Below are 110,408 nucleotides of genomic sequence, written 5' to 3'. Positions count from 1 at the left end.
GAGCACGCCATGGTCGGAAATCAGGGTTTCCTGGATGAAGGGGTCATAGGCGATCATCCGCAGGCCGAACGGGGCTGCGCGCTTGGCGACCGCGCGTGCCACCCGGCCGAACGAGATGAAGCCGAGCGTCTGCCCCATCAGCCGCGGAATCTTCAAGAGCTGTGGCCGGCCCTCGGACCAGCGGCCGGTGCGGACCATCTTGTCCTGCTCGACCAGGCGGCGGAAGCCCGAGAGCAGCAGCATCATGGCGTGGTCGGCGACCTCCTCGATGAAGGTGTCGGGGATGTTGGTGACGGGGATGCCGCGGGCGGTAGCGGCTTTGACGTCGACGCTGTCGACCCCGACGCTGCCGAGCGTGATGACCTTGCAATTATCGAGCGCGTCGATGACCGTTTTCGAGATCCGCATGCCCTTGGCGTAGATGGCATCGGCAGTGCGGGCGGCGGCGATGAATTCCGCCTCGTTGGCCGGCGCCTCGATGATCTCGGCTCCGATCGGCTCGAGCGCCTCCATTTCATAGTCGTAGCCGCCGCCGGCGACCGTGAAACTCGCGCCTTTCGGCGTCAATATCCTGAATTTCGGCATTTCCTGCTCCCGATTTGACTCGTCGGTGTTGATTATGGCTGCGGCGGCGTGCCGCGGCCCCCGAATTATAAACGTCCTGATCAGCTTCTCGCACAATCCCGCAGCATAGAGACCAATGCTTTTTGCATGTCCGGGCTTCTACGGAGCGGCATCGTAACAAAGCGCTAAAGGCTCGCACGATAACGTGCGGCGAATCAATTCGCCAATCGCGTCCCGCGTGCATTCCCCGGAGATTCCCCTGTGAAGCTGTCAAATCTGAAGATCACCCCCAAGCTCGGTATCTTGGTGGGGGTGACGCTGCTCGGCCTGTGCGCGGCCGGCGTGCTCGCGGGCCACCTGATGCAGCGCGAGATGCTGAACGCGCGCATCGACCAGACCAGGGCGATCGTCGAAATGGCGCGCAACATGGCGCTGGGGCTGCAAAAGCAGGTTGAAGCGGGCCAGCTCACCAAGGAAGCGGCGATCGCCGAATTCGGCCGCCGCGGCGTTACGCTGACCTTCGACAAGGGCTCAGGTTACGTGTTCGCCTATACGATGGATGGCGTCGCGGTGGTGACGCCGGATCCCAAGCAGATCGGTCAGAACCGCCTCGACGTCGAGACCAACGGCAGAAAACTCGCGCGCGAGTTGCGCGATGGCGTCGCGGCCAAGGGCGAAGTGACCTTGCCCTACGAATACATGAAACCCGGCCAGGAGACATTGATCCGCAAGGTTTCCTACGCGGTCGGAATCCCCGGCTGGAACATGTTCGTCGGCACCGGCGCCTATCTGGACGATCTCGACGCCAAGATGAAGCCGATCGCGTGGCTGCTGGGGCTTGCCATTCTCGGCATCGCCGTGATCGCGGGCAGCATCGCCTGGATGATCGGCCGCAGCATCTCAAAGCCGCTCGGCGAACTCGGCGCCCGCATGCAGGCGCTGGCCGATGGCAAGATCGACGGTGAAATTCCCGGTCTCGGGCGCGGCGATGAGGTCGGCGCGATGGCGGCAACCGTGCAGATCTTCAAGGACAATGCGGTGCGGATCCGCGGCCTCGAACAGGCCGAAGCGGCGACGCAGGCGCGTGCGGCAGCCGAACGGCGGACCGCGATGGAGAACATCGCCAGCGATTTCGAGCGCAGCGTCAACGGCATCGTCCGCTCGGTGTCGACGGCCGCCGCCGGCATGCAGACCACGGCGCAATCGATGACGGCGACCGCCAGCGACGCTAGCGCGCGCGCCGCCACGGTTGGCGCGGCATCGGAAAGCTCGTCGAACAATGTCGGCACGGTCGCAGCCGCAGCCGAAGAGCTGTCGAGCTCGGTGGCCGAGATCTCCCGCCAGGTGGCGCGCTCGAGCGAAATCGCCAGCAAGGCGGTGGGCGATGCCGAGCGCACCAACTCCACCGTCCAGGCGCTCTCCACCGGTGCAGAGAAGATCGGCGAGGTCGTCAAACTGATTCACTCGATCGCCGCTCAGACCAATCTGTTGGCGCTCAATGCGACGATCGAAGCGGCGCGTGCCGGCGAATCCGGCCGCGGCTTTGCGGTCGTCGCCTCCGAAGTGAAGGCTTTGGCCAACCAGACCGCGAAGGCGACCGAGGAAATCTCGGCCCAGGTCGCGGCAATGCAGGCTTCCACCAGCGAGGCGGTCTCCTCGATCGGCGGCATCACCGAAACCATCGCGCAAATGAGCGAGATCACCGTGAGCATCTCGACGTCGATCGAACAGCAGGGCGACGCGACGCGCGAGATCGCGCGCAACATCCAGTCGGTGGCGGCGGGATCGAGCGAGATCAGCGCCCATATCGGCGGCGTCACCACGGCGGCGGCAGCCACCGGCAAGGCGGCGTCCGACGTGCTCTCGAACGCGCGCGAGCTCGACAATCAGTCCGGTATGCTGCGCAACGCGGTCGACGAATTCCTCGTCAAGGTGCGGGCGGCGTAAGACGCGGGTCGTAGGGTGGGTTAGGCGAAGCCGTAACCCACCGCCGATGTGAAGACAAAGATGGTGGGTTACGCGGAGTTTATCATCGGGCGCGCATTCGCGCGACCCGGTGGTTAACCCACCCTACGCACTACCCTCTACTGCTTCTCGATCCCAGCATCCGCGATCAGCTTTTCCCACAGCACCAGCTGCTCCTTCAGGAACGCGTCGAACTCTTCCGGCGTGCTCGAGAAGGCCTCCATGCCGCGCTCGGCGAGCTGGCTCTTGGTGTCCGGCCGCTCGACGATCTTGCGGATTTCCGCGTTCAGCCTGGTGACCATGTCCTTCGGCATATTGGCCGGGCCGAAATAGCCCTGCCATGAGCTGATGTCGAAACCCTTCACCGTGGAGTCCATGGTGGGCAGATGCGGCAGCAGGGCGGAGGGCTTTTTGGTGGTGACGGCCAGCGACTTGAGCGCCTTGCCGTTGACGTGCGGTAATCCGGTCAGGACGTCGATGAACATCATCGAGACGCGGCCGGCGATCACGTCGGTCAGCGCCGGCGGCGAACTCTTGTAGGGGACGTGCAGCAGGTCGATGCCGGCGAGGCGGGCAAAGGTCGCGCCGGAGACGATCGCCGACGAACTGCCGCTGGCGTAGGAGTATTTGCCCGGCTCCTTCTTCGCCAGCGCGATCAGCTCGGCGACCGAATTGGCGGGAATGTCGGGGTGGATCACCAGCATGAAGGGCAGGTCGCCGGTCCGCGCGATCGGCGTGAAATCCTTGATCGGATCGTAGTTCATGGTCTTGAGCAGATACGGATTGGCCGAATGCGTGGTGTTGGTCGTCACGAACAGCGTGTAGCCGTCCGGCGCCGAACGCGCGACATAGCTCGCCGCGATCGAGCCATTGGCGCCCGCCTTGTTCTCGATCACCATGCCCACGCCGAGCGCGGTGCCGAGTTCCTTGGAGATGATCCGCGTCGTGGTGTCGGTGCCGCTGCCGGCAGCGAATGGCAGCACCAGCGTGATGTTGCGGTTCGGATACGGAGCCTGCGCGGACGCCGTCGATGCCAGCGCGAACAGCAAGGATGTTGCCGCCGCCATGCGCCGGTATCGTTTCAAGGACGCGATCATAGGGTCGTTTCTCCCGTTTGGTTTTTTGAGGGGGTTGGCGGGCAAGCTAGCCTGCCCGGAGGGAAAGCGGAAGCGGTACAGCGCCGCATATCGATTGCGTTCCCCGGCTGCTGGCAGCACGTCCGGGACACGGAATTCATGGCCTCGCCGAGGCCCGCCGCGACGCGATCACGACGCCGGCCAGCACCAGCGCATAGCCGACCAGGTGAAACAGCCGCAATTGCTCGCCGAGCAGCAGGATCGCCATCGCCGAGCCGAACACCGGCACCAGATGGAAAAACGGCGCGGCGCGGTTCGGTCCGATCAGCGCCAGGCCGCGGTTGAAGAACGTGTAGGCCAGCGTCGAGGGAAAGATCAGGACATAGGCCAATGTAGCCAGCGTCAGGAAATCGAACTTCAGCACGGCACCGGTCGAAAACTCCCAGACCGAGAACGGCACCAGCATCAGCGCGCCGCAACAGGTAGTGAAGGAGATCAGCGACAATTGATGCGTCACCGGGCGGCGCAGCATCAGCGCCGAGTAAAGCCCGAACGACACCAGCGAGGAGCCGAACATCACGTCGCCCTTGTTGAAGCTGATGCTGGCGAGCGCCGAGAAATCGCCGCGCAGGATGATGGTCAGGACGCCGATCAGCGAAAGGGCAATGCCGGCCAGCTGCGCGCCGGTCAGCCGCACGCCGAACAGGACCAGCGACCACATCGCCACGAACAGCGGGCCGGATGACTGGATCAGCAGCGCGTTCAGCGCCTGGGTGTATTGCATCGCCCAGAAGGAGATCGCGTTGTTGTAGGCAAAGCCGATCAGCGAGAGGAACAGCATCAGCGGCAGATGGGCGCGCAGCGTCGGCCAGTCGCGCTTGAGATGCGGCCAGGCGAACGGCAGCAGGATCAGGAAGACGCCGAACCAGCGGATTGTGGTCAGCGTGATCGGCGGCACGTGGTCGCCGACATGCCGGGCCAGCACGATGTTACCGGCCCAGAACAGCGAAGTCAGGGTCAGCAGGACGTAAGGCTGGTTGTTGAGCCAGCCGACCGGATCGCGGGCGGGCGGCAGTGGCGCGGGGCTGGTCATCGTCTCGCGGGAGTTGTGCCGGATTTTCGCCGCGCGACAAGTCCCGAGTCTGCAATGCTACTATGGCTGCAATGCTAATGTTCTGATTGGTCTGAACCGGCCGGGAGCAAGTCATGGGCGTCTGTCGTCATGGCCGGGCTTGTCCCGGCCATCCACGTCTTTCTTGCTCCGGCATCGCAGACAAGTTTGCGCAGTCTGCGCAAAGCAGACTGCTACGGCCGGGCATGACGGCGTTCGCTATGAAGCGCTATTCGTCCTACTTCTTATACGCGGCGACCACGGCTTCACCGTCAGCGCCGGCCTTCTTCGACCAGTCGGCCGTCAACTGCTCGCCGATTTTCTCGAGCCCGGACTTCAGCGCGGCAGGCGGCGGCAACACCTGCATCTTGTTGGCTTTGAGTTGATCGAGATACCACTTCGCCTTTTCTTCCGCGAGCTTCCAGCCGCGTTCCTCGGCGACAACGGCCGCCTTGAGGATCGCTTCCTGCGTCGGCTTGTCGAGCGCGTCGAAAGCCGCCTTGTTCACGAAGGTGACGTTCTTCGGAATCCAGGCCTGCGTGTCGTAGAAGTGCGTCATGGTTTCCCAGGCCTTGCTGTCGTAGCCGGTCGAGCCCGAGGTCATGAACGCGTTGACGACGCCGGTCGCCAGCGCCTGCGGCAATTCCGCCGCCTGGATGGTGATGGGCTGCGCGCCGACCAGTTCGGCGATGCGCGAGGTGCCGACGTTATAGGCGCGCCACTTCAGGCCTTTCATATCGTCGATGGTGTTGAGGTCCTTCTTGGCATAGATGCCCTGCGGACCCCACGGCACTGCGAACAGCAGCATCAGCCCCTGCGATGCGAGCTTCTTTTCGACGGCGGGCTTTGACGCGATCCACAATTTCTTGGCCGCCGGATAGCTCGTCGCCAGGAACGGAATAACATCGACGCCGAACAGCGGGTCCTCGTTCTCATGCAGCGAGATCAGAACCTCGCCCGCCTGCGCCTGACCGGTTGCGACCGCGCGCTTGATTTCAGGGGCCTTGAACAGCGACGCCGCCGCATGCACGGTGATCTGCAGCTTGCCGCCGGTGGCATCGCCGACGTCCTTGGCAAACGCGATCAGATTGACCGAATGCGGATTATCAGCCGGATAGGCCGCCGGAAGATTCCATTTTGTCTGCGCAGTCGCGGGGGCGACAGTTGCGGAAATCGCAAGCGCCGCGACGCCGGCAGCCATTGCGCACGTTTTAACAAGCCTCAACATGACAATACCTTTCTCTAGCCAGGGAACGCTATCCGCGGCAGCAGCATCACGATATCAGGAAACACCGTGATGATGGCAACCGCCAGAACGAGCAAAAAGAAGAACGGCAGGGCCGCCTTGGCGACGGTGTTGGAATCCTTGCCGCTCATAGTCTGCAACACGAACAGGTTGAAGCCGACGGGCGGAGAGACTTCAGCCATTTCCACCACCAGCACCAGGAAAATACCGAACCAGACGAGATCGAATCCGGCCTGCTTCACCATCGGAATGACGATGGCCGTGGTTAGCACGATCATGGAAATGCCGTCGAGGGCCGTGCCGAGTACGATGTACATGACGGTGAGCGCCGCGATCAGCGCATAGGGGCTGAGGTGAAGACCGTTCACCCAGTTCGCGAGCGCCAGCGGGATGCCGGTATAGGCCATCGACGTGCCCATGTAGGATGCGCCCGCCAGGATCAGCAGGATCATGCAATTGACCCGCGTTGCGCCCATGACGCTGGCCCAGAACGCCTGCCAGGTCAGCGCGCCTTGCCACCATGCGATCGCGAGCGATCCCAAAACGCCCCAGGCCGCGCATTCCGTCGCCGTCGCCCAGCCCATCAGCAACGACAGAAAGACGAAAGCGATCAGCAGCAGACAAGGGAGCAGATTGAGCGATTCCGAGACGCGTTTGCGAAAGCTCATCGGCGGGTCGGCCGGCGGCGTGCGCTTCGGATTGGCAAGCGACCAGACGGCGATGTAGCCGGAGTAAAGCGCCATCACCAGCAAGCCCGGCAGAAAGCCCGCGAGGAAGACCTGAATGATGGAGACGTTGGCCTGCACGGCGTAGACCACCATGGTGATCGACGGCGGGATCAGAATGCCGAGCGTGCCGGCGCCGGCCAGCGAGCCGAGGCTCAGGCCTTCGTCATAGCCGCGCTTCTTCAGTTCGGGCAGGGCGATCTTGGCCACCGTGGCGCAGGTCGCGGCCGACGATCCCGACACCGAGCCGAACACGCCGCAGGCGAGCACGTTGACGTGCATAAGCCGGCCCGGCAGCCAGTTCAGCCACGGCGCAAATCCGCGAAACATTTCTTCCGAGAGCCGCGTGCGAAACAGAATTTCGCCCATCCAGATGAAGAGCGGCAAGGCTGCGAGCGACCACGACGCACTGTTGCCCCACACCGTCGTCGCCAGCACGCTGCCCGCCGGAATGGCGCCGCCGGCGAATTGCATGCCGGCCCATCCCGTCGCCATCAAGGCGACGCCGATCCAGACGCCGGCACCGAGCAGCAGCGCAAGAAATCCCAGCAGGATGGCGGCGATCGAGAGCAGCTCCATGTCAGACCCCGCTCTGCATGGCGCGCTCGACGATTTCCTCGGCGCTCTTTGGTTTCGGCAATTCGTAGCGCGGCGGAAAACCGCGCAGCACGTGGATCAGCTCATCGACAAAGGCGATGAAGAGAATTACGAGGCCGCCGCTGTAGCCGAGCTGCGGGATCCACAGCGGCACCGCGATGACGCCTTGCGAAATGTCGAAAAACTTCCAGGACTGCCAGGTCATGACCGAGGCGTGCCAGGCGAAAAAGCCGATGAAGCCGGTGCCGACCAGAAGCGCGGCGATCTCCACATAGTGGCGGACGGCGTCGCTGAGGCGGTCGATCAAAAGACCGACACGGATCATTTCGCCGTGCTTGAACGTATGGGCGAGCCCGAGGAAGGCGGTGGCCGCCATGCACCAGGAGATGAAATCGTCGCCCGCCGGAATGTTGATGCCGAGCGGCCGGCCGGCCGAAAGCAGCATCATCAGCACCAAAATCACAATCAGGAAAAGTCCGGCGAGATAGCCGGAGAACAAATAGAGCCGATCGAGAAACAGGCGGATCATCGTGTGTTCTTTCCCCTCACGCGCAGACTGCCCGGAAGCAATGGTCGTACCACTTCAGCCAACCGTCCCTGGCCGGAAATGCCCCGTCAGCCGTGCTCGAAACGGGCGTCTGAAGTCAATCCCGAAAAGCGCGGGCAGGGTTTCCGAGTTGTTCAGAACCGTCAATGGGACGTTCTGCGGATGCCGAAGAAGACCGACACGAACTATTTCAGCGCCAGGACGACCTCACCCGCCGCCGGATCGGTGACGCCGAGGCCGCCGCCGAGGTCTTCGAGCGTATCGCGAAAAGAATTGAGGGTCGCGATCATGTTCGGCCGCGCCGCGACGCACGCGTCCATGTCTTTCCACTCGGCGATAATGCAGTAGGAGCGGTCGCCGGTCTTGATGATGTTGGCGTGCGTCAGGCCCGGCCACGTCGCTTCAACGTTCTTGTGGGCATCCAGAAACTCCTGATCGCGTCCTGGTTTCACTCGGAAACGCACCGTATTGAAAGCGGTCATCGGCCTTCTCCCCTCGCCTTTGAGGGGGCCGAGGATACCCAGCCTGCACAGGGTTGGGCAATACAATAGGGCCCCCTGACCCGCCGGCGCGAGCCGTCCATGCCTGCAATGCGCTGCGGGCCGCCGAGCGCCCCCGGCCCTAGAACTTTCGTACCAGATCCGGTGTGATCTCGCTGATGCTGCGGATACCCAGCAGCGCGAGGTCGCGGTCGATCTCGGCATGGAGCAGGCTGATGGCGCGCTGCACGCCGGCCTCGCCGCCGGCGATCGCAGCATAGAGGAAGGGACGGCCGACCCAGACGAAATGGGCGCCGAGCGCCAAGGCCTTGATCACGTCGGTGCCGCGGCGGATGCCGCCGTCGACCATGACGGTCATGCCTTTCGCCTCGGCCGCAATCTCCGGCAGCGTGCGCAGGCCCGACATCGTGTAGTCGAGCTGGCGGCCGCCATGGTTGGAGAGCATCACGCCATCGACGCCGCTCTCGCGCGCGATCCGGGCGTCGGTGGGCGAGACCAGTCCCTTGACGACGAGCTTGCCCTTCCAGCGCTTGCGGATCAGTTCGACATGCTTCCAGGCGAGCTGGTCGCGGGCGCCGATGTTGCGCATCAGATTCTTGGCCAACACCGGCGGGCCGCGCTGCGCGTCCATGTTCTCGAAATGCGGCATGCCGTGGTTCTTCACGGTGCGCAGCCAGGTGCCGAACAGCCAGTGTGGATGGGTCACCGTATCCCAGGCGACGCGTGGCGTGATCGCCAGCGGCACCTGAAAGCCGTTGCGGATGTTGTTCTCGCGGTTGGGCGGCACCGGCACGTCGGCGGTGACGACGAATGTGTCGTAGCCTGCCGCGGCGACCCGGTCGACCAAGGGCTCGATACGGGCGGGCAGGCCCGCCAGATAGGCCTGGTACCAGGCGGCCGGATTTTCCCGGCGCACGTCCTCCAGCGTGATCAGCGAGGAGGCGGAGAGAATCATCGGCACGTTTTCGGCGGCCGCCGCCCGCGTCAGCACGATGTCGCCGCGATAGGCGCATAGCGCCGAGGAGCCCATCGGCGGAATGCCGAACGGCGAGGCGTAGGTCTTGCCGAACAGCGTCGTGGTCTGGTCGCGGCCGGAGACGTCGTTGAGCACGCGCGGCACGAAACCGTATTCGTCAAAGGCCGTGCGGTTGTCGCGGACCGCGGCGTCGGTCTCGGCGCCGCCGGCGATATAGCCGTAGAGGAATTTCGGAATCCGCCGCCGCGCGGTGGCTTCGAAATCGTCGAGCGAGAGATAGCGTTTCAAGTGACGTGGAACCGCGCTCGTGGCCCGGGTCACTGTTGCAGGCGGAGCGGTCAGGCCAGCGGATTTATCGAGCACGGCGGAGCAGTCCCTGTTCTTGGTTATTATCGGGGCAAGACGCTACAGCATGATCCGGAAAAGTGCGAAGCGGTTTTCCGAAAAAGATCATGCTCAAACAGAGAGCCCTTTAGCGTCTGGCGGGGGGCGCAGCAAACTTGCTGTTGTTGATGGACTGGCTGAGATCGATCAGCATTTTCCGGGCTTCTTTCAGCGCCGTGTCGGACTTCTTGTCGAAGCTTACGATCAGTTCGCGCATCGAAATCACGGTCGGCAACAGGTCGCCGCCATATTTGTCGCTCCCGAGCCCGCCGAGGAAATCCCGGGTCTTGGTCAGCGCTCCGTCGACCGCGTTGATGCCGTCGTCGGCGGTGCCGATGATGTTGCTGATCCGCTCGCCACTGCCGGACAGCGAGGCCGTGAACGTTTCGAAATTGCGCAACGTGTCTTTCACCGCGACTTCATTGTCGGCGATGATCTTGTCGACGTTGCGCAGCGCCACGCGGATTCGTGCCTGCATGTCCAGCAGTCCCTCCGGATCCGCGGTCAGTTCGGGAATGCCGTCGGCGCCGAGTGGCGGCGGATCGACCGTGCCGCCGGTAAAGGAGATCGCGGCGATGCCGGTCAGGCCCTGGAATTCGAGGCCGACCTGGGTGTCCCGGCGTACCGGGGTGTTGCCGTCGATCATGGTGAGCACGACGACGCGGCGGGGATTATCCAATTTCATCGACACCACTTCGCCGACCCGCACGCCGGCGAAATTCACGCTGCCGCCCTGGCGCAGGCCGGAAGCGGAGCCCTCGAAGATCACCCGGAACGGCGTCTTCTGCTTATTGCCGGCGAATTTCTGATAGCCAAGGAACGAGCCGAGCGACCCGGCGATCAACGCCAGGGTCAAGGTCCCGATCATCAGATTGCTGGCGCGCGCCATCAGCGAAATCCTGCGAAGCAGGCCCAGTAGATAGCGGATTTGCCGCTGCAAGTCACCGCAACCGGGCTGTCCAAAGCTAGCTGGGCTGCTTTCGCGACGCGACAAACACCCCGGTCAGGACCAGCGCGAACCCCAGGAAATGGAACGGCTGCGGGTGCTCGCCGAGGAAGGCGATCGACATCACGGTTCCGAACACCGGCACCACGTGGAAGAAGGGCGCGGCGCGGTTGGCGCCGATCAGCTGCACCCCGCGATTGAAGCACAGATAGGCCAGCGTCGAGGGAAACAGCGCCACATAAAACAGCGTCAACAGGTTGGCGGTGTCGATCCGCATCAGGGGCCGCGCGAACAGTTCCCAGATGAACAGCGGGATCAGGCACGCAGCACCTGCGCCGAAGGTGAAGGCGACGAACGACAGGCCATGGATGGCGGGGCGTTTCAGCGACAGCACCGAATAAAGCCCGAAGATCGCCAGCGCCACGGTGAAGATGAGGTCGCCTTTGTTGAACTCGATGTTCTCGAGCGTGGTGAGATCGCCGTGCAGCAGGATCACCAGCACGCCGGCCAGCGACAGCAGAACCCCGCCGGCCTGGGCCAGTGTCAGCCGCACGCCGAACAGGACCAGCGACCACACTGCGACGATCAGCGGCGCCGCCGACTGCAGCAGCAGCGTGTTCAGCGCCTGGGTGTGTTCGAGCGCCCAATATTGAAGGGTGTTGAAGGCGCCGATGCCGGTGATCGAGAGCACGATCATGGTGCCGAGGCGGCCGCGGATCGCGGCCCAGTCGCGCACCAGATGTTTCCAGGCAAAGGGAAGAATGATGAGGAACGCGAACGACCAGCGCAGGAACGACAGCGTCACCGGCGGGATATGCCCCGCGGCGAGGCGGCCGACGATGGCGTTGCCGGCCCAGCAGAGCGCGGTGATGCTGAGCAACAAATATGGCTGGTTGGCGATCCAGGTCGCGGGCTGCACGGGCGCGTTGGGTTCGGAAGCAGACATTCGCAAAGACAAGGCCCGGTTCATGACGCCGCGGCCCGCCCGGCGACGGAAGCCGGGCCGGAGAAGGTCGCCCGGCCTGTGTCACAGACACCGATTTGCCGGGTTCATCAATGGGGCAGATGCATCGCGACCATGCGCGGAGGGAGATGCGCGGCGTTCCGGTTAACCCGCTTCGTCGGGGCCTGCGGCCTGACGCTTGACGATCTGTTCGGCGAGCTGGATCAGCATCCGCTTGGTATTGTTGTCCTGCAGCTCGCGGAACACGCGCAGCAAGCGCAGTTCGAGCAGCGCCTGCATCGTATCGGCACTGGCGTTACCGGATTGCGGCTTTTGCGGCCGGGTCGACGGCGACAGGCCCTCGAACAGATCGTGGGAGACGCCGAGCGCGTCCGCCACCTGCATCAGGCGGCCGACGCTAACGCGGCCCGACCCGTTGTTGGCTTTCGGCGTCGGCTGGCCAGCGAGTACTTCCGCAAGATCGTTCTGCGAAAGCCCGAGCGCGAGCCATCGCGCCTTCACCAGTTGATCGATTTGCCCGTCGGTCGACTTGCTCATGTGCCTCGCTCAGCCAATCTTTGACCGTGATTCTTTCATGAAACCCGCGAACAGATTCACCAGCGGCTCACCCTTGTAGGTTTTCTGCAAATCATTGGGATGGACAAACTCATCGCGAAACCACGGATATTTGCGGCCGTCGAACGCCTGGATGGTCCAGTCGATCAATTGCTTGACGCGTGGAATCCGCTTCGCATCGGGATGGTAGGTGAGCCAGATATCGAGTGGAAACTGGACGCCGAGATCGAGCGGAATCAAGGGCCCGGCGATCGCCGGTATGTAGGTCGGCAACCAGCCGATGCCGGCGCCCTTGGAAACGGCCCAGACATGCGCGCTCGAGACGTTGTTGCGCATCGCGACAAAGCCGAGCTGTTCGCGTGCGGCATGCCGTTCGTACATCTCCCTGCCTTTGGTCTGCTCTGCGTCCTGAATCACCATGCGATGGTTTTGCTGCAGGTCCTTCAGGTCCGTCGGCATGCCGTAGATTTCGACATAGGATGGACTGACGAACGGCATGATGTGAAGCCGGCCGATCTTGACCCGCTTCAGGTTGGGATTAGCGGGCTCCTCGAGTTGCACCGCGACATCGGCTTCGAGCCGGAGCACGTCCGCCGATCGCATCTCGCATTTCAGATCGACCAAGAGGCCGGAATAGACCCGCTGGAATTCGACCAGCCGGGGCGCCAGCCAGAAAGTGCCGAGCCCTTCGGTCACGGCAAGCCGGACCTCTCCGGTGAGCGCCGGCGTCGCCCGGCTTAGCGCGCGGTCGAGCCCGAAGGACGCCTCTTCCATCCGTTTGGCGGCGTCCAGAACCGCCTCGCCTTCCGGCGTCAGCCTGATGCCGTCGACGTGGCGGGTCATCAGGGGCGTCTTGTAGGCATTCTCCAGGACTGAAATTCGCTTGCTGAGGAAATTGGCGGACATGTTCAGCTGCGCAGCCGCGGCGCGGAAGCTCCCGGTTCGGGCGACCGCCAGGAAAATCCGCACCAGATCCCAGTTCGCCATTCGTCCTGGCATGTGCGCGCCGTTGTGCGCGCCCCTGCGCTCACCTGAGTGCATACAAATCGCCTCGTTTATCGCCTTCTAATTTAAGGGATCGATATTTCTATTCTTGGCAGAAAACCAAGCCTTACACAATCAAGAGACGATCAATGAACGCGCTCGACATCGATCTGATCAGAAAATCCGCCCGGGAGCACGCTCGCGCCAGCCGCTCGGTTCCCGCCAGCCGGTCTACGGCCCATTCTCTCGAGAGAATGACCAATCTTCAAGTGGCCAGACGCACGGTGATTTTCACCGTCGGGGCCGCCGGCATCGCCTCGCTGGTTGACAGGGCCCGCGCCGACATACCGGGATTAACCAAGAACGAAATCCTGCAGGCGGCGGCACGCCACAACCCCGATATTTTCTGGGCCATCGCGCGAAGCGACCGGTTCGATATCGGCGACCCCAAGGGCGAGGGCTTCCTTGCAGTGTTGCCGCTGACCCATGAGGGCATGCGCCGGCTGCTCGACGGCCGGCTCAACACCAAGGATCCCGAGCTGTGCTACGTCGCGCGGCAATCGGAGCGTCCGGCCGGCATCTATGTCTGGGCGATCCATGCCAAGGGCACGCTCGCGGCGGCGATCCCGCTGGTGCTGCAGAAAATCTCCTCGCCGCTCTACCAGGGCGTCAACCTCTATTCGCGTCCCATCACCAAGGGCGGCCTGCGGGTGCTGGAGCCGCTCGGCTTCCAACCGGGCGCAAGTTACGAGGAATTGTTCGTTCCGCATCTGCAGATGTTCGACCGCTCGAAGGATCTTCCGCGGGTCAAGGCAATGCCGCCCGAGCCGGTCACCGTCGAGGTCGTCCGCTCGATGGACGAGATGGCGCGCGTCATTGCGATCCGCGGAGCGGTCTACATGGGCGAACAGCATTGCCCGTTCGAAGAGGAATTCGACGGCAATGATTTCTCCGCCACCCATCTGATCTGCCACAAGGATGGCGAGCCGGTCGGCTGCATGCGGATCCGCTATTTTGCGGATTTCGCCAAGCTCGAACGGCTGGCCGTCCGCAACGAAAGCCGCAACGCCGGCCTGGCCGGCCAGATCGTGGACACGGCCATCGAGCTGTGCCGGAAGAAGGGCTACCGCGTGCTGTACGCGCATGCGCAGGCCCGGCTGCTCGGCTTCTGGCAGCAACGTGGCTTCAAGCGCTCGCCCGGCCGCAAGTTCGTGTTTTCCGACTTTGACTATGTCGAGGTCAAACTCGAGACCGAGAAGCATCCGCAATGCATCACCCTCAACGACGATCCCTACGTGCTGATTCGTCCCGAAGGCCGCTGGGATAGACCGGGCATCCTCGAAAAATCCACCAGCCGGGGAATTTGCCAAGCGGCGGATGTCCGATGAGTTCGGTCATTGATTTGCGAACCTATGTCGGCGCATCGCGTGGCCGCCTGCTGATCATGGTCGACCTGCAGGAGAAAAACTACGCCGCATTGGCCAGGGACAACGCGCGAGACATCCAGCGGTCGCTGAACAATTGCTTGGCCGCGATCCGGCATGCGCGCGAGTTTGCCATACCGATCGCGTTCACGCGGCAAGCCGAGGGTCGGGGAGATGGCCCGGGCATACTCGAACGCTCGAGCCAGTCGGCGTGGATTTCCGGTCTCGAGCCGCGGCGGTCGGACATGGTGTTCGAGCGCCAGCAACCGTCCTGCTACAGCAATCATTTGTTCGAAAGCGTGGTCTCGCAGGCCGGAAGCTTCGCCATTGCCGGTCTCGTCGCCGAGGAAACCTGCCTTGCGACGGCGATGGATGCTGCGCGCAGGGAGCACAGCGTCACCTTCCTGAGCGATGCATCCGTGAGCCGGTCGCGGCCCAATACCGACGCCGCCGCCGTGCATGTGCTCGCCACAAGGGCGATCGAACTTTTCGCCGACGTCGCCACCACCGGCCAGTGGCTGGTCGCGACGTCGCAGCGACCTCTCAAAGGGCATTGCTATGGATGAGTTAAGTGCGCGTCGTTTGCGTAATGTGCTTCCGGTGCTGGTAGAGCAGCGCAATTTGCTGGTTTCGGGCGGCGTCTCCTTTGCCGGCCATCTGGTCGATCTTGCGATCATGCAGCTGCGCCTCTCGCTGCACGAGGTCTCCGAGGACGAATTATCCGAGTTCTCCAACGTGCTCAGCGGCGAACGCAGCGATTGAACACCGGGAGTATCCGTATGCCCGGACGCAGGTGGATCATCCTTGCGGTGTTGTTCGCGACGCGCGCGGCCATCGGATTCCAGTTTCAATCGATCGGGTCGGCGGCCAATCTTCTGATGGCCGATCTCGGCATCGGCTATTCGGAAGTCGGCATGCTGCTCGGCGCCTATATGCTGCCGGGCGTCCTCGTCGCGTTCCCGGCCGGATTGCTCGGAAGCCGGGGCCGCGAAAAGACGCTCGGGATCGTGGGCCTGGTGCTGATGGCGGTTTCCGGCCTGGCATTGAGTTATTCCGGCGATCTCGCCCTCGCGCTGGCGGCGCGCACGGTTGGCGGGGTCGGGGGCACGGTCGTGGGTCTGGTCGCGACCAAGATGGTGGCGGACTGGTTCGACGCCCGCGAGATGGTGCTGGCGATGTCGTTCCTGCAGATGAGTTGGCCGTTCGGCGCCATGATCGCGCTGCCGATCCAGACCTGGATCGCCCATTCGCTCGGCTGGCAGGCGGTGATGCTGTCGGCCGCGATCTGTTCGGTGGCAGTGCTGCTGGCGTTTGCGATGATTCCGCGCGCGGCGCAGTTGGCCCAGGCGGAGGCCGCCGGCCGCGGACGGCTGCCGCGTGCGGCGCTGATGCCGGTGGTGATATCGGGCGCTATCTGGGGCGCGATGAATCTCGCCTGCGTTTTGTTCTTCAGCTACGCACCGCTGTTGATGGTGGCGCAGGGATCTTCGCCGACGGTTGCGGCGTCGCTGACGAGCCTGTCGATCTGGTTCACCATTCTCGCCATTCCGGCCGGCGGCTATCTCGTGCACCGCGCCGGCCGGCCGATCACCGCGATTATTGCCTGCAGCCTGATCGCGGCCTGTGCGCTGATGCTGTTCGTGGAGAATTTTCATTCGACGATCGCATGCCTGATTTTTGGCGTCGCGATCGGTCCGATGTCGGGTGCGATCCTGTCGATGCCTGCCAGGGTGCTGGAGCCGGCCGACCGGTCGATGGGCTTCGGCCTGTTCTATACCTGTTTCTACGTCCTGATGGCGGCCGGACCCACCGCCGCCGGAAGCCTGCAGGACGCCTGGGGATCGCCGGCGGCAGCACTGGTCGCCAGCGCCGCGCTGCTGGCATCGATGGTGCCGCTGGTCCTGTTGTTCCTGGTCGTCGCAAAGCGCTGCGATTTCGCGCAGCCGAGCCCCGAAGCAAAACTGCGCGCGGCGTCTTGAACTCTCACACCGTCAGGGCCTGCGCGATCGCGCCGAGCGCCTGCATCGCGTCATCAGGATCGAGTTCGACCTGCAATCCGCGCTGCCCGCCATTGAGGAACACGGTCGCGTGGCCGAGCGCGGCGGCCTCGATCGCGACCGGCGCGCTTCTTCTGCCCGAACGGCGAGGCCGCCGACATGATAGCCGGTGAGCCGCTCTGCATCCGCCGGGCGCATCATCTTCGCGGCCTTGCCGCCGAACGCGCTGGCGAGCTTCTTCATGCTGACTTCGCCGTCCGACGGCACCACCACGCAGACCGGCTTGCCGTCGACCTCGGCCATCAGCGTCTTCAGCATGCGGGAGGGCGCGACGCCGAGCGCCTCGGCCGCCTGCAGGCCGATGCTGTCGGCGTTGGAATCATAGACATAGCTGTGCAGCACAAACTTCACGCCGAGCTTTTCCAGCGCCTTTGTCGCAGGAGTGGTTTTAGACATTTGCCAGATTACTCCGCGTTCATGCGGCCGCCTTCGCGCCGCCACAAATTTTTGGGGGATATCAAAGGGTTGTCCTCCTTTTTGACGACCCCCAAAGCTTGCTTCTTGCTTGCCTAGACGGGCTGCTTCCTTTATCCGGTTGGGCTGCCTCGCATGCGAACGGCCTTAAGGCCGTGATTTGGGCTGGGCAAGCTACGGGTATGATCCGGAAAAGTGGATACCGGTTTTCCGAGAAGATCATGCCCGAACTAAAGAAATATTCGACGGCGTGGTTCAACCTGAACCATGCCGGAGAGCATGATCCGGAAAGTGGGCAGTAGTTTTCCGGGGAAGTCATGCTGAAACCACGTGAGTCGCAGGGAAACGCTTAGAAATGGCCAATGTTGTCGTCGTCGGCGCCCAATGGGGTGACGAGGGGAAGGGCAAGATCGTCGACTGGTTGTCGGAGCAGGCTGACATCGTCGTGCGCTTCCAGGGCGGCCACAATGCCGGCCACACGCTCGTCATCAATGGCGAGACGTACAAGCTGGCGCTGCTGCCGTCGGGCGTGCTGCGGCCCTCGAAGCTGGGCGTCATCGGCAACGGCGTGGTGTTCGATCCGCAGGCCTTCCTCGACGAGGTCACCCGGCTGAAGGGCCAGGGCGTCGCCATCAGCCCGGAAAATCTCCGTATCGCGGAGAACGTCACGCTGATCCTGCCGCTGCACCGCGAGCTCGACGCCTTGCGCGAATCATCCAACGCCGGCACCGCGATCGGCACCACCCGCCGCGGCATCGGCCCGGCCTATGAGGACAAGGTCGGCCGCCGCGCCATCCGTCTGATGGACCTGGCCGACCTCGACGCCCTGCCGCACAAGATCGACCGCCTGCTGGCGCACCACAACGCGCTGCGCCGCGGCCTCGGGCTGGAGGAGTTCGACGGCGGCGTCATCCTGAAGGACCTCACCGCGCTGGCGCCGCATTTGTTGCCCTACGCCGAGACGGTGTGGCGCCTGCTCGATCTCAAGCGCCGTGAGGGCAAGCGCATCCTGTTCGAGGGCGCGCAGGGCGCGCTGCTCGACGTCGATCACGGCACCTACCCCTATGTCACCTCGTCCAACACGGTGGCGGCGCAGGCCGCGACCGGCAGCGGCCTGGGGCCGAGCGCGGTCGGCTATGTGCTCGGCATCTGCAAGGCCTATACGACGAGGGTCGGCCAGGGCCCGTTCCCGACCGAACTGGACAATGACATCGGCCGCAAGATCGGCGAACGGGGCCGCGAGTTCGGCACCAATACCGGCCGGCCGCGGCGTTGCGGCTGGTTCGACGCCGTATTGGTAAGGCAGGCCGCAAGAACCTGCGGCATTACCGGCCTCGCCTTGACCAAGCTCGATATTCTCGACGGCTTCGACACGATCGAGGTCTGCACCGGCTACATGCTGGACGGCAAGGAAATCGACCATCTGCCGGCCGGCGAGGGCGCCCAGGCCCGGGTGGTGCCGATCTACGAGACCATCGAGGGCTGGAAGGAGCCGACCGCCAATGCCCGTTCCTGGGCGGATCTGCCGGCCCAGGCCATTAAATATGTCCGCCGGGTCGAGGAATTGGTGGGCTGTCCGATCGCCTTGCTTTCCACCAGCCCGGAACGCGAGGATACTATTCTCGTTCAAAACCCGTTCGAGGCTTAACGAGTTGTTACCCATAAGTCCGCATTGTTGAGTCGTTATGGCTGACTACTACCCGCTGATCGCCCGCGCCATTGCCGGACTGGACCCCAGTGCTCCCGGCGAGAGCCGCCGTGCGCTCTATGAGCGGGCCCGCTCGGCGCTGATCGCGCAGCTGCGCAGCGTGCAGCCGCCTTTGAGCGAATCGGAAATCACCCGGGAGCGGCTGTCGCTGGAAGAGGCCGTCCGCAAGGTCGAGTCCGAGGCCGCCCAGCGCGCCCGCGACGCCTCGCGGCCCGGCGGCGCCGGGGCTGCGCGTGGCGGCGACGCCTTCCGCCGCGCCAATGCGCGCCCGCCGGAATCCGGTGCGCCGGCTGCTAACCCACCCCGTCCGCGCCCGGCTTCGCCGCCGCCCGCGCGCGAACCCCGTCCGCCGTCTGGTGACGGCGACCAGCAGCGCCCGCCGCGCAATCTGCGGCCCGATGCGCCACCCCCGCCGCCACCACGCCCGCCGCAGCTGCCGCCGGGGCAGGAACCGCCGCTGCCGCCGACCCGTGAACGGTCAGGCGCGGCACGCCGCGGTCCCGATAATTCAGCGCCGCAGATGCCGCAGCCCCCTGGCATGCGCGGCTTCCGCGACATCGCCGCCGACGCCGACGATCTCGGCCGCGCCGCGGCCCAGGCCAACCGCTCGGCGCGCAAGACCTACGCCAACGTGCCCTCGCCCTCGCCGGAGTTCGACCGGCTCGAGCCGAGCATGGAGAACCGCGGCGCCGATCCGGAAGCGCCGTATTCCTATGAGGAGTCGCTCGAGGAGGCCGACCGCTATTCGCCGCAGGCTGCCCCGATGCAGCCGCCGCCGCAGCGTTCGCGGATCGGCCAAAACGGCGACCGCGAGCCGAAAAAGCCACGCCGGGTCGGCGCGGCTTTCCCGTTCAAGAGCGCGATCGCGGTCGGCATCGTGCTGATTTTGGTCGGCGCCGGTATCGTCTGGGGCAAGCAGGCGCTGACCATCGTCTCTGGCCTGTTCAAGTCGTCGCCGGTCGTCGAAGCGCCGAAGGATCCGTCGGCGCCGCAGTCGAAGCCGAAGATCCCCGATCGCGTCGGCCAGCCGTCGTCGGAGCAGGTGGCGCCGGTGGCGCAGCGCGTGGTGCTGTATGACGAGGACCCGTCCGATCCCAAGGGCAAGCAATATGTCGGCTCGGTGATCTGGCGTACCGAACCGATCAAGGCGAGCGGCAACCAGAAGCCTGACATCAGCGTGCGCGCCGACATCGAAATTCCCGACCGCAAGTTCAAGATGACGATGTCGTTCCGCCGCAACACCGACACCTCGCTCCCCGCAAGCCACACCGCGGAGCTGACCTTCATCCTGCCGCAGGATTTCTCCGGCGGCGGCGTCGGCAACGTGCCGGGCATCTTGATGAAATCCAACGAGCAGGCGCGCGGCACGCCGCTGGCGGGCCTCGCCGTGAAGGTCACCGACGGCTTCTTCCTGGTCGGCCTCTCCAACGTCGACGCCGACCGCGCCCGCAATCTGCAGCTCCTGAAGGAGCGTTCCTGGTTCGACGTGCCGCTGGTCTACGTCAACCAGCGCCGCGCCATCATCGCGATCGAAAAGGGCGCGCCGGGCGAGCGGGCGTTCAACGAGGCGTTCGCGGCCTGGGGCGAGTAGCGGGCGGCGGCGGATTGTTTCACAACGCTTCCGTCAAGCCTGTCGAATTTTTCGCAAGATCATCGTAAGACTGAGACCGCATCTGATCCCGCGATTGGAAGAGGACGGTCCATGAAACGCTATCTGATCTTCGGAGCCATCGGCCCGTTCGTCGGCGGGCTGCTGATGTTGTTCGCGATCACGATGGCTTCCGGCTACTGGGCCCAGACCGACTGGAAGGAGGTCGGGAAATTCTTCGGCACTTTCGCCAAGACGCTGCAATACAGCTATCTGTTCGGCGTCGTGCCGGCGCTGATGATCGGCGCCATCGACGACATCCTGTACCACGTGCGGCGGATTCCCTGGTGGGTGCGCCTATGCATCGTGGGCGCGATCGGATTCACGGTCACGGAGCTGCTCTACGGCTCGCGCGGCCCGGATACCGGCGTGATGCAGTTCATCCTTTACGGACTGGTCGGCGGCGTGCCCGCGGTGCTGTCGTCGTGGCTGGCGCACAGATATGCCGACGAACAGGCGCCGGTGCATTCGACATGATGCAGGGCAGGACCGTGTCGGCGTGGACACCGGTCGCCGTCCGTTTCCGGGGCCAACGAAGGCCTCGGTCCAGGGATGCAATGTCAGACATTGGGGATAAGACCGCCGGCATTCTTCTCACCGAGGCTGACGAGGCGGTCACCCGCCAACAGAGTCTGATCGGCCGCCTTCCTCAGGCGGCGCGCGAGCGCGTCGAGCGCCATGGCAGGAAACAATCCTACCAGCGCGGCGAGACATTGTTCCTTCAGGGCGATCTGCACGATGGTATCGTGATCATCGAAAGCGGCCTTGTTCGCAGCTACTACACCGCGCCTTCGGGAAAGGAGATCACCCTGGCCTACTGGTTGCCGGGCAACTTCGTCGGCGGTCCCGAAATCTTTGACGGCGGCGTTCATGTCTGGTCCGCCGTTGCGGCGAAGAACAGTACCGTCACGCATCTTCCGGGCGCGGGCTTGCGCGATCTGGCCCGCGACGTGCCGGATCTGGCGATCGAAATCATCGAGGCGCTCAGCTTCAAGGCGCGCTGCTATTCCTCGCTGGCGCAGATGCTCGGCACGCGCTCGCTGTCGCAACGCCTGGCGCAGGTCCTGCTGCATCTCGCCAAAACCTATGGCTTTGACGAAGAATCCAGTGACGGCGGCATCGTGATCGCAGCCGCCTTTACCCATGCCGAAATCGCGAATCTCATTGGTGCGACGCGGCAATGGGTCACCATCAGCCTCAACCGGATGCAGAAAGAGGGCGTGCTTCGGCAGAAGCGGGGCATGCTCGTGATCCAGCGTCTTGATCTGCTTACAGCAGCAGCATCCGCCGACGACGACTAGCGCTCTTCAGCGACGGCGCGTCCTACGTCATCTGGACGGGTCCGCTGCCCAGCGACCCCGCATCGGAACACCGTAGGAAATTTTCTGACAGAGCAAAGAGGCCATGCCCCAAAGACATTTTATGCTGGAATCATAGGGGGCTACCGCTCGCCCACCGCTTCGCACGCAGCGACAGAGCCGCTGGCACATGCCTTGCTATTGCACCTGGTGAAGAAGCCAGGGGACAGCCATGCAGACGACGGTGGATGTGATTGAGCAGGACGGCCTTACCGAGATTGAGCGGCTTGTGCTGGATCGCATCACCGAAAAAGCCTGGCTCGATCTGACCTGCGAACTGGTTCCCGCCGGCCAGCCGGAAGCCGAGAACCCGCTGGATCCGGACGAGGCGCCGGCGCGGGAAGAGGGCGCGGCCCTCTTCATCGCCGGCAAGCTGCGGGAGATGGGATTTGCGGTCACGTTCCCGACCAAGCGCGAGGGCCGGCCGAACGTTGTTGGAATCCTTGAAGGCGCCGGCGGCGGTCCATCCTTGATTCTCAACGATCATCTCGACACCTACCCGGCAGGCGACTGGAATGCCTGGACGATGACCGGTGGCCATCCGTTTCGTCCGACCCGCCATGGCGACAGGCTTTACGCACGGGGCACATCCGACACGCGAGGCAACCTTGCATGCACGTTGCTGGCCGCGCGCGCCATCCGCGAAGCCGGCGTGAAGCTGCGCGGTACGCTCAAATGCGTCTACACCGCGGATGAAGAAAAGAACGGCCCCGACGGTTCGATCTTTCTGCTGGACGAATGCGGGCTCGATGCCGATTACACCATCGTCTGCGAGCCGACCGGCTGGACCAAACCTGACGGCCGATCGGGCATGGGCATTGCGGTCGCCAACGGCGGAAATTTCCTGGTCGAGATCGAAACCCACGGCGTCAAGACTCACATCTGGAGGCCTGACACCGGGGTCAATGCCGTCGCCAAGATGGTGCGGCTGCTCACGGCGCTGGAGACCATGACGTTCACCCATACGCCCGCGAGAATTGCGGGAGGCACGCGGCCGATGACGGCGCTGGTCCGGGTGCAGGGCGGCGTGAAGCGGGAGATGCAGTTCACGCCCGACATCGCCCGTGCGGTGATCGCAGTCGTCGGCATCCTGCCCGGCATGACGCCCGACAGCGTGATGGCGGACGTGCAGGCCGTGATCGCTGCCGAGACGGCCAGCGATCCGGAGCTGAAGGCGACGGCGCGGCCCTATCCCGGTGCGCTGTTCGTCGACGGCACGCTGGAGCAGGACGAGAATATGAATCCCACTGCCTCGCTCGGGCGCGCTTACAAGCGGATTTACGGCGAAGCGCCGGCGATCTATCGCAAGAACGCCTTCAACGACACCATCCGGTTCGCGGAGCGGGGACGTGCCGCCATCACCTTCGGTCCTGGTGAGGACGGTTGGCCGCCGATCAACGAATACATCCACATCGGCAAGTCGGTCGCGGCGACGAAAATCCTCGCGCTCACGGTTCTCGACCTCGTCGGCGCCGTCGCATGACTGCCCGCCCGCTCACGCATTCCGCTCAGCAAAGGAGACGACCCATGACCCGCCTGACCCGGTGGTTGGCGCTTTTCGCCAGTATCGCCTTCGCCCCGCTTGGCGCGGCATCAGCCCAGGATCTGAAGCCGATCAGAATCGGATTCCAGACCGGTGAGATCAACGTCATCCTTTCCTACGCGTTGGGCTCCGGACTGTTCAAGGCTGGCGGCCTCGACGTGAAGACCGCGCAGTTCCCGGCCGGCCCGGCAATGCTTCCAGCCATTGCGGCAGGCGAGGTCGATCTGGCATGGATGGGGGAATTCCCCGCGGTCACCGGCTACTCCAACGGTCTTGCGATCCAGATCCTGTTCATGGAGCGGATCGACGCCACCAACGTGCGCCTTGCGGCCAATCCCGCTTCGGGCATCAAGGAACTGACCGACCTCAAGGGCAAGCGCATTGGCGTCGCCACGGGATCGACGAGCCACTACCATTTGCTGCGGGCGCTCGAGAAAGCCCGCCTGAAAGCAACCGACGTCACCCTCATCAACCTCACGCCGGCGAACATGCCGCCGGCCTATGTGGCCGGGCAGATCGATGCCGCCTTCGTGTGGGAGCCGAATGTCGGTGCCATCGAGCGTGCCGGCGCAAAGCCGATCGCGACGACAAAAAGTCTCGGCATGATTACCGGCGGTGTTTGGGCCGCGCGGAAAGCGTTCACCGACGGCAGCCCGGAAACCGTGCAGCTTTTCCTGAAGATCTGGGACCAGGCCCAGAAGGACTACAAGGCCAAGCCGGCCGAGGTGCGTCAGTATGAGGCCAAGCGGGTCGACATGGCTCCGGAACAGTTCGACAAGCTCATCGAGGGGCAGGGTGCAGCCCATCCAACCTTCGAGCAAATTCTGACGGCCGATTTCATGGGACCTCCGGGCCAGGAAGCGAACTCGCGGCTCGGCAAGCATCTGCAGGGCATTGCGGCCTTTCTTGTCGAGGAGAAACGCATCCAGGCCGCCCCCACCGACTGGTCGGGATTGCTTTATACCAAGCCGGTTCAGGCCTATCGTGCGAGCCTCAAATGAACACGGGCGCCCGCGTCTTGAGCATCGTACCTGACAAGACCGTGGGATTGGCGGCGGACGAAACCGGCGCGTCCGCTGCGGTCAAGCCGATGCTCAAATTCGAGCGCGTCGGTTTCGAGTATGACCGCCGCTCGATCATGAGCAACGTCTCCTTCGCTATCCGCCCCGGTGAACTCGTCGCGTTGCTCGGGCCATCCGGTTGCGGCAAGACGACGATACTCAACCTGGTGGCGGGTTTCCTCCAGCCGACCGAAGGTGTCGCGTTCATCGACAACCGCGAGATCGCCGGGCCGGGTCCGGATCGCGGCGTGGTATTTCAGGCTGCCGCACTGTTCAACTGGATGACAGTTGCGGACAATATTTCCTTCAGCCTGCGCTGCGCCGGCCGCCCGAAGGCGGAGCGCCAGCAGGTCGCGGAAGAAATGGCGGCGCTGGTCGGCCTCTCCGGCTTCGAGAATTCCTATCCCTACCAGCTCTCAGGTGGCATGCGGCAGCGGGTCGGGCTTGCCCGCGTGCTCGCCGCGAAGCCAAAAGTCATGCTGATGGACGAGCCGTTCTCCGCCCTCGACGTGCAGACACGGGAAGTGTTGCAGGAGGAGGTGCTGCGCATTCGCGAGCGCACCGGTTGCACGATTCTCTTCGTCACCCACAGCATCGACGAGGCGGTATTCCTCGGCGACCGGATTTTTCTGCTCACCGATCTGAAGGACGGCTCATTCGACGAGTTCGCAGTCGATCTGCCGTCTCCGCGTGATACCGGCGAGAACCGTTTGCATCCGTCGTTCATTCGGCTGCGCGAGATGATCTACCGGAAGATGCGCCATTGACCGTTTTCATTCGCCGTGAGGGTTTTGCATGAATTCCACCGCGCTCAAGGCACGGCGCCAGTATGTGGCGCTCGCGATCCTCTCGCCGCTCGCGATTTTCTTGCTCTGGACCTTCGTTACGATGCAGGGCGCCGTGCCGCCGACCATCCTGCCGTCGCCGGGAGCGGTCGCGACAAGCTTCCTCGACATGATTCAGCGCGGTTATTCCGGCGTCGGAATCTGGACGCATATCGGCGCCAGCCTTTGGCGGGTTGGTATCGCGTTTGTGGCCGGCTCGGTGCTCGGTATTTCGCTGGGGCTGCTGCGCGGACGTGTTCCGGCCATCGATGCGCTTTTCATCGTGCCGTCCGAACTGGTGCGGCCGATTCCGCCGCTCGGCCTCATTCCGCTGTTCATCCTGTGGTTCGGCATCGGGGAACTATCCAAGATATTGTTGATCTTCCTTTCGGTCTTTCTGATCATGATGGTGAACGCACAAGCCGGCTCGCGCTCCTGCGCGCTCGACGCGCTCCGGGCGGCGCAATCGATGGGCGCCAGCCGCTGGCAGACATTCCGCTTTGTCGTGCTGCCTTCCGCTTTCCCGCAGATCAGGACTGGCCTGCGCATCTCCATGGGCACGGCGCTGACGATCCTGGTCGCCTCCGAACTTCTTGGCGGCGATCGCGGGCTTGGTTTTGTGATCCTCGATGCGAGCAGCTTCTTCCGTACCACCTATGTTTTTGCGGGCATCATTCTGATCGGCCTCATCGGTCTGATCAGTGACCGGGGCATTGCCTATCTCGCGCGGCGCATCGTGCACTGGGAAGGCAAGAGTTGATTTCGCCGACCTTCCAACGAACTCGCCTGCTTTTTTAGAGGAAACCCACCGTGGCATGTTCCGCGACGACCATGTCGGACCTTTCGGCAATTCCGTTGAACCTGAAGTCTGTTCGCGAGGCCCGCCGGGCGGGCGCGCGTGCGGATGATCTGGTCGCTGAAGCCTGCCGGCGCGCGCAGGCCGTGGTTGGGGACGGTATTTTCACCGCGCTTGTGCCGCCCGAAGATGCCGTTGCGCGCGCTCATGCGCTGCAACGGCGCGCCGACGGCGGCGAGAGTCTCCCGCTGCTCGGTGTGCCCTTTGCGGTCAAGGACAACATTCACGTCGCGGGCATGGTCACAACGAGCAATTGCCCGGGCCTCTCCATCATGCCGGAGGAAACGGCTCACGCGGTCCAACTCCTCGAGCAGGCGGGAGCTGTTCTCATCGGCAAGAACACGATGGATCAGTTTGCAACGGGACTGAATGGCACACGCAGTCCGGAGCCGCTCTGCCGTAACGCGATACATCCGAACTACATCCCGGGCGGATCCAGCTCGGGATCTGCGGTCGCGGTGGCGCGCGATATCGTCGCATTCTCGCTCGGGAGCGACACCGGTGGATCGGGGCGCGTGCCGGCAGCTTGTAACGGGATCGTCGGTCTGAAGCCCACGATCGGTCTCGTGAGTTCGCGTGGACTGCTCTACAACAACCGCTTCCTCGATTGCGTTCCGATCTTCGCGAGAAGCATTGCGGACGCTTACGAGGTTCTGGAGCTCATCGCAGCTCATGACAGCCGCGACCCGTTCAGCCGTCCGGATGCCGGGCGGATCGACGTGACGGCCAAAGCGCCTTCGCTAAAGGCGCTCGCGACCCCAAGAAAGAGCCAGTTGCGTTTCTTTGGTGACGCGGATTCGGCGCACACCTTCGAGGCCAATCTCGACCGGCTCGTCGCGCTCGGGTTCTCGCTGACCGAGATCGATTTCGATCCGTTTGAGGAAGCGGGGCGGCTGGTGTTCCAGTCGGCGATGGTGGCCGAGCGGCTTTGTGATTATGGCGACGTCATCGCCAACCGGCGCGATGCCATTCATCCGGCGGTTTGGGCGGCGATAGAACCCGGATTGGCGTTTAGCGCCAAGGACGCGTTCCAGACGCTCTATGAAGTCAAGCGCCTGCAGCGCGTGGCGTCGAACAGCCTTGCGGGGTTCGCTGCGCTGGTCGTGCCGACGATCCCGACCATCTTCACCATCGAGGAGATGCTGGCCGAACCGATGGGACGCAATACCATCATGGGCACTTACACCTATTTCGTGAATCCACTCGATCTTTGCGCGGTATCAGTGCCGGGTGTGACGCGCCAGGACGGACTGCCGTCAGCCCTGTGTTTTGCCGGACGCGCCGGCGAAGATGGAACGTTGCGCGCAATGGCACGCAGTTTCGAGGCCGCTCTTTCGCGGCGGCCGTCATTGCCTGCGACAAACGCGAAGCGTTTGCGCAAGGGAGCGTAGCGACGAAGCATCCATTCTTGCGGTGCGGCCACAGGGATTGCTTCGCGGAGCCTGTCATCGGGCGCGCGTTCGCGCGACCCGGTGGCTCGCAATGACGGACTATGTGGCCCAGACCTCAGATGCCACAGGGCGCAAGGGGAAAGCGATAATTTGACGCAACTTGCGCACGCCTTTTGCGTTACCATCTGATGGCCATGTCAAACGACGATATTTTTGTACCCAACAGCACCCGCACCGAACGTCCCTCGCAGGGCCGCGCGAAGGGCCGTGGGCCTGTGATCGACCAGGAGGGGCGCGAAATCCCCGATGAGAGCCTGCGCGGGCAGTTCGAGGGTTTCCGGATCGACTTCGGGAATTCCAGCGCCAACCCGTTCGGCAATCTCACCCGCGAGCAGCGGCTGGCGCGGCTGGAAGCGATTTCGAAACTGCTCGACGTCGCCTTCATCGTACCGGGCACCAATATCCGCTACGGCATCGACGGCCTGATCGGGCTGATCCCTGTCGTCGGTGACATCATCACGACCGCAATCTCGCTGTGGCTGGTGCGCGAGGCGCGCGCGCTCGGCGCGCCCTGGCACATCACGACGCGGATGCTGGCCAATGTCGCGCTCGACGGCGTGGTCGGCCTGGTGCCGGTCGCGGGCGACGCCTTCGACGTCATGTTCCGCGCCAACGTTCGCAACGTGCGGATGCTCAAGCGCTGGCTCGACAAGCAACCGCGGTAATCAACTTCACACGCGCGAAAAAATGCCCCCGGACATCGTCCGAGGGCAGACAGCTCGAAAGCTTGCTGTTACGCAGCGTCGGCGTTGGTTTCGGTCGCGGCGGGCGCGCGGGGACGGCGCGTCAGCGGGAAGGCCTCGCTCTCATAGAGCGTGCGGATGCCGCTCTGGTCGAAGCGCGCTTCCTCGACCTGCAGATACGCGCCGTTCAGCGAGTCCGCCGGCAGCTCCTCGATCGCGAAGCGAACCGCTTCGGCCGCGGTGCCAAAACGCCGATATGCAAAGCCAGCCCGCTTCTTCTTGCGGATCGCGGCAGGAAACAGTTCGGCAGCGGTATCGTAGCTGAATGGACGCATGGTTTGTGACCTCAATCTTTTTGGCTCGTTCGTCGAGCGAGTGGGGATTGGATGACGGTGGGCCGCTATCCCGGGCGGCGCGCCGTGCACGTCATTTCGACCCCCAATATAAGCCTGTTTGACAGAAATGCGACTCCTGATGCGCAGATCGGGGGTGATGCTGAATCTGCGCATGGCTGGCTTTGGGCCCGCTTCGGACCGAAATAAGTCCTGTTATTTCAATTGGTTACGGCGCCTAAAGTTTGCCGAGCAGCACCAGGATGATCAGCACGATCAGGATCACCCCGACAAGCCCCATGCCGGAATGGCCAAGACCATAGCCATAGCCGCGAAAACGGCCGGAGAAGCCGCCCAAGAGGAAAATAATCAGGATGATGATGAGGATCGTGCCCAGCGACATCGCGACCTCCTGAAAGCGTGGCCGGCGTCAGGTGAAAACGCCCCGCGGCCCGGAGCAAAGCATACTCCAGGCCGCGAGTCCTCGCTCCGCCGAAACCTTGGGAGAGTGTCATTGCCGCTGGCGCTTCTTCCCCTCTCCCCTTGTGGGAGAGGGTGGATCGAATGAGCGCCAGCTCATTCGAGACGGGTGAGGGGTCTGTCTCCGCGGATGCAAACCCCTCATCCGGCGCTTCGCGCCACCTTCTCCCACAGGGGGAGAAGGAAGGAGATCATTTCTTCGTCTCGTCGATCGGCAGCACCTTCAGCGGTGTCGCATAGGGCTCGACGCGCAGCGAGTCCGACGCGAGCAGGCCGATCTTGTGCAGCGGCGCCTGTTCGAGGTCGCCGCTGGCCGATTTGTGCACGGCGTAGCGCCAGACGCTCATCGAGCCCTTGGCCACCAGCATCTTGGCGATGCCGCCGGCGTTCTTGCCGTCCATCTGCGCCAGATCGTCCTCGGCGATGCCGATGACGATTTCATCCTTGGCGGTAATGACCTTGAACAGGGAGACCTTGTCGGCGGCAAAAGCGGGCTGGATCACAACGCTCTCCATGATGAGGGTGGCTGCGCCGAGACCGAGCAGCAGACGTTTCGATAATTGCATCTGAACTTTCCTTGTTTGCGCGCCGGGCAAACCGGAGAAGCCCCCCTGAAAAATGAAAAACCCCGCGCGACCAGCTCTTGGTCGCACGGGGTGGGAAATGAGTTCGAATGGAATTGAAGATAAAGAGGCCTTTAGACCGACCACTGTCATTGCCGGGCTTGACCCGGCAATCCATCACCTTGAGAAATGCTTCTTCTCGATGGATGCCCGGCACAAGGCCGGGCATGACGAGTAGGAGACAACGGCGACTGAAGCTACTTCGGCTGCAGCTTCAGTGCGGCCGAATTGATGCAGTAGCGCAGGCCGGTCGGGCCGGGGCCGTCCTCGAAGACGTGGCCGAGATGGCCATTGCATTTCGAGCACAAAACCTCGGTGCGGATCATGCCGTGGCTGATGTCGCGTTCCTCGTCGACATGGCTGTCGACAGCGGGTGCGGTAAAGCTCGGCCAGCCGCAGCCGGAATCGAACTTGGCGTCGGATTCGAACAGCGTCTGCCCGCAGCCGGCGCAGGTATAGGTGCCCTTGCGGTGCTCATGCTCGTATTCGCCGGAGAACGGCCGCTCGGTCGCCTTTTCGCGCAGCACCGCATACTGCATCGGCGTCAGCTCGCGGCGCCACTCGGCCTCGCTCTTCTCGACCTTGGTCTTGGTGTCGGACATGGAGTCTCCTTTGAATTTGGTCCCTCAGTTGCTGGTCTTCGCACTGCTCACCAGCGTCGGCTTGTCGAGATAGTCGCTCGCAAAGATCTTCTTGAGGTTATGGACCTTCGGGATATCGTTGAAGGCTATATAGGGCTGGTTCGGGTGCCGCGTCATGTAGTCCTGGTGATAGGCCTCAGCCGCGTAAAACGCCTCCAGCGGGCCGACCTTGGTCACGATCGGCTTCTTGTAGACCTTGGCGGCGTTGAGCTGGGCGATATAAGCCTCCGCGACCTTTTTCTGCTCGTCGCTGGTGGTGAAGATCGCCGAGCGATATTGCGAGCCGGTGTCCGGGCCCTGGCGGTTCAGCTGGGTCGGATCGTGCACGACCGAGAAGAAGATCTGCAGGATCTTGCCGTAGCTGATCTTCTTCGGGTCGTATTTGACCTCGACCACTTCCGCATGCGCCGTGGTCCCCATCGAGACCAGATTGTAGTCGGCGGTCGCCTTGGTGCCGCCGGCGTAACCGGACACGGCGTTGACCACGCCCGCGGTGTGCTGGAACACGCCCTGGACGCCCCAGAAGCAACCGCCGGCAAGGACCGCGGTCTGGAGGCCGCCGGCCGGCTGCACGTCGGCGGCGGGCGGGGGGATGATCACGGCTTCTTCCGCGGCGCGCGAGGGGGTGACGGCGAACGCGGCAATGGCAAGCGCGCCGATGGCGGCGGCGCACAGCGAAAGGCGGCTGGATCGGCGAGGGGACATGGTTTCCTCTTGGGGCTGTTGGAAGGCAGTTTAGAGCGGGAGCCGCGTTTCGCAATCGGCGCAGCTCCCTCCGATACGCCGAGATACGGGCAAGGGCTCATTTTGTTACGGCCGGCGGCACACGAGTTCGTGAATAAAACCGCGTCGGCGCAACACGTTAGGCGCGATGTTTGGCCACGCTTGACCGAATCCGGCGCAACTTCCCACAATGAACCGCCGGCAGCCTCCGGCGACCAAAATTCATGCGCCGGAGCGTTTCACTGATGTTGCGCGCCTTTTTCCTGGTCATCGTCACCCTTGTCGCCGCCGGCTCCGCGCAGGCGGCGGGCGATATCGACACCTGCCGGAATAAGGATGCGGAACCGGTCGCAAGATTGGCCGCCTGCGAGACCGTCATTGCCGACAACAAAATGCCCGCCAAAGCCAGGGCGGGCGCTCTCGCCGTTCGCGGCGAGGCGCTGATCAAGAAGCGCGACTATGACGGCGGGATCGCTGCCTATACCGCGGCGATCGATCTGGTTCCCGATAACGCCGGATACATCAACATGCGCGGCCTCGCCTATAGCAGCAAGGGCGATGACGAACGGGCCCTGGCCGACTACGCGCAGAGCTCGAAGCTGCAGCCGAATTTCTCGAGCCCCCACAACAACCGCGCCCTTATTTTCATGCGTCAGGGCGACCTGCAGCGCGCCCTCACCGAACTCGATTCCGCCGTCAGGCTCGCGAACAACGACGCCAGCCGTTACAATCACCGCTTCAACCGGGGACGCGTGCAGACGTACCGCAAGCAATATGATGCGGCGCTCGCCGATTTCGCCGAGGCGAAAAAGATCAATCCCGATGCCCCGCAGGTCGCGGCCTACCGTTGCATCACCTACACCGAGATCAGGAAGTTTGACGAAGCGATCGCGGATTGCAACGTGGCGTTGGCCCACACGCCGAATTCGGTCTATGCGATGACCAGCCGCGGCAATGTCTATCTGGCAAAGGGAGACCTCGACGCGGCGCTGAAGGATTACAACGAGGCGCTCAAGATCAACCCGAACAATATCCGCGCCCGTGCCAACCGCGGCAAGGTGTTCGAGAAGCGCGGCGACCTCGTGGGCGCGCGCAGCGAATATCGCTCGGCGAGCGCGGCCCTGACCAAGTTCGATGATATCGACGCCGCCATTGCCCGCCGCTTTGCCAAGGAGCGGCTGGCGGCGCTGACGGCCGCAGCCCCTGCATCATCAGGTCCGCGCAAGGTCGCCTTGATCGTCGGCAACAGCGCCTACAAGAACGTGCAGCCGCTCGCCAATCCGGCGCGCGACGCCAAATTGATCGCGTCCACGCTTCGCGACCTCGGCTTTGCGACCGTGACGTTGGCGCCGGACCTCACCCGCGACAGATTTTTCGCGGCCCTGCATGAGTTCGGGACCCAAGCCGAAAAAGCCGATTGGGCGGTGGTCTATTATGCCGGTCACGGCATGGAGATCGGTGGCGTCAACTACCTGATCCCGACCGACGCCAAGCTCGCCGCCGACCGCGATGCGGAGACGCAAGCCGTCGCGCTGGAGCAATTGATCGCTGCGGTCTCCGGCGCGCGCAAGCTGCGGCTGGTGATACTCGATGCCTGCCGCGACAATCCGTTCGAAAAGAACATGCAGCGGACCATTGCGCTGAAGCTGGTCAACAAGGGCTTTTCCAACATCGAGCCGGAGGCCGGCTTCATGGTGGTCTACGCCGCCAAGCACGGCGAGACCGCGCTCGACGGCGATTCCGTCAACAGCCCGTTCGCGACCGTGCTGGCGCGTGAACTCAAGACGCCCAAGGTCGAGGTGCGGAAACTGTTCGATATCGTCCGCGACGATGTCTGGACGATGACCAAGCGCGCGCAACAGCCCTTCACCTACGGCTCGCCGCCGGGCAGGGAAGATTTTTATTTCGTGGCGGAGAAGTGACGTACTATCGTGCGAAACGCCTTGCGTGCTCCGACGAGATGGCCACTCAGCTCGAGGCAGAATTGATGTCCGTGACTAGTTGTGATCTAGCTTAGAGCCGGCCAACGTCTCACGTAAATCTGTGGCCACTGGCTCCGTGGGCTGTATTCCAAAAAGGCTCAAAAGGAGTTCAAGTGCGGTTTCGAAGTAAGTATCGCTGCTGCGAAAGTCGGCGTAGACTCGACCATGCAGTAGATTAGGAAAGGAAAGCTCTTCAGTTCCTTCCAAAAGCACGGGGAGCACAGTTGCCTTCTGCGCTTCCGTTCCAATCATGCGTTTTCCAATCAAATCGCCTTCGGCCGCGACGACAAAGCCCCGCATCGGCTCGCCGTTGTCATAATTTTTTCGGTAGAGTGGTGTTCCCACGACGATAACGCAATTGCTCTTGCCGATGCGCTCTACGAATCTCGGCACGCTGGCGCCAATACGCGCATTTTCCCATCGGTCCAGCACCACCGCAACACCAGCTTTTTGTAAGTCTGAAGCTAAGGACTTCTCTACCCAGCGTTCTTGGTCGGGATGACCCCAAGCGTAGCTGACGAAACATTCCGGTGCGGCGATCTTCTGTTCCGTGAGATAAGTTTTTAGGCGGAAGAGAACCTGCTCGAAGCGAGAACGCCCGTCCGCCGCGCGGCGGTCTGCCTCCACAGCTTCGGCTTGGCGACGTGTGAGTTGAATAGGTTGGTCAGCCTTCGGCAGTGCAATCCTCTCGCCACATCGGCCGCAGAACGCAAAGTGGGTCCCACTTAACATCTGTTCGCGGGCAACTGCGCGATTAAGTGGGTGTCCGTTCTTGCAGGTCACGGATTCGAAACGGCGTACCGCCAGATTGCGGCGGGCCAAAAAACTTTCGAACAAGCCTTGGAAGAGCATCCGTACTGAGCTGCCCGTGTCTGTACCGAAGTAGAGGACGAAATCCAATTCACCCGCCCGCTCTGCGTCTAAGCGGAAGCCGCACACTTGACCATTACCTACCTCGTAACGAGCATGATTCTGCCATTGGCTAGTACGGCTAAACGTCTGTGTGTATCCCATAAGCACGACAAGCGAAGCATACACATTCTCAACTGGGCCGCCGACGGTGTAAGAGGCGCCATCTGTCACCGGTTTTACGTCACTCTCAATCGGTCGCTTGAGATTGATCAACTCGGGAAATACAAGGTAAGCGCGGCCGTGCAGCGGATCAGTTTCACGAAAACATACGTTGTGATCCAAGAATAGAACGGTGGCGGAATCCAATAAAATTTCCTTTTCCGCTTTAGCTAACTTGTCCAATTCTGAAAATTTGTAGTCGTGTGACAGGCGCTCTTCCTCAAGCGAGCCAAGTCCTTTGCGGTTGCGCCGTGCCTCCAGCACAAATGACGCCGCTAGATTATTCAACAATTCAGGCGATAGCAGGATGCGCGGTTCACCATGGGAAGTTTTAAGTCGCGTCACGTAGCCGTGAGTCGCCAGATGCCCCAGTGCGGTTAGCATCTCGTCGTTGCTGAATTTCCATTTGTGATCCGTCTTTAATAGGCGCTGCCGCAACTCCTCCGGAGTTAAGATTGCCTTGCGCCGGCGTGGTTTCTCTTTTAGCTCAAGGACGAAATCCTTAATTCGTTTAAAGGTCTCCGTCGTAACCGTCGCGGGCTTGTCGTCCCACGGGATTAGGCTCTTCATCCGCGGGATCAATTCCTCAATTCCTTCGCCGGTCCTCGCGCTGGTGGTCAAGTACGCCTTGATCCCACGCTGCTTGCAAAACGTCTCAAGTTCGTCGTGAGTAAGACGCGGAGTTCCACGGTCGGAGCGCGCGGCGATCAATATCGTCGGTATTTCCCCAGGACGCTCCGCTCCAACCTTTAGCTGCTTCAGCCAGAATTCGACGCTGCCTAGTGGATCGTCATGTCGACCCGGGTCAAAGAGTACAAGTGCAAGATCGGTATCATCAAGAAACAATGCGTGGATTAGCCGATAATCATCTTGCCCAGCAAGATCCCACAGGACAGCTTCGCATTGCGTGCCGTCGCTTCGTTGCGTGCAAAGTGGATTTAACAACCAAAACTGTTGGCCATGCGTCGAAGCGTGTTCTTTGAAATCGCCATGTGCGAGTCGCCAACCGAGTCCAGTCTTGCCGACCCCGGAGTCGCCAACCAAGACGACCTTGGCGCTAGTGTATGTAATGGTTGGTGAGGCTGGGCGTTTGAGGAGCTGTGCCAGATCAAGTTCGTATATATCGATTTGCTCGTTACCGTCCGGATCGGCGTCGCTAAATGCGATGAGCGGCATACTTGGGTGAAAAGCCAGCGCTCGCGGTGATGTAGCAACGTCATTCGCATCCGTCCTCGTAAAGATCGCGATCTCTCGCCATTCTGAGCAACTCCATAGCCTGACAGTGTGCTCGTCGGACGAAGCAAGCAGTCGGCCGTCGCTCGAAAACTCCACATGTCTGACGTGACCTGTATGTCCTTCCAAGGATAGTACTTTGGAACCGCTGGTGGTATTCCAGATTGAGACCGTTTGATTTGCGCTTGCCGTGGCGAGCCACTTGGATTTCTCATCGGGTGACCATGCAACGCTGTATAAGCCTCCACCCGGTAATTCATGGATACGTTCGCCAGTGGAGGCTTTCCATACAGATGCATTGAATGAGGCGGCCGCAATTCGCTGGCAATCTGAGGCCCAAGCAATACCGAGAGCAACGTTATCCTTACCAAGCAAGAACAGTTTGAACTGATCCCACGATTGAGAATCCCATATTCTGACTGTTGTGTCTGGCGAACACGAGGCGAGCCAGCGGCCGTCTTTGGACCAGGAAACATCTGCAACGTACTGTTCGTGCCCTTCGAGTGTTCGTATCAAGGAGCCTTTGGTTACGTCCCATAGTCTTACAGTTGTGTTGTGCCCGCCGCTGGCTAGCACTCCACCTTTGGGATCAAATGCGACCCGGCTATTCACCTCTGCCTTTAGTACATGCAAGCGCTCGCCCGTCTGGATGTCCCAAACCGCTATTGTCCCATCGACCGACGAGGAGGCTAGCGTGCGACCTTCTGGGGACCATGCTATATCACCGATGAAGCCAGTGTGCCCGCGTAACGTGCGGACTAGTGTCGCCCCAGGCGGCGGCAAAATTGCTTGCGGCGTACCCTGTGTCCGCCGCCGAGATGCTATTTTGCGTTTCTTTTTCATTTTGTGAAAAGCGCCCAGTCGAAGGTGAGGAAGGTTGAAAAGATCCTTGGCCGCTACAAGAGCTCGTGCAGCGAAATAAATGCTGACAAAAGAATCAGCAATGCAACTAAAGATAGTAAAATATCATGGTCTCTCAAGCAAGCATAGACCCAAACGCAAGGCTCGTAACGGGATTCCCTACACCACCACGCTCAGCCGCTTCGCCGCGCGCGTGATGCCGGTGTAGAGCCAGCGCGCGCGGCTGTCCTGGAACGCAAAGCTTTCGTCGAACAGCACCACGTCGTCCCATTGCGAGCCCTGCGACTTGTGCACGGTCAGCACATAGCCATAGTCGAACTCGTCATAGGGCTTGCGCTGCTCCCACGGGATGGTCTCGATGGCGCCGCCAAAGCAGTCGCCGCGCACGGAGACCTTGGTCACCTTGTGGCCGAAGTCCTCATCGGGCGACAGCCGCATCGTGATGATTTTCGATTTCGACTGCGCGCGCGACTTGACCCGCCACAGGCCGCCGTTGAACAGGCCCTTCTTGCGGTTGTTGCGCAGGCAGACCAGCTTGTCGCCGGCAACCGGCAACGGATCCTCGATGTTCTGCTTCTGCCGCACCCGCATGTTGTAGGCGCGGCGGGTATTGTTGCGTCCGACCAGCACCTGATCGGCCTTCATCACCCGGTCCGGGTCGAGTTCGCTCCGCGACACCACCTCGCTCTCGCCATGGCGGCCGATTTCGAGTTCGCGGCCCTCGCGGATATCCATCGACATCCGCACGATCGGATCGTCCTGGGCCTGGCGATGCACCTCGGTCAGCATCGCGTCGGGCTCGCAATCGGTGAAGAACCCGCCGCCCTGGATCGGCGGCAATTGCGCGGGATCGCCGAGCACCAGCAGCGGACAGTCGAACGACATCAGATCGCGTCCCAGCTCGGCATCGACCATCGAGCATTCGTCGATCACGATCAGGTTCGCCTTCGAGGCCGGCGCGTCATCCCACAGTTCAAAGCTCGGCTGCTCGACGCCGGATTCCCGGGCGCGGTAGATCAGCGAGTGAATGGTGGAGGCGTTGTCGCAGCCCTTGTTGCGCATGACAAGCGCGGCCTTGCCGGTGAAGGCCGCGAATTTCACCTCGCCGTCGACGCCGTCGGCGATGTGCCGCGCCAGCGTAGTCTTGCCGGTTCCGGCATAGCCGAACAGCCGGAATACCGGTGGCGTGCCGTTCTTGCCGGGCTTTGCCTTCATCCAGTCGGCAACGGCCTTCAGCGCGGAATCCTGATGCGGCGTAAACGTGGTCATGTGGTCTCGGCGGAGGGGCGAGCGGGCCGTGACCGGCCACGACTCAACGGAAACTCAAGCTAATCATTTGCGCGTTCCATGCAAGCCGGCTTCCGCGGCGCGGAATTGGAGTTTCATGCCCGAGGCTGGACTTGGTCCCCGCCGCGAATACACTGCCGCAAAACAACAATCGGGAGCGACGTCATGAAGTTCGGCATCTTTTATGAGCTGCAACTGCCGCGCCCGTGGGAAGAGGGCGATGAGCTCCGGCTCTACCAGAATGCCCTGACGCAGCTCGAGACCGCCGACCGGCTCGGCTACGACCATGCTTGGGTGGTGGAACATCACTTTCTGGAGGAATATTCGCATTCGCCGTCGCCGGAATCGTTTCTGGCCGCCGCCTCCCAGCGCACCAAGAAAATCCGGCTCGGCCACGGCATTTTCCAGCTCACCACCAACCATCCTGCCCGTGTCGCCGAACGTGTCGCGGTGCTCGATCTGCTCAGCAACGGGCGCTGCGAATTCGGCATGGGCGAGAGCGCCTCGATCACCGAACTGACGCCGTTCGGCCGCGACATGGAAACCAAGCGCGAGGTGTTCGAGGAGGCTGTCGCGGCGATCTTTCCGATGTTCACCAAGGTCGGCACCGAGCATCACGGCAAATATTTCGACATTCCCTTGCGCAACGTGGTGCCGAAGCCGGTGCAGAAGCCGCATCCGCCGCTGTGGATGGCGTGCTCGCAATTGCAGACCATCGAACGCGCCGGCGAGAACGGCTTTGGCGCGCTGGGCTTTCAGTTCGTCAGCGCGGAAGCGGCCCACGCCTGGGTGCACGCCTATTACAACGCGATCACCAAGCGGCTGAAGAAACTCGCCGATTACGAGATCAACCCGAACATGGCGCTGGTGTCGTTCTTCATGTGCGCCAAGACCGACGAGGAGGCGCGGGCGCGTGCCGATGGCGCCACCTTCTTCCAGTTCGCGCTGCGCTATTACGGCGCGTCGCAGAACCGGCAGCGCCCCGACCCCGGCACCGTCAACATGTGGGACGAATACAACAAGTGGAAGCGCGAAAATCCGGAGGCGCAGGAGGTGGCGCTTCGTGGCGGCCTGATCGGCTCGCCGGAAACCATCCGCAAGAAGTTGCGGCGCTTCCGTTCCTCGCACATCGACCAGGTGATCCTGCTCAACCAGGCCGGCAAGAACAGCCACGAGCACATCTGTGATTCGCTTGAGCTGTTCGCCAGGGAAGTGATGCCGGAATTCCAGCACGATCCCGAGCACGAGGCCTGGAAGGCCGGTGTGATGAGCGGCGCGATCCAGCTCGAGGAGATCGATACCGAGGCGTTCAAGGACCGCTACGGCAAACTGGCGGTCAGCGTTGCGCCGCAGAAAGTTGCCGCGGCGGGATAGCGGGTTCGGCGGGCGAAGCGCAACGGGCCGGCATTCGATGCCGGCCCGTTCGTTCGAGTCGATGCGTTGGCGTCAGTTCGATCCGGCGGCCGCCGCCGTAAAGCTGCGATCGACGGCCTTGCCGACATCGAGCGTCCTGGAAAGGATGCCGTAGCGGGTGGCGCGGTCGGAGGCTTCCTGCACTTCCTTGACGATGGCCGTGTCGATCACGATCGGGCTGGTTTTCTGTGCGGTGTAAGCACTGAGCAGCACGTCTTCCGGCAGCTTGGTCAACTCGGACGTGTTTCTGGCATATTCGGGCAGGTGATCAAGCGACCATAGCCGCGCCTTGTTGAGCCGCTGCACGAGATCCTGCACGGCCGCCCGCTTGGTGGCGATGGCGGAATCGGATGCCACGATGAAGGTGATGGTCGGCGTCAGGCCTTCACCATTGGCGACGATGCGCGCCTTATCCTTCAGCGTCGCGTAGGACACGTAGGGCTCCCACACCGCCCAGCCGTCGATCGAGCCGGCGACCAGCGCGATCTTGGCATCGACCGGTCCGAGTGGCGCAAAGGTCGCGTCGTCGACCTTGTATCCGGCTTTCTCCAGCGTCGCGTCGATCAGGAACTGGCCCCAGCCGCCGCGCGTTCCGGCCAGCCGCTTACCCTTCAAATCCGCGGCCGTCTTGATAGGAGAATCCTGTCGAACGAGAATTGCCTGCGTGCTGGCGTTGGAGCGCGTGCCGCCGATCGCCTTGATCGGTGCACCGGTGGCATAGACGGTGAGAAACGACAGATCACCGGTGTAGCCGACATCGAGCGCGCCGGCATTCAGCGCTTCGAGTATCGGCGCCGCGGCAGGAAATTCCGACCACTCGATCTTGTAGGGAAGATCCTTCGCCAATCCGGCGATTTCGAGCAGCGATCGGTTGCCGCCCTTCTGGTCGCCGACGCGCAGTGTCACGGTGTCGGCAGCCATGGCCGAAGCCGTTATCGCCAGCCCCAGCGCCGCGCCAAACAGCGTGGCGCCGAATTTGCGGATGCGCGAGCGCGCCGTTGATTCGAGTTTGTTCATGCCTTTGTTCTTTCCGGTATGATCCGCCGCATTGCATGAGGCAATCAGCGATGCGCCAAGCGTACGAGCGAAAGGCGCGCAGTCAATGAAATGGCTGACTGAATATTTTGATGCACCGGTAATGATCGTCTCGTTACTCACCCGCGAATGAAAGGTGTCTGCTGCGCGGCTTGAATTTGTTCACGATCAGCAGAATTGAATCGATGCGAGGTCGCTGCATATTTTGCGAGCGTGCAAAAACCGTTTCATCGCGCGACGATATCGGTGTGGAGATTATCTCTCCGTTCGCTTTCACATTCAAAATTCCATTTCATTGACGACGGCGTTGCTGCCGCGCATCATTTGAACGTCAGATCAACGGCGCGAGATGAGAGTCTCGCGGGGATTGAACCGAATAACCGATCGCCAGTGTGGAACATAACGGGCCGCAGCACCGACGTGCTGCGCCGACGGCGGCGTCATGCCGTTTGAGAGCAGGAGTGCAGGATGTCACGAGATGAAAACAATAGCGCAACGCGGCTGGATCGCCGAACGTTGCTGCGCGGCGGGGCCGCCGCGGCGCTCGCCGCGCCGCTCGGCGTGTTCGGCGCGCAGGCCTTTCCGTTCCGTGCGGCCACGCCCGGCATCGACTTTTCGCAATTCCCGATCTGCAGAACCGCCTCCAACGCGCCGGCTCTCACCGGAGCGCCGCGAAAGCTGAAATTGTCATGGAATGCCGGCGCGGTCTGCCTCGTGCCGGTTCCAGTGGCGATCGACCAGGGCATCTTCAAGAAGCACAATCTCGACGTCGAACTGATCAACTACAGCGGCTCGACCGACCAGTTGCTGGAGGCGATCGCGACCGGCAAGAGCGACGCGGGGCTCGGCATGGCGTTGCGGTGGCTGAAGCCGCTGGAGCAGGGGTTTGACGTCAAGATCGCGGCTGGCACCCATGGCGGCTGCATGCGGGTGCTGTCGCGCGTCAATTCGGGCGTCGACAAGCTGTCCGACCTCAAGGGCAAGATCGTTGCGGTCGGCGATCTCGGCGGGCCGGACAAGAATTTCTTTTCGATCCAGCTTGCCAAACAGGGCATCGATCCCAACAAGGATGTCGACTGGCGCGCCTATCCCGGCAATCTGCTGCAGCTCGCCGTCGAGAAGGGCGAAGTTCAGGCGTTCCTCGCCTCCGATCCGATTGCCCATATCTGGCTGAAGGACTCTGCCTACAAGGAGGTCGCTTCCAACCTCGACGGTGAATACAAGGACAAGACCTGCTGCATCCTCGGATTGCGCGGCAGCCTGGTTCGCGAAGAGCCGCAGGTCGCGCGCGCCATCACGCAAGCGCTGCTCGATGCCGCGATGTTCACCGCGCAAAATCCCGATGTCGCCGCGGCTTCGTTCCAGCCTTACGCCCCCAAGACGGCGAGCCTGCAGGATCTGCAGGCCATGGTCCGCTACCACACCCATCATCACCATCCGGTCGGCGAAGTGTTGAAGCGGGAACTGAAGGCTTATGCGGACGACCTGAAGAGCGTTTCGGTCTTCAAGGCCAGCACCGATACGGCGAAATTTGCGGAGCGGATCTATGTCGACGTATTCGGCGTCTAAGACGGTCGCACTGGCGCAATCGGCGGAGGAAGGCGCAGCACTTTCAGGGCGGCCATTGTCGCTGGCGTTCTCGTTTCCGCCAGGCGGGACTGGCGTGTTCGCAAGCCTGGCGTGGGTCGGGTTTGGCATATCGTGCCTGTGGTGGCCGGATATTGGCGACTGGACGCGCACCCATCAGCTCGCCGCCGCTGCCTTCGTCATGTCAGGCGCCATTTTCCTGGCGACGGTGGCGGGCAGCCGGCTCGGGCGGTTCAATGCCGGCCTGCAACGGCGTGCGCCGTGGCTGCTGGTCTCGGCGTTGTTCCTGACGCTGTGGGAAGTCGCGACCGCAAAGTTCGGGTGGCTGCCGCTGCCGTTCTTCCCGCCGCCGCAGTCCATCATCGAGGTCTACACCGATGATCTGCCCAAATTGCTCGACAGCATCATCGCGTCTGTAAAGCTTCAGCTCGGCGGCTATGTCATCGGCGCCACTGTCGGCTTCCTGACCGGCGTGTCGATCGGCTGGTCGCGGAGCGTGGGTTACTGGGTGCATCCGGTGCTGCGGTTCATCGGTCCGCTGCCGGCGACGGCATGGCTGCCGATCGCGTTCTTCACCTTCCCGTCGAGCTGGAGCGCGAGCACGTTCCTGATCGCGCTGGCGACCGGATTTCCGGTCACGGTGCTGACCTGGTCCGGCGTAGCAAGCGTCAGCAATGCCTATTACGACGTGGCGCGGACGCTCGGCGCGAAACCGTCGTTCCTGGTGCTGAAGGTCGCTATTCCCGCCGCGCTGCCGCATGTGTTCGTCGGCCTGTTCATGGGCCTCGGCTCCTCGTTTGCGGTGCTGGTCGTCGCCGAAATGATCGGCGTCAAGGCCGGGCTCGGCTGGTATCTGCAATGGGCGCAGGGCTGGGCGGCGTACGCGAACATGTATGCCGCGTTGATCGTGATGTCGCTGCTGTGCTCGGGCGCGATCACGTTGCTGTTCCGGACGCGCGACCGCCTGCTGATCTGGCAAAAGGGAGTCGTCAAATGGTAGCCCATGCTTTGGCCGAAGCGGTCACCTATCCGGCCGTCGGCGCCTCGCTCGATGTCGAACGCATCAGCCACGCCTTCGATATCGACGGCAGCGTCTTGCCGGTGCTCGACGACGTCAATTTCAGCGTCAAGCCCGGCGAGTTTTTCGCGCTGCTCGGTCCGTCCGGCTGCGGCAAGTCGACCTTGCTGCGGCTGGTCGCGGGGCTGGAGGCGCCGCGGTCGGGCGTGCTGCGCGAGGACGGCGATCCCGTCACCGGACCGTTTCCGTCCCGCGTGGTGGTGTTTCAGGATCCGACGCTGTTTCCGTGGCGAACCGTCTGGAACAACGTCGCGCTCGGGCTCGAGGCGCAGGGCATCCTGAAGAGCCAGCGGCAGCGCGTCGACGCCGCGCTCGACCTCGTCGGACTGTCGCAGTTTCGCAACGCCTATCCGCATCAATTGTCTGGTGGTATGGCGCAACGCGTTGCGCTGGCGCGGGCGCTGGTCAACGATCCCAAGATCCTCATCCTCGATGAGCCGCTCGGCAAGCTGGATTCGCTGACGCGGATCACGATGCAGGCCGAAATCGTGGCGCTGTGGCAGCGCAAGGGATTTACCACGCTGCTGGTGACCCATGACGTCGAGGAAGCCTTGTTCCTTGCCAACCGCGTCATCGTGTTCGGCGATCGTCCGGCGCGCATCAAGGCCGACATCGCGGTCGATCGGCCGTATCCGCGGCACCGCGGCGATCCCAGGCTGGCGGAGCTTCGCCGTAGCATCCTTGGCTTGCTCGGATTGGACGCGACATGGTGAGTGCTATCAACAGTTCGATACGTAAAGAGCCGCCGGTGGAGGCCGCGCCGGTGCCGTATGATTGCGCGAGGGCGCTCGCTTCCGAGTTTGCGGCCCGGGCCGCGCAGCACGATCGGGAGGCCAGCTTTCCGCACGAGAATTTCAAGGAGCTTGCCGAGGCGGGATTGTTGGCGCTGACCGTACCGACCGCGCTGGGCGGCCACGGCGCGGGTGCGCTCGACACGGCGCGCATCCTCGGCATTTTCAGCAAGGCCGATCCATCGACGGCGCTGGTGCTGTCGATGCATTACATCCAGCACCTGGTGATGGCGCGCAGCACGCGCTGGCCGGGGCGTCTGTCGCGCAAGCTGGCGCGCGAGGCGGTCGACGGCGTGGCGCTGATCAATGCGCTGCGGGTCGAGCCGGATCTGGGCTCGCCCGCGCGTGGCGGGCTGCCGGCGACAACCGCGCGAAGGACCGAGACGGGGTGGCGGCTCAGCGGCCGCAAGATCTATTCCACCGGCGCGCCGATCCTGAAATGGTATGCGGTGTGGGCGAAGACCGACGAGTCGGAAACGCGCGTCGGCCTGTTCCTGGTGCCCGCGGGATTGCCGGGCACGCGGATTATCGAAACGTGGGACCATCTTGGCCTGCGTGCCAGCGGCAGCCATGATATCGTGTTCGAAGACGTCGTGTTTCCGCTCGATCATGAGATCGACGTCCGCGCGCCCGAGGATTGGCGGGTGCCGGATTTCACCCAGTCCGTGGTGCATGCGATCTTCGTCGCCGCGATTTATGACGGCGTCGCCCGTGCCGCTCGCGACTGGCTGGTCGAGTTCCTGAAGAACCGGAAGCCATCCAATCTCGGCGCATCGCTGGCAACGCTGCCGAGAGTGCAGGAGATCGTCGGCGGCATCGAGACGCGTCTTGCCGTCAATGCCCGCCTGATCGACAGCTTCGCCGGCGATTTCGACGATGGCGTGCAGCTCAGCGCGTCCGAATCCAGCATCGTCAAGCTAACGGTCACCAACAATGCGGTCGCCATTCTCGAAGACGCGCTGTCGCTGACCAGCAATCATGGTCTCACCCGTGCCAATCCGCTGGAGCGGCATTATCGCGATGTCCTGTGCGGACGGGTTCACACGCCGCAGGACGACGCCACGCGAGTCAACGCCGGACGCCTCGTGCTCGGCGTCTGAGTATCAACGAACCAGTCCCAAACTCTGGAGCAAGTCCATGTCAGTGGAATTCATCGGATACATCGGCAGCAATTACTCTTCCGAAACCGTCGTGCGGAACGGCGGGATTCTCGACCGGTACTACATCGAGACCGTTGCGAAGGCCCATGAGAACGCAGGCTTTGATCGCGCCCTGCTGGCATTTCACTCGACCACGCCGGATGGTCTGCAGATCGGCCAGCACGTGCTCGGCGTCACCGACAAGCTCAACGTCCTGATCGCGCAGCGGCCCGGTTTCACCGCGCCGACGCTGCTTGCCCGGCAGCTTGCGACCGTCGATCAACTGTCCGGTGGACGCGTCGCATTGCACGTCATCACCGGCGGCAACGCCACCGAACTGCGGCAGGACGGCAATGTCATCGACGACAAGGACGAACGCTACGCCCGGACCAGCGAATTCCTGGACGTAGTTCGCGCCGAATGGAGCAGCGAAAAACCGTTCAACTATGAGGGCAAATATTATCAGGTGCAGAACGGTTTCTCGCAGCTGAAACCTTACCGCAGCGAAGGCATTCCGATCTTCGTCGGCGGCGGTTCGGACGCGGCAATCGAGGTCGCGGGCAAGCATGCCGATACGTTCGCGTTGTGGGGCGAATCCTATGCGCAGGTGCGCGATGTGACGTCGCGGGTTCGCGCGGCTGCCGCGAAACATGGCCGGCCGACGCCGCGCTTCAGCCTCTCGGTTCGCCCGATCCTCGCCGATACCGAGGAGAAGGCCTGGGTCAAGGCCGATGAAATCCTGGCCCGCGCCACCGCGCTGCAGGACAAGACCGGATATCGCAAGCCGGCGGACGGCCATGCCACCGCCGGCGCGAAACGGCTGCTGGCGCTGGCCGAGCAGGGGACAAGGATCGACAAGCGGCTGTGGACCGAAATCGCAAAGCTCACCGGCGCCAACAGCAACACCACGGCGCTGGTCGGCACACCCGAACAGGTCGCCGAAGTGTTCGGCGATTACTACGATCTCGGCATCAGCCACTTCCTGATTCGCGGCTTCGATCCCCTGACCGATGCCATCGACTACGGCCGCGAACTGATCCCGCTGACGCGTCAGCTGATCGCCGGACGCAGTGTTGCCCGGGGAGTGGCCGCAGAATGATGCGCAATATTCTCATTGCGGGCCTCCTGCTGGGTGCGATTGCCTCAGCGGATGCCCAGACCACGTTGCGGGTTGGCGATCAAAAGGGCAATTCGCAGGCCGTGATGGAAGCGGCCGGCGTGCTGAAGGATGTTCCGTACAAGATCGAGTGGAAGGAATTCGCGGCCGCGGCGCCGCTATTGGAAGCGTTGAGTGCGGGCGCGATCGAAACCGGCCTGGTCGGCGACGCGCCGTTCACCTTCGCTGCGGCGGCCAACGTTCCGGTGAAAGCCATCGCCGCGATCCGGCAGACGCGCGAAGGGCTCGCGGTACTCGTCCCGATAAACTCGCCGATCCCTGACTTCGAAAGCTTGAAAGGCAAGAAGATCGCCACCGGCCGTGGCTCGATCGGACATCAATTGATTCTTGCCGCGCTTGAATCGAAGGGTTGGTCGACCAGCGACGTCCAGATCGTGTTTCTCGCGCCATCGGACGCCAAGGTTGCGTACACGCAAGGCTCCGTCGATGCCTGGTCGACATGGGAGCCCTATGTCAGCCAGGAAGAAGTCCTGTTCCAGTCGCGGCGCGTGATCACGGCGGAGGGGCTTACGCCCGGCTTGGGATTCCAGGTCGCCACACCGAACGCGATCCGCGACAAGCGGCCGGAACTGGAAGATTTTGTCAGGCGGCTGACGGCCGCGCGGGCGTGGTCGCAGACCAATGTCGGTGCCTATGCCGAGACGTGGGGCAGACTGATGAACATTCCGCCCGCGGTGCCGCTGAACTGGCTGAGCCGGGCGAAGGTTCGTGTTGCACCAATCGATGACGGCGTTGTGGCCGACGAACAGCAAACCATCGATCTCTATTTCCGGTCCGGCCTGATCAAGCAGAAGCTCAACGCCGCCGACATCGTCGACCGTTCGTTTTCCGGCGCCATCGGCAAGGGCGCGGGTCTTTAAACCTTGGAAGGCGGTCCGCGCAGCAAGTCTTTCTCTGGCGACGCCAAATTTCGAAACGGTAGCCGGCTTGTGTGGAATTATTTTCTGAATAGCATTGTTGAGAGCAATGCATTTGGAAGAAAGTTTTACACATGAGCGACGTTGTCACCGCCTCGGAACCTCCCCGCCGCATCGACGCGATCGACCGCAGGATCCTGCGGGTGCTTCAGGAGGATGCATCGCTGTCGGTGGCCGAAATCGGGGAGCGCGTCGGGCTTTCGTCTACGCCGTGCTGGAAGCGCGTCCAGCGCATGGAGAACGAGGGCATCATCACCGGCAAGGTTGCATTGGTCGACCAGAACAAGATCGGCCTCGGGCTGTCGGTATTCGTGTCGGTGGAGAGCGACGATCATTCCGATGCGTGGCTGAAGAAATTCGCGGCCGCCGTCAGCGCCATGCCTGAAGTCATCGAGTTCTATCGCATGGCTGGTGACGTGGACTATGTGCTGCGCGTGGTCGTCGCCGACATGCGGAGCTATGATCTTTTCTACAAGAAGCTGATCGGCGCGGTCGCGCTGAAGAACGTGACCTCGCGGTTCGCGATGGAAAAGATCAAGTCGGTGACTGCGTTGCCGGTTCCGGCGTTCGAGGCGGCGTAGCGGCCGCGAAGGGACTGCGCTCCCTCTCCCGCGCTTGCGGGGGAGGGCTGGGGTGGGGGTGTCTCCACAATTGACACTCCCCGTGTGGAGAGAGCCCCCACCCGGCGCTTCGCGCCGACCTAAGAGCGAGCTTCGCTCGTCTCGACCCCGCAAGCGGGAGAGGTGCGGCGAGTCTGCCGCCTCGCTCAATCGCGCTTCGGCGTCCAGATCTTCGCATCGCCCGCGTTGACCTTTACCGGCAGCAATCCCTCCGCAAAGAACGCATCCGCAATGCGCTGCTGTTCGGACAGGCCGGGCGCCGTGACAATTCCGACCTTGTAGGAACGGTGGCTGTTGGCTTCCTTCACCGTCGCCGCGTCGATGCCCCAGAGGCCCGATAGCAATTTGGCCGCGTCGTCCTGATTCGCCTTGACCCATTTGCCGGTCTCGTCGAGCTTGCCGAAGATGGCATTCAGCACGTCGCCGCGCCGATCGGCAAACGCAGCCGACGACAGATAGTAGCGCTTGTAGCTGGCAAGGCCGTTGCTGCCATCGGTCAGCACCCGCGCGTTGGACTGGCGCTGGGCGCTGGTCAGGAACGGATCCCAGGCCACCCACGCATCGACATTGCCGCCGATGAACGCGGCGCGGCCGTCGGCCGGCGTCAGGTAGGCCGGCGAGATATCCTTGAAGCTCAGGCCCGATTTGGCGAGCGCGGCGAGCAGCAGGAAATGACTGCCGGCGCCTTTTGTCACCGCAACCTTCCTGCCCTTCAGGTCGGCCCGCGTCTTGATGGGCGATTCCGCGCCGACCAGAATGGCCTGCGCCGAGGGTGAAGCGGCTTCTTCCGCGATATAGGCAAGCCTGGCGCCTGCGGCTTGCGCGAACAGCGGCACGGTATCGGCGACGTCAGCGCCGAAGTCGATGTTGCCGGTGTTGATCGCCTCCAAGAGCGGCAGGCCGCTGGTGAATTCATGCCAGGAGACGCGGACGCCGAGCGGCGCGAGCGCCTTTTCCAGTTCGCCGTTGGTTTTCAGGATGGCCGTCAGCGTCGAGGATTTTTGATAGCCGATACGAATCGTATCGGATGGCGGCGTCTGCGCGGCCACGGATGATGTGGCTGAAACGACCGCGATGGCTGCGATGGCTCTGATGATGGATGCGGTGCGGTTGCCCATGGAGTTTGATCTGCCTGACATTAAAGGGACCAAAACAAGCTAGAGGCCGCGCAACGGCGGTCAATAGAACCGTTCATTCTTGTTGTCACGCGATCCGCATGACGATGCTACGCCGGTCGGCATTCGCAGAGAGAAATTCCAAGCGCATATTTGATAGGCGCTCGTCGATCCCAGCGGCGGTCGCTTATGACTCTGGGTGGAACAGGTTTCGTCACTGCCTAATGCAAGATTAACAAATTGGCTTCGGACAAGCGTCAAGAAAAATGCGTCGTTGTAAATCGTGTTCCGGCAATAAACGCGTCGTCGCGAGCCGGACCAGCAGTGCCGTCATTGCTATTTTCGCGGAGCACTCGACAGCGTTTCAAAGCGCCACCATCATCTCTTGCATCGCATGATCGCGCATCGCCGCGAACATGATCGTTCAGGAGAATGTGATGAAGCGTCGCGAGTTTCTCGGATTGTCGGTTGTCGGTGCCGTTGTCGCGCTGTCGCCAGGTGCGCGCGCGCAAGCACCGGTCAAGGAAATCCGCATCGGCTATCAGAAGACCGGGGTGCTCGTGATCGCACGGCAGCAGGCTATTCTGGAAAAGCACTTCGCCGCGAAAGAAATTGCCATCAAATGGATCGAGTTCACGTCGGGCCCGCCGTTGCTGGAGGCGATGAGCACCGGCAGTGTCGATCTCGGCGCGGTTGGCGATACGCCGCCGATCTTTGCCCAGGCTGCGAACGCGAACATCGTCTATGTGGCGGGATCGGCCATTACCAACGGGCAGGGGATTCTGGTTCCCGCCAGTTCCACCATTCGCTCGATTGCCGATCTGAAAGGCAAGCGAATTGGATTTGCCAAGGGCACCAGCGCGCATAACGTTCTGATCGCGACGCTGGAAAAGGCCGGTCTCACCTACGCCGATATCACGCCGGTCTATCTGTCGCCGCCTGATGCGGGGCCGGCATTCGCCAATGGCAGCATCGACGCCTGGGCGATCTGGGATCCATATTTCGCGATCGGCGAGAAGAAGCAGAACGGCCGGATCCTGATCAACGCCTTTGAGGTCGCCAAGACCAATTCGTTCTATCTCGCCAACCGCGATTTCGCGAACACCCACGTTCCGCACACCCGCGACATCATCGCGGGCCTTTCGGAAGCCGCCCGGTGGGCGGAAGCAAATCGCGACGCCGTGGCAAGCGCACTCGCCGCCGTGACCGGCGTTCCGCTGGAGGTCCAGACCGTCGCGGCCAACCGGGCCTCGTTCGCGATCGGACCGGTGACGGAGGCGATCATCGATACCCAGCAGGCCGTCGCCGATCGCTTCCTCAAGCTCGGGCTGATCCCGAAGCCGATCGTGGTTCGCGACATCGTCTGGCGCAATACCCAGACCTGACTTCGAGAAAAGCCATTCCAATCAACGCAGGGGATTTCATCATGAAGCGTTTCATCAAACGCCTGATCGCGAGTGCCATGCTGTCTCTCGCCATCGTCGGCTCGACGGTTGGCCTCAGCTACGGGCAGGACAAGGTCGTCCGCATCGGCTTCCAGAAATACGGCAAGCTGGTGCTGCTCAAGAGCAAGGGCACGCTGGAGAGCAAGCTGAAGGCCGCGGGTTATCAGGTGGTGTGGACCGAGTTTCCCTCCGGGCCACCGCTGCTCGAGGCGCTCAATGTCGGCGCCATCGATTTCGGCAACACCGGTGAAGCGCCGCCGATCTTCGCGCAGGCCGCGGGCGCCCCGATCCAGTATGTCGCCTATGAGCCCCCGGCGCCGAAGGGCGAAGCCATCCTGGTGCCGAAGGACAGCAAGATCGCTTCGGTCGCGGATCTCAAAGGCAGGAAGGTGGCGCTGAACAAAGGCTCCAACGTCCACTATCTGCTGGTGAAGGCGCTGGAGAAAGCTGGTGTCAAATACTCGGAGATCGAGCCGGTGTTTCTGGCGCCGGCCGATGCGCGGGCTGCGTTCGAACGTGGCGCGGTCGATGCCTGGGTGATCTGGGATCCGTTCCAGGCCGCCGCCGAAGCCGCCACCGGCGCGCGGACGCTCGCCGACGGCACCGGCATCGTCTCGAACTATCAGTTCTATTTCGCCTCGAAGAAATTCATTGGCGCCGACCCTGACATCGTCGATCTCGTGCTGGCGCAACTCAGCGAGGTCGATGACTGGGCCAAGGGCGACATCCGCGCCGTTGCCGAACAGCTGGCGCCGGCGATCGGGCTTCCGGTGCCCGTCGTTGAAGTGGCATTGAAGCGGCAGTCCTACGGCATCAAGCCGATCACCGACAGCGTGATCGCCGATCAACAACAGGTCGCCGACGCATTCTTCGCGCTCGGTCTTATTCCCAAGCAAATCAAGATTTCCGACGCGGCGCGGAGGCCGGGCTCATGAGCAACCAAACATCGGCGAATGCCAACATCCTCTGGTTCCTGCCGACCCATGGCGATGGCCGCTATCTCGGCACCACCACCGGCGGCCGTGAAGTGAACTTCAATTATTTGCGCCAGATCGCGCAGGCCGCGGACCAACTCGGCTATTACGGCGTGCTGCTGCCTACGGGGCGAAGCTGCGAAGATTCCTGGGTGGTGGCGTCAGCCGTTGCGCCCTGGACCGAGCGGCTGCGCTATCTGGTGGCGGTGCGGCCCGGCCTGCAATCGCCGAGCGTTGCCGCTCGCATGACCGCGACGCTGGACCGGCTGTCGAACGGGCGGCTGCTGGTCAACGTCGTCACCGGCGGCGACCCCGTCGAGAACAAGGGCGACGGGATATTCCTCGATCACGACGCGCGCTATGCCGTGACGCGCGAGTTCCTCAACGTCTATAGCGACCTGCTCGCGGGCAAGACCGTCAATGTGGAAGGCAAGCACATCCGCATCGAGGATGGCCGCCTGCTGTTTCCACCCGTGCAGGCGCCGCGGCCGCCGCTCTATTTCGGCGGATCGTCGGATGCCGGCATCGATGTCGCCGTCGACACCGTCGACAAATATCTGACCTGGGGCGAACCGCCGGCGCAGGTGGCCGAGAAGATCAACCGCGTGAAAGCGGTGGCGGACGCGCGCGGGCGAAAACTCTCGTTCGGCATCCGCCTGCACGTGATCGTCCGCGAGACCAACGCTGAGGCCTGGAAGGCGGCAGATGAGCTGATCCAGCATGTCACCGACGAGACGGTGGCCTCGGCGCAGAAGATATTTTCCCGGATGGATTCGGTCGGCCAGCAGCGCATGGCGCAGTTGCATGGCGGCAGGCGTGATAAGCTCGAGATCAGCCCGAACCTCTGGGCCGGCGTCGGTCTGGTGCGCGGCGGGGCAGGGACGGCATTGGTCGGCGATCCCGCGACGGTGGCGGCGCGGATCCGCGAATACCAGGATGTCGGCATCGATACCTTCATCATGTCGGGCTATCCGCATCTGGAGGAAGCCTATCGCTTCGCCGAACTGGTGTTTCCGCTGCTGTCGCTGAAGCAGCCCAACAATGTGACGCCGATCCGCGTCAATACCGGCCCGTTCGGCGAGACCATCGCCAACGAACATCGTCCCCTCGTCAAGGCATCGCAATCATGAGTCTGATCGAAAGTCTTCCGCGTGTCCGACGCCTGCGTTTGCCGCGGGCCGACGGCCTTATTCCATGGATCGTGCCGCTTGCGATCATCCTGATATGGCAGGTGGCTTGCGTCACCGGCTTCGTCTCGGCGCGGGTGCTGCCGGCGCCGAGCGATGTGGCGCTGGCGGGATGGAAGCTGCTGCTGTCGGGTGAACTGGTGCGCAACATCTGGGTCAGTTTCTGGTGCGCCAGCGTCGGCTTCCTGATCGGCGGCAGCATCGGCTTTGCGTTCGGGCTCGCCAATGGCCTGTCGCAGCTCTCGAGCAAATTGACCGACACGACGTTGCAGATGGTGCGCAACATTCCGCATCTGGCGCTGATCCCGCTCGTCATCCTGTGGTTCGGGATCGATGAGTCCGCAAAGCTGTTCCTGGTCGCGCTCGGCGTGTTCTTTCCGATCTACCTCAACACGCTGCACGGCATCCGCACCGTCGATCCGCAGCTGATCGAGATGGGCCGCATCTACGGCATGACCGACGGCGAATTGTTCCGCCGGGTGATCTTTCCGGGTGCGTTGCCATCGATCTTCGTCGGCCTGCGCTTTGCGCTCGGCATCATGTGGCTGACCCTGATCGTGGCGGAAACCATCGCGGCGTCGTCGGGCCTCGGCTACATGGCGATGCAGGCGCGCGAGTTCATGCTGATCGACGTCGTGGTGCTCTCCATCCTGATCTACGCGCTGCTTGGCAAACTCGCCGACAGCGCTTCACGCGCGCTGGAGCGGCTGACGCTGTCCTGGCATCCGGCCTTCCAGAAACATTGAGGCAGAAACTTTTGAGGATTGAAATGCAGGAAGCTCTTCGTTTTCGCCCCGCGGATGCCGAAGCCGTGGACCAGCCCGATTTTGTCAAGCAGGCGCGGCTGTTGCGGCGGGATGCCGACGCCCTGTTGCGTGGGCTTTCGCTGACAATCCGGGGATTGCGCAAATCGTTCGGCGACAACGAGGTGCTTCGCGGCATCGATCTGCACATTCCGGCAGGGCAGTCCGTCGCCATCGTGGGCCGCAGCGGGTGCGGCAAGAGTACGCTGCTGCGGCTGATCGCGGGGCTTGAAACGATTACCGCGGGTACCATCAGCTTTGGCGAGGAAACCCGCGCGGAAGACGTCCGCGTGATGTTTCAGGAGCCGCGGTTGCTGCCCTGGGCCCGGGTGCTGTCGAACGTCGAGGTCGGCCTCGGCCGCGAAAGAACCTCGCCCGACGCGCAAGCGCGCGCCGACAGCGCGCTGGTCGAAGTCGGCCTTGACGACAAACGGGCGCAATGGCCGGCGGTGCTTTCCGGCGGACAAAAACAGCGCGTGGCGCTGGCGCGGGCCCTGGTCAGCCGCCCGCGCGTGCTGGCCTTCGACGAACCGCTCGGCGCGCTTGATGCGTTGACGCGAATCTCGATGCAGCGGCTGCTGGAGCGGGTCTGGCAGGATCAGGGATTCACCGCGATCCTGGTGACGCATGACGTCGCCGAAGCGGTGGCACTGGCCGACCGCGTTCTGGTGATCGAGGACGGCCGTATCGCGCATGACATCGACGTCAATATCCCGCGCCCAAGGCGTCGGGGTTCGGCGGAGCTCGCTGCGCTGGAAGGCTCGATCCTGAAGAACCTGCTGCAAGGCACCGAGGACACTTCCGACCTGTGAGGCCATCATGAACTCCGTTGTCCGGCATATCGCGATCGACCGTCAGGTTTCCCAAGAGATTTCTCAAGAAGTTTCCCGCGCGGTTTCGCCAGACGATTTTCGTGGCGCCATGCGCCAGTTGACGGGCGGCGTGAGCGTCGTCACGGCCGGGCGAGGCAGGGACATTTCGGGGATGACGGTGACCTCGGTGTCGTCGCTGTCGGTCGATCCGCCGGCACTGATCGTCAGCGTCAACCGGAACGCGTCCTCATGGCCGCTGGTGCAGCGGTACGGCTTCTTCGGCGTCAATATCCTGACGTCGGACCAAATCGACGTCGCCGAGCGGTTTGCCGGCAAGGACGGGCTCAAGGGCGCCGAACGGTTTGCCGGCGCCCAGTGGACGATGCGCGCTTCGGGCGTGCCGCTGCTGGTGGGCGCGCTCGCCGCGATCGAGTGTGAGGTGGAGGAAATCGTCGAGCGGCATTCCCATGCGATTGTGATCGGCCGCGTGCTGGACCTGCAGCTATCGACCCGCACCGCGGCGCTGGCCTATTGGCAGGGCCAGTATGTGGCGATCGATCAGGACGAGGACGCAGTGCGGCTGGCCGAAGTCAGCCTGCCCCCACCGCGAGCCGCTCGCTACTGATGCGGGAAATCTAGTCCAGGATCGCGCTGAGCGTTGATGGTCGATGATGACGGTGCTGCCGCGCACGCCGGACCAAACCCCGACAATGGTCTGCGCCGCAGCCGCTAGCGGCACGCTGACTACCAATGTGGTCCGCACCCGGGCGCTCCCCGATATCTGTTCATTGTAGGTGAACCCCGCCAGGACCGACGAAAGCGCACCATTCACGGTGATGCCGACGGTTGCGCCGGCGTTGTTGTTCCCTTGTGCATAAGGAAAGGGCAAATTCAGGATGACCAGGGCTGACGTGCCGACCCCTTCGGGAATCGTGATTCTGAGGCCCGGAATGGGTACGAATGAATCGGAGTTGGTCGACTGCGTCCCACTCGGCAAATGGAATCAGGCTCCGGAATATGTGAAAATCCGGTGACGGGCGCGGGAAGGGCGTTTGTTGCCGTGGCGTTCAGCGGGCGCACGGACTAAAAGGCCCGCTTCCGCCCCGGGAATGAGAGCGCACGTTGGAACGCAGGCTTCCCAAAACTGTTTTGCCGCTGTGGTTTTGCCGGCGCGACGTCGCGCGCCTGGCCCAATGCGGTGTGGTGACCCGATGAAGCGTATCGCGGTCTGGGCTTTCTACGGCGTCGGCGCTCTGGCGATCGGCTATCTCGCGCTTTACGCCTATGCGGTCTTCAGCGGCCGCGATCTGCAGCCCGGTGCCCCCATCCGCATCTTCCGCAACCCGGACGCTCCGAGTTATTCGCGGCACGATGCCGTTCCGGACGAAGCCGATCGTTTCGATCGCTTCGTCCCCAGGATGGGCTAAGGCAGGCTACCCCGCCGCCGCAAAGCGCTGATAGTCGCCTGCACCCGCCGGCGTGATCGGTATTCCGCCGTCGGCATATTCGTTCAGCTTGTTGCGCAGCGTGCGGATCGAAATGCCGAGGATGTTGGCCGCGTGGGTGCGGTTGCCGAGGCAATGCTTGAGCGTCTCGAGGATCAGGTCGCGCTCGACGTCGGCCACCGTGCGCCCGACCAGCGCGCGGGTGACCTGCTCGGCGGCGAAGGTGGCGTGGGCCACCGCCGGTGCGGTCTTGGCGAGGTCGAGACGGTCGCCATCCGGGGTGAGAATGGCATCGGCGCCGATCTCGTCGCCCTGCGCCATCAGCACCGAGCGGTGCATGGTGTTTTCGAGCTCGCGGACGTTGCCCTGCCAGCGGTTGGCGGTCAGCACCCGCCGCGCCTCGCTGGAGATCGGGCGTAGCGGCACGCCGTTGGCTTCGGAATATTTCTTCGCAAAATGATGCGCCAGCTCGATGATATCAGCCGGCCGGTCGCGCAGCGGGGGGATCTTCAGATTGACGACGTTGAGGCGGAACAGCAGGTCCTCGCGGAAGGTGCCTTCGCGCACGGCGTCGGCCAGGTTGCGGTTCGAGGTCGCGATGATGCGGATATCGACCGGCACCGGCCTGGTGCCGCCGACGCGGTCGATGACGCGCTCCTGGATCGCGCGCAGCAATTTCGATTGCAGTCGTACGTCCATCTCGGAGATTTCGTCGAGCAGCAGCGTGCCGCCGGTGGCTTCCTCGAACTTGCCGATGCGCCGCGCCACGGCGCCGGTGAAGGCGCCCTTTTCGTGGCCGAACAGTTCGGATTCGAGCAGGTGCTCGGGGATCGCCGCGCAGTTGATCGAGATGAAGGGCCGCTTGGCGCGGGCCGAGCGGGTGTGGACGTAGCGCGCCAGCACTTCCTTGCCGGTGCCGGATTCACCGGTGATCATGACCGAGGCGTCGGAGCCCGCGATCTGCTGTGCCAGCTTGACGACTTTGCCCATGGCCTCGTCGCGATAGATCAGGTCGCGGGAATCGTTGGCGACGGCGGCGAGCACGGCGGCGATCAGTTCCGGATCGGGCGGCAGCGGGATGTATTCCTTGGCGCCGGCGTGGATCGCGGCGACCGCGGCGCGGGCGTCGTTGGAGATGCCGCAGGCCACGATCGGCACATGGATGTGTTCGGCCTCGAGCCGCATCACCAGATCGCGGATATCGAGCGCGACGTCGACCAGCATCAGGTCGGCCCCCTTGCCGCCGCGCAGCACCGCCATCGCCTGTTCGACCGTCTCGGCGTGGGTCACCGAAGCGCCGTTGTCCATCGCGATCTTGGTGGCCGTGGTGAGCTGGCCCTTCAATGTGCCAACGATGAGAAGCCGCATCATAGTCTCCTGTTCGTCTGTTCGCGCCGCTTATGCGCGTGCTGTTGTTTTAGGTGCGTTCCGCCTTGATGATTTCCGTCATGGTGACGCCGAGCTTGTCTTCCACCAGCACGACTTCGCCGCGCGCCACCAGCCGGTTGTTGACGTAGATGTCGATCGCTTCGCCGACCCGGCGGTCGAGTTCGAGCACGGTGCCGGGGCCAAGCTTCAAAAGCTCGCCGACGTCCATCTTGGAGCGCCCCAGCACCGCCGAGACCTGCACCGGCACGTCGAACACGGCCTCGAGGTCAGCCGCGATGCGCGAGGCCTGTTCGTCTTCATTGTAGGCCAGATCGTCCGCGGCCTCCGCGTCTGACGCGTTGAGGTCTTGCAGCGGGACCTGGGTGTCGGTGTCGCTCATGGTTCAGTCCTCACGGCCTTCCAGCCTGATCGCGGGACGCCATGTAGCGCCCGACAAGTTCGTTGATCTTGGCTTCGATGGCGGCGCGCTCCAGCACCACGCCGCCGTCGGCCCATTCGATCCGGCAGTCGCCGGTTGCAATGTCAGGCTCGGCCAGGATCACCAGCCGGCCCTCGAAGCCGCTCTGCGTGGCCTGCCGCTCGATCTTTTCGCGGGCAGCCTCGTATAATGAGTCGTTGATGCGGACCACGAGGTGCGGCGTCGCGACCAGATGCGAGAAGCAGTCGCTCACCAGTGCCGTGATCTCGCCGAGCGGCTCGGCGGCGATCAGTTCGGAGCACAGCTTGCGGGCCACGGCGACCGCGACGTCGACCGCTTCGGTCTCCATCCGCGCTTCGATGCCGCCAAAGCGCGAGGCGATGCCTTTGATGGCAATGCCGATCTCCTCCAGCGCCAGCGCGGCGCGGCGGTCGCTTTCGGCTCTGGCCTCGCGCTGCGCGGCCTCGTAGCCGTCGCGATAGGCGCGGGCTTCGGCGGCGGCGATCTTCTGCGCGATCTCGGCCGGCGTGGCAGGACGCTCGCGCGTCTTGTCCGGCGCGCCGAAGTCCATGTCGAACAGGAATTTTGCGGGCGCGGCCATCAGTACACCAGCTCGTCGTCGGCGCGGTTCTTGGTCAAGGTGATTTCACCCTTGGCGGCCATGTCCTTGGCGAGGTTGACGAGCAGCGCCTGCGCCTCGTCGACGTCGCGCAGCCGCACCGGTCCCATCGCGGCCATGTCGTCCAGCAGCATCTTGCCGGCGCGCGACGACATGTTGCCGAGGAAGAAGCTGCGGACCTCTTCATTGGCGCTCTTCAGCGCAATGCCGAGCTTGTCCTTGTCGATGTTGCGCATCAGCGTCTGCGCCGAGGCGGAATCGAGCTTGATCAAATCGTCGAAGGTGAACATCAGCGCCTTGATGCGCTCGGCGGATTCGCGGTTTTCCTCTTCCAGCGAGGTGATGAAGCGGGTTTCGGTCTGGCGGTCGAAATTGTTGAAGATTTCGGCCATCACCTCGTGGGCGTCGCGGCGGCGGGTCTGCGACAGGTTCGACATGAATTCGGTCCGCAGCGTCTGCTCGACGCGCTCGATGACTTCCTTCTGCACCGCTTCCATCTTCAGCATGCGCCCGACCACGTCGAGCGCGAGATCCTCAGGGAGGATCGCCAGCACGCGGGCGGCGTGCTCCGGCTTCAGTTTCGACAGCACCACGGCGATGGTCTGCGGGTATTCGTTCTTGAGGTAGTTGGCGAGCACCTCTTCCTGCACGTTGGAGAGTTTCTCCCACATGTTGCGGCCGGCGGGGCCGCGGATTTCGTCCATGATGCCGCTGACGCGCTCGCTCGGCAGGTATTGCTGCAGCAGCCGTTCGGTGGCGTCGAAGGTGCCCATCAGGGCGCCGGAGGCCGACATCCGCGAGACGAATTCCAGCAGCAGGTCTTCCACCACGTCGGCCTCGACGGTGCCGAGCGTCGACATGTGGATCGACAGTTCGCGCACCTCGTCGTCGTCGAGCAGCGCCCAGACCTTGCCGCCATATTGTTCGCCCAGCGCCAGCATCAGGATGGCGGCCCGCTTCGGGCCGGTCAGCGGCTTGCCCTTCGGCCTTGTCGCCTGCCGGCTCGCCAGCGCCGAGATGACGGTGGTGATGTCGTTGGCGTTGGTGGTTTGCGGTACGGCCATGTCAGGTTACTCGACAGGTTCGGTGAGCCATTGACGAACAATGGAGGCGGTCTCGTTCGGATTTCGTTCGGCGAGTTCACCGACCCGGTGCACGGCCTGGGCGTGGACCTGGCCCTGAACCTGGGCGACGTCGATCAGCGCGGCGGCGCCGCCGGCGGGAAGCAGGACCTGGCCCGGCGCGCCTTCGGCGGTGCCGTCGGCCAGTGCCGGCACAGCGGCGCCGCCGGCCAGCGCGGGAACGACTTCGGCGGCCAGGATGCGCTTGACCAGCGGGCGGATCACCATGAACAGCACGACGAGGCCGAGCAGCATCATGACGCCGAGTTCGATGACGTACATGACGTCATCCTTGGTGAACTGGAACATGCCGAGCAGGCCGGTCGGCTCGGCATGCGGGGGCACGGTTGGGGCTTCGGCAAAGCGCAGGTTGACGACCTCGACCTGGTCGCCGCGCTTCTGGTCGAAGCCGATCGCCGAGCGAACCAGGGTTGCGATGCGGTCGAGCATTTCCTTGCTGCGGTCGGAATAGACCATCTCGCCTTTTTCGTTCTTGGTGTAGGCGCCGTCGACCAGCACCGCGACCGAGATCTTGTTGACCCGGCCGGCCTCGGTCACCTCGGTCTTGGTGACGCGGGAAATCTCGTAATTATTGGTTTCTTCGCTCTTCTTGCTCTGGTCGCGCGCCGCGACGCCGGCATTGGTCTGGTTGCCGGGCAGCTCGTTGTTGACCGTGACCTGGCCGCTGTCGCCGGCGGTCGCCGAGGATTCCTCGCGGGACTGGCTGGAGCGCAGCACGCGGCCTTCGGGGTCGAACTTGTCCGAGGTCTGGGTGACCTTGTTGTAGTCGAAATCGGCGGTGAGCTGGACGCGGGCGCGGCCCTGGCCGACCACCGAGGAGACGATCGCCTCGACCTCGTTGCGCATCCGTTTCTCGAAGGCGGTGCGGCGCTCGTCGCCGCTGGCGCCCTCGGGATTGCTGCTGGCGCCGTCGGCGAGCAGCCGGCCGCCCTCGTCGACGATCGACACCCGCTGCGGCTTCAGGCCGTTGACGGCGGACGCCACCACGTGGCGGATGGCGCGGATCTGCTGGGGCTCGAGGCTGCCGCGCACCCGGACCACGATGGACGCCGACGGCTCCGGGATTTCGCGGGAGAACAGCGGCCGTTCCGGCAGCACCAGATGGACCCGCGCGGCCTGAATGCGGTCGATAGCGCGGATGGTGCGGGAGAGCTCGCCCTCCAGCGCGCGCAGATGATTGATGTTCTGGACGAAGCTGGTGGTGCCGAGCGCGTCGGACTTGTCGAAGATCTCGTAGCCGACGCCGCCGCCCTTGGGCAGGCCGCCTTCGGCCAGCTTCATCCGCAGCCGCGTCACCTTGTCCTTCGGCACCATGATCACGGCGCCTTCGTTGCGCATTTCGAAGGGGATCGCCTGGCGTTCCAGATCCTTGATGATGCTGGATGAGTCTTCGGCCGAGAGGTCGGTGAAGAGGGTGGTCATCTGCGGCGTCGTGACGCGCATGATGACGAACGCGAAGAAGCCGATCAGGGCGGCGGTCACGGCGACCATCGCCATCAGCCGCGACGCGCCAAGGCCTTTCAGGAAAGCAACGAGACTTTGCACCAACCGCCCCCAGGGGTTCGGCCCAGATTCGTACCCGGGGACCGACTGGGCAATTATTGCCTAGGGGATGGTTTCCATATGGTTAACGACCGTTAAAGTCGGTGAAGAAGTTTGGGCATGAAAAAAACCAGCTTCGCAAAACGAAGCCGGTTTTCATCAAATCTTCCGGTTTGGAGCGTTTATTGCCGGTATTGCTGGATGCGGGTGGTCCGCAAGCCTGCCAGGCCATGCTGATCGATGGAGAACTGCCAGGACAGGAACTCGTCCACCGTCAGCGTGTAGCGGCTGCAAGCCTCCTCGAGGGAGAGCAGGCCGCCGCGAACCGCGGCAACGACTTCGGCCTTGCGGCGGATCACCCACCGTTTGGTGCCGGGCGCGGGCAGGTCCGCAATTGTTAATGGACTTCCGTCAGGCCCGATGACGTATTTTACCCTCGGGCGATGGGGTTCTGTCATGGCGTACTCACAAACTCTCAACCACTGAACTCACCCTGATAACCTACGCCGTGCGACTTAAAATTTGCCTAAGCCCAAGGCTTCAATACGAATCTCGTTGGAAATGGCTGGAACTGGGGCGGGGGAGGGGGCGAGTATTGGAGCCGGGTAGGGCGGATTGGAGCCGACCACATCGGCGGTCGCTCCACGAGCGAAGGTGCAAGGCGTAATCCGCCACTCAGGCAAATCACCGGGGTCATCGCTGTTCGCAGAAGGTCGCCAATTGCGCACCCGCGACCATCATTCGATATGGCACGCAGGATAGCACAGACCTTGTTGGCGATGTAACCGGTGCGGCGGATTGCTCCTTCGGCTCGATCCGCCCTACGGGCTGCGTTCGGCTGCATGATGACCGAAAACGCTCGCCACTAGTACAGTTTGGCGGGGACCATCTCTTCCAGTTTCGGTAAGCTAGAGTGGCGTTTGTCCTGCGTTTCATAAATGCTGCCGGGGTCAGGCGTGTCCTCTTCAAATGCCCGTATTCGCATGGCGACATGTTGCAGATCGCTTTGAAACTTGTAGGCCACCACGGCGCCCGTAGCGTACGCAATGCTCACCACAGAGTTGGGTGCAGGCTTTTCCCAAGCAACCTTTCGGTCCTCAAAAACGCCGTTGTAAACTCTGATGATATCTGCGGCGAGACTTACCCTTAACAAGCCAACCTTGCTGATGTTCTCGTTGTAGAAGGGAGCCTTGTATCCCGCCATGACAAACTCCTTCATGGACGGAGCCGAATTGTGTTCATGCATAGCTTTATACAGGAGAGCGAACTGATGGTGTGACTGGGCGTAATTTCCTGCGGTTGTATGCAGGGAAACGATTTCTGCCCGGAGCCCAGATAGTAGTATCCGACGTTCTCGCGCTTCCTCTTCTGCTTTGCCGGCTAGTTCTAGCTCGTGACGGTGCAGTCTGGCCTCTCGCTCAAGTCGAGACTGGTTCTCCTGTGATCTAATGAGGTTACGGAAGCCCTTGTTGGTTTGCCAAGCGACGACACAAAGGCCGACAACAGCTCCGAATAGGGTGGCCGTACCAGGATCTATTTTCAGTCCTGAAAGTGAGAGCAGGGTAACTATGTTGGCCAACAGGAAGGCCAGTCCCGCCACCAAGACCAACCATAACGTCCGTGGCATACTTTTGAAGCGGCGGAATTCAATATCAAGAAACGAACGGTTTGCCATCTTCTTACCAAAGGTCAGTGGCGCAGGAAGGCGTTGTAGAAAATGCCTGCGACCAATGTGACGCCAGCCGCGATGCGAATAGGGCCTCGCTGTGTCTTGGTGATAGCAGATCGTGAGCGAGTCAATACCGAGCTCGTAGGGCGGATTGAGCCGAAGGCGTAATCCGCCCTCTTGGCAGTGCCACAACCATAACATGTGCTATCCTGCTCCCCATGCCGAATTATCGTCGCGCCTTCATTCCGGGCGGCTGCTGGTTCTTCACCGTCAACCTGCTGGAGCGGCGGAAAACCCTGCTCGCCGATCATATCGCGATGCTGCGCGAGGCCGTCGCCATAACCCGCCGCGACCATTCCTTCACCATCGATGCCTTCGTCGTGCTGCCCGATCATCTGCATGCGGTCTGGCAACTGCCGCCGGGCGATCATGATTTCTCCACGCGCTGGCGTCTGATCAAGACGCGGTTCGCGCGAGCGTTGCCGAAACAGGAGCGGCTCAGTGCTGGGCGCGTCGCACGCCACGAACGCGGCATCTGGCAGCGGCGGTTCTGGGAGCATTTGATCCGCGACGAGTCCGACTATGCGCGCCATGTCGAATATTGCTACATCAATCCGCTCAGGCATGGCCTCGTCACGCGCGTGTGCGATTGGCCGTATTCCTCGTTTCATCGCGACGTGCGCGCGGGGTTGTTTCCGGAAGATTGGGCTGGTGACGGCGAGGTGGACGGTGATTTCGGCGAGCGACGGTGATTGGGCGGGTTGCTGGTTCTGATCGGCGGATTACGCCCAACGGGTCCGCTTTGCGCGGACCCGTTGGCTCCAATCCGCCCTACCGTTGCTGCGTCGCCTCGTGCGCAAGCGAAATCTCGCTGCGCGCGTGCGACAAATCAACCCGACGGGCAAATCACTTCCGATTTACGGAAATCGTGTCAAGCCCTCAAATAAAAAATATTTCTGTTTACCGGAAGGAAAATCAGGTGCATATGTTTGCCCATCCCGTCCCACTCAGAGGGCGTCGGCCGTCGTCACGGACGTTGGGCGGGTTGCGGTGGACGCTGGTTTACGCCTCGACGACGGCGTGGATAAGCGTACGGCAAAACCGTGTGGTCCTGGCGCCCGTTGCTGGCGTCAAGCCGTCGGCTAAGCGCAAGCTGAACCGGTGGTGACGGAGTCAACCAAGAACTCGTCTCCGGGGAGAGCGCGGCATAAGCCGTAAAGCCATTGCGCAGGGAAGGCCGGGTGTTCACCGCTGCCCTGTATGCTCGTGTGCATGTTGTTTTGTGCAATCCGCACACGGGACCGCGGGTGCAGCGCGCACCCGGTCTTCCCTGCGCCCTCTATTTTCGAGGGCACGGAATTTCTGGCAGAGCTCGGGCGCAATGCGTCGCGAGAATGCGAAGGCATATTCAGTTGTCGTCACCCGCGAAGGCGGGTGACCCAGTATTCCAGAGACGTCAGCGAAGAATCGAGAAGCCGCGGCGTACTGGATCGCCCGGTCAAGCCGGGCGATGACGGCAAGGGCTGTTTGAAATTTGAATCCAAAGTCTGACCGCGTCATTGCGAGCGAAGCGATCCATACCTCAGCAAGTCGTGAGATGGATTGCTTCGCTTCGCTCGCAATGACGCGGAGAGGGTTGCGGACGTTCACGCGGAAGGCCGGGACGGCGAGGACGAGAGCGCGACCCGTCAGCCCGCAGCGCTAGCTCGCGGTCGACGGGCGCACCACGCGCTTGATCTTGTCGGTGGTGTAGCTCTGCCCGCCGATCGACAGCAGCGGCGGGGAGGCGCTTAGATCGACTGAATCGACGACGCCCTGGACTTCGGTGGAGATCGAGACGTTGTTGCCTGCACTGTCCTTGCCTGTCGCGGTGAGGGTGTAGGTGCCGGCCGGCCACTGCGCGCCGTCATTGCCCTTGCCGTCCCAGACGAAACTGGAGCCGCCCTGCTTCAGCGCATAGCTGCCGGAATAGGCCGTCAGTCCCGTCGAACTGGTGATCGTGATCGATGCCGTGGTGTCTTTCTCCGACTGGAAATTCCAGGTCGCCGACTTGTCGAACTGCGCCTTGCTGCCGTCGACCGCAACCGTGTTGCCGACATAGACCAGCGCCTGCGTCGCCTGGGCGCTCTTTTCGATTTCGATCAGCGACTTCAACTGCTCGTTGGACCGCAGCTGCTGCTCGACGCCGGCGAACTGCACCAGTTGCTGAGTGAACTGGTTGGTGTCGAGCGGATCCATCGGGTTCTGGTTCTGCAGCTGCGTCGTCAGCAGCGTCAGAAAGGTCTGGAAATTGTCCGCGATCCCCGTCGTCGCCGTCGAGGACGTCGAGCTCGTGGAGGTCGAACTGCCGGTTCCGGCCGCCGACACGATCGGTGTCGGCATGGTTGCTTCTATGCCCATAACGCTCTCCGTTAAACCCTGATGTCCACGCCGCCGCTCGCTCCGAGCATGCGGCCATAGTTGCGGCCGGCGACCGCCGCCGGAATGCTGTCTTCTTCGCTGACGACCAGCCGATGGGCATTGGGATTGGACTGGTTGCCGTCGTTCTGGCCCCGCGAGGATTGATCGCGCAGGCTGAATTGCAGCCCGCCATTGCCGGTCGAAAGCCCGGCATTGTCGAGCGCGCGCTGCAGCTGGTTGGCGTCCTGGCGCAGCATCGACAACGTCTCCGGCCGCTCCACCGTCAGATGCGAGGTGACCTGGCCGTTGCGATCGACATCGATGCGGACGTCGATGCGGCCAAGCTCGGCCGGATCGAGCCGGATTTCGAAACGGCTCTTGCCGCTCCTGGCGGACGCCGCGATTTCCATCGCAAGCCCGCTGAGCGGCACCGCCGCTGATGTCGCGACCGCGACGTTGAGCTGGGGTGCCGGGGCCGGCGTGGTGGAAGATGCCGGCTGCTGCGTCTGGATCGCGCCAGCGGCCTGCAAGCCGTTGTTCGATGCGCCAGCCAGGGTCTGGCTGACATCGGCTGTGACCGGATGCGCATGGGCGGCCGCATTGGCCGATAGTGCCGGAGCGCCGTTGCCTGCGATATCAGCCTTAGCGGCGTCGATGACGCCGTTCTCGGCTTTCGCTTGGCCGGCGACCTCCGCCTGCGGTGCGGTGGCGGGAACGATCGTGCCGGGTGCCGGAGCTGCGGGAGCAGCGGTCGTGCCGGCAGCCTTGTCGGACTCGCCCGATGTCGCAGCGGCTTCCTTCGTGGCGACCGTCGTCTTGGCTTGCGTTGCGGTCTTCGACACGCCGGCAGCCGTCGCGGCTGCGGATGCAGCCAATGCGATGCCTGTTGTGACCGTGGTGTCGGCGGAGGTGGCCTGCGCGGTGACGGCGACGCTGACCGCCGTTTGGGACTCGACCTTCGCGCCCTCTGTCTTGGCCGCGTTGGCAGTCGCAGCCGGATTTGCGCTGGCATCGGCCGCCGGAGCGTCTGCTCCGGTGAGAGAGGCGGCGGCGGCAATGGCGGCTGCGGCGATGGCAAGCGGCGCCGTCGCGGTATCGGTCGGAGCTTTTGCGGTTGATGCTTCCACTGTTGCCGTGGCGACGGGAATGACTGATGCGACGGCGTTGGCCGCTACCATCGCTGCCGTATCCTGTTTCGCTTCGGTCTGATCGGCGGTCGCAGCGCCTTGGCCGGAAGCGGGCTTGCCTTCCGCCTTGGTCTCATCCGGTTTCGAAATGTCGGACTTCGATGAATCCGATTTCGGCTTGGAGCGGCGGGTTGCGTCAGTGTTGGCGTCCGCCTCGGCGCTGTCGCGGGCATTGCTGCTGGCATCGTGGTTGATGGCGTCGCTGCGCGCGGCCTTGTCGGATGCCGCTTTGTCCGAAGCTGCCTTGTCCGATGCGGCCGTGTTGTCGCGCGCCCGGTGGTCCGCCGGGCCTTGAGAATCGTCAGCGCGGCGCGGCGCGGTGTCCTGGGGGCGGTGGTCGCTGTTGGCAGCGGCCTTGTTGCTGTCGACCAACGCGGCAAAGCTGTCGTTTCCGGCCGCCTGGTCGGAATCCGATCGCCCCGACCTCGCCGTCGCGCCTTGAAAAGACACGTTTGCCAATACTTCTGACGTGACACTAACCACGGGCGACCCTCGCGCTGAAACCTTGACTACCTCTCAGCAAGGACCGGGCCACGCCCTATATCAGAATAATTTCCTTTAACTTCAATTGCTTAATGAGGAGGCGGGTTGGCCACGAAGGTCTTGGGCCGGCCCCTTTTTCTGCCCGGCGGCAAGATTTGCCGTCTATTGCCGGCCCAAAACCCGGTCCGGCTGATTGCCTCCCGGGAATACGGCCTATATTAAAGAGCGAACTTCCGGTCCGGCCAAAAAGGGCCGGACCGGGCCTTAAGGCCTTATATGTAAAAGGCTTTTTTGAACTCTTGCCGCGCGGCGCTGCCTCGCGATTGAAGCCGATTGACCTGCCATGCCGAACAGTTTGGACCTCGAAGGCCGCCCCCAGGACACACGGATCGTGGTCGCCATGTCTGGCGGCGTCGATTCCTCGGTGACGGCTGCCTTGCTGAAGTCCGAGGGCTACGACGTGGTCGGCATCACGCTGCAGCTCTACGACCATGGCGCGGCCACCCATCGCAAGGGCGCCTGCTGCGCCGGCCGTGACATCCACGACGCCCGCAACGTCGCCGAGCGGATCGGCATTCCGCATTACGTGCTCGATTACGAAAGCCGTTTTCGCGAGTCGGTGATCGACAATTTCGCCGACAGCTACGCGCTCGGCGAAACGCCGGTGCCGTGCATCGAGTGCAACCGCTCGGTCAAGTTTCGCGACCTGCTGTCGACCGCGCGCGAGCTTGGCGCCAGCGCGCTGGCGACCGGACATTATGTCGCCTCGCGCCGCCTCGTGGATGGATCGCGGGCGCTGGTGTGCGCCGCCGACGCCGACCGTGACCAGAGCTACTTCCTGTTCGCGACCACGCCCGAGCAGCTCGACTATCTGCGCTTTCCGCTCGGCGACATGACCAAGCCGCAGGCGCGCGAACTGGCGCGGCGCTTTGGCCTCGAGGTCGCCGACAAGCAGGACAGCCAGGACATTTGCTTCGTCCCGACCGGGCGCTACACCGACATCATCGGCCGCCTCAAGCCCGGCGCGATCGAGCCCGGCGACATCGTCGATCTCGACGGCCAAATCATCGGCCAGCATCAGGGCATCGTTCATTTCACTGTCGGCCAGCGCAAGGGACTGGGCATCGCGTCAGCCGCGCCGCTCTATGTCGTCAAGCTCGATGCCGCCAGCCGCCGCGTCGTGGTGGGGCCGCGCGAGGCGCTGCGGATGGACCGCATCCAGCTGCGCGACGTCAACTGGATCGGCGGCGGCGCGCTGGAGCGCGTGATCGGCGCAGGCATCGAGATGTTCGTGCGCGTGCGCTCGACGCGCCCGCCGCAGCCGGCCTGGCTGCGTGCGGTCGATGGCGGCTATGAAGTCGAACTCGTCGCCGGCGAAGAGGGCGTTTCGCCGGGCCAGGCCTGCGTGTTTTACGACGCGTCCTCGGGGCAGGCGCGCGTGCTCGGCGGCGGATTCATCAGAAGTGCGACCGCGCGGAACGCCGCGGCGAGGGCAAGGGCACAGGCGGCAACTTCACCACCGCTTGCCGAGGTGATGCGCGGCTAAAAAATGCGGGGCACAAGGGCGGGGGCTTAAGGGAATGACTGCGGACATCGACCGCGAGGGGGTCGAAAAGGCTTATGGGCGCTGGGCGCCGGTCTACGATCTCGTGTTCGGCAAGGTGTTCGAGCACGGGCGTCAATCGACGATCGCGGAAGCCGACAAGATCGGCGGGCGCATTCTCGACGTCGGCGTCGGCACCGGATTGTCGCTGTCGGATTATTCGCGCAGCACCAAATTGTGCGGCGTCGATATTTCCGAACCGATGCTGCGCCGGGCGCAACAGCGGGTTCGCGCGCTCGGCCTCTCCAATGTCGAAACGCTCGCGGTGATGGATGCCAAGAATCTGGCGTTCAAGGATTCGTTCTTCGACGCCGTGGTGGCGCAATATGTCATCACCGCGGTGCCGGATCCCGAACGCACGCTGGATGATTTCATCCGCGTGCTGAAGCCCGGCGGCGAACTCATCCTGGTCAATCACATCGGCGCCGAAAGCGGCCCGCGGCGCGTCTTTGAACTTGCCTTCGCACCGCTGGCGCGGCGGCTCGGCTGGCGGCCGGAATTCCCCTGGGAACGATTGACCAACTGGGCCGCCAAGCATGGCGGCGTCAGCCTGACCGAACGGCGGCCGATGCCGCCGATGGGGCATTTTTCGCTGATCCGCTTCCGCAAGTCGTGAAATCAGCCGGGAACCTCCGCGGCTGCGGACCGTTTTCCCTGCATGGCAATGAAACGCTCGCTCTTTCTGTCGTGTGTTCTGATGGCGGCCTCCGGCATGGCGGCGGCGCAGGCCCCGCCGAGTCCGGCCACTCCCCCGGCTCCGACCGCGCCGCCATCGCTCGCGCGGACCGCCAATTGCGCGCCGATGCAACCCATGCCGCATTCCGGCGCGGCAGCACCGGAAGGCACCACCACCGGCCAGCGGGCCGAACCGCTCGGCGAAAGGCTGGCGCGCTCCGATGGTGTGCTGTGCCCGCCCGCCGGCATTGATCCCGAAATCCACGCGCCGACGCCCGGTGGCGGCAAAACGCCGGTGATTCCGCCGCCCGGCAGCCCCGGCGGCGATCAGTCGATCCGGCCCAAATAGCGCCGGGCGGGTTTGCTTGACAGGTCGGCGACCGACTCCTTATATGCCGCGCGTTCGCGACTGCGGTATATTGGGCCGTGACGATGAACCGTGGCGAGGTAGCTCAGCTGGTTAGAGCACGGGAATCATAATCCTGGGGTCGGGGGTTCGAGTCCCTCTCTCGCTACCAATAGCTGCCGGGGTACCAACTCCCGAAAATCTTCAACGAATTCAATGGATCGGACGCTTCGCCGGCTTGTACGGCGTGCCCTGTGTCACATGGTTTGGGCACCGTGGTCGAATGGTTCGCTTGCGCCGATACCGTTAATCGTCGCTACCGTCCCCGGTACCGAATTACGGCGGCCGCTCGGCATCACTAGCCTAGGCGGGCTGCTGGTCTCCCAGCTCCTCACGCTCTACACGACTCCGGTGATCCACCCGCTGCTAAACCGGCCTCGGCCATTGCGAGCCGAGTCCGCTTTACTGCGGCGTAATGCCGGCATCCTTGATAATACGGCCCCATCTGTCGATTTCGCTCTTGAGAAGGGCTTCGAGCGCTGCGGGCGTCGCGCGTTCCTGCTCGACCGGCGCCATGCTGAGTTCGGCGAAGCGGTTGACTAGGGGCGGGTCCTTCAGCGCCTTTTGCAGCGCGTCGACGAGCGCATCAACGATCGGCTTGGGCGTATTGCGTGGCGCATACAGCCCGTACCAGGTCGTGACGTCGAACTTCGGCACCCCCGCTTCCGCCGACGTCGGCACATTCGGCAAGGTCGGCACGCGCTTCTTGCTGGTGATGGCGTAACCGGGGATGGTGCCGGCCTGAATATAGGGTGTCGGCCCGGTGGCCGGATCGCAGTAGACGTCGATGTGACCGGCGATGATATCGTTCAGCGCGGGGCCGCCGCCCTTGTAGTAGATCGGTGTGAGCTTGGCTTCGATGGCGTTCATGAACATCAACCCGCACAGGTGTGACGCGGAGCCGAGGCCGACATTGCCATAGGTGACCTTGTCGCCCTGGGCGCGCACATGCGCGACGAGTTCCTTGAGGTCCCTGGCCGGAAAATTCGCACGCGCCACCAGGATCATCGGCACGTCGGTGACGAGACCGATCGGCGCAAAGTCGCCAACGGGGTCGAACGGCAGCTTGGCGTAGAGCGCCGGCGCTGTGGCTTGGCCGACATGCATCAGCAGCAGGGTGTAACCGTCAGGCGAGGCTTTGGCGACGCGATTGGTTCCAAGGGTACCACCGGCGCCGACGACGTTTTCGATGACGAGCGACTGCTTCAGCGTCGCGCTCATCGATGTCCCGAGCAGGCGTGCAATGACGTCGCCGGGCCCGCCGGCCGAGAAGGGTACGACCAGCGTGATCGGCCGGCTCGGGAATTCCTGGGCGAATGCCGGCAGTACGGGCGACAGCAACAGCATCAGAAGAACGCGTCTTACAAGATTCATGACAGCTTCCTATCGGCCTTGTGGCCCCTTGAAACGGCTTGGTCGAAATAGCGTTGGGTCATTCATCCGCGGTCGCCTTCTCGTTCGACGCGGATGATTGTTCGATCATGCTGAGCGCGGCCACGGCCGCCGCGTTGATGTGATCGACGCAGCATTTCTCGGCGAGGTCGGGATCGCCGCTCTGGATGGCGCGCCAGATCGCGGTTACCTCGCGCAGACTCTTGTTGATGCGCTTTGGCTGCGACATCGAGGTAATCCGCAACAGCGTGATCCGGTCGTGCAGCGGCCTGAGCATTCGTTCGATGAAGGCGTTCTGACAGCCGCCGATCAGCGCCGCATAAAACTCCGTCTTGGCTTCGAGGGCCGTGATCAGGTCGGAATCGGCGAACGCCGCTTTCAGCTTGGTGAGAGCGTCCCCGATCCGGCGGACGACGGCGGGGTCGTGCAGGCGCGCGCATTCGCGTCCGGCAAATCCTTCGAGGACGGCGCGGGCGGCGTAGAGCTGCTTTGCCTCCTCGAGGCTGATGGTGCTGACGACAGGGCCGCGGTGAGGGACGGTATTGACGAGACCATCGGCTTCCAGCAACCGGAGCGCTTCGCGAATGGATGGCCGGCTTACGCCGGTCATCTCGCAAAGCTCCCGTTCGACCAGGCGCTGGCCTGGCTTCAGCTTTCCGGACATGATCGCCTCGCGCAGCTTCTGGGCGACCATCGACCGGACGGTCGGAACGTCCTCGATCCGGAGCGTGGATTGCAATTCACCGCGTTTGTCCATTGTCTACCGCCTTCGCACCGGCATTGGTTCAATAGCGATTTACGGGCAGAATCATCATCTCCGCAATCTGAACATGCGGCGGCTGGTCGAGCGCAAATACGATCGACCGGGCAATGTCGGCCGGTTCGAGCGCCATCTTGAACTGCTCAAAGTAGTCCTTTTCCTTCTCCCGGTCGCCGCGGTAGCGGGTGAGGATGATGTTGGTCCTGGTCAGGCCGGGCTGCATTTCGGTGACCCGGATCGCCGTTTCGGCAAGCTCTCCGCGGAGCGTTTCAGTAAACATGTGCACGCCCGCCTTGCTGGCGCTGTAGGCGGCCATATCAGGGACGATGCGTACGGCGTTGATCGAGCTGATGTTGACGATGTGGCCGGCGTTACGCCTGACCATCTCCGGCAGCAGGCTGCGGGTCACCCGCATCAGGCCGATCAGATTGGTCTGGATGATCCCGGACCAATCGTCCGCTGAGCCTAAATCGAAGCGGGTCCGGCCGCCGATGTCGTGGCCGGCGTTGTTGACGAGGATGTCGATCGGTTTGAAGGCATCCGGGATGAGGTCGGGCAGGCGGTCCACGGCCTTGGTGTCGGTAATATCGAGTTCGATCGGGAATGTGTTGTCGCCCATTTCAGCGGCGAACGCACGAAGCGAGGCCGGATCGCGGTCGGCGAGCACGACCCGCCGCCCGCTTTCGACCAGCGCTTTCGTGATCGCACGACCCATGCCACCGGCGGCGCCGGTCACCACGGCATTTCGGCTCGATGCTTCAGCCATTGCAGATCTCCTGGGTGGGACAGCCGATGATGTTCATGCGATGGACCAGCCTCCATCGATCGGCAGGGTAGCCCCCGTGATATCTTGCGCTGCCGGACTGCACAGGAAGGCCGCCATCGCGCCGACGCCTTCCATGGCGACAAATCGCCCGCTCGGCTGCCGGCTCGCAAGGTAGTCACTGGTGGTCTCGTCGACGCTGCGGCCTTCGCTGGCCGCGATGGCTGCGATCTTTCCCTGAATGGCCGGCGTCGGCAGCGTGCCCGGACACAGTGCGTTGCAGGTAATTCCGCTCTTTGACGTTTCGATTGCGACCGCACGGGTCATGCCGACGATGGCCGTCTTGGTGGTCACATAATCGATGCGGTCCGCGACCGCACGCGTCGAATAGATCGATGCCATGTTGATGATGCGGCCCCATTTCCGTTGCTTCATGCCGGGCAATGCAAGCCGGATCAGGTGGAACGGGGCCGATAGATTGACAGCGAGAGCTTCGTCCCATCGTTCCGGCGGGAAGTTCTCGACCGGTGAAAAATGCCGTACCACCGCATTGTTCACCAGGATATCGACCGCGCCGACACGTCCGAGCAGGCTGGCCATCATCGATTCTATGGCGGTGCGCTGTGCCAGGTCGGCTGCGATGCTGACTACCTCGACGCCAAACTGCGCGCGCAGACGATCCTGCGTCTGCGCCGGTTCGGTCAGGTCGTGCAGGACAATGCTGGCCCCCGCGCCCGCGAGGCTTTCGGCCACGGCGAGACCCAAGCCCGCCGTCGCCCCGGTCACGAGAGCCCATTTGCCCTTTAGCATCGCCTTAAGTTCCTCGGTTACTTCTTGTCGAGTTCGGCAAACACTTCCTTGGCGTTACGGAAAGCGTCCACGCCGGCCGGCACGCCGCAATAGATCGCGACCTGCATGAACACCTCGCGTATCTCCTCGCGCGTCGCGCCGTTGGTCAGGGCGCCCCGCACATGGGTTTTGAGTTCCTGCGGCCGGTTGAGCGCGCACAGCATCGCAAGGTTGAGGAAGCTGCGGGTCTTGTGCGTGAGGCCGTCGCGGCCCCAGACATAGCCCCAGCAATATTCCGTCGTGAGGTCCTGCATCGGCCGGTTGAAATCATCGGCCGATGCGATCGCCTTGTCGACGAACTCGCTCCCCAGAACGTCCTTTCGGATCTGGAGGCCTCGATCGTATGTTACCTTGTCCATGTCGGTATCCAATCTTGAGCTAGTTTTTCGGCCAGAATGGCTGCGACAGCGCCAGTTGCGGCGGGAATACCGTGACCGGTACGCCGGTTTGCCACTGCACGATCGTCATGCCGGCGCCGACGCGGCGACCCTTCGCGTCGAACTTGATTTCGCCGAGCGGGTAATATTTCGAAGGGCCGGCATCCATGGTGCGCAGCGCGTCGGCGACCGCAACGCGGTCAGCCTTGCCGGCTTTCTCGAGCCCGTCCTTGATCACCCACATGTCGCCATAGGTGGAGATCGCGTTCTGCGTCATCCATGGCTCCTTGTAGCGGGTCTTGAGTTCGGCGATCAGTGCCTCGTGACCCTTGGCGCCCCAGCTGGCGACGCAGGTGAGCAGGCCCTGCAGCAATTCCGGGCTGACGGTCTGCAGCATGTCGGGTTCGGCGATTGCGATGCCGAACGAGATGGTCGGAATCTTGCCTTGTCCGAGGCCGAACTCATTCATCTTCTCGAGCAGCAGCTTGGCGTCGGAAATCACCGTCGGCAGGAAGAACAGAAGATCAGGTTTCGCTGACCGGATTTTTTGAACCAGCGGGGTCGCGTCGGCGAGCGGTGGCGTGAAGGTTTCATCGACGATCAGCTGCAGGCCGTTTTCGGCGAGCAGGCCGTCGCGCATCGCCTTTGCGGAAGATACCGACGCTGCGGTGTTGTCGGTGATGATCGCGACCGTTTTCGGTTTCTTGCCGGAAGCAGTTTCCGCAAGCTTCACGATCTGCGGCAACGCCTGTCTTGCCTGCGATCCCGCTGTCGCCGAGGTCTGGAACACATACTTGAAGCCGCGGTCGGTAATCAGGTCGGAGTAGGAGAGGGTGAGGACCGGAAGGTTGGCCCGCTCCGTGACCTCTGTGACGGCCAGCGTGAACGAACTCAAATAGGCTCCGCTCGCAGCCACCATGTCGGTTTCCTGGGCGACCATCCGCTGCGCGGCGTTCTTGGCCTTCTCGGTGGTGTCGCCGGAATCGAGCACGACCAGCTTGAGCTTGGCGCCGCCCAGCGACTTGATGCCGCCCTGCGCATTGATGTGCTCGACCCCCATCTCGGCGCCGTGGCGCATCACGGCTCCGGGGCGCGCATAAAGGCCTGAGATTGGCACCAGCAATCCTACCTTCACTTCGGATGCTTGCTGTGCCCACGCGCGAGACGAGATCAGACCGGCGGATGCGCCGGCGAGTAAACTACGCCGTGTCAGTGCAGATCGGGTCTTCCTTGTCATGACAATTCCTCCCTGAAATCTTTGTTGACGACATGATGGTCAGGACTTCTTCGGCCAGAACGGGGACGCTTGAGCGAGGTCGGAAGGGAACACGGTGACGGGTACGCCGTTCTGCCACTGCACGATGACGACGCCGGCACCGACACGGCGGCCCTTTTCGTCGAACTTCAACTGGCCGCCGGGATAGTATTTCGCGGGCCCGCCATCCAGGGTGCGGAACGCATCGGCGACGGCGAGGCGGTTGGCCTTGCCGGCCTTTTCAAGTGCGGCCTTCATCAGCCACATGTCGCCGTAGGTCGAGATGACGTTCTGAGTCGCCCAGGGCTCCTTGTACTTGGCCTTGAGCTCGGCGATGATGTCCTCGTGTCCCTTGCAACCCCAATTGGCGACGATCGTCATGATGCCCTGGACGACTTCCGGGGTGACGCTTTGCAGCATGTCCGGCTCGGCAATGGTGATGCTGAAGGACACGGTCGGAATCTTGCCCTGTCCGAGGCCGAACTCGTTGATCTTCTCCAGGCCGAGCTTTGCGTCGGAGACCGCGTTCGGCATGAATAGCAGCAGGTCGGGCCTCGCCGACCTGACCTTCTGGATCAGCGGCGTGGCGTCGGAGAGCGGCGGCGTCCAGACTTCCTCGACCACGAGCTGAAGGCCTTCCTGCGCGAAGAGTTTCTCCTTCAGCGCTTTGGCGGTTGCGACCGAGGTTGCCGTATTGTCCATCAGCATGGCGACCGTCTTCGGCCGCTTGCCGGCGGCCTTTTCTGCGAGCTTCATCAGTTCGGGCAGACCGAGTTGCGATTGCACACTGGCGGGCGCGGCGGTCTGGAAAATAAACTTGAACCCGCGATCGGTCAGCAAGTCCGAATAAGACAGCGTCAGGACAGGCAGTTCGGCGCGTTCGGTGACTTCAGTCACCGCCAGTGTAAAGGAGCTGAGATAGGAGCCGGTCGCCGCAACCAGATCGGGCTCCTGCGCCACCATGCGCTGTGCCGCGTTCTTGGCCTTTTCGGTGGTGTCGCCGCAATCGATCACGACGAGCTTCATCTTCGCGCCGCCGAGCGATTTGATGCCGCCTTGCGCGTTGATGTGCTCGATGCCCATTTCGGCGCCCATGCGCATCACCTGGCCCGGGCGGGTATAGATGCCGGATAGCGGCACGATCAGGCCGACCTTGACCTCGGCCGGCGCTTGCGCGCGCGCCATCGTCGACAGGCCGATCGCCGCCGCGCCTGACAGCACGGTTCGCCGCGTCAGCGACGTCTTGGAGATCTTGTCGGCTGCGTTGTCCTCAATCTTGTCCTGGCCCATTTTCGTCCTTCCAATGGTGTTGTTGTTGGTTACATGCCGAGATAGGCCTTGCGGATGCGGTCGTCCGCCCGCAAGGTTTCGTTGTTGCCTTCGAGCGCGACGCGGCCGGCTTCGAGCACGTAGCCGTGGTCGGCGGATTCGAGGGCCTCCGCCACGCGCTGTTCGACCAGCAGGATGGTCAGGTTGGATTGCCGGCGGATTTCGATCAGCCGTTCGAAGATGAAATCGGCGATGGTGGGCGCAAGGCCCATCGAGGGTTCATCCAGCATCAGGAGCTTGGGCGAACCTGCGAGCCCGCGGCCGATCGCCAGCATCTGCTGCTGTCCGCCGGAGAGCGTGCCCGCGAACTGGCCGCGGCGCTCGGCCAGGATCGGCAGCCATTCGAAGATGCGCTCGATGTTGAGTTTCCAGTCGCGCTGGCCGGCCTCGGTCATCGCGCCCATTTCGAGGTTTTCCATCACCGTGAGCGAAGGAAAGACCTGACGGCCTTCCGGGACGTGGGCGATGCCGAGATGCGCGCGTTGCGACGGCCGGATCGCCAGCAGGTCGTGATCTTCGAACGTGATCGTTCCCGCGCTCGGCTGCACGATGCCGGAGATCGTCTTGAACAGTGTGGTCTTGCCGGCGCCGTTCGGCCCGACGATCGCGACGAACTGGCCTTCGTCGACCTTGATCGAGACGCCGTTCAACACGGGAATCGCGGAATAGCCGGCGGTCAGCCCTTCAATTCGGAGCATGGGCCACCCATTTTTTGCCGAGATAAGCCTCGATGACGCGGCTGTCGCGCGTGACCGCTTCGGGTTCGCCCTCGACGATCACGGCGCCGTGGTCGAGCACCAGGAAACTGTCGACCAGGCGGACCATCGCCTGCATCGTGTGTTCGATAATCGCGATCGTCATGCCGTCGCGCGCAAGCCGCTGAATCACCGCCACGACCTCGTTGGCTTCGTCATGTCCGAGGCCTGCGAGCGTCTCGTCGAGCAGCAGGATGCGTGGCTGTCCGGCCAGCGCGCGAGCGAGTTCCATCAGCCGCAATTCCTTGGTCGTGAGTTCGCCCGCGATGCGCTCGGCGATCTCAGACAGTCCGACGCGGGCAATCGCATCGGCCGCCAGCTTTCTGGCCTCGGCATCGGTCTTGGCGCGCACATAGGCCCCGACCACGACATTGTCCGAAATCGACATGCGCAGGAACGGGCGCATGATCTGGAAGGTGCGGCCGATGCCGGCCTCGCAGAGTTCGTGCGGCTTGCGGCCGGACATCTCGCGTCCGTCGAGCAGAATCTCGCCGGTACCCGGCCGCAGGAATCCGTTGAGCAGATTGAACAGCGTGGTCTTGCCGGCCCCGTTGGGACCGATGATTCCGAGGATCTCGTTTTGTCGCAGCTTGAAGCTGACATCCTGCACGGCCTTCAACCCGCCAAAGGAACGCGACAGGTTACGGACTTCGAGGACGACCTCGCCTGTCCCGGCGGGTCGTTTGGCACGCGCTGGCGCCGGTGCGGCGGGGGCGGCAGTCGCGACCGAAACATCCGGCGCGCTCGGCTTCGCCGCAGCCGATGGCGCCGACCGCTTGCGCAGGAAGTCACGCACTTTCCAGAACAGCCCTTCAGGCGCGAGCAGGATGACGCATATGATCGCGAGGCCGTAAATGACCCCCTGAATGCCGGGAAAGCGCGAGCCCGCTTCGGCATTGAGCGTTTCGGCGAGCGGGATCAGGATCACCGATCCGATCACCGGACCCCAGACTGTTCCAACCCCGCCGAACATGGCGACCGTCAGGGCCTGTGCCGATACCAGCATGCCGAACACGGATTGCGGGGTCACCACAAGCAACACGACAGCGTAGAACCCGCCGACAGCCCCGGCGATGGCGCCGCTGAGCGTGACGGCACGGAGCTTCCAGGCCAGCGTGTTGATCCCGGCGGCTTCCGCGGCCGCCTCATTTTGCTTGATCGCCAGCAGCGCCATACCGAAGCGCGATCGTTCGATCGCGCGTGTCAGCAGGATGGTGCCGAGCATCATCGCCAGCGCCAGCAACGTGTAGAGACGGTGATCGGCGAATTGCATATAGGCGATCGGATTGTCGCGCTTGATGGGCAGCGTGACTTCCTGCAGGCCGAGCCATTCGAACACGTACAGAATGGCGAGCGGGTAGGCCAGCATCGCCAATGCGAAGTAGTGCCCCTGCAGGCGGAAGGTCGGAAAGCCGATCAGCAATCCGGCGATACCGCCGAGAACGGCCGCGATGGGGATCGTCACCCACGGCGACAGGTCGAAATGGATCTGGCAGAGCACGACGGTATAGGCGCCGACTCCGAAGAAGGCGGCATGACCGAACGAGATCAGCCCGGTGTATCCGCTAAGCAGGTTCCACGACAGCCCGAAGATCGCCCAGACTGGTACCAGCGTCATCACCAGCTGGTAATAGGAATTGGTCACGCTCAGCGACACCGCGGCATAGAGCGCGGTGAAGACAAGGATAGGCAGCAGCGATCGCCATCCGCGCATGGTCATGTCCTCTCGACCATGCGTCCGAAGAAGCCTTGCGGACGAAAGAAGATGATCAGCAGGAACACGACGAAGATCGCGGCGTTCTGCAATTGCGTCGGCAGGATCAGCGTCGACATCTGCTGCACGAGGCCAATCGTCATGCCGCCCCAGAAGGCGCCGATGAGGCTGCCCATGCCGCCGAGCACGACGCCGGCATACATGACGATGACGTATTCGACACCGACAAAGGGATGGAATGGATAGTTGGTGGCGAGCAGGCCGCCGGCAATCGCCGTGATGCCGGTGCCGAGCGCAAAAGCAATGCGGTGCGCGCGGTCGACGTCGATGCCCATATAGGTCGCCGCGGTAGGGTTATCGGCGGCGGCGCGCAGCGATTTTCCGATCCGCGATCGCGTGATCATGAGCGTCAGCAGCAGCATCGTCACCAGCGAAACGACGGCATCTATCCCGCGCGCCTTGTTGATGAAGACGCTGACGTCATAAAGCATCGGTCCAAGCTCCCACGCCGAACTCGACAGCGGCGTCCGGATCGAGGCCAGTACCGAGCCGAACACGAGCAGGCCACCATTCTGCAGGATCAGTGCGATTCCGAGCGTCAGGATGAGCTGGGCATAGTGACCTTCGCCCTCGAGCGAGGAGGTGCGCATGCCTGACACGCGCGAGATCAGGGTAAGGTGGACGAAGTAGCCGAACACGGCCAGCACCGGGCCGGCCAGCAGGATCGCGACGAACGGCCCGAAAGTGTTGCCGAATGTCGCCTGCACGCCGAACGCGGTGAAGAAATAGAACGCGGCATACATGCCGAGCATCATGAAATCGCCCTGGGCGAAATTGATCACCCGCATGACGCCGAAGATCAGCCCGAGCCCGACGCACATCAGGCCGTAGACCGCGCCGATCAGGAGTCCGGCGGACAGTGCTTGCAGGAAGCCTTCCAGGGCCTGGGTCACTGAAAACCTCTCGTGCGGAGGGAGGATCGGTGTTTCGTGCCGGCCATCGCTGTGGCTGTTTTGGCCATTTCCGGTTTGAACATTTTGCTCCCCAGTTTCAGTTTGTCGTTATCGATCATGATGCCGGCCGCAGTCGCTGCCCGGACGGTTCAAGCCGACACCGGGCGGCGATGAGGCGGCTGTCCGGAAGCGATGTGCAGTTGCTCACCAGCTCTTCCAGATACAGCGCGGGCTTGTCGCCGATGACGCCGGAAGCAGCACGCCGAAAGCGGCTGCGGATTTCGTCCGGTGTGGCCGCGATCACGTTGTCGAGGCGGTGGTGGATGATCTTTCCATTGCGCAGGCCAACAAGGACCTCGGCGCCCTGGTTCGCGGGATATGCGGCGGAAAGATCAGGCGCGCTTTGCAGCTCGGTCCGCTCGACGAGGCGGAGTATCCTGGGATCGTCGATGTCAGCGTAGTTTTCTTCTTCGAGCGCGCCGCGCGTCAGCACGGCGGCGACGCTGAAGGGAATGCTCATCTTGGCCTGCAGCGCGTTGTGAAAGGGCCCTTTCGAATCGCAGCCGGGGTAACGGGCCGCGGCTTCCGGCACCCGAATGGCAACGGTCGCGATGTCGTCCGTTGATCCGAATTCGCGCGCGGCGCGCAGGGCTGCCTGCGCCGCGGTTTGCGCGAAATTGCAGGCGGGAGCCGGCTTGTTGTAGACGGCCATGATTTCCGGCTCGGCGCCGGTGAACAAACGGATATCGTCGGGGGCGGGCCGGCGGCCGAAGGCGGCGAACAATCCGGCTTCGCCCTCGAGAATCGTTTCCGAAGCGAGGGCGCCGGCCTCCGCCAATTCGATCGCCGCAATCGCGTTACGCGCTGCAAAGCCCGGGTGGAAATACATTTCGGAGCCGCCGGCGCGCGGCCATTCGTTCAGGCCGGCCGATGTGTTGGCGGCAATGGCAATGGCGCTGGTTGCGGCATTTTCGGTAAGGCCAAGGGCATAGCTTCCCGCTAACGCTGCGCCGAGTGGCGTCACAAGACCGGTCGGCCGGTAGAGGCGGGCGAGATCGGAGGTAAAGAGCGCGCGGCCGATCTGCGCGCCGGTCTCATAGCCGATGATTGCAGCAGCAAGCAAGGTCGCGCCTGATAGCGGCGTTCGTTCCGACAATGCGAGCAACGTCGGCCAGATCACCACGCCATGGTGGCAGATGCTGGCGGCGTGCATGTCCTCGCGCACCAGGCCGTGGCCCATGGTCGCGTTGGCCAAGGCCGCGTCGCCAGGCGATGTGCGCGTGTGGGAGCCGATGACAGTTGCGCCGTCTCCGACCTCGCGCGCGATGCCGATCGCCTGGCGGCTCCACGGGTGATTGCGCGCCTCGAATGCGCAGGAGAGAAAATCGAGGAGGCAGATTTTTGCCTTGGCGATGACTTCAGCGTCGAAACGGTCGGGGGCGACGGCAAGCGCGGTGCGCGTCAGCGCTCGCGCCAACGAAACCTCGCCTGGTCCGCTCGATCCGATCGTCATGGCCATCGCCCCTCGCGCCGGTGGCTCCGGTCTAGCCGCGCATTTCGACGCCGGCCCATTCCTCAAGCACTTTGGCGATCGAGGTGAAGTCGGATGACGCGCCATACTTGGCATTGGTAATCGCGAGCATCTGCCTGACGACCGAGCCGCAGACCATCGGAACGCCCATCGCTTCGGCTTCATCGACGCAAAGCCGGACGTCCTTGTAGGAGAGGCCGGTGGTGAATCCGAAATCGAAGGTGCCGGGAAGCACGGCGCGGGGGAATTTGTCTTCGGAGGCGCTGTTGCGCCCGCTGCTGGCGTTGATGATGTCGATCAGCACCTTGGCATTGACGCCGCCCTTGACGCCCATCGCCACCGCTTCGGAGGTAATCACCAGAGCCGCAGCCGCCATCAGATTGTTGGCGAGTTTCGCGGTCTGTGCGGTGCCCGGCTTGTCTCCGGTGTAAAACAGCTTTCCGAAATGTTTCAGGATCGGCTCAACCCGGTCATAGGTCGCCTTCGGGCAGGACACCATGACCGCGAGCGTGCCGTTCACCGCGCCCTTGATGCCGCCGCTGACAGGCGCATCGACCAGGGTCAGGTTCCTCGCTTCGAATCCCTTCGCGATCAACTTGGCTGCGCCGGGTCCGGTGGTGGACAGGTCGATCAGCACCGTGGCGCGGTTTCCGGCAACGATTCCATCGGGCCCCAGCGCAACCGCCTTGACGATATCAGGGGTAGGCAGACTGCAAAGCACGATATCCGCGCTCGATGCGACTTCGGCGGGTGATTTCGCAAGCCGTGCGCCGCGCGCAACCAGCGCCTTGGTCGCCTCGCTCTGCGAATCGTAAATGCACAGCGAGTAGCCGGCGTCGAGCAGGCGCCCGGCCATCGGTCCGCCCATGCGGCCCGTTCCGACAAAGCCGATTGTTTCCGCTGCCATGGTTCGCTCCCTGTCGCGCCGCAAGCCGGGGCGCATTCTTGTTCTTGCCGCGCCGGGGGTTCCCCGGTCGCGTTCGCCAAATTTCCAGATTGTCAGTCAATCTGTCAAGCATAAGATTCTTGTCGACAGGCGATGTCGCGCCGGAATAGGGTCGGAAAAACAAGGACCGAGGAATTCACTCAGTGCGGCAAGATGAAGCGCAAGGCGCCGGCACGACATTCGCCGATTTCGTTGCCGGCACGGTGTGGGTGGATGTCGCCGCCCAAAGTCACGAAGCGAAACGCTCGATCCTGAACTTCTTCGCGACCGCGCTCGGGTCGGCGAATGATCCCGCCGTCACTGCCGCGTTGCGCACGTTGTTGCCGTTCAGCGGGGCCGCGACATCCGCGGTCATCGGTCGTCCGGAACGGCTCGATGCGCTGGCTGCGTCGTTCGTCAACGCGGTTTCGGCCAATCTGCTCGATTTTGACGATACCCATCTGGACACCATCATTCATCCGGCGGCACCTGTTGCAGCACCGGTCCTGGCATTGGCGCAAGCGCGGGGATTTTCCGGGCAGGCTGTGCTCACGGCATTCATTCTCGGCGTGGAGGTCGAATGCCGCATCGGCAACGCGGTGTCCCCCGGCCATTATGCGCGCGGCTGGCACATCACCTCGACCTGCGGGGTATTCGGTGCGGCCGCAGCCTGCGCGAAGCTGCTCGGGCTTCCGGCGGACCAGGTTTCAAATGCGATCGGAATTGCCGCCAGCCAGTCAGCCGGAATCATCGAGAACCTCCCGAGCGCTGCCAAGAATGTCAGCGTCGGCAACGCGGCGCGCAACGGCCTGTTCGCAGCATTGCTTGCGGCCGAAGGCTATTCCGCATCGCCCCGGGCCATTGAGGGACCGCTCGGTTGGGCCCGCGCCATGGGCGACGAGCCTGATCTTGGGCGATTGACCGGCAGCCTCGGCAAAACCTGGGAGATCGCGAAGAACACCTACAAGCCCTATCCGGCGGGCATCGTGTTTCATGCCGTGATCGACGCCTGCTTCAAGTTGCGGGCAAAGCTGGGCGGGCGCATCGATGATATCGCCTCCATTACGGTGCAAGGCTCGGCGCTGCTGCTGGCACGCGGCGACCGGCCGGTTCGCAACGAACGCGACGCGCGGGTCAGCATCCATCACTGCGCCGCCTGCGCGCTGTTGCTGGGGGCGGCCGGCGTCACCGAGTTCGCGGACGCGACCGTATTTCGGCCCGACATCGTATCCGTGCGCCAGAAGGTGCGGGCTGAGCTCGACGCTTCGCTTCCGGATGGTGCTGCGCGTGTCATCATCCGATTGACGTCGGGTGAGACGCTCACCGAGATCGTGATGCAAGCGAAGGGTAGTCTTGCCGATCCGCTGTCGGATCGGGATATCGAGGCGAAACTGCGCGATTGCGCGCGGCTGGGCAGCACTGATTGGGATATAGATCGCATCATCGATGGTGTCTGGCGTCTCGACGAGCTTGCGGACGCCTCAAGCCTGATGGGGGCGCGCGGCTGAGCCGCGCCGCCTTGAAAAACAGTTCTCAAACAATGAAAGGAACCAACGATGACTGAGTTGTTCGACAAGGGCCTGAAGGTTCGCAAGGAAGTGCTCGGCGAGGATTACGTCAACAAATCCATTGCCGGCGCCGATGAATTCACCCGGACGATGGCGGAATGGTCGACCGAATTTTGCTGGGGCGCTCTGTGGACGCGGCCGGGTCTGGACCGTCGTACCCGCAGCATCGTCAATCTGGCCATGCTCGGTGCGCTGGGCCGTCCCCACGAACTGAAGCTGCACGTAAAAGGGGCCCTCGTGAACGGGCTTACAAAGGACGAGATCAAGGAGATCCTGCTTCAGGTCGCCGTCTATTGCGGCATCCCTTCGGGAATCGATGCCTTCCGAAACGCGCGGGAGGCGTTCAAGGAAGTGGAAGAGCAATGACGCAGCCGTCGGGGCAATCATAAGGGGCAAGAGATCATGTCGCGGTCTGCCGTTCGGGTACCGCGGCATCCTCAGCGCCGAGTGGGTATGATTTCCGCGGAGTCCCGACGGTTCTTGCGCCAACGAGTCGCGCATTGTGATCAGGGCTTGCTTTTGGATGCGACAAGCTCAGGCATCAGGGACTTTGAGCCTTCGAGAAATAGCCTGACGGCGTCAACGACGACGTCATCGAGGTGCGTCGGCGTCGGAGTCTGATAGACGAAACGCCGGATGGCTATGTAGAATGCGGCCATGCAAGGACATCGTGACGCTGGTTGTGACCGCAGGCGGCGATATCGATCGGCTGTTGCACAATTGGGCGGAATGAGAGCGGCGTAGGCCACACTGACGGTTCGCTCATCTGAAGAAATGCACAAGTCCGATGCTCAGGCCGAGCAGCAGGAGCAGCGACAGCGTGACCGCGGCGGTGACCCTTCCGCCGACCGTTGAGAGAACGCGCACATCGACACCAAGCCCGAGGGCGGCCATCGACAGCACGGTGAGGATACCAGCGGTTTTGGTCACCGGCGCGACCGCGATGTCAGGTACGAGCTGAAGCGAGCGCAGCGCGGCGAGCACCAGAAAGCCGATGATGAACCACGGCACCAGCTTGAACGGGCTGATCGCAACCGCCCTGGTCGCGTCGGCATGGCGCTTGCGGCGGTGCGCGGCGACGAGCGAGAGCCCGACCACGATCGGCCCCAGCATCAGCACGCGCACCAGTTTCACCAGCGTGCCGATCTGCGTGGCGACGATACCGGCGGGGACGGTCGCCGCCAGCACCTGCGGAACGGCATAGACGGTAAGGCCCGCCAGAATGCCGTATTGCGTCGCGGACAGCGCGAGCAACGGGATCAGGAGCGGCAGGCCCAGCACCATCAGGACGCCGAGGATCGCGGTGAAGGAGATCGACGAGGCGACATCGTCGCCATCGGCGCCGATCACGGGCGCCACCGCGGCGATTGCCGAATTGCCGCAGATCGAATTGCCGCAGGCGATCAGGATCGACATTTTGGTCGGCAGGCCGAGCATCCGGCTGAGGCCGTAGCTGACAGCCAGCATGATGATGACGGTAGCGACGATCGCTGCGACCAAAAGGTAGCCGGACGCCACGATCGCGGCAAAGCTGACGGAAGCGCCGAGTAACATGACGGCGACCTCGAGCAGCTGTTTGGCGCTGAAGGCAATGCCGGAGCGCCAGCGCTCGGAGGGGTGCCAGGCAGTGCGAATCGCCATCCCGAGCAGGATCGCGATGACGAGCGCTTCGACATAGGGGTGGGCGAAGATGTGCTCTTCGACCAGTTGGGCGCCAAGCGAAACGGCGGTGATCGCGCCGCAAACTGCGATGCCGGGAATGAGGGCCAGGCTGCGGCCGAGCGCGCCTGGTTCCGACCTTATCCCGTCCGTCTCGTGGTCTTGTTGCGGCACATGCCCCCCGTTTTGGAGAACAGTTTATGCGCCGGCCTGCTCGGCTTCACCAATAAATTTTCGATTTAGCGAGGCGGGGAGAGTATTTTTCTTCTCGCTTCAACCGGGGCGGGCGTATCGCGTGCCCCTAGAGCAACCCGAACAGGCCCTGTGCCCACGCCACGGCCTGCCCGAAGCTGAAAGCGCCCGGTTCGAAGTACATCGCGCGCGCCAGCACGATGACGCCAACCAGCCCCCAGAACAGCCCGACACCGGCCGATTTCAGCCAGCTCGGCGCACGCTCCGGCGCGGCCGCCGAATCGGCGGTCGGGACCAGTTCTCCAAAGGGATCGAAGGCGGGCGAGCTCATGGCGGCTTCCATTGAACGAGCCCCTAATGTCGCCCAGTTCGGCCCGGAAGCAAGGGTAGCGGTATGCAATCTGCGGCCAGAACGTGGAAGCCCCTTTCCCGCTGCCGTTCCGGGGTAGGTTTTTCTTCTCCTGGCCTCCAATTCATGCCGCTTGACCCGGCCGTATTCCCAGCCACACTGGTGCGAATCCGAAACAGGAGCCGCCCATGGTATTTCTCATTACCGCGCTCGATACATCGGGAACCGTGACCTTGCGGCGGGAGTCGGTGTTGGCCGCGATGAAAAAGGCCGACGAACTGATATCGGACGGCTGCTGGGACGTCGAAATCGTGACGCCTGACGGCGCCACCTACCATTCCGGCGAATTTGACCAGTTGAGAGAGCGGGTGTCAGGCCGCCCAGCACTGCCCGGCGCCGTCGACGCGCAGCACCTGTCCTGAGACGAACGCCCCCATCGGGCCAGCGAACATTTCGACGACGCGCGCGACTTCATCGACGGTGGCGATGCGGTCGAGCGTGCCGGTTTCGACCAGACGATTTTGGTCGACCGCGCGCGTGCCCATGAAGCGGCCGGTGCGGGTGTCGCCCGGCGCGATGCAGTTCACATTGATGTCGTAGGCGCGCAGCTGGTCGGCGAGGCAGCGCGTGTAATGCGTCATGCCGGCCTTGGCGACGGCGTAGATCGAGCCTTTGGTGCGGCCCTTGAAGGCCGCGACCGAACCGACGGTGACGATGCGGCCCTGGCGCCGTTTCATCATCTCCTGCGCTACCGCCTGGCAGGTCAGGATCGTGCTGAGCAGGTTGCGATCCAGCACCGCGCGCACGTCCTCTTCCTTGATCGTGATGGCGTCGTTCGGATCCGGCTTGCCGCCCTTGGCGGCGATGTCGCCGCCGGCATTGTGGACAAGGATATCGATCGGCCCCAGTTCGCGCGTCGTGGTCTCGACCACGCGGGCGATGTCGACGCCTTGCGTGAGATCACCGAGCACGCGAACGGTGCGTACGCCATGCGCCTTGGCGACATCTTCCGCGACTGCGGTCAGCGTCGATCCCTCGCCATATTCGGCCGGTCCGTTCTCGCGCATGCCGTGGATCGCGACGTTGGCGCCCATCGCAGCCAGTTTTTCCGCGAAAGCGCGGCCGAGCCCGCGGCCCGCGCCGGTGACCAATGCAACCTTGCCTTCGAGCGTCCGTGCGCCGTCGCTGGATGTCATGATGTCTTCTCCTGGATGTGAATGTGTCAGTGTGATCGGGGGCGGCATCCGCGGGTGCCGGAACGCGCCTTAATTCTTGATCGCATAGAGCGGCGTCCTCACCGTCAGCTGATAGGACGGCTTCGGCGTCCAGGCGATCTGCGCGGTGACGCCGAACAGGCGGTTGTCGTCGTCGTCCATGCGGTCGAGATCGAGCCGTACGATCGGCTGGGTGAAGGCCGGGAACGGCGTGAGATTGAGAAGCTGCGCGCCGCCGAACGATTGCACGCCGAAGCGGCCGGTCAGCTTCCAGTTGTTGTCCCACTGATAGTAGCCGCCGAGATAGCCGACATAGCCAGGCTTCACTTCAGCGAATATGGAATCGACGATGATCTTTGTGTATTGCGCGCCGGCGAGCAGTCCCCGCGTTTCGTCCGGGTTCAGCGCGTAGCCGAATTCGAGGATCGTATTGTAGGAGGTCGTGGCCAATGGCGCGTCGGAAATCGATCGCGATGCGTTGCTTTGTATCGTCACCGTTGGAAACATGCCGCCGTTTTGCTGATAGAGGTCGGCCTGAAATCCGACGGTAAAACCGTAGATATCGAACGACGACCAGGGCAGGCTGCCCGATTGGGACGAAGCGCCGCTGACGCCACCATAGACCGACAGCCAATCGTTGACATCGACCGTCACGGGAATGTCGAGGTTGATGCTTCGGCTGGCCGGGGAGGACAAGGTCCCGAGCGATGTCAGGTTCGACAGCGTCGACAATAGTGGCGGCGCGTTGAAGCCGATCGAGAGCGTACCTGCCGGCAGGGTGGTGTAGATCGTCCGCAAGTCGAGATAGATGTTCGGCAATACCGGCTTCGGCTTGGCCGGCTCATCTTCATCCTCGCCATTGTCCTTGCCAGACGCGAGCCCGGACCAGCAAAGCGACAGCAATATCCCGAGTGCCAGCCGCAGGCCGGTTCGCGCCGGCCGGGTGTGCGCAAATCTCATTTTCAATCGAACTTGCACCGGCCCACTCGCATCCAGGGCAGCCGCTTTTCCGGCAACAGCTACGCAAGCCCCATGATAACGGATTTGCGGACGCCGCACCATGAGGACCGGGTGAGCCTTATCGGCCGTTCTTATCCGCCGCCTTGATGGCCACCGCCAGCGCCAGTTTGGTCTGCTCGACGATATCTTCGACCAGTTCTTCCCGGCTGACATTGGCAAGTTGGCCGGTGAGAAGTCCCTGTTCGGCCAGCATGACCACGCCGTGCAGCGCGGCCCAGATTTGCAGGGCGCTGCGTTCGCGCAGCAATCCGACCGCGGGCGCTTCGAGGGATTCCAGCAGCAGCTCGAAGGTTTCCATCGCGGCGACGTGCAGCTCGCTGCCCTTGGGTGCGCATGCCATGATCCGTGAGGCGAACATCAGGCGGTAGACGCCGTTGCGGCGTAGACCGAAATCCAATGTGGCTTGCGCCAGGCGCGAAAGTTTCGAACGCCTGGAGGGTTTTCCGATCGACTCGCGCAGGATGGCGTTGAACTGGCGGAAGGCTTCGGCCGTTACCGCCGTGAGCAGGCTCTCGCGGTCGGCAAAATGCTTGTAGGGAGCCGGCTGCGAGACGCCGAGCCTCTTGGCCAGCGCACTGATGCTGATCGCTTCGGGGCCGCCGAGTTCCACTTCCCCGAGCGCGGCCTGAACCAGGGCATCGCGGAGATCCCCATGGTGATAGGTGTTGAGCGCTTTACGTGCGGGGCGAGGCGGCATTCAGTGTAATGATCTATAACTTTCCGCTTGACAGCACAATCGCGACGATAATGTAATAGGATATAACTTGAAGAGGCGGACCGGCCGCGGCCGGCAGCGCCCAAATCAACATGAGGAAATGCGACGCGCCACTCGAGCGCGCGCGGCTTGAAGGAGCGCTCGCATGTCGGGAAAGCTGAAGATCCGCGTCGACCAGGACAAATGTCAGGGACACGCACGCTGCAAGTCGCTGGCGCCGGAACTGTTCGAGCTCGACGAATTCGGCAATGCCCATGAAGTCGGCGACGGTTCGGTCCCCGCGGGCATGGAAGACAAGGCCTGGCTCGCCCAGACCAATTGCCCCGAAATCGCGATCGAAGTGCAGGAAGAATAGCGGCGATAGTCCGGTCCTGAAATCAAGCTCGTCCTGAACGAACCAAGCAAAAGGAATTTGCGCGATGTCCGATTCCGTCAGCATGATGCCCGAACATCCTCCGGTCACCGACTGGGTCAACGATTTCGATCATACCGATCCGCGCTGGACCGAGAATCCGTTTCCGATCTGGGACGAGTTGCGCAGCGAATGCCCTGTCGTGCACACCAAGCGTTTCCTTGGCTGCTATCTGCCAACCACCTATCAAGCGGTGAAGGAGATCGCCTACGACACCGAGCATTTCTCCTCGCGGCGCGTCATCGTGCGCGACGTGCGGCCGGAAGTGCAGCGCAACGCCGCGCCTCCGATCACGTCAGATCCGCCCGAGCACAAGCCCGCCAAGCAATTGCTGCTGCCGCCGTTCACGCCGGACGCGATGACGAAACTGGAGCCGCGGGTCCGCGCCATCTGCAACGAGCTGATCGACGAATTCATCGAAGACGGTCAATGCGACGCCGCGGCGCGCTACACCAAGCATGTTCCGGTGCGCGCCATCGCCCACATGCTCGGCATTCCCGAGAAGGATGGCGATCTCTTCGTCAAATGGATCCACATGATCCTCGAGCTCAGCATCAAGAACGAGAGCATGCTGGTGCAGGCGGTGCAGGAGATGACCGCGTATTTCACCGGCCATATCGAGCATCGCAAGGCGCATCCGACCGACGATCTGATCTCGACCCTGATGAAGGCCAAGGACAAGGACGGCAATCCGCTGGAAGATTCCCAGGTGCTGGGTTCGCTGCGCCTGCTGCTGATTGCCGGCATCGACACCACCTGGAGCGCGATCGGCTCATCGCTGTGGCATCTGGCGAATACGCCCGCGGACCGCGACCGGCTGATCGCGGAGCCCGAATTGATGCCGAGCGCGATCGAGGAGTTTCTGCGGGCCTATTCGCCGGTCACGATGGCGCGCGAAGTGATGAAGGAAACCACCATCAGCGGCTGCCCGGTTAAGCCGGGCAACATGGTGCTGCTGTCGTTCCCGGCGGCCAACCGCGATCCCGCGATGTTCCCCGATGCCGACAAGGTGGTGATCGACCGCAAGGAAAACCGCCATGCCGCGTTCGGTCTCGGCATCCACCGCTGCGTCGGCTCCAACCTCGCGCGCATGGAAATGACGGTCGCGATCGAGGAATGGCTGAAGCGGATTCCGGATTTCAAGCTCGATCCGGCCGGCAAGGTCACCTGGTCGGAAGGCACGGTGCGTGGCCCGCGCCAGCTTCCGGTGCTGTTCGGCAAGAAAAACTGAACCTGCTTCGGGCGCGGCGTGCCGGCAATTCGGCCGGATCGCCCGCGCGTTCACTTGATCTCGATTTTGGCTTCTCTGGCGACCACCTTCCAGGCCTCGATGTCGCGCAAATTGATGTCGCGCTGCCGGTCTCCAGGGATGAAGTCCGCGGTGACGCCGAGCGCGAGCAGCCTTTCGGTCATGTCCACTTCGGCGATCGACTCCTGCAGTGCTGCTGAAAGCTTCTTCGCGGCGATGTCGGGAATGCCGGTGGGCGCGTACATGACCCAGGACAGGCTGCGCTCAAAATCGATCCCCTGGTCCTTGTAGCTTGCGACTTCAGGCAGGCTTGGCGAGCGATCCCCGCACGTGCCCAGCGCCTTTAATTTCCCATCCTTCACCAGCGGCGTCGCCGTCGCCATGTCCAGCGTGCCGAGCGAGATGTGGCCACCGATCATGTCATTGGCAAGCTTGGCCGCGCCGCTGAACGGGACGTGTTCGAGCTTGATGCCGGCCTTCTGCGACAGGATCTCCGCGCAGAAATGTCCGGTCGAGCCGACGCCCCAAGTGCCGTACTGGATCTGGTCGCCCTTTTTCGCCATCGCGATCAGGCCGCGCAGGTCGTTGGCCGGAAAATTCTTCGAGGCCACCACCAGGATCGCCGACGTTCCGATGCGGCCGATGACCGCGAAATCCTTGATCGGGTCATAGGACAGGTTCGCATAGGACGCGGGCGCAAGGACGTGGGTGGTCATGCCGCCGATCATGATGGTGTAACCGTCCGCCGGTGAGGTCGCGACCATCTGCGTGCCGATGGTGCCGGCCGCCCCCGTGCGGTTTTCGACGAAAATGGTCTGCCCCAGGCGCTTGCCCATCTTGTCGGCCAGCAGCCGGCCGATCACGTCACCGCCGCCACCGGCCGCGAACGGCAGCAGCATCTTGATTTTTCTGGAGGGGTAGTCCGACGCATCTTCGGCTCGTGCCGCACAAATGGCCAATACGAACGTCAGCAATGTCAGCAGCATTACGCGGAACTTCATACGCAACTCCCTTGGGTTTCCCGGTGTTTTCTTTTTTTGATGGTCGCCAGAACAGGTAGGTAGGCAGGGTAGATTCTCAAATCATTTGGCGCGCGGCTCAGCGCAGGAATGTCGAAGGATGAATCGGGTCGGCAGATAAATCGGCCTCGTGTCCTGGGCCTGATCGCCGTCGCGCACCCGCTCAAGCAGGGTTTTTGCGGCGATCCTGCCGATTTCGCTCAAGTCCCATGTCAGCGTGCTGATTGCCGGCGTCGCGTGCCGGGCCAGATCCGTGTCGCCGATACACACCAGCGAGATGTCGCTCGGATAGCGAATGCCGTTGCTGGCGAACGCGTCCATCACGCTTGCGAGCATATGCGTTCCCAGCGTGATAACAGCGGTGGGCGGCGCAGGACCCTGCAGCAACTGGCAGACGTCGCTGAAGGCGATGCCCGAGCCGTGCACCTGGGGGCGCACGAGATCGAGATCGACATCAAGTCCGGATTCAATATGCGCCTGCCGATATCCGGCTACCCGCTCCGTACTCGGCAGCACCGCCGCAGGCCCGGTCAGCAGTGCGATACGGCGATGGCCGAGGCCGATGAGATAGCGCGTCACCTCAAAGCCGCCGCCGCGATGATCGGCGCGCACCGACGGCGCGCCCGGCACCTCGCGGTCGATCCCGACACAGGGCAGGTCGAGCGTGGCCAGCGCGCTGGTGAAATCCTTGTGAGTGTTGTCTCCGGCGAACAGCAGCAATCCATCCATCCGCCGCCGGCGCACCGCGGATATGAAAGCGGTCTCGCGTTCCTCGGCGTGCCGGGTTGCGCCGAGCATCAGGACGTAGCCGGCGCGTTGCAATTCCTCTTCCGCGGCGTTGACCATCTCGCTGTAGAGCGGGTTGGAGATATCCGAGACCATGCAGCCGATCGTGTTGCTCGCGCGCGAGCGCAGCGCCTGCGCGGCGGAATGTGGCTCGAACCCGAGTCGGTCCACCACGCGCATGATCCGGGCGTGCAGTTCAGGACTCGTATGCGGCTCGCGGTTCAACACCCGGCTGACGCTAGAGACCGACACGCCGGCTTGCGCGGCGACATCGCGGATGGTCGGGCGCAGGGATGGAGTCGGCTGGGTTCTGGCCATCGGTCCTGCGTGCCCGCTGTCTCGTCCTAAGCGCCCGGATTCGTTTGGATTCGAACTCTGGCAGATCAAAATCGACGTGTTACTGGAAACGTTATTTGAGGTACTTTACCTATTAATATTGACATCAATGGAAACATCAAGCTCAATCGTGGAAACGTTTCCAAGAACAGCGCCCGGCCGGGCTGGGAGGATTTGGCGTGAACGGGCGGAGCGCATGAAACGGCGGGTCGAAGGCAAGGTCGCGCTGGTGACCGGCGCCGCCAATGGGATCGGGCGCGGCGCGGTCATCGTGTTGGCGCGCGAGGGCGCGAAGATCGTCGCGACCGATCTGCAGGACGAGAACGGCGAGCGCCTGCTAAGCGAATTGCGATCGGCCGGATGCGCGGCGGAATACTTCCATCACGACGTGACCAGCGAGGAAGACTGGCAGTCGGTGATAACGAGGACGAAGGCGCGGTTCGGCCGGCTCGACGTTCTCGTCAACAACGCCGGGATCGGTCTCTCCAGTCCGGTCGTCGGCATGTCGCTTGCCGATTGGCGCCGGCAGGTTGCCGTCAACCTCGATGGCGTCTTCCTCGGCGTCAAAACCGCGCTTCCGCTGATGCGCGCAGGCGGTGGCGGCAGCATCATCAATGTTTCCTCGATCGCGGGAATCAAAGCCTCGCCAAACGTGTCCGGCTATTGCGCGACCAAGGGCGGCGTCCGTCTGTTCACAAAATCCGTCGCGCTGGAATGCGCCGCTGCCAAGGACGGCGTGCGGGTCAACTCGCTTCACCCCGGCATCACCGAAACCGCGATCTGGGATACGCTGATCGGCACCGCCGAGGCAGGCTCGAATTCGGGACCGCCGCGCGGGCCGACACTGGACAAGCTGACCGAACGCGCGGTGCCGCTCGGGTTCAAGGCGATGCCGGAAGATATCGCCAATGGCATTCTGTGGCTCGCCAGCGACGAGAGCCGCTACGTCACGGGCACCGAGCTCGTGATCGACGGCGGCCGTTCGATCGGCTGACGGGAAATGATGCCGCGGCGGTCCGCAATAGGCGGACTAAGGTCCGCGGCAACGGAGGTAAACATGAGTCGCATTTTTGGCGCCGTCTGTCAGAACGGATATGTGGTGCGTGACATCCACGCCGCGATGGATCACTGGATCAACGTGATGGGCGTCGGGCCCTGGTTCTATATCGACCGGGTCAAGACCGACTATTTCCGTCACCGCGGTGCCGAGTCCGGCGTGGAGATGAGCATCGCGCTCGCCAATTCCGGCGATCTTCAGATCGAGTTGATCCAGCAACGGAATGACGCGCCTTCCATGTACAAGGAGTTTCTCGATTCCGAGCGCGAAGGAATGCAGCACATGTCGTACTGGACGAGGGAATATCAGGCGCTCTACGACCGCGCGTTGTCGCTGGGCTACAAGGTCGGGCACGAGGGCCAGATCGGCGGCGAGCAGGGCCGCTTCTGCTATTTCGATACGGAATCCCATCCCGGCACCGTGATCGAGATCTCCGATATCAGCGGCGGAAAGGGACGCTTCTTTGAGCACATCAAGCAGATCGCGGCCGCCTGGGACGGCTCCGATCCGATCCGTGACGTCAGACCTCGCTGATCCCCGGTCAACGTCGAAAGAAAAACAGCAAGCGCAGGAGACGCACATGGCCAGACTACCCCTGATCGATCCGGAGAAGACCAGCGGCGACATGCGCACGGCTTTCGACCGGATGCCGGTCAAGCTCAACATCTTCCGGATGCTGGCGCATGCCGAGACCAACTTCATTCCGGCGATGCGGTTCGCCAACTCCATCCTGCATAAGCAGAAGCTCAGCCACGTCAATCGCGAGTTGCTGATCCTGCAGGCCGCGCAGCGGGAAGGCGGCGCCTATGAGTGGCGCCAGCATGTCCCGATCGCGCTCGGCGTCGGTGTCACGCAGCCGCAGATCGACTGCCTCGAACAAGGCAATTACGTCGACGCCGCGTTCAATGCAGCCGAACAGGCGCTGCTGGCGTTCGGTCGGGAAGTGGTCGACAATGTGCGTGTGCCTGAGCCGGTATTTGGCGGGATGCGCGCGCATTTCTCCGAGCAGGAGATCGTCGAATCGATCATGACGATCGGCTTCTACATGATGATGGCGCGCCTCACCGAGGCGACCGAAACCGACCTCGATCCCGCCGCCGGGATGACCGTCTTCGAAGGCGGCAAACGGCGCAGCTGAAGTCAGCGCAAATGCCGCTGCCGGAAAGGTGAGCATCTGCCGATTGACCCTCCCGCCGCTTGAGGCGATGGTTGCTGCTGTATTTGATTGGCAGGAAACGGAGCGGTCGCGATGAGCGAGTTGCCGGAGAAGGATGGTCCGCGACCTCTGAGCGAGATCGCCAGCTACCATGCCCATATCTATTACGATCCGGCGGCGACGCGGGGCGAGGCCGAGCAGTTGCGCGGCTGGATTGGCGAGCGCTTTTCGGTGACGATCGGCCGCTGGCACGACGTCAAGGTCGGTCCCCACGATCAGGCGATGTATCAGGTGGCCTTTGCCAAAGAGGTGTTCCCTGAACTGGTGCCCTGGCTGATGCTCAATCATGGCAGGCTGAGCGTTCTGGTCCATCCGAACACGACGAATCCGCGCCGCGACCATCTTGCCGATCCGATCTGGATCGGGCCCCCGCTATCAGTGCATGCGGACAAGCTGCCGGACCATTCCGAGCTGGAACAGGCGCCGGCGCCGAATACCAGCCCGACGATCCGGCCCTGAGCATGCCTCCATTATTGTCACACCCGGAACCGGCGGCTGTTTACCAAGATTGCCCGGGTCGCGGCGAATTCGATGGATGACCCTAGCCGCGGTCCGGTGTCTCGATTATGCCTTACTTTGAATTGCATTATATTTGGGCTTATTCGGTGAATCCCTTGCGGAATCAGGTCTGATTCCGAAGCGCCGAGCCGGGGACGGATGGATTACAGGACCACGAGCACGACCGGGCCTGCTTTGAGCCGCGGTTTTCCATTGGTCGGCAAGGCCGCCTTGGCCGCTGCCTTGCTCGTGGTGACGTCGGCGCTGGCCGCCTGGTCGATGAATGTTGATCTCGTTGCCTGGCTACGAAATCCGCAAGCCGCCAACAGCGCCGGTACATTCTCGTTCGATGACAGGTTCGGATCGGGATCGGCGCGCAACGCGTCGTCGATCAGGTATCCCTCGCGTCCCGTCTTCCGTCCGGCGCGAACGGATTTCGACGCCGAGTTCGGTCACATCGAAAGCCAGCTGGCCGAGCTATTGCCGGACACGCAGGTCGACCAGCCCGCAGCGCCAGCCGGACCTGCGATTCCGCTGCCGAGGTCGCGGCCGGCCGAAGCCAGTCTGGCGCTACGGGTTGATCCGCCGCCGCCTCCGCCGGCGCGGTCGGACGACCGGACCATGTTCCAGAAGCTGGCCGATATGGTGCCGATGCGCTTTACGCTGGCGTCGCTAACGCCGGGCGACGGCTTGTTCGTCAAGAAGCCGGATCTCAGCGCGCTCGGTTATGACAGCACGACCGCCGTCTACGACATCTCGGCGCGGACCGTTTATATGCCGAACGGCGTCAAGCTCGAGGCGCATTCAGGCCTCGGCGGCCTGATGGATAACCCAGCCTCGGTCGCCATGCGCATGGTCGGGGCGACGCCGCCGAACGTCTATGATCTGAAACCGCGAGAGAAGCTGTTTCATGGTGTCGCGGCGCTTCGCATGACGCCGGTGGGGGATGCCGACACGCTCGGACGAACCGGATTGCTGGTGCACTCCTATCTGCTCGGGCCCAATGGCGATTCCAACGGCTGCGTCTCGATCAAGGAATACGACAAGTTCCTGCAGGCCTATCGAAACGGGCAGGTCAAGCGCCTCGTCGTGGTGCCGAGCCTGAACGAGGGACTGACCGCGTCGCGGCGTTCGACGTCGCCATCATGACTGCGAACAACGTCTCCAATTCCGACACGCCGCTGCGGGCCACGTTCAAGATCAGTTTGAACGGCAAGACGGTATCGATCGGTACCGTCGGCCAGGCCTATCAGTTTATCACCAATCTCAGCTCGGTCGAATGGATCGAGTTCAAGTCGTTGCACGCCGATGCGGTCCGTACGCTGCAAGGCGCCGCTGAAGATGCGATGCTGACGGTGCAGGCGACCGCCGCATTGCGCGCGCTGTTCGTCCGCGCCAAGCTGCTTTGACGATGTAGTCCCATAAGAGCTATCATTTTCGTTGGGCCGTCTCGCGGCGTGGCCAGTCATTTCAGATCGATTTTTCAAGGATGGCAGCTGCATGAGTCTGGGTGACATTCGCAATCTCGACTACACCATTCTGCTGTGTTCGAAAATGCAGGAGACCAAGCAGTTCTATCTCGACGTGATGGGCTTTCCGCTCGCTCACGACAGTGAGAACTGGGTCAGCTTTCAGGTCGGCTCCGCGCTGCTCACCTTGAGGCCGCGCGGTCCCTGGGCTGCGTGGCACGATGGTCCGTTTCCCCCCGGCTCGGCCGCGGTCCAGCTCGCCTTCCGGGTTGCGCCGCATCTGATCGATTCCTGTTATGCGACGTTGCAATCCAGGGGGGTGACAATCCTGAGCCCGCCCCGGGATATACCGAGCTGGCACCATCGCGCGCTGTTCTTCCGCGACCCCGAGGATAACGTCATCGAACTTTACGCCGAGGTTTGAGTGCGAGGGCAAGCGCCCTAGCTGATTTCATTGCGTACGATCGCAGCCGCCTCGCACATCGCCTTCAGCTTTCCGAATGCGACGTGGCGCGTCATGTATTTCATGCCGCAATCGGGCGCCACCACCAGACGTTCGGCCGCGACATGCTTGAGGCCGTTGCGGATGCGATCGGCGACGATGGTGGCGGTCTCGATCTCGGGATTACCCAGATCAAGCACGCCCAGCATGATCTTCTTCGATGAGAGATCCTTGAGTACGCCGAGATCGAGCTTCGGTTGCGCGGCCTCGATCGATATCTGTTCGGCGCTGGTGTCGGCGAGTTCGGCGAGGAACGAATAACCCGCCGGCTTGGTCGAACCCGGCACGACCGCGGCATAGCCGAAGCACAGATGCACGACCGTCGGCACAGTGATGCCGGCCAATGCGCGGTTGATGGCCTTGACGGCATAGCGCCTTGCGAGGTCCGGATTGTTGCGCACCCAGGGCTCGTCGAGCTGGATCACGTCGGCGCCGGCCTTTTGCAGATCCAGCGCTTCGGCGTTGACGGCCTCCGCAAACGCCATCGCGAGTTCTTCGTCGTCCTTGTAGAACTCGTTCCTGGCTTGCTGGCTCATCGTGAACGGGCCGGGCAGGGTGATCTTGGCCGCGCGGTCGGTATTCCTGCGCAGGAATTCCATGTCGTGGAGCTCGACCGGGCCCTTGCGCTTCACCGGGCCAACCACGCGCGGCACCGGCGTCTGTTGCCCGCTGCGCGAGGTGATCATGTCAGGCTTTTCGTCGTCGATGCCGTCGAGCGCGGTCGCAAACCGGTTGGAATAGCTTTCGCGGCGGATTTCGCCGTCGGTGACGATGTCGATGCCGGCGCGCTCCATGTCGCGGATAGCCACGATGGTGGCGTCGTCCTGCGCTTCCTGCAGATGCTCCGGCGGCAGCCGCCACATCGCATGCATGCGCGTGCGCGGCACCACCTTCGACAACATCGCACGGTCCACCAGCCATTCCGGCTGCGGATAGCTTCCGACCACGGTGGTCGGCAGCAAATGCGTTGGCAGGTTCATCACGGTATCCTTGCTCTTGTTGCTATCGTCGACGGCGTTTTCAGGCGAAGCGGCGTGAAGAAAGCGCGTCAAAACATCTGGTCATCGATCGACACGCGGCCGCTGCCGTCGCGTTCGGCGAACGTTTGGGACAGAGTTGCGGAGGCGGGGGCTCTACTTCGCCGTTTTCGCGATCTTGTGTTCGAGGTGACCGGTTTCGTAATCCCGGCGAAGCTGGCTCAGCGAGGTCTCGTTGAGCTGAAGCAAGACGTCGCTCAGCTTCTCGGTTGCCGGATAACCGGCGGCGAATCCCTGTCCGTAAATCTTGCGAAACGTGCCAACCAGCGTGGCGCCGTGCTTGTGGCTGATTTCGCCATCGTGGTTGCGGTGGCGATTGTCGAGGCTTGCCTTGCTCATGCCGCTCTCCCTTTGCCCAGGGTCGACAGCATCCTCCCGCCGGGACCAAAGGGCAACCAATCACTTGGCCGCTCTCCTGGACCGCTCCATTGGGCGGGGCCGCGCCTTGGGACCGGTTGGTACGCAGTCGAGCAGGAATTCCGGGTGGAAGCGGGCGCCTTCTTCGCCGGCGCGGGCCGGCCGCGCAACCTCGCTCGGTGCCGAGGGTGCGACATCACATTCTTCGGGTAGATATTTCGCATGCGAACTAAATTCCCAGGAGCGCGTCCGCAAGTGACCTCCCGCCCGGACCGCCGGCTGGTCTTCCTGCTCAACGTCGCGCAGCGGCGGCTGCAGCGATGGGTCGCCACGAAGACAGAGAGGAACGGGGTGACGGCCGCGCAATCCGGCTTGCTCTTTATCCTCGGTCAACACGACGGGGCCCTGATGGGCGAGGCGGGTGCGGCGCTGGACCTCGGTCCGCCCGGCATCAGCGGCCTGGTGGACCGGATGACGGCGGCTCGCCTGATCGAGCGGCGCGCCGATCCGGATGACGGCCGCGCGTGGCGGCTTTGGCTGACGCCGGTCGGGCGCGTGGCACTGGCACAATCGAAGGCCGGGCTTGCCGAAATCAACGCACGCCTCGCCGAGGGATTCACCGACGCCGAAATCGAAATCGTCGCGCGCTGGCTCACCAGTTTTCAAACCAGGTTTCCAAGAGGAGAAGTGCAGTGACCGAACACATCAAAATCGAAAACGACGGCGGCATTCTGATTCTGACGATGGCGCGACCCGACAAGAAGAACGCGCTGACAAACGCGATGTACGGCGCGCTGGCGGACGCGATCCAGGGTGCGGAGACCGATCCCGCCGTCCGCGTGGTCCTGATCCGGGGCGAAGGCGACATGTTCACTGCCGGCAACGACGTCGGCGAGTTCGCGGCGATTGCCACCGGCCAGATGCAGGGCGAGCGCCACGTCAGCCGCTTCCTGAAATCGCTCGCACAATCCAGCCGCCCGCTGGTTGCCGCGGTCCACGGACGCGCCGTCGGCGTCGGGACCACGATGCTGCTGCATTGCGATCTCGTGGTGCTGGCCGAAAACGCGCTGCTTTCAACGCCGTTCGTCAATCTGGCACTGGTGCCGGAAGCCGCCTCCAGCCTGCTGATGCCGCTTCGGATCGGTTATGCGCGCGCCTTTGAGATGTTTGCGCTTGGTGAGGCCGTGAATGCTGCCTCCGCGCTTGCGTGGGGCATTGCCAACCGCGTCGTGCCGCTCGACCGGCTCGATGCCGAGGCAAAGGCGCTTGCGGGACGTCTCGCCAGGCAACCGGCCGGTGCCGTCAGCACGACCAAGCGGCTGATGCGCAATCCCGAGATGTTGATGGCGCAGATACTGGCAGAGAGTGAACGGTTCGCGGAACGGTTGAAGACGATGGAGGCGCGCGAAGCCTTCACGGCATTCGCCGAGCGCCGCCCGCCGGATTTCTCAAAGCTTGCGGCAACTTGACCCTATCGGACGCCCCCGCTACCTGTTTTCCATGGCTGGCATCCTGTGTGGCGATGCACCCGAACGGTGCATCGCCCGTGATCATCCCACATCGTTGCATAGGGAGGAGGGACGCCGGATAGTGCCCGGGGGAACCAATGAACAATAATAACGACGCTTCCGAATTCGATTACGTCATCGTCGGTGCCGGCTCGGCCGGCTGCGTGCTCGCCAACCGGCTGAGCGCGGACGGCAAGCATTCGGTGTTGTTGCTGGAGGCCGGACCAAAGGACAGCAATCTCTGGATCCACGTGCCGCTCGGCTACGGCAAGCTGTTCAAGGAAAAATCCCTCAACTGGATGTACCAGACCGAGCCCGAGCCGGGCTTGAACGGCCGGCAGGTGTTTCAGCCGCGCGGCAAGGTGCTGGGCGGATCGAGCTCGATCAACGGCCTGCTGTATGTGCGCGGCCAGCACGAGGACTATGATCGCTGGCGCCAGCGCGGCAATGCCGGCTGGGGCTATGACGACGTGCTGCCCTATTTCAAGAAGGCCGAAAATCAACAACGCGGCGGCGACAAGTATCACGGTTCCGGCGGTCCGCTGCCGGTGTCGGACTGGCGGCATCACGATCCCTTGTCGGAAGCTTTCGTTGTCGCAGCCGCTGAAGTCGGCATCCCGACCAATCCGGATTTTAACGGCGCGACCCAGGAAGGCGCGGGATTCTTCCAGACCACGACGCGGCGCGGCCGCCGCGCCAGTTCGGCGTTCTCCTATCTTCGCCCCGCGAAGAACCGCAGCAATCTGCACATCGAAACCTCGGCGCTGGCGCAGCGCATTTTGTTCGAAGGCCGCCGCGCCAAAGCGGTCGAGTACAAGCAGGAAGGCCGCGTGCGCATTGCACGGGCGCGCAAGGAAATCCTGGTTTCCAGCGGCGCATATAATTCGCCGCAATTGCTGCAGCTCTCCGGCGTCGGCCCCGCCGACCTCCTGAAGAGCCACGGCATCGAAGTGGTGCTCGACGCGCAAGGTGTCGGCAACGATCTGCAGGATCATTTGCAGGTCCGCCTGGTGACGCGTTGCGCCCAATCCATCACGCTGAACGACATCGTCAACAACCCGGTTCGGCGAGTGATGGCCGGTCTGCAATATGCGGCGTTCCGCAAGGGCGCGCTGACGATCGCGGCCGGCACCTCGGGCGCGTTCTTCAAGACCAGTCCCCGTTTGGCCTCGCCCGATATCCAGATTCACTTCCTGCCGTTCTCGACCGACAAGATGGGCGAGAAGCTGCATGCGCAATCGGGCTTCACGGCCTCGGTATGCCAGCTGCGTCCCGAAAGCCGCGGCTCGCTGCGCATCAAGAGCGCGGACCCGAGCGTGGCGCCGGAAATCCGTATCAATTATCTCGCGACCGAAACCGACCGCCGCGCCTTCATCGACGGCATCAGGATATTGCGCAAGATTCTCGCGGCGCCGGCGCTCAAGCCATTTGCGGTCGGCGAGGTCGATCCCGGCCCGAAAGTCGCGAGCGACGACGAGTTGCTGGATTTCTGCCGCCGCACCGGCAGCACGGTCTATCATCCGACCTCGACCTGCCGGATGGGCAACGATCCGCTGGCCGTGGTCGATCAGCGCTTGCGCGTGCGCGGCATCGAGGGCCTGCGCGTGGTCGATGCCTCCATCATGCCGGACCTGATGTCCGGCAATACCAACGCGCCGACCATCATGATCGCCGAAAAAGCCTCGGATATGATTTTAGAGGATGCGCGCTAGCCCTTATACGCCCGCACCCGCTTGATCATCTGCTCGACATGCGCGATTGGCGTTTCTGGCTGGATGCCGTGGCCGAGATTGAAGATCAGCCGGCCGCTGGCGTAATTCGCCAGCACGTCGTCGACCGCGCGATCGAGCGCCGCACCGCCGGCGATCAGCGCCAGCGGATCGAGATTGCCCTGCACGGCGACGCGGTTCTGAACGCGCTCGCGGATCAATGACGGCTCGGCCGCCCAGTCGATGCTGACGGCATTGACGGCGGTCGCTTCGACGTAAGCGGGCAGCATTGCACCTGCGCCGCGGGGAAAGCCGATGATCTTGGCATCGGGCACTTGCGCGCGCACGCCCGCGACGATGCGTTTGGCCGGCTCGATCGACCAGCGCTGGAATTCGCGCGGCGGCAGCACGCCGGCCCAGGTGTCGAAAATCTGCAGCACGTCGGCGCCGGCCTTGAGCTGGCCGAGCAGATACTGGATCGAATTCTCGACCAGCACGTCGATGATCTTCGAAAACGCCTGGGGATGGCGATAGGCCATCATCCGGGCCGGCGCCTGGTCCGGCGTGCCCTGGCCTGCGACCATGTAGGTCGCCACCGTCCACGGCGCGCCGCAGAAGCCGATCAGCGCGATGTTGGGGTCAAGCTCGCGGCGAACGCGGCGCAGCGCTTCATACACCGGTTCAAGTTTGCTGAAGTCGGCCTGCGTGGCCAGGCTCGTCACTTGCTCCGGCGTATCCAGGGGATCGAGCCGCGGGCCTTCGCCGGCCTCGAAGCGTACGGAACGGCCGAGCGCGTAGGGGATGACGAGAATGTCGGAAAAGATGATCGCGGCATCGAAGTTGAAACGGCGGATCGGCTGCAGCGTCACCTCGGCGGCGTATTCCGGCGTGAAGCACAGATCGAGAAAGCCGCCGGCCTTGGCGCGCAGCTCGCGATACTCGGGCAGATAACGCCCGGCCTGCCGCATCATCCAGACCGGCGGCACCGGCTGACGGTGGCCGGACAATACGTCGAGAAACGGTTTGATTGTTGGAGAGGAGGTCAAACGTTGGTTCCAGCCATGTATCGGGTAAGAGACGCCGTTCCTGATACACGCCAGTTGAGGCTTGGCCAAGCGTTTGATGGCTATCGCTATTCAATCGATGGTTATCGAGAAGCGCCGGATTCCCCAATCCGGTTCAACCTTCAGAGAGGATTGCTAGTTTACCAGCACGGCTCCGTCGCAGCGGATTCCAAGCACCCAGACGTCGGCCTGTCCGATACCCACACCGAGCGTCGCAAGCACCGAGGCCAGCAATTGATCGATCGAACCGGTCGCACCGCCAAGGATGCCGCTGACGGTCGAGCCGAGTCCGGGAACGGGAAGTCCTAACGGGCCCACATTCACGGACAGCGACAGATCCCCAAGCAGGCTCGACGTGAGGGACGAAGTGAAGTTCGTGGTCGTCATCGTCCGTTTGACCTGGGATTGGATGTCCGAGTAGCTGAAGTCGACGCTCTTGGCGGTCGTGTTGCCCATCCCGGCGTGGGCGCGACCGGTGACTGTCACTGCACCCAGATTGACCAGCGTGGCTGCGGGCGGGTTCGGCTTGCTTGTGAAGTTCTTCAGCTCGGCTGTCGTCACGTTGCCGATCCATGCATCGACGATTCCGGGCGTTACGCCGAGCGTGACGGTCGATGTGTTGATATTCGGGCGTCCGCAGTTCAGGGCGTTGAGCGTGGCCGTGCCGGACGCTATTTCGACGTACAGCGGTAAATTGACCACGGGAACAGCGCCGCTGCCGACCAATTGTACCGACAGCAGAATGCGGGTCTGCGCAGTATGCACGCTGGCGCCTTTCGTACCGAGCGCAATCCATCCGGAGCCGACCGGCCGCTCACCGATGGTCGCGGTGAGGGAGGCGCTGGCGATGCCCGGCAAACCGAGATTGACGGAAGTTGCGATCTGGTTTGTGCCATTTGCGACCTGGCCCGTGGCTGACACCAGATCAAGCGCCGACACGCCGACGCCAACCTTGGCTTTCTGTCCCGTAGGGAGATTGGCATACGGACCGACGTCGATCAGTGATCCCGGCTTGATTTTTGTCGTGCTGCTGGAGACGGCTTGCGAGATCGTCGATAACGCAGCTGTCGCGGCGTTCGCTCCATTGGCGGTCTGCTGGGTGGTCAATGCCGCCGCGATGATGTCGGCGACTTTAACGTTGCTGGTGAGCACGCTGTCGTAGGTGGCGCCGGTCAGGTTGATGCGTGTCGCCAACGCGGAGAGAAAATCCAGCGCGTCGATGCGAGCGCTGATGAGGGCTTCATAGTCCATCACCGATAGCGACAGATTGGTTCCGAGGGTCGCGCCGAGCATGGCGTTGATCAATCCGTTATTCACCGATGCCAATCTCGAGCCGATGGCAAACGACGCGATGGCGGTCGACGACGCGGTGGCTGAAGTCTTTATCGTGAACTGGTTGGTGCCGGTGAAGACGCGTGCAAAGTACAGCGGCGTCTGGGTGTTCAAGGTTACGCGTGCTGCATTCGCGGTGCCGGCCCCCGGTGTCACGAAGCGGGTCTGCGGCGAAACGGCGCTGTTGGCAGTGTATGTTCCGAGTTCGAGCTTTACCATCGAGCTTGCGGGATAGTTGTTTTTCACGACCGTCGCCGTCGCAGCGTTCACCGCATTGGAAAGATTGCTGGCAGCAACAATGGCAGCGAGGTCGGCGGTGCTCTGGGTCTTGCGCCGGTCAGCGAAGATCGTTCCAAGATCAACCGCAAGCGCGGTGCATCCGATCACCAGGACCATCAGGCCGGCACCCATGATGGCTATGTTGCCCCGCTCGTCGGCGCGAAACCGCCGGAATATCGGCTTCGTTATCAAGTCAGAACCCTCCATTCGGGATCGCCGCGGAGCGGACGATCGTGGATGGCGGGGCAGGAACGAACGGCAATTGATAGATGAAGCTACGCGACGCGTCATAGTTTACCGTGACGACGTATACGTTGGCGTCGTCGGCCGATGCAGCGGCATTGACGGAGAGCGCATTCGCCGTAAGCAGTGGATAGGTCGATGCATTGGCGGTGACGTAACTCGCGGCGAGACTCCTTCGCTCGCTATCATTCATCCCCGCAATGGACGAACGGGCGGCTTCGGCGGCCAGCTGCTGCACGCCGTGGACCATGGCCAGATAGGCGCCAAAGACAACTATTCCGAATACCAGCAACAGAAACACCGGCGCCAGTATCGCAAACTCGATCGCAGATACGCCACGGCAGCAACGAACCAGTTTACGCATCACCTGTACCTCACGATGCTGATTTTCGTTCAGCATCTCAGGGATGGGTGAACACGCGCTATAAAACTTCTTCTGAGAATTGGAGCGGTTGATCCATTGCTGTGAGACCTCAGCTTTTTATGGGTCCATCAATGCGCGCAATGCTGCGGCGGATGCCCGATCGAAAGGACGCGCCCGGACAAATACGGGATATGCACCCTAGCGGTCACATGGAATGTGTTTTCCTGTTGGATAGTAAACATATTGGCGTACAACCGCCTGCAATACCAATATTGATTCTTATTGATCCCGGGGGCGGGGGCCATTAGTGCGGTTGTGGAGGACCGTTTTGACGCACCGACAAAATTTTCACATGCATATTCCAATCGAGATCATTCGTACCGTCGTCGCCATATCAGAGACCGGAAGCCTGTCCAAAGCAGGTGAGCGGCTGGGATTGAGCCAGCCGGCGATAAGCTCGCAGGTGAAACGGCTGCAAAGCATGATCGGCGGCTCGTTGTTTGTGAAGACGGCCAATGGGACGACGACCACCGAGCTTGGCAAGCTTGCTTTGCACCATGCGCGACGAATTCTCGAAGCGAACGATCAGATGTTGCGGCTCGGTGGTAACACTATCGGTCCGAAACCACTGCGGCTCGGACTAAGTACTCTGTTCGTCCCGGAGTTCGTCAAGCATCAAACGCAGCAATCAATGGCCAACATCATGATCCACACGGATCATTCGACGGCGATCGGGAAGGGATTGACCGACGGCTATATCGACATGGCCTGCATTTATGAGAATGAGGCGATCAAGGCCGAGGTCGAAGAGCTGGTCATCAATGAATGCGAAGATCCGATGCTCTGGGTACGTTCGAAAGACTTTGTGCTCAGTCCCGGTGCGCCGATCCCGCTGCTGACATGGCCCGGTGACGATTGGATGATACGGACGATGGTGAAGCAGGGGCTTTCCTACAGGATTGTTTTCAATAGCCCCGATTTTCATGCGAAGCTGGCGGCGCTAAGGGCGGGCATCGGCATTACCGCAATTCCCAGACGCATGATTCCGCCAGACCTGGTTTACGCAAAGGAATACTATTTGCCGCCGCTGCCTCCCGTCAAAGGGTTGCTTTGCGCGAAGTTGGAGCTGGACAACGATCATGCTCGGGTCGTCATGAAGCAGCTGTCCGCGCTGTTTTTCGGTGGCGTCGCAGGAAGCGGCGGCCAGGCTGAAAGCTAGTGGTTTTCTGAAGCGGGTTCTTATGGCCGCAGCGCCGACACTCCCACATTCGCGGAGTCTGGCTAGCGGAACTCGGTATCATTCTCATCTGGCATTCGGAGCAAAGGGGCGGGGAGCGGCTCTTCAGGGGCGGACATATCAGCGCAATCTCGGGATTTCCCTGTATCGCAACCGCTGCACCGGCATACGACGGAATCCGGCGCAAGTTCCGCTTGCTGGAACGTTTTTTCGGCATGAGCAAAGCGGAACTGCGGCCAATCGCCGACGTTGTATTCCCATGGAGGACGACATGGCTGAGAAATTCAATCCCGCGGCGCATGACAAGCACGCCGATGACCCCCGTGAGGCGCTGTTGGCCGATCGGGAAATGCACGAAAAGCTCGATGCCGGGCTGGAGGGCAGTTTCCCCGCCTCCGACCCCGCCAGCGCCGCGCAACCGGCGCCGTCGAAACATGACGGCGATCGCGCCAACGAAACGCTGTGGGACAAGGTACTCGCGGTTTTCCGCTAGCACTTATTGGCGGGTGATGTGATGAAGACTGAATTCAACCACGCCGCCAACAACTCGCCGCGTAGCGGCAGTTCGAAGCAAGCCGCGCCGGTGGTCTGGGCCGCGATCGTGGCTGCCATGATCGCGCTCGCGATCTGGTTTGGCATGCACGCGTAGTGCAATTGCAGCGTGCGTGATTGCGCCGGAACGATTCATATCACCCCGAATTGCTCCCAGATAACTCACAGAGATAAATCCACAGAGAGGAACATGCGATGATCAAGCATCTTGTAATGGCTGCCGTCGCGGTAGCCGGAATTTCCTTCGTTCAGCCGGTGAGTGCGCAGGATGTCGGCGTCGGTGTCGGCGTTGGAACGGGAGGCGCTGGCGTCACCGTCGGCCGCGTCGACCGTGACCGCTATCGCGACCGTGAGGTGATCCGCGAGCGTGAGTACCGTGATCGCGACGAGACCGTCGTGATCAAGCGCAAGCGCGATTACGACCCCGACCGCAAGGTCATCATCGAGCGCGAACGGTATTAAGCAGCGTTGGTTTTTATTGACCAGCGTTGAGTTTGACGAAACGGCCTCCCTGGCGGGGGCCGTTTCCATTTGTTGTCTCAATAATGCGGCGGCCGTTCGTTGACCGGACCGGTGATGTTGCTTTCGGCGTCCTGCAGCCGCTCCTTCAGCTCCGCGAGTTGGCGCGTCAGGGCGTCGATCTGCTTCCACTGTTCGGTAATGGTCTGGTTCAGCGTCTCGATGGTTACGTCTTGAAACGTCAGCCGCATCTCCAGCGCGTCGATGCGCTCGCCAAGTGCATTGGCTTCACTCATGAGAGCCCTCGCTGATCTGCCGTTCCTGCAAGCCATGCCCAAGCGCTACGCGCTCGTCGAACACGAAGCATTCGCCGCGCCAGCGGCTTTGTTCTTTCGGCACGCCTTCCAGGTAACGAAGAATGCCGCCCTTGAGGTGATAGACTTCGCTAAATCCTTGCGCCAGCAAATAGGCGCTGGCCTTTTCGCAGCGAATGCCGCCGGTGCAGAACATCGCGATCCTGCGGTGCTTGGCGGGATCCAGCTGCCGCGCGGCAAAATCCTTGAACTGCCCAAAACTCCTGATGCCGGGATCGAGCGCGCCTTCGAACGTCCCCATCGCGACCTCGAAGGCGTTGCGGGTGTCGATCACGAGGGTATCGGGCGCTGATATCAGCGCGTTCCAGTCGGCCGGCTCCACATAGGTGCCGACCTGCCGGGTCGGGTCGGCAATCGCGTCGCCCAGCGTGACGATTTCCTTCTTGAGCCGGATCTTCAGCCGCGCAAACGGCATCGTGGCGGCTTGGGAGAATTTGAGTTCGAGATTGTCGAGCCGGCCGCCGAGCAGGGCGCCTGCTTGCAACTCCTCGACCAGAGCGTCGATAGCGGCAGGTTCGCCGGCGATCGTGCCGTTGATGCCCTCATGCGCCAGCAGCACGCTGCCTTTCAGCCCAAGGCCCGCGCAGAACGCGCGCAGGGGCTCGCGCAGTTCCCGGAAATCCGGCAGCGCGGCGAACTGATAGAAGGTGGCGACCTTGAGGGGCATCGCGACCGTGTATCAGGCGGGCAGCGAGTGGGAAACCCTGCAAAATCAGCCGCTACCCCCTGCGTTTGCCGGCCTGCCCTCGTGGTGAAATCTCTGGCATACCAGCCATTGCCCAATCCGGGATGAATATGCCAAGAACCCACGGTTAGCCCGCGCCCGACCCTTGGCGTGGCCAAAGAAAACGCTGAAAAGAAAGCTTTCCTGATGAGGAATTTCCATTTCGCCGGCCGCTCGACGGTCCATGCCCAGAACGCGATGGTGGCGACCTCGCATCCCGCCGCGGCGCTGGTGGCGGTCGACGTGATGCGCGCGGGCGGCACCGCCGCGGATGCCGCGGTCGCGGCCTGCGCGCTGCTTGGGGTCATCGAGCCGCAATCGACCGGCATCGGCGGCGATTGCTTTGCGCTGATCCAGCCCAAGGGCGAAGGAAAGATCGTCGCCTATAACGGCTCCGGCCGCGCGCCGATGGCGGCAAACGCCGAGTGGTATCTGGAGCGCAAGATCAACTCGGTGCCGCTGACCTCGGCGCACGCCGTCAGCATTCCGGGCAGCATCGACGCCTGGGATACGATCCTGCGCGACCACGGCAAGATGGGCCTCGATACCCTGCTGCAGCCGGCGATCAAGGCCGCGGAAGAAGGCTACATCGTCGCCCCGCGCATCGCCTTCGACTGGAAGAACGGTTTCGAGAAACTCAAGAACGGCACCAACACCGAGCGCTATTTGCTGCCGCACGGCAAGCCCGCCTCCGCCGGTGATGTGATCCACCAGCCTGAGTTGGGCAAGACGCTGCGCGCGATCGCCAGGAATGGCCGCGACGCGTTCTATACCGGCGAGATCGCCGCGGACATGGTCGATACCCTGCGCGGCATCGGCGGCCTGCACACGCTGGAGGATTTCGCAGCCCACTCTACCGAGACGACGTCGCCGATCGGCACCATCTATAAGGGCCACGACGTCTGGCAGTGCCCGCCGAACGGCCCGGGCATCACCATGCTGGTCATGCTCAACATCCTCTCGCGCTTCGACCTGACGAAATATCCCGCGCTGAGCGTCGAGCGTTTTCATCTCGAGGCCGAGGCCGCGCGCATCGCCTACATGATGCGCGAGCAATATATCGGCGACCCCGCGCAGGTTCACGTCGATGTTGCCGGCATCCTCGCCAAGGAGTTCGCCGAAGAGCACATCAGCAAGATCCGGATGGACGGACTGCTCGACCTGCCCAACGTCGCGCCGCCGATGAATCCGTCCACCGTCTACATCACGGTGGTCGACAAGGACCGCAACGTCTGCTCGTTCATCAACTCGATCGCGCACTCGTTCGGCTCGGCGATCGTTTCCAACAACACCGGCGTGCTGCTGCAGAACCGCGCCGGCGGATTCCGGATCCAGCCCGGCCATCCCAATTGCATCGCGCCGGGCAAGCGGCCGCTGCATACGATCATCCCGAGCCTCGTGACCAAAAACGGCCGCGCGCTAATGCCGTTCGGCGTGATGGGCGGGCAGTATCAGCCGGTAGGCCAGAGCCATGTGCTGACCAACATGATCGACTATGGCTGCGACGTGCAGGAAGCGATCGATATGCCGCGGGGCCTGCACTACGAGGGCGTCTACCAGCTCGAGGACAGCGTGCCGGCTGATATCGTCGAGGGCCTGAGGAAGATCGGGCACAAGACCACCAGTGTGGTCGGCCCGCTCGGCGGCGGCCAGGCGATCTGGATCGACTGGGACAAGGGCACGCTGGTCGGCGGCTCCGATCCCCGCAAGGATGGCTGCGCACTCGGATACTAAGGCTATCGGGGCAGAGGTTACTGGCCCCGGTCTACCCCACACAACGGAACCAGACCCCCATCGCTTTCGTTAAGCGATGGGCGCGGACGTGCGCCGGTTTGTCCTGCGTCAGCCCCCTGAGGTCCGTGATCAGCGTTCTCGATACCGACGACAGCGAACAGGCCGATCTGCACGGCGGACAATCGCCGTGGTTTGCGGCGGCCGCACATCCGGCGCGTCGTGAGGTCAGCGAGAATCTCAAATGCGACGCGCTGGTCGTCGGCGCGGGGATCACCGGATCGCTGGTCGCCGAACGCCTGACTCGCCAGGGCCTCGACGTCGTGATCGTCGATCGCGAGTTGCCGGGTCGCGGCAGCACCGCAGCCAGCACCTCGATGCTGCTGTGGGAAATCGACCGCTCTCTCACCGAACTGACGGACGCCTATGGCTTCGAGCGCGCGTCGCGCGCCTATCGCGCCAGCCTGAACGCGGTCACCGGCCTGAAATCGCTGGTAGCACAGCTCGGCATCGCCTGCGACATGCATGACAGGGATGCGCTTTATCTGGCGGCCGGTGACACCGGAGGTGAATTGATCGAAGAACATCGCTTGCGCCAACGCGCCGGTCTGCCCGGCGATTATCTCGACCATGCCAGGCTGCTGGAGATTTTTGGATTTGCGCGCGCAGGCGCAATTGTCTCGCCGGGCGCCGCCGATTCCGATCCCATGCAACTGGCGCGCGGGCTTCTCAACGCTTGCGTTGCGCGTAGCGCTCGTCTGTTCGATGGCGAGGCTGTGGCGTTCGATCCTGCGGGACGTTCAGTCGGTGTCACCATGGCCAATGGCCGCGAGATCGAGGCGCGTTCGGTGATACTCGCGACCGGTTATACGATGCCCGATATCGTCCGTTCGACCGTGCACGCGGTGTCGTCGAGCTGGGCGATTGCCACCACGCCGCAACCGCAGAACATCTGGAAAGACGCCGTGCTGATCTGGGAGAACAGCAAGGCTTATCACTATGCGCGCACGACGCGGGCCGGGCGGATCATCATCGGCGGTGAGGACAGCGAGGATGTGATCGAGCCGGAGGCGCGCGACCGCCTGATCCCCGAGAAGTCCAGG

Annotated in this window: 112 protein-coding genes, 1 tRNA gene and 3 pseudogenes (2 of these 116 cut by a window edge); 58 read left to right on the top strand and 58 right to left on the bottom strand. The window is 62.9% G+C overall.

What is annotated here, in order from left to right; translation table 11 throughout:
- On the bottom strand, positions 1 to 585 hold the 5' portion of the coding sequence (locus tag JQ574_RS14180; RefSeq protein ID WP_212207255.1) for a C-terminal binding protein. 459 nt of this gene lie to the left of the window's left edge; 585 of the gene's 1,044 nt are visible here — the first part of the coding sequence; its start codon is at positions 583 to 585; its stop codon lies beyond the left edge, outside the window.
- Positions 586 to 825: 240 nt separating this feature from the next.
- Between JQ574_RS14180 and JQ574_RS14175 the strand changes: the two genes are divergently transcribed.
- Positions 826 to 2,511, top strand: coding sequence for a methyl-accepting chemotaxis protein (locus tag JQ574_RS14175; protein ID WP_212207256.1), 1,686 nt, complete (start codon positions 826 to 828; stop codon positions 2,509 to 2,511).
- A 137-nt stretch (positions 2,512 to 2,648) separates the two neighbouring features.
- On the opposite strand, the gene JQ574_RS14170 is transcribed toward JQ574_RS14175, so the two are convergent.
- From JQ574_RS14170 to JQ574_RS14120, 11 genes are all read right to left on the bottom strand, one after another.
- Positions 2,649 to 3,626: a tripartite tricarboxylate transporter substrate binding protein gene (locus JQ574_RS14170; RefSeq protein WP_212207257.1), complete on the bottom strand. Its 978-nt coding sequence runs from the start codon at positions 3,624 to 3,626 to the stop codon at positions 2,649 to 2,651.
- A gap of 136 nt (positions 3,627 to 3,762) precedes the next feature.
- A complete protein-coding gene (locus tag JQ574_RS14165) occupies positions 3,763 to 4,698 on the bottom strand; it encodes a DMT family transporter (protein WP_212207258.1) in 936 nt (311 codons plus the stop codon).
- A gap of 256 nt (positions 4,699 to 4,954) precedes the next feature.
- Positions 4,955 to 5,917, bottom strand: a complete 963-nt coding sequence (locus tag JQ574_RS14160; protein WP_249119328.1) for a TRAP transporter substrate-binding protein — start codon at positions 5,915 to 5,917, stop codon at positions 4,955 to 4,957.
- Positions 5,918 to 5,958: 41 nt separating this feature from the next.
- Entirely contained in the window at positions 5,959 to 7,266 is a 1,308-nt protein-coding gene (locus tag JQ574_RS14155) for a TRAP transporter large permease (protein WP_212207260.1), read from the bottom strand.
- A gap of 1 nt (position 7,267) precedes the next feature.
- The gene (locus JQ574_RS14150; RefSeq protein ID WP_212207261.1) at positions 7,268 to 7,813 is read right to left on the bottom strand and encodes a TRAP transporter small permease; all 546 of its coding nucleotides are present in this window, start codon (positions 7,811 to 7,813) and stop codon (positions 7,268 to 7,270) included.
- Positions 7,814 to 8,016: 203 nt separating this feature from the next.
- Complete coding sequence (locus JQ574_RS14145) at positions 8,017 to 8,313, bottom strand: antibiotic biosynthesis monooxygenase (RefSeq protein ID WP_192737587.1); 297 nt, start codon at positions 8,311 to 8,313, stop codon at positions 8,017 to 8,019.
- Between the two features lie 139 nt (positions 8,314 to 8,452).
- Positions 8,453 to 9,595 carry an alpha-hydroxy acid oxidase gene (locus JQ574_RS14140; protein WP_249119327.1) on the bottom strand — a complete coding sequence of 381 codons (1,143 nt, stop codon included), beginning with the start codon at positions 9,593 to 9,595 and terminating at the stop codon, positions 8,453 to 8,455.
- A 184-nt stretch (positions 9,596 to 9,779) separates the two neighbouring features.
- Positions 9,780 to 10,580 (bottom strand): MlaD family protein, encoded by an 801-nt coding sequence (locus JQ574_RS14135; protein ID WP_212273894.1) that lies wholly within the window; start codon positions 10,578 to 10,580, stop codon positions 9,780 to 9,782.
- 76 nt (positions 10,581 to 10,656) lie between these two features.
- Positions 10,657 to 11,583 (bottom strand): DMT family transporter, encoded by a 927-nt coding sequence (locus JQ574_RS14130; protein ID WP_212207263.1) that lies wholly within the window; start codon positions 11,581 to 11,583, stop codon positions 10,657 to 10,659.
- Positions 11,584 to 11,745: 162 nt separating this feature from the next.
- Positions 11,746 to 12,138, bottom strand: coding sequence for a helix-turn-helix transcriptional regulator (locus JQ574_RS14125; RefSeq protein WP_212207264.1), 393 nt, complete (start codon positions 12,136 to 12,138; stop codon positions 11,746 to 11,748).
- A 9-nt stretch (positions 12,139 to 12,147) separates the two neighbouring features.
- A complete protein-coding gene (locus tag JQ574_RS14120) occupies positions 12,148 to 13,155 on the bottom strand; it encodes a LysR family transcriptional regulator (protein ID WP_249119326.1) in 1,008 nt (335 codons plus the stop codon).
- A 239-nt stretch (positions 13,156 to 13,394) separates the two neighbouring features.
- Between JQ574_RS14120 and JQ574_RS35090 the strand changes: the two genes are divergently transcribed.
- Genes JQ574_RS35090 through JQ574_RS14100 form a run of 4 tightly spaced genes read left to right on the top strand, consistent with a single transcriptional unit; the run spans position 13,395 to position 16,543 of the window.
- Complete coding sequence (locus JQ574_RS35090) at positions 13,395 to 14,528, top strand: GNAT family N-acetyltransferase (RefSeq protein WP_249119325.1); 1,134 nt, start codon at positions 13,395 to 13,397, stop codon at positions 14,526 to 14,528.
- On the top strand, positions 14,525 to 15,130 hold the full coding sequence (locus JQ574_RS14110) for an isochorismatase family protein (protein ID WP_212207266.1): 606 nt from the start codon (positions 14,525 to 14,527) through the stop codon (positions 15,128 to 15,130). The genes JQ574_RS35090 and JQ574_RS14110 overlap by 4 nt, the downstream gene beginning before the upstream one ends.
- Positions 15,131 to 15,146: 16 nt before the next feature.
- Positions 15,147 to 15,326, top strand: a complete 180-nt coding sequence (locus tag JQ574_RS14105) for a hypothetical protein (protein ID WP_212207267.1) — start codon at positions 15,147 to 15,149, stop codon at positions 15,324 to 15,326.
- A 17-nt stretch (positions 15,327 to 15,343) separates the two neighbouring features.
- The gene (locus JQ574_RS14100; protein WP_212207268.1) at positions 15,344 to 16,543 is read left to right on the top strand and encodes an MFS transporter; all 1,200 of its coding nucleotides are present in this window, start codon (positions 15,344 to 15,346) and stop codon (positions 16,541 to 16,543) included.
- A 4-nt stretch (positions 16,544 to 16,547) separates the two neighbouring features.
- Here the strand turns inward: JQ574_RS14100 and ybaK are convergent.
- Positions 16,548 to 17,017 (bottom strand): annotated as a pseudogene (gene ybaK, locus JQ574_RS14095) (Cys-tRNA(Pro) deacylase).
- Between the two features lie 373 nt (positions 17,018 to 17,390).
- On the opposite strand from ybaK, the gene JQ574_RS14090 reads away from it, so the two are divergent.
- The 10 genes from JQ574_RS14090 (at position 17,391) to JQ574_RS14045 (ending at position 28,149) form a co-directional block, all read left to right on the top strand.
- Entirely contained in the window at positions 17,391 to 18,683 is a 1,293-nt protein-coding gene (locus tag JQ574_RS14090) for an adenylosuccinate synthase (protein WP_212207270.1), read from the top strand.
- 37 nt (positions 18,684 to 18,720) lie between these two features.
- Entirely contained in the window at positions 18,721 to 20,334 is a 1,614-nt protein-coding gene (locus tag JQ574_RS14085) for a hypothetical protein (RefSeq protein WP_212207271.1), read from the top strand.
- Positions 20,335 to 20,445: 111 nt separating this feature from the next.
- Positions 20,446 to 20,868 (top strand): DUF5413 family protein, encoded by a 423-nt coding sequence (locus JQ574_RS14080; RefSeq protein ID WP_212207272.1) that lies wholly within the window; start codon positions 20,446 to 20,448, stop codon positions 20,866 to 20,868.
- A gap of 80 nt (positions 20,869 to 20,948) precedes the next feature.
- Positions 20,949 to 21,692, top strand: coding sequence for a Crp/Fnr family transcriptional regulator (locus JQ574_RS14075; protein WP_212207273.1), 744 nt, complete (start codon positions 20,949 to 20,951; stop codon positions 21,690 to 21,692).
- Positions 21,693 to 21,921: 229 nt separating this feature from the next.
- On the top strand, positions 21,922 to 23,232 hold the full coding sequence (locus JQ574_RS14070) for a M20 family metallopeptidase (protein WP_212207274.1): 1,311 nt from the start codon (positions 21,922 to 21,924) through the stop codon (positions 23,230 to 23,232).
- 44 nt (positions 23,233 to 23,276) lie between these two features.
- On the top strand, positions 23,277 to 24,293 hold the full coding sequence (locus JQ574_RS14065) for an aliphatic sulfonate ABC transporter substrate-binding protein (protein ID WP_212207275.1): 1,017 nt from the start codon (positions 23,277 to 23,279) through the stop codon (positions 24,291 to 24,293).
- A complete protein-coding gene (locus JQ574_RS14060; protein WP_212207276.1) occupies positions 24,290 to 25,120 on the top strand; it encodes an ABC transporter ATP-binding protein in 831 nt (276 codons plus the stop codon). The genes JQ574_RS14065 and JQ574_RS14060 overlap by 4 nt, the downstream gene beginning before the upstream one ends.
- A 28-nt stretch (positions 25,121 to 25,148) precedes the next feature.
- On the top strand, positions 25,149 to 25,937 hold the full coding sequence (locus JQ574_RS14055) for an ABC transporter permease (RefSeq protein ID WP_212207277.1): 789 nt from the start codon (positions 25,149 to 25,151) through the stop codon (positions 25,935 to 25,937).
- A gap of 50 nt (positions 25,938 to 25,987) precedes the next feature.
- Positions 25,988 to 27,424 (top strand): allophanate hydrolase, encoded by a 1,437-nt coding sequence (locus JQ574_RS14050; protein ID WP_312014633.1) that lies wholly within the window; start codon positions 25,988 to 25,990, stop codon positions 27,422 to 27,424.
- Positions 27,425 to 27,612: 188 nt separating this feature from the next.
- Positions 27,613 to 28,149, top strand: a complete 537-nt coding sequence (locus JQ574_RS14045; protein WP_212207278.1) for a DUF4112 domain-containing protein — start codon at positions 27,613 to 27,615, stop codon at positions 28,147 to 28,149.
- 68 nt (positions 28,150 to 28,217) lie between these two features.
- Here the strand turns inward: JQ574_RS14045 and JQ574_RS14040 are convergent, their stop codons facing one another.
- The 5 genes from JQ574_RS14040 to msrA all read right to left on the bottom strand — a co-directional run bounded on the left by JQ574_RS14040 (position 28,218) and on the right by msrA (position 30,948).
- Complete coding sequence (locus tag JQ574_RS14040; protein ID WP_192737574.1) at positions 28,218 to 28,502, bottom strand: hypothetical protein; 285 nt, start codon at positions 28,500 to 28,502, stop codon at positions 28,218 to 28,220.
- A 235-nt stretch (positions 28,503 to 28,737) separates the two neighbouring features.
- Positions 28,738 to 28,902 (bottom strand): DUF3309 family protein, encoded by a 165-nt coding sequence (locus JQ574_RS14035; RefSeq protein WP_212207279.1) that lies wholly within the window; start codon positions 28,900 to 28,902, stop codon positions 28,738 to 28,740.
- A gap of 268 nt (positions 28,903 to 29,170) precedes the next feature.
- Positions 29,171 to 29,545, bottom strand: a complete 375-nt coding sequence (locus JQ574_RS14030) for a hypothetical protein (protein WP_249119324.1) — start codon at positions 29,543 to 29,545, stop codon at positions 29,171 to 29,173.
- Between the two features lie 254 nt (positions 29,546 to 29,799).
- Positions 29,800 to 30,204 carry a peptide-methionine (R)-S-oxide reductase MsrB gene (msrB, locus tag JQ574_RS14025; protein WP_212207280.1) on the bottom strand — a complete coding sequence of 135 codons (405 nt, stop codon included), beginning with the start codon at positions 30,202 to 30,204 and terminating at the stop codon, positions 29,800 to 29,802.
- 24 nt (positions 30,205 to 30,228) lie between these two features.
- On the bottom strand, positions 30,229 to 30,948 hold the full coding sequence (msrA, locus tag JQ574_RS14020; RefSeq protein ID WP_212207281.1) for a peptide-methionine (S)-S-oxide reductase MsrA: 720 nt from the start codon (positions 30,946 to 30,948) through the stop codon (positions 30,229 to 30,231).
- A 263-nt stretch (positions 30,949 to 31,211) separates the two neighbouring features.
- On the opposite strand from msrA, the gene JQ574_RS14015 reads away from it, so the two are divergent.
- Positions 31,212 to 32,888, top strand: a complete 1,677-nt coding sequence (locus tag JQ574_RS14015) for a caspase family protein (RefSeq protein ID WP_212207282.1) — start codon at positions 31,212 to 31,214, stop codon at positions 32,886 to 32,888.
- A 75-nt stretch (positions 32,889 to 32,963) separates the two neighbouring features.
- On the opposite strand, the gene JQ574_RS14010 is transcribed toward JQ574_RS14015, so the two are convergent.
- Both JQ574_RS14010 and JQ574_RS14005 read right to left on the bottom strand, forming a co-directional pair.
- Positions 32,964 to 36,095: a TIR domain-containing protein gene (locus JQ574_RS14010; protein WP_212383607.1), complete on the bottom strand. Its 3,132-nt coding sequence runs from the start codon at positions 36,093 to 36,095 to the stop codon at positions 32,964 to 32,966.
- A gap of 177 nt (positions 36,096 to 36,272) precedes the next feature.
- A complete protein-coding gene (locus JQ574_RS14005; protein WP_212207284.1) occupies positions 36,273 to 37,382 on the bottom strand; it encodes an ATP-dependent RecD-like DNA helicase in 1,110 nt (369 codons plus the stop codon).
- A gap of 183 nt (positions 37,383 to 37,565) precedes the next feature.
- Here JQ574_RS14005 and JQ574_RS14000 point away from each other — a divergent pair, with 183 nt between their 5' ends.
- Complete coding sequence (locus JQ574_RS14000) at positions 37,566 to 38,774, top strand: LLM class flavin-dependent oxidoreductase (protein WP_212207285.1); 1,209 nt, start codon at positions 37,566 to 37,568, stop codon at positions 38,772 to 38,774.
- Positions 38,775 to 38,846: 72 nt separating this feature from the next.
- Here the strand turns inward: JQ574_RS14000 and JQ574_RS13995 are convergent, their stop codons facing one another.
- Complete coding sequence (locus tag JQ574_RS13995) at positions 38,847 to 39,830, bottom strand: ABC transporter substrate-binding protein (protein ID WP_212207286.1); 984 nt, start codon at positions 39,828 to 39,830, stop codon at positions 38,847 to 38,849.
- Between the two features lie 486 nt (positions 39,831 to 40,316).
- On the opposite strand from JQ574_RS13995, the gene JQ574_RS13990 reads away from it, so the two are divergent.
- The 7 genes from JQ574_RS13990 (at position 40,317) to JQ574_RS13960 (ending at position 47,118) form a co-directional block, all read left to right on the top strand.
- Entirely contained in the window at positions 40,317 to 41,417 is a 1,101-nt protein-coding gene (locus tag JQ574_RS13990) for an ABC transporter substrate-binding protein (protein WP_212207287.1), read from the top strand.
- Positions 41,395 to 42,435: an ABC transporter permease gene (locus JQ574_RS13985; RefSeq protein ID WP_212207288.1), complete on the top strand. Its 1,041-nt coding sequence runs from the start codon at positions 41,395 to 41,397 to the stop codon at positions 42,433 to 42,435. Before JQ574_RS13990 ends, JQ574_RS13985 begins: the two co-directional genes overlap by 23 nt.
- Positions 42,429 to 43,226 carry an ABC transporter ATP-binding protein gene (locus tag JQ574_RS13980; protein WP_212207289.1) on the top strand — a complete coding sequence of 266 codons (798 nt, stop codon included), beginning with the start codon at positions 42,429 to 42,431 and terminating at the stop codon, positions 43,224 to 43,226. The genes JQ574_RS13985 and JQ574_RS13980 overlap by 7 nt, the downstream gene beginning before the upstream one ends.
- Entirely contained in the window at positions 43,220 to 44,404 is a 1,185-nt protein-coding gene (locus JQ574_RS13975) for an acyl-CoA dehydrogenase family protein (RefSeq protein WP_212207290.1), read from the top strand. The genes JQ574_RS13980 and JQ574_RS13975 overlap by 7 nt, the downstream gene beginning before the upstream one ends.
- Positions 44,405 to 44,441: 37 nt before the next feature.
- Positions 44,442 to 45,542: an LLM class flavin-dependent oxidoreductase gene (locus JQ574_RS13970; protein ID WP_212207291.1), complete on the top strand. Its 1,101-nt coding sequence runs from the start codon at positions 44,442 to 44,444 to the stop codon at positions 45,540 to 45,542.
- Positions 45,539 to 46,480: an ABC transporter substrate-binding protein gene (locus JQ574_RS13965; RefSeq protein WP_212207292.1), complete on the top strand. Its 942-nt coding sequence runs from the start codon at positions 45,539 to 45,541 to the stop codon at positions 46,478 to 46,480. Before JQ574_RS13970 ends, JQ574_RS13965 begins: the two co-directional genes overlap by 4 nt.
- A gap of 131 nt (positions 46,481 to 46,611) precedes the next feature.
- Positions 46,612 to 47,118, top strand: a complete 507-nt coding sequence (locus tag JQ574_RS13960) for an Lrp/AsnC family transcriptional regulator (protein ID WP_212207293.1) — start codon at positions 46,612 to 46,614, stop codon at positions 47,116 to 47,118.
- A gap of 185 nt (positions 47,119 to 47,303) precedes the next feature.
- Here the strand turns inward: JQ574_RS13960 and JQ574_RS13955 are convergent, their stop codons facing one another.
- Positions 47,304 to 48,275, bottom strand: coding sequence for an aliphatic sulfonate ABC transporter substrate-binding protein (locus JQ574_RS13955; protein ID WP_212383605.1), 972 nt, complete (start codon positions 48,273 to 48,275; stop codon positions 47,304 to 47,306).
- Between the two features lie 434 nt (positions 48,276 to 48,709).
- On the opposite strand from JQ574_RS13955, the gene JQ574_RS13950 reads away from it, so the two are divergent.
- From JQ574_RS13950 to JQ574_RS13925, 6 genes are read left to right on the top strand one after another with little or no spacing between them, the layout of a single operon-like run.
- Positions 48,710 to 49,657, top strand: coding sequence for a sulfonate ABC transporter substrate-binding protein (locus JQ574_RS13950; RefSeq protein WP_212207295.1), 948 nt, complete (start codon positions 48,710 to 48,712; stop codon positions 49,655 to 49,657).
- Positions 49,658 to 49,698: 41 nt separating this feature from the next.
- Positions 49,699 to 50,652, top strand: coding sequence for a sulfonate ABC transporter substrate-binding protein (locus JQ574_RS13945; protein ID WP_212207296.1), 954 nt, complete (start codon positions 49,699 to 49,701; stop codon positions 50,650 to 50,652).
- Complete coding sequence (gene ssuD / locus JQ574_RS13940) at positions 50,649 to 51,821, top strand: FMNH2-dependent alkanesulfonate monooxygenase (protein WP_212207297.1); 1,173 nt, start codon at positions 50,649 to 50,651, stop codon at positions 51,819 to 51,821. Before JQ574_RS13945 ends, ssuD begins: the two co-directional genes overlap by 4 nt.
- The gene (locus JQ574_RS13935) at positions 51,818 to 52,624 is read left to right on the top strand and encodes an ABC transporter permease subunit (RefSeq protein ID WP_212383603.1); all 807 of its coding nucleotides are present in this window, start codon (positions 51,818 to 51,820) and stop codon (positions 52,622 to 52,624) included. The genes ssuD and JQ574_RS13935 overlap by 4 nt, the downstream gene beginning before the upstream one ends.
- A 23-nt stretch (positions 52,625 to 52,647) precedes the next feature.
- Positions 52,648 to 53,493 (top strand): ATP-binding cassette domain-containing protein, encoded by an 846-nt coding sequence (locus JQ574_RS13930; RefSeq protein WP_212207299.1) that lies wholly within the window; start codon positions 52,648 to 52,650, stop codon positions 53,491 to 53,493.
- Between the two features lie 7 nt (positions 53,494 to 53,500).
- A complete protein-coding gene (locus JQ574_RS13925; protein WP_212383601.1) occupies positions 53,501 to 54,118 on the top strand; it encodes a flavin reductase family protein in 618 nt (205 codons plus the stop codon).
- A 39-nt stretch (positions 54,119 to 54,157) separates the two neighbouring features.
- Here JQ574_RS13925 and JQ574_RS35895 read toward each other — a convergent pair.
- Positions 54,158 to 54,490 (bottom strand): annotated as a pseudogene (locus JQ574_RS35895) (hypothetical protein); the annotation flags it as partial.
- 214 nt (positions 54,491 to 54,704) lie between these two features.
- On the opposite strand from JQ574_RS35895, the gene JQ574_RS13920 reads away from it, so the two are divergent.
- Positions 54,705 to 54,920 carry a hypothetical protein gene (locus JQ574_RS13920; protein WP_212207431.1) on the top strand — a complete coding sequence of 72 codons (216 nt, stop codon included), beginning with the start codon at positions 54,705 to 54,707 and terminating at the stop codon, positions 54,918 to 54,920.
- A 6-nt stretch (positions 54,921 to 54,926) separates the two neighbouring features.
- On the opposite strand, the gene JQ574_RS13915 is transcribed toward JQ574_RS13920, so the two are convergent.
- The 7 genes from JQ574_RS13915 to JQ574_RS13885 form a co-directional block, all read right to left on the bottom strand.
- Positions 54,927 to 56,306 carry a sigma-54-dependent Fis family transcriptional regulator gene (locus JQ574_RS13915; protein ID WP_212207301.1) on the bottom strand — a complete coding sequence of 460 codons (1,380 nt, stop codon included), beginning with the start codon at positions 56,304 to 56,306 and terminating at the stop codon, positions 54,927 to 54,929.
- Between the two features lie 49 nt (positions 56,307 to 56,355).
- Complete coding sequence (gene fliN, locus JQ574_RS13910) at positions 56,356 to 56,706, bottom strand: flagellar motor switch protein FliN (RefSeq protein WP_212207302.1); 351 nt, start codon at positions 56,704 to 56,706, stop codon at positions 56,356 to 56,358.
- A 10-nt stretch (positions 56,707 to 56,716) separates the two neighbouring features.
- The gene (locus JQ574_RS13905; protein ID WP_212207303.1) at positions 56,717 to 57,346 is read right to left on the bottom strand and encodes a FliH/SctL family protein; all 630 of its coding nucleotides are present in this window, start codon (positions 57,344 to 57,346) and stop codon (positions 56,717 to 56,719) included.
- Positions 57,346 to 58,428, bottom strand: a complete 1,083-nt coding sequence (gene fliG / locus JQ574_RS13900; protein WP_212207304.1) for a flagellar motor switch protein FliG — start codon at positions 58,426 to 58,428, stop codon at positions 57,346 to 57,348. Before fliG ends, JQ574_RS13905 begins: the two co-directional genes overlap by 1 nt.
- A 6-nt stretch (positions 58,429 to 58,434) precedes the next feature.
- Positions 58,435 to 60,051: a flagellar basal-body MS-ring/collar protein FliF gene (gene fliF / locus JQ574_RS13895; protein WP_212207305.1), complete on the bottom strand. Its 1,617-nt coding sequence runs from the start codon at positions 60,049 to 60,051 to the stop codon at positions 58,435 to 58,437.
- 179 nt (positions 60,052 to 60,230) lie between these two features.
- Positions 60,231 to 60,506 carry a DUF1153 domain-containing protein gene (locus tag JQ574_RS13890; protein WP_002714638.1) on the bottom strand — a complete coding sequence of 92 codons (276 nt, stop codon included), beginning with the start codon at positions 60,504 to 60,506 and terminating at the stop codon, positions 60,231 to 60,233.
- A gap of 407 nt (positions 60,507 to 60,913) precedes the next feature.
- Positions 60,914 to 61,918, bottom strand: coding sequence for a hypothetical protein (locus JQ574_RS13885; protein WP_212207306.1), 1,005 nt, complete (start codon positions 61,916 to 61,918; stop codon positions 60,914 to 60,916).
- A gap of 17 nt (positions 61,919 to 61,935) precedes the next feature.
- Here JQ574_RS13885 and JQ574_RS13880 point away from each other — a divergent pair, with 17 nt between their 5' ends.
- On the top strand, positions 61,936 to 62,469 hold the full coding sequence (locus JQ574_RS13880; protein ID WP_212207307.1) for an REP-associated tyrosine transposase: 534 nt from the start codon (positions 61,936 to 61,938) through the stop codon (positions 62,467 to 62,469).
- 949 nt (positions 62,470 to 63,418) lie between these two features.
- Here the strand turns inward: JQ574_RS13880 and JQ574_RS13875 are convergent.
- Both JQ574_RS13875 and JQ574_RS35695 read right to left on the bottom strand, forming a co-directional pair.
- Positions 63,419 to 64,117 carry a flagellar hook assembly protein FlgD gene (locus tag JQ574_RS13875; protein ID WP_212209139.1) on the bottom strand — a complete coding sequence of 233 codons (699 nt, stop codon included), beginning with the start codon at positions 64,115 to 64,117 and terminating at the stop codon, positions 63,419 to 63,421.
- 11 nt (positions 64,118 to 64,128) lie between these two features.
- Positions 64,129 to 65,754 carry a flagellar hook-length control protein FliK gene (locus JQ574_RS35695; RefSeq protein ID WP_212209140.1) on the bottom strand — a complete coding sequence of 542 codons (1,626 nt, stop codon included), beginning with the start codon at positions 65,752 to 65,754 and terminating at the stop codon, positions 64,129 to 64,131.
- Between the two features lie 376 nt (positions 65,755 to 66,130).
- Between JQ574_RS35695 and mnmA the strand changes: the two genes are divergently transcribed.
- The 5 genes and pseudogenes from mnmA to JQ574_RS35080 form a co-directional block, all read left to right on the top strand.
- Entirely contained in the window at positions 66,131 to 67,333 is a 1,203-nt protein-coding gene (gene mnmA, locus JQ574_RS13865; RefSeq protein ID WP_212209141.1) for a tRNA 2-thiouridine(34) synthase MnmA, read from the top strand.
- 34 nt (positions 67,334 to 67,367) lie between these two features.
- Positions 67,368 to 68,006, top strand: a complete 639-nt coding sequence (locus JQ574_RS13860) for a class I SAM-dependent methyltransferase (protein ID WP_192737539.1) — start codon at positions 67,368 to 67,370, stop codon at positions 68,004 to 68,006.
- 42 nt (positions 68,007 to 68,048) lie between these two features.
- Positions 68,049 to 68,414, top strand: a complete 366-nt coding sequence (locus JQ574_RS13855; protein ID WP_212209142.1) for a hypothetical protein — start codon at positions 68,049 to 68,051, stop codon at positions 68,412 to 68,414.
- 92 nt (positions 68,415 to 68,506) lie between these two features.
- Positions 68,507 to 68,583, top strand: a tRNA-Met gene (locus tag JQ574_RS13850).
- A gap of 122 nt (positions 68,584 to 68,705) precedes the next feature.
- Positions 68,706 to 68,873, top strand: a pseudogene (locus JQ574_RS35080) (efflux RND transporter permease subunit); the annotation flags it as partial.
- On the opposite strand, the gene JQ574_RS35075 reads toward JQ574_RS35080, so the two are convergent.
- From JQ574_RS35075 to JQ574_RS13790, 12 genes are all read right to left on the bottom strand, one after another.
- Entirely contained in the window at positions 68,874 to 69,845 is a 972-nt protein-coding gene (locus tag JQ574_RS35075) for a tripartite tricarboxylate transporter substrate-binding protein (RefSeq protein WP_249119323.1), read from the bottom strand.
- Positions 69,846 to 69,903: 58 nt separating this feature from the next.
- Positions 69,904 to 70,620 carry a GntR family transcriptional regulator gene (locus tag JQ574_RS13840; protein WP_192734570.1) on the bottom strand — a complete coding sequence of 239 codons (717 nt, stop codon included), beginning with the start codon at positions 70,618 to 70,620 and terminating at the stop codon, positions 69,904 to 69,906.
- 28 nt (positions 70,621 to 70,648) lie between these two features.
- Entirely contained in the window at positions 70,649 to 71,359 is a 711-nt protein-coding gene (locus tag JQ574_RS13835; protein ID WP_312014632.1) for an SDR family oxidoreductase, read from the bottom strand.
- Between the two features lie 63 nt (positions 71,360 to 71,422).
- Positions 71,423 to 72,196 (bottom strand): 3-hydroxybutyrate dehydrogenase, encoded by a 774-nt coding sequence (locus JQ574_RS13830; RefSeq protein ID WP_212209145.1) that lies wholly within the window; start codon positions 72,194 to 72,196, stop codon positions 71,423 to 71,425.
- Positions 72,197 to 72,213: 17 nt separating this feature from the next.
- Positions 72,214 to 72,594: a carboxymuconolactone decarboxylase family protein gene (locus tag JQ574_RS13825; protein WP_212383600.1), complete on the bottom strand. Its 381-nt coding sequence runs from the start codon at positions 72,592 to 72,594 to the stop codon at positions 72,214 to 72,216.
- Between the two features lie 19 nt (positions 72,595 to 72,613).
- Positions 72,614 to 73,849: an ABC transporter substrate-binding protein gene (locus tag JQ574_RS13820; protein ID WP_212209147.1), complete on the bottom strand. Its 1,236-nt coding sequence runs from the start codon at positions 73,847 to 73,849 to the stop codon at positions 72,614 to 72,616.
- A gap of 39 nt (positions 73,850 to 73,888) precedes the next feature.
- Positions 73,889 to 75,157, bottom strand: coding sequence for an ABC transporter substrate-binding protein (locus JQ574_RS13815; RefSeq protein ID WP_212209148.1), 1,269 nt, complete (start codon positions 75,155 to 75,157; stop codon positions 73,889 to 73,891).
- A 29-nt stretch (positions 75,158 to 75,186) separates the two neighbouring features.
- Positions 75,187 to 75,894 carry an ABC transporter ATP-binding protein gene (locus JQ574_RS13810; RefSeq protein ID WP_212209149.1) on the bottom strand — a complete coding sequence of 236 codons (708 nt, stop codon included), beginning with the start codon at positions 75,892 to 75,894 and terminating at the stop codon, positions 75,187 to 75,189.
- Positions 75,881 to 77,671: an ABC transporter permease subunit gene (locus tag JQ574_RS13805; protein ID WP_212209150.1), complete on the bottom strand. Its 1,791-nt coding sequence runs from the start codon at positions 77,669 to 77,671 to the stop codon at positions 75,881 to 75,883. The genes JQ574_RS13810 and JQ574_RS13805 overlap by 14 nt, the downstream gene beginning before the upstream one ends.
- Positions 77,668 to 78,606 carry a branched-chain amino acid ABC transporter permease gene (locus tag JQ574_RS13800; RefSeq protein ID WP_212209284.1) on the bottom strand — a complete coding sequence of 313 codons (939 nt, stop codon included), beginning with the start codon at positions 78,604 to 78,606 and terminating at the stop codon, positions 77,668 to 77,670. The genes JQ574_RS13805 and JQ574_RS13800 overlap by 4 nt, the downstream gene beginning before the upstream one ends.
- Before the next feature lie 127 nt (positions 78,607 to 78,733).
- On the bottom strand, positions 78,734 to 80,131 hold the full coding sequence (locus JQ574_RS13795) for an MmgE/PrpD family protein (protein WP_212209151.1): 1,398 nt from the start codon (positions 80,129 to 80,131) through the stop codon (positions 78,734 to 78,736).
- A gap of 31 nt (positions 80,132 to 80,162) precedes the next feature.
- The gene (locus JQ574_RS13790) at positions 80,163 to 81,092 is read right to left on the bottom strand and encodes an NAD(P)-dependent oxidoreductase (RefSeq protein WP_283813850.1); all 930 of its coding nucleotides are present in this window, start codon (positions 81,090 to 81,092) and stop codon (positions 80,163 to 80,165) included.
- 146 nt (positions 81,093 to 81,238) lie between these two features.
- On the opposite strand from JQ574_RS13790, the gene JQ574_RS35690 reads away from it, so the two are divergent.
- Complete coding sequence (locus JQ574_RS35690; RefSeq protein ID WP_212209153.1) at positions 81,239 to 82,582, top strand: MmgE/PrpD family protein; 1,344 nt, start codon at positions 81,239 to 81,241, stop codon at positions 82,580 to 82,582.
- Between the two features lie 48 nt (positions 82,583 to 82,630).
- Positions 82,631 to 83,008, top strand: coding sequence for a carboxymuconolactone decarboxylase family protein (locus JQ574_RS13780; RefSeq protein ID WP_192734580.1), 378 nt, complete (start codon positions 82,631 to 82,633; stop codon positions 83,006 to 83,008).
- A gap of 396 nt (positions 83,009 to 83,404) precedes the next feature.
- Here JQ574_RS13780 and JQ574_RS13775 read toward each other — a convergent pair whose 3' ends face one another.
- Together JQ574_RS13775 and JQ574_RS13770 are read right to left on the bottom strand one after the other, a co-directional pair.
- On the bottom strand, positions 83,405 to 84,475 hold the full coding sequence (locus JQ574_RS13775) for a YeiH family protein (protein WP_409363402.1): 1,071 nt from the start codon (positions 84,473 to 84,475) through the stop codon (positions 83,405 to 83,407).
- Positions 84,476 to 84,602: 127 nt separating this feature from the next.
- Entirely contained in the window at positions 84,603 to 84,824 is a 222-nt protein-coding gene (locus JQ574_RS13770) for a hypothetical protein (RefSeq protein WP_212209154.1), read from the bottom strand.
- A 206-nt stretch (positions 84,825 to 85,030) separates the two neighbouring features.
- On the opposite strand from JQ574_RS13770, the gene JQ574_RS13765 reads away from it, so the two are divergent.
- Positions 85,031 to 85,264, top strand: a complete 234-nt coding sequence (locus tag JQ574_RS13765; protein WP_192740622.1) for a hypothetical protein — start codon at positions 85,031 to 85,033, stop codon at positions 85,262 to 85,264.
- Here the strand turns inward: JQ574_RS13765 and JQ574_RS13760 are convergent.
- The 3 genes from JQ574_RS13760 to JQ574_RS13750 form a co-directional block, all read right to left on the bottom strand.
- Positions 85,214 to 86,038, bottom strand: a complete 825-nt coding sequence (locus JQ574_RS13760; protein WP_212209155.1) for an SDR family NAD(P)-dependent oxidoreductase — start codon at positions 86,036 to 86,038, stop codon at positions 85,214 to 85,216. The genes JQ574_RS13765 and JQ574_RS13760 overlap by 51 nt on opposite strands.
- A 69-nt stretch (positions 86,039 to 86,107) precedes the next feature.
- On the bottom strand, positions 86,108 to 87,016 hold the full coding sequence (locus JQ574_RS13755) for a hypothetical protein (protein ID WP_212209156.1): 909 nt from the start codon (positions 87,014 to 87,016) through the stop codon (positions 86,108 to 86,110).
- A 118-nt stretch (positions 87,017 to 87,134) separates the two neighbouring features.
- Positions 87,135 to 87,773: a TetR/AcrR family transcriptional regulator gene (locus JQ574_RS13750; RefSeq protein ID WP_212209157.1), complete on the bottom strand. Its 639-nt coding sequence runs from the start codon at positions 87,771 to 87,773 to the stop codon at positions 87,135 to 87,137.
- Between the two features lie 163 nt (positions 87,774 to 87,936).
- On the opposite strand from JQ574_RS13750, the gene JQ574_RS13745 reads away from it, so the two are divergent.
- Together JQ574_RS13745 and JQ574_RS13740 are read left to right on the top strand one after the other, a co-directional pair.
- Positions 87,937 to 88,146 (top strand): ferredoxin, encoded by a 210-nt coding sequence (locus tag JQ574_RS13745; RefSeq protein WP_211997681.1) that lies wholly within the window; start codon positions 87,937 to 87,939, stop codon positions 88,144 to 88,146.
- Between the two features lie 64 nt (positions 88,147 to 88,210).
- On the top strand, positions 88,211 to 89,434 hold the full coding sequence (locus JQ574_RS13740; protein WP_212209158.1) for a cytochrome P450: 1,224 nt from the start codon (positions 88,211 to 88,213) through the stop codon (positions 89,432 to 89,434).
- A 50-nt stretch (positions 89,435 to 89,484) separates the two neighbouring features.
- Here the strand turns inward: JQ574_RS13740 and JQ574_RS13735 are convergent, their stop codons facing one another.
- Positions 89,485 to 90,453 (bottom strand): tripartite tricarboxylate transporter substrate binding protein, encoded by a 969-nt coding sequence (locus tag JQ574_RS13735; RefSeq protein ID WP_212209159.1) that lies wholly within the window; start codon positions 90,451 to 90,453, stop codon positions 89,485 to 89,487.
- An 81-nt stretch (positions 90,454 to 90,534) separates the two neighbouring features.
- Positions 90,535 to 91,575, bottom strand: a complete 1,041-nt coding sequence (locus JQ574_RS13730; RefSeq protein ID WP_212209160.1) for a LacI family DNA-binding transcriptional regulator — start codon at positions 91,573 to 91,575, stop codon at positions 90,535 to 90,537.
- Between the two features lie 214 nt (positions 91,576 to 91,789).
- Between JQ574_RS13730 and JQ574_RS13725 the strand changes: the two genes are divergently transcribed.
- The 7 genes from JQ574_RS13725 to JQ574_RS13695 all read left to right on the top strand — a co-directional run bounded on the left by JQ574_RS13725 (position 91,790) and on the right by JQ574_RS13695 (position 96,257).
- The gene (locus JQ574_RS13725; protein ID WP_212209161.1) at positions 91,790 to 92,587 is read left to right on the top strand and encodes an SDR family NAD(P)-dependent oxidoreductase; all 798 of its coding nucleotides are present in this window, start codon (positions 91,790 to 91,792) and stop codon (positions 92,585 to 92,587) included.
- Between the two features lie 63 nt (positions 92,588 to 92,650).
- Positions 92,651 to 93,184 carry a VOC family protein gene (locus tag JQ574_RS13720; protein ID WP_212209162.1) on the top strand — a complete coding sequence of 178 codons (534 nt, stop codon included), beginning with the start codon at positions 92,651 to 92,653 and terminating at the stop codon, positions 93,182 to 93,184.
- A 46-nt stretch (positions 93,185 to 93,230) separates the two neighbouring features.
- Entirely contained in the window at positions 93,231 to 93,788 is a 558-nt protein-coding gene (locus JQ574_RS13715; RefSeq protein WP_212209163.1) for a carboxymuconolactone decarboxylase family protein, read from the top strand.
- Between the two features lie 111 nt (positions 93,789 to 93,899).
- Complete coding sequence (locus tag JQ574_RS13710) at positions 93,900 to 94,325, top strand: DOPA 4,5-dioxygenase family protein (protein WP_212209164.1); 426 nt, start codon at positions 93,900 to 93,902, stop codon at positions 94,323 to 94,325.
- A gap of 198 nt (positions 94,326 to 94,523) precedes the next feature.
- On the top strand, positions 94,524 to 95,513 hold the full coding sequence (locus JQ574_RS13705) for a DUF2778 domain-containing protein (protein ID WP_249119321.1): 990 nt from the start codon (positions 94,524 to 94,526) through the stop codon (positions 95,511 to 95,513).
- Positions 95,510 to 95,773 (top strand): hypothetical protein, encoded by a 264-nt coding sequence (locus JQ574_RS13700; protein ID WP_212209165.1) that lies wholly within the window; start codon positions 95,510 to 95,512, stop codon positions 95,771 to 95,773. Before JQ574_RS13705 ends, JQ574_RS13700 begins: the two co-directional genes overlap by 4 nt.
- A gap of 91 nt (positions 95,774 to 95,864) precedes the next feature.
- Complete coding sequence (locus tag JQ574_RS13695) at positions 95,865 to 96,257, top strand: VOC family protein (protein WP_212209166.1); 393 nt, start codon at positions 95,865 to 95,867, stop codon at positions 96,255 to 96,257.
- A 17-nt stretch (positions 96,258 to 96,274) separates the two neighbouring features.
- On the opposite strand, the gene JQ574_RS13690 is transcribed toward JQ574_RS13695, so the two are convergent.
- Positions 96,275 to 97,315 carry a 5-methyltetrahydropteroyltriglutamate--homocysteine methyltransferase gene (locus tag JQ574_RS13690; protein WP_212209167.1) on the bottom strand — a complete coding sequence of 347 codons (1,041 nt, stop codon included), beginning with the start codon at positions 97,313 to 97,315 and terminating at the stop codon, positions 96,275 to 96,277.
- Between the two features lie 153 nt (positions 97,316 to 97,468).
- Positions 97,469 to 97,711 (bottom strand): hypothetical protein, encoded by a 243-nt coding sequence (locus JQ574_RS13685; RefSeq protein ID WP_212209168.1) that lies wholly within the window; start codon positions 97,709 to 97,711, stop codon positions 97,469 to 97,471.
- Between the two features lie 240 nt (positions 97,712 to 97,951).
- Here JQ574_RS13685 and JQ574_RS13680 point away from each other — a divergent pair, with 240 nt between their 5' ends.
- From JQ574_RS13680 to JQ574_RS13670, 3 genes are all read left to right on the top strand, one after another.
- Complete coding sequence (locus JQ574_RS13680) at positions 97,952 to 98,425, top strand: MarR family winged helix-turn-helix transcriptional regulator (RefSeq protein ID WP_212209169.1); 474 nt, start codon at positions 97,952 to 97,954, stop codon at positions 98,423 to 98,425.
- Complete coding sequence (locus JQ574_RS13675; protein ID WP_212209170.1) at positions 98,422 to 99,198, top strand: enoyl-CoA hydratase; 777 nt, start codon at positions 98,422 to 98,424, stop codon at positions 99,196 to 99,198. Before JQ574_RS13680 ends, JQ574_RS13675 begins: the two co-directional genes overlap by 4 nt.
- Before the next feature lie 137 nt (positions 99,199 to 99,335).
- The gene (locus JQ574_RS13670) at positions 99,336 to 100,949 is read left to right on the top strand and encodes a GMC family oxidoreductase (RefSeq protein WP_212383598.1); all 1,614 of its coding nucleotides are present in this window, start codon (positions 99,336 to 99,338) and stop codon (positions 100,947 to 100,949) included.
- Here JQ574_RS13670 and hemE read toward each other — a convergent pair.
- From hemE to JQ574_RS13655, 3 genes are all read right to left on the bottom strand, one after another.
- Positions 100,946 to 101,992, bottom strand: coding sequence for a uroporphyrinogen decarboxylase (gene hemE / locus JQ574_RS13665; protein ID WP_212209172.1), 1,047 nt, complete (start codon positions 101,990 to 101,992; stop codon positions 100,946 to 100,948). The two genes, JQ574_RS13670 and hemE, sit on opposite strands and share 4 nt — an antisense overlap.
- A 153-nt stretch (positions 101,993 to 102,145) precedes the next feature.
- Positions 102,146 to 103,828: a pilus assembly protein TadG-related protein gene (locus tag JQ574_RS13660; protein ID WP_212383625.1), complete on the bottom strand. Its 1,683-nt coding sequence runs from the start codon at positions 103,826 to 103,828 to the stop codon at positions 102,146 to 102,148.
- Positions 103,815 to 104,228, bottom strand: coding sequence for a TadE/TadG family type IV pilus assembly protein (locus tag JQ574_RS13655; RefSeq protein ID WP_212209173.1), 414 nt, complete (start codon positions 104,226 to 104,228; stop codon positions 103,815 to 103,817). The genes JQ574_RS13660 and JQ574_RS13655 overlap by 14 nt, the downstream gene beginning before the upstream one ends.
- A gap of 352 nt (positions 104,229 to 104,580) precedes the next feature.
- Between JQ574_RS13655 and JQ574_RS13650 the strand changes: the two genes are divergently transcribed.
- The 4 genes from JQ574_RS13650 to JQ574_RS13640 all read left to right on the top strand — a co-directional run bounded on the left by JQ574_RS13650 (position 104,581) and on the right by JQ574_RS13640 (position 106,479).
- The gene (locus tag JQ574_RS13650) at positions 104,581 to 105,447 is read left to right on the top strand and encodes a LysR family transcriptional regulator (RefSeq protein WP_212209174.1); all 867 of its coding nucleotides are present in this window, start codon (positions 104,581 to 104,583) and stop codon (positions 105,445 to 105,447) included.
- A gap of 289 nt (positions 105,448 to 105,736) precedes the next feature.
- Positions 105,737 to 105,958, top strand: a complete 222-nt coding sequence (locus tag JQ574_RS13645) for a hypothetical protein (RefSeq protein ID WP_212209175.1) — start codon at positions 105,737 to 105,739, stop codon at positions 105,956 to 105,958.
- A 21-nt stretch (positions 105,959 to 105,979) separates the two neighbouring features.
- Positions 105,980 to 106,114 carry a hypothetical protein gene (locus JQ574_RS35505; RefSeq protein WP_283813718.1) on the top strand — a complete coding sequence of 45 codons (135 nt, stop codon included), beginning with the start codon at positions 105,980 to 105,982 and terminating at the stop codon, positions 106,112 to 106,114.
- Between the two features lie 98 nt (positions 106,115 to 106,212).
- Complete coding sequence (locus JQ574_RS13640) at positions 106,213 to 106,479, top strand: hypothetical protein (RefSeq protein WP_249119320.1); 267 nt, start codon at positions 106,213 to 106,215, stop codon at positions 106,477 to 106,479.
- A 77-nt stretch (positions 106,480 to 106,556) separates the two neighbouring features.
- Here JQ574_RS13640 and JQ574_RS13635 read toward each other — a convergent pair whose 3' ends face one another.
- Positions 106,557 to 106,772 carry a SlyX family protein gene (locus JQ574_RS13635; protein ID WP_212209176.1) on the bottom strand — a complete coding sequence of 72 codons (216 nt, stop codon included), beginning with the start codon at positions 106,770 to 106,772 and terminating at the stop codon, positions 106,557 to 106,559.
- The gene (locus JQ574_RS13630) at positions 106,765 to 107,517 is read right to left on the bottom strand and encodes a rhodanese-related sulfurtransferase (protein ID WP_212209177.1); all 753 of its coding nucleotides are present in this window, start codon (positions 107,515 to 107,517) and stop codon (positions 106,765 to 106,767) included. Before JQ574_RS13630 ends, JQ574_RS13635 begins: the two co-directional genes overlap by 8 nt.
- Positions 107,518 to 107,721: 204 nt before the next feature.
- Here JQ574_RS13630 and ggt point away from each other — a divergent pair, with 204 nt between their 5' ends.
- Positions 107,722 to 109,308, top strand: a complete 1,587-nt coding sequence (ggt, locus tag JQ574_RS13625) for a gamma-glutamyltransferase (protein ID WP_212209178.1) — start codon at positions 107,722 to 107,724, stop codon at positions 109,306 to 109,308.
- Between the two features lie 125 nt (positions 109,309 to 109,433).
- Positions 109,434 to 110,408, top strand: the 5' portion of a protein-coding gene (locus JQ574_RS13620; protein ID WP_312014629.1) for an FAD-dependent oxidoreductase. It continues 273 nt past the right edge of the window; 975 of the gene's 1,248 nt are visible here — the first part of the coding sequence; its start codon is at positions 109,434 to 109,436; the stop codon falls past the right edge of the window.

It is taken from the genome of Bradyrhizobium sp. AUGA SZCCT0158 (genome assembly GCF_018130065.1).
In the GTDB taxonomy this organism is placed as follows: domain Bacteria; phylum Pseudomonadota; class Alphaproteobacteria; order Rhizobiales; family Xanthobacteraceae; genus Bradyrhizobium.
Note: the sequence above shows the minus strand (reverse complement) of the source record. Positions and strands in the feature narration are given on the sequence as shown.

What these genes read in the sequence shown, in the direction of transcription:
- JQ574_RS14170 (WP_212207257.1), bottom strand. Translation starts at nt 3,626, where the DNA reads ATGATCGCGTCCTTGAAACGATACCGGCGCATGGCGGCGGCAACATCC.
- JQ574_RS14165 (WP_212207258.1), bottom strand. Translation starts at nt 4,698, where the DNA reads ATGACCAGCCCCGCGCCACTGCCGCCCGCCCGCGATCCGGTCGGCTGG.
- JQ574_RS14160 (WP_249119328.1), bottom strand. Translation starts at nt 5,917, where the DNA reads ATGGCTGCCGGCGTCGCGGCGCTTGCGATTTCCGCAACTGTCGCCCCC.
- JQ574_RS14155 (WP_212207260.1), bottom strand. Translation starts at nt 7,266, where the DNA reads ATGGAGCTGCTCTCGATCGCCGCCATCCTGCTGGGATTTCTTGCGCTG.
- JQ574_RS14150 (WP_212207261.1), bottom strand. Translation starts at nt 7,813, where the DNA reads ATGATCCGCCTGTTTCTCGATCGGCTCTATTTGTTCTCCGGCTATCTC.
- JQ574_RS14145 (WP_192737587.1), bottom strand. Translation starts at nt 8,313, where the DNA reads ATGACCGCTTTCAATACGGTGCGTTTCCGAGTGAAACCAGGACGCGAT.
- JQ574_RS14135 (WP_212273894.1), bottom strand. Translation starts at nt 10,580, where the DNA reads ATGGCGCGCGCCAGCAATCTGATGATCGGGACCTTGACCCTGGCGTTG.
- JQ574_RS14130 (WP_212207263.1), bottom strand. Translation starts at nt 11,583, where the DNA reads ATGTCTGCTTCCGAACCCAACGCGCCCGTGCAGCCCGCGACCTGGATC.
- JQ574_RS14125 (WP_212207264.1), bottom strand. Translation starts at nt 12,138, where the DNA reads ATGAGCAAGTCGACCGACGGGCAAATCGATCAACTGGTGAAGGCGCGA.
- JQ574_RS14120 (WP_249119326.1), bottom strand. Translation starts at nt 13,155, where the DNA reads ATGCCAGGACGAATGGCGAACTGGGATCTGGTGCGGATTTTCCTGGCG.
- JQ574_RS35090 (WP_249119325.1), top strand. Translation starts at nt 13,395, where the DNA reads ATGACCAATCTTCAAGTGGCCAGACGCACGGTGATTTTCACCGTCGGG.
- JQ574_RS14110 (WP_212207266.1), top strand. Translation starts at nt 14,525, where the DNA reads ATGAGTTCGGTCATTGATTTGCGAACCTATGTCGGCGCATCGCGTGGC.
- JQ574_RS14100 (WP_212207268.1), top strand. Translation starts at nt 15,344, where the DNA reads ATGCCCGGACGCAGGTGGATCATCCTTGCGGTGTTGTTCGCGACGCGC.
- JQ574_RS14090 (WP_212207270.1), top strand. Translation starts at nt 17,391, where the DNA reads ATGGCCAATGTTGTCGTCGTCGGCGCCCAATGGGGTGACGAGGGGAAG.
- JQ574_RS14085 (WP_212207271.1), top strand. Translation starts at nt 18,721, where the DNA reads ATGGCTGACTACTACCCGCTGATCGCCCGCGCCATTGCCGGACTGGAC.
- JQ574_RS14080 (WP_212207272.1), top strand. Translation starts at nt 20,446, where the DNA reads ATGAAACGCTATCTGATCTTCGGAGCCATCGGCCCGTTCGTCGGCGGG.
- JQ574_RS14075 (WP_212207273.1), top strand. Translation starts at nt 20,949, where the DNA reads ATGTCAGACATTGGGGATAAGACCGCCGGCATTCTTCTCACCGAGGCT.
- JQ574_RS14070 (WP_212207274.1), top strand. Translation starts at nt 21,922, where the DNA reads ATGCAGACGACGGTGGATGTGATTGAGCAGGACGGCCTTACCGAGATT.
- JQ574_RS14065 (WP_212207275.1), top strand. Translation starts at nt 23,277, where the DNA reads ATGACCCGCCTGACCCGGTGGTTGGCGCTTTTCGCCAGTATCGCCTTC.
- JQ574_RS14060 (WP_212207276.1), top strand. Translation starts at nt 24,290, where the DNA reads ATGAACACGGGCGCCCGCGTCTTGAGCATCGTACCTGACAAGACCGTG.
- JQ574_RS14055 (WP_212207277.1), top strand. Translation starts at nt 25,149, where the DNA reads ATGAATTCCACCGCGCTCAAGGCACGGCGCCAGTATGTGGCGCTCGCG.
- JQ574_RS14045 (WP_212207278.1), top strand. Translation starts at nt 27,613, where the DNA reads ATGGCCATGTCAAACGACGATATTTTTGTACCCAACAGCACCCGCACC.
- JQ574_RS14040 (WP_192737574.1), bottom strand. Translation starts at nt 28,502, where the DNA reads ATGCGTCCATTCAGCTACGATACCGCTGCCGAACTGTTTCCTGCCGCG.
- JQ574_RS14035 (WP_212207279.1), bottom strand. Translation starts at nt 28,902, where the DNA reads ATGTCGCTGGGCACGATCCTCATCATCATCCTGATTATTTTCCTCTTG.
- JQ574_RS14030 (WP_249119324.1), bottom strand. Translation starts at nt 29,545, where the DNA reads ATGCAATTATCGAAACGTCTGCTGCTCGGTCTCGGCGCAGCCACCCTC.
- msrB (WP_212207280.1), bottom strand. Translation starts at nt 30,204, where the DNA reads ATGTCCGACACCAAGACCAAGGTCGAGAAGAGCGAGGCCGAGTGGCGC.
- msrA (WP_212207281.1), bottom strand. Translation starts at nt 30,948, where the DNA reads ATGTCCCCTCGCCGATCCAGCCGCCTTTCGCTGTGCGCCGCCGCCATC.
- JQ574_RS14015 (WP_212207282.1), top strand. Translation starts at nt 31,212, where the DNA reads ATGTTGCGCGCCTTTTTCCTGGTCATCGTCACCCTTGTCGCCGCCGGC.
- JQ574_RS14010 (WP_212383607.1), bottom strand. Translation starts at nt 36,095, where the DNA reads ATGAAAAAGAAACGCAAAATAGCATCTCGGCGGCGGACACAGGGTACG.
- JQ574_RS14005 (WP_212207284.1), bottom strand. Translation starts at nt 37,382, where the DNA reads ATGACCACGTTTACGCCGCATCAGGATTCCGCGCTGAAGGCCGTTGCC.
- JQ574_RS14000 (WP_212207285.1), top strand. Translation starts at nt 37,566, where the DNA reads ATGAAGTTCGGCATCTTTTATGAGCTGCAACTGCCGCGCCCGTGGGAA.
- JQ574_RS13995 (WP_212207286.1), bottom strand. Translation starts at nt 39,830, where the DNA reads ATGAACAAACTCGAATCAACGGCGCGCTCGCGCATCCGCAAATTCGGC.
- JQ574_RS13990 (WP_212207287.1), top strand. Translation starts at nt 40,317, where the DNA reads ATGTCACGAGATGAAAACAATAGCGCAACGCGGCTGGATCGCCGAACG.
- JQ574_RS13985 (WP_212207288.1), top strand. Translation starts at nt 41,395, where the DNA reads ATGTCGACGTATTCGGCGTCTAAGACGGTCGCACTGGCGCAATCGGCG.
- JQ574_RS13980 (WP_212207289.1), top strand. Translation starts at nt 42,429, where the DNA reads ATGGTAGCCCATGCTTTGGCCGAAGCGGTCACCTATCCGGCCGTCGGC.
- JQ574_RS13975 (WP_212207290.1), top strand. Translation starts at nt 43,220, where the DNA reads ATGGTGAGTGCTATCAACAGTTCGATACGTAAAGAGCCGCCGGTGGAG.
- JQ574_RS13970 (WP_212207291.1), top strand. Translation starts at nt 44,442, where the DNA reads ATGTCAGTGGAATTCATCGGATACATCGGCAGCAATTACTCTTCCGAA.
- JQ574_RS13965 (WP_212207292.1), top strand. Translation starts at nt 45,539, where the DNA reads ATGATGCGCAATATTCTCATTGCGGGCCTCCTGCTGGGTGCGATTGCC.
- JQ574_RS13960 (WP_212207293.1), top strand. Translation starts at nt 46,612, where the DNA reads ATGAGCGACGTTGTCACCGCCTCGGAACCTCCCCGCCGCATCGACGCG.
- JQ574_RS13955 (WP_212383605.1), bottom strand. Translation starts at nt 48,275, where the DNA reads ATGGGCAACCGCACCGCATCCATCATCAGAGCCATCGCAGCCATCGCG.
- JQ574_RS13950 (WP_212207295.1), top strand. Translation starts at nt 48,710, where the DNA reads ATGAAGCGTCGCGAGTTTCTCGGATTGTCGGTTGTCGGTGCCGTTGTC.
- JQ574_RS13945 (WP_212207296.1), top strand. Translation starts at nt 49,699, where the DNA reads ATGAAGCGTTTCATCAAACGCCTGATCGCGAGTGCCATGCTGTCTCTC.
- ssuD (WP_212207297.1), top strand. Translation starts at nt 50,649, where the DNA reads ATGAGCAACCAAACATCGGCGAATGCCAACATCCTCTGGTTCCTGCCG.
- JQ574_RS13935 (WP_212383603.1), top strand. Translation starts at nt 51,818, where the DNA reads ATGAGTCTGATCGAAAGTCTTCCGCGTGTCCGACGCCTGCGTTTGCCG.
- JQ574_RS13930 (WP_212207299.1), top strand. Translation starts at nt 52,648, where the DNA reads ATGCAGGAAGCTCTTCGTTTTCGCCCCGCGGATGCCGAAGCCGTGGAC.
- JQ574_RS13925 (WP_212383601.1), top strand. Translation starts at nt 53,501, where the DNA reads ATGAACTCCGTTGTCCGGCATATCGCGATCGACCGTCAGGTTTCCCAA.
- JQ574_RS13920 (WP_212207431.1), top strand. Translation starts at nt 54,705, where the DNA reads ATGAAGCGTATCGCGGTCTGGGCTTTCTACGGCGTCGGCGCTCTGGCG.
- JQ574_RS13915 (WP_212207301.1), bottom strand. Translation starts at nt 56,306, where the DNA reads ATGCGGCTTCTCATCGTTGGCACATTGAAGGGCCAGCTCACCACGGCC.
- fliN (WP_212207302.1), bottom strand. Translation starts at nt 56,706, where the DNA reads ATGAGCGACACCGACACCCAGGTCCCGCTGCAAGACCTCAACGCGTCA.
- JQ574_RS13905 (WP_212207303.1), bottom strand. Translation starts at nt 57,346, where the DNA reads ATGGCCGCGCCCGCAAAATTCCTGTTCGACATGGACTTCGGCGCGCCG.
- fliG (WP_212207304.1), bottom strand. Translation starts at nt 58,428, where the DNA reads ATGGCCGTACCGCAAACCACCAACGCCAACGACATCACCACCGTCATC.
- JQ574_RS13890 (WP_002714638.1), bottom strand. Translation starts at nt 60,506, where the DNA reads ATGACAGAACCCCATCGCCCGAGGGTAAAATACGTCATCGGGCCTGAC.
- JQ574_RS13885 (WP_212207306.1), bottom strand. Translation starts at nt 61,918, where the DNA reads ATGTTATGGTTGTGGCACTGCCAAGAGGGCGGATTACGCCTTCGGCTC.
- JQ574_RS13880 (WP_212207307.1), top strand. Translation starts at nt 61,936, where the DNA reads ATGCCGAATTATCGTCGCGCCTTCATTCCGGGCGGCTGCTGGTTCTTC.
- JQ574_RS13875 (WP_212209139.1), bottom strand. Translation starts at nt 64,117, where the DNA reads ATGGGCATAGAAGCAACCATGCCGACACCGATCGTGTCGGCGGCCGGA.
- mnmA (WP_212209141.1), top strand. Translation starts at nt 66,131, where the DNA reads ATGCCGAACAGTTTGGACCTCGAAGGCCGCCCCCAGGACACACGGATC.
- JQ574_RS13860 (WP_192737539.1), top strand. Translation starts at nt 67,368, where the DNA reads ATGACTGCGGACATCGACCGCGAGGGGGTCGAAAAGGCTTATGGGCGC.
- JQ574_RS13855 (WP_212209142.1), top strand. Translation starts at nt 68,049, where the DNA reads ATGGCAATGAAACGCTCGCTCTTTCTGTCGTGTGTTCTGATGGCGGCC.
- JQ574_RS35075 (WP_249119323.1), bottom strand. Translation starts at nt 69,845, where the DNA reads ATGAATCTTGTAAGACGCGTTCTTCTGATGCTGTTGCTGTCGCCCGTA.
- JQ574_RS13840 (WP_192734570.1), bottom strand. Translation starts at nt 70,620, where the DNA reads ATGGACAAACGCGGTGAATTGCAATCCACGCTCCGGATCGAGGACGTT.
- JQ574_RS13830 (WP_212209145.1), bottom strand. Translation starts at nt 72,196, where the DNA reads ATGCTAAAGGGCAAATGGGCTCTCGTGACCGGGGCGACGGCGGGCTTG.
- JQ574_RS13825 (WP_212383600.1), bottom strand. Translation starts at nt 72,594, where the DNA reads ATGGACAAGGTAACATACGATCGAGGCCTCCAGATCCGAAAGGACGTT.
- JQ574_RS13820 (WP_212209147.1), bottom strand. Translation starts at nt 73,849, where the DNA reads ATGACAAGGAAGACCCGATCTGCACTGACACGGCGTAGTTTACTCGCC.
- JQ574_RS13815 (WP_212209148.1), bottom strand. Translation starts at nt 75,157, where the DNA reads ATGGGCCAGGACAAGATTGAGGACAACGCAGCCGACAAGATCTCCAAG.
- JQ574_RS13810 (WP_212209149.1), bottom strand. Translation starts at nt 75,894, where the DNA reads ATGCTCCGAATTGAAGGGCTGACCGCCGGCTATTCCGCGATTCCCGTG.
- JQ574_RS13805 (WP_212209150.1), bottom strand. Translation starts at nt 77,671, where the DNA reads ATGACCATGCGCGGATGGCGATCGCTGCTGCCTATCCTTGTCTTCACC.
- JQ574_RS13795 (WP_212209151.1), bottom strand. Translation starts at nt 80,131, where the DNA reads ATGACGATCGGATCGAGCGGACCAGGCGAGGTTTCGTTGGCGCGAGCG.
- JQ574_RS13790 (WP_283813850.1), bottom strand. Translation starts at nt 81,092, where the DNA reads ATGCGCCCCGGCTTGCGGCGCGACAGGGAGCGAACCATGGCAGCGGAA.
- JQ574_RS13780 (WP_192734580.1), top strand. Translation starts at nt 82,631, where the DNA reads ATGACTGAGTTGTTCGACAAGGGCCTGAAGGTTCGCAAGGAAGTGCTC.
- JQ574_RS13770 (WP_212209154.1), bottom strand. Translation starts at nt 84,824, where the DNA reads ATGAGCTCGCCCGCCTTCGATCCCTTTGGAGAACTGGTCCCGACCGCC.
- JQ574_RS13765 (WP_192740622.1), top strand. Translation starts at nt 85,031, where the DNA reads ATGGTATTTCTCATTACCGCGCTCGATACATCGGGAACCGTGACCTTG.
- JQ574_RS13760 (WP_212209155.1), bottom strand. Translation starts at nt 86,038, where the DNA reads ATGACATCCAGCGACGGCGCACGGACGCTCGAAGGCAAGGTTGCATTG.
- JQ574_RS13755 (WP_212209156.1), bottom strand. Translation starts at nt 87,016, where the DNA reads ATGAGATTTGCGCACACCCGGCCGGCGCGAACCGGCCTGCGGCTGGCA.
- JQ574_RS13750 (WP_212209157.1), bottom strand. Translation starts at nt 87,773, where the DNA reads ATGCCGCCTCGCCCCGCACGTAAAGCGCTCAACACCTATCACCATGGG.
- JQ574_RS13745 (WP_211997681.1), top strand. Translation starts at nt 87,937, where the DNA reads ATGTCGGGAAAGCTGAAGATCCGCGTCGACCAGGACAAATGTCAGGGA.
- JQ574_RS13740 (WP_212209158.1), top strand. Translation starts at nt 88,211, where the DNA reads ATGTCCGATTCCGTCAGCATGATGCCCGAACATCCTCCGGTCACCGAC.
- JQ574_RS13735 (WP_212209159.1), bottom strand. Translation starts at nt 90,453, where the DNA reads ATGAAGTTCCGCGTAATGCTGCTGACATTGCTGACGTTCGTATTGGCC.
- JQ574_RS13730 (WP_212209160.1), bottom strand. Translation starts at nt 91,575, where the DNA reads ATGGCCAGAACCCAGCCGACTCCATCCCTGCGCCCGACCATCCGCGAT.
- JQ574_RS13725 (WP_212209161.1), top strand. Translation starts at nt 91,790, where the DNA reads ATGAAACGGCGGGTCGAAGGCAAGGTCGCGCTGGTGACCGGCGCCGCC.
- JQ574_RS13720 (WP_212209162.1), top strand. Translation starts at nt 92,651, where the DNA reads ATGAGTCGCATTTTTGGCGCCGTCTGTCAGAACGGATATGTGGTGCGT.
- JQ574_RS13715 (WP_212209163.1), top strand. Translation starts at nt 93,231, where the DNA reads ATGGCCAGACTACCCCTGATCGATCCGGAGAAGACCAGCGGCGACATG.
- JQ574_RS13710 (WP_212209164.1), top strand. Translation starts at nt 93,900, where the DNA reads ATGAGCGAGTTGCCGGAGAAGGATGGTCCGCGACCTCTGAGCGAGATC.
- JQ574_RS13705 (WP_249119321.1), top strand. Translation starts at nt 94,524, where the DNA reads ATGGATTACAGGACCACGAGCACGACCGGGCCTGCTTTGAGCCGCGGT.
- JQ574_RS13700 (WP_212209165.1), top strand. Translation starts at nt 95,510, where the DNA reads ATGACTGCGAACAACGTCTCCAATTCCGACACGCCGCTGCGGGCCACG.
- JQ574_RS13695 (WP_212209166.1), top strand. Translation starts at nt 95,865, where the DNA reads ATGAGTCTGGGTGACATTCGCAATCTCGACTACACCATTCTGCTGTGT.
- JQ574_RS13690 (WP_212209167.1), bottom strand. Translation starts at nt 97,315, where the DNA reads ATGAACCTGCCAACGCATTTGCTGCCGACCACCGTGGTCGGAAGCTAT.
- JQ574_RS13685 (WP_212209168.1), bottom strand. Translation starts at nt 97,711, where the DNA reads ATGAGCAAGGCAAGCCTCGACAATCGCCACCGCAACCACGATGGCGAA.
- JQ574_RS13680 (WP_212209169.1), top strand. Translation starts at nt 97,952, where the DNA reads ATGCGAACTAAATTCCCAGGAGCGCGTCCGCAAGTGACCTCCCGCCCG.
- JQ574_RS13670 (WP_212383598.1), top strand. Translation starts at nt 99,336, where the DNA reads ATGAACAATAATAACGACGCTTCCGAATTCGATTACGTCATCGTCGGT.
- JQ574_RS13660 (WP_212383625.1), bottom strand. Translation starts at nt 103,828, where the DNA reads ATGGAGGGTTCTGACTTGATAACGAAGCCGATATTCCGGCGGTTTCGC.
- JQ574_RS13655 (WP_212209173.1), bottom strand. Translation starts at nt 104,228, where the DNA reads ATGCGTAAACTGGTTCGTTGCTGCCGTGGCGTATCTGCGATCGAGTTT.
- JQ574_RS13650 (WP_212209174.1), top strand. Translation starts at nt 104,581, where the DNA reads ATGCATATTCCAATCGAGATCATTCGTACCGTCGTCGCCATATCAGAG.
- JQ574_RS13645 (WP_212209175.1), top strand. Translation starts at nt 105,737, where the DNA reads ATGGCTGAGAAATTCAATCCCGCGGCGCATGACAAGCACGCCGATGAC.
- JQ574_RS35505 (WP_283813718.1), top strand. Translation starts at nt 105,980, where the DNA reads ATGAAGACTGAATTCAACCACGCCGCCAACAACTCGCCGCGTAGCGGC.
- JQ574_RS13640 (WP_249119320.1), top strand. Translation starts at nt 106,213, where the DNA reads ATGATCAAGCATCTTGTAATGGCTGCCGTCGCGGTAGCCGGAATTTCC.
- JQ574_RS13635 (WP_212209176.1), bottom strand. Translation starts at nt 106,772, where the DNA reads ATGAGTGAAGCCAATGCACTTGGCGAGCGCATCGACGCGCTGGAGATG.
- JQ574_RS13630 (WP_212209177.1), bottom strand. Translation starts at nt 107,517, where the DNA reads ATGCCCCTCAAGGTCGCCACCTTCTATCAGTTCGCCGCGCTGCCGGAT.
- ggt (WP_212209178.1), top strand. Translation starts at nt 107,722, where the DNA reads ATGAGGAATTTCCATTTCGCCGGCCGCTCGACGGTCCATGCCCAGAAC.